108 protein-coding genes, 2 tRNA genes, 4 pseudogenes and 1 riboswitch (1 of these 115 running past the window's edge) are annotated in these 112624 nt (G+C 60.9%); of the genes and pseudogenes, 49 read left to right on the top strand and 65 right to left on the bottom strand.

Translation table 11 applies throughout. The features are described 5' to 3' along the window. The 3 genes from ASC85_RS14265 to ASC85_RS14255 form a co-directional block, all read right to left on the bottom strand. Positions 1–1344 carry the 5' portion of an ATP-binding protein gene (locus tag ASC85_RS14265; RefSeq protein ID WP_057449839.1) on the bottom strand. The gene continues 525 nt to the left of window position 1, outside the view, so 1344 of the gene's 1869 nt are visible here — the first part of the coding sequence; it begins with the start codon at positions 1342–1344; its stop codon lies off the left edge, out of view. Between the two features lie 298 nt (positions 1345–1642). Then, the gene (locus tag ASC85_RS14260) at positions 1643–2242 is read right to left on the bottom strand and encodes an FMN-dependent NADH-azoreductase (RefSeq protein ID WP_057449837.1); all 600 of its coding nucleotides are present in this window, start codon (positions 2240–2242) and stop codon (positions 1643–1645) included. A 150-nt stretch (positions 2243–2392) separates the two neighbouring features. After that, entirely contained in the window at positions 2393–2707 is a 315-nt protein-coding gene (locus ASC85_RS14255; protein WP_003198925.1) for a hypothetical protein, read from the bottom strand. A gap of 50 nt (positions 2708–2757) precedes the next feature. Here ASC85_RS14255 and ASC85_RS14250 point away from each other — a divergent pair, with 50 nt between their 5' ends. From ASC85_RS14250 to aqpZ, 5 genes are all read left to right on the top strand, one after another. Next, a complete protein-coding gene (locus ASC85_RS14250; RefSeq protein ID WP_057449836.1) occupies positions 2758–3681 on the top strand; it encodes a LysR family transcriptional regulator in 924 nt (307 codons plus the stop codon). A 14-nt stretch (positions 3682–3695) separates the two neighbouring features. Beyond that, complete coding sequence (locus ASC85_RS14245; RefSeq protein WP_057449833.1) at positions 3696–4499, top strand: alpha/beta fold hydrolase; 804 nt, start codon at positions 3696–3698, stop codon at positions 4497–4499. A gap of 4 nt (positions 4500–4503) precedes the next feature. After that, positions 4504–5067, top strand: a complete 564-nt coding sequence (locus ASC85_RS14240; protein WP_003198920.1) for a peptidylprolyl isomerase A — start codon at positions 4504–4506, stop codon at positions 5065–5067. Between the two features lie 83 nt (positions 5068–5150). Continuing rightward, positions 5151–6983, top strand: coding sequence for an ABC transporter ATP-binding protein (locus tag ASC85_RS14235; RefSeq protein ID WP_014337085.1), 1833 nt, complete (start codon positions 5151–5153; stop codon positions 6981–6983). 366 nt (positions 6984–7349) lie between these two features. Beyond that, positions 7350–8039, top strand: a complete 690-nt coding sequence (gene aqpZ, locus ASC85_RS14230; protein WP_057449832.1) for an aquaporin Z — start codon at positions 7350–7352, stop codon at positions 8037–8039. Between the two features lie 16 nt (positions 8040–8055). Here the strand turns inward: aqpZ and ASC85_RS14225 are convergent, their stop codons facing one another. From ASC85_RS14225 to aceK, 7 genes are all read right to left on the bottom strand, one after another. Further along, positions 8056–9180 carry a GNAT family N-acetyltransferase gene (locus ASC85_RS14225; protein ID WP_057449830.1) on the bottom strand — a complete coding sequence of 375 codons (1125 nt, stop codon included), beginning with the start codon at positions 9178–9180 and terminating at the stop codon, positions 8056–8058. A gap of 140 nt (positions 9181–9320) precedes the next feature. After that, entirely contained in the window at positions 9321–10631 is a 1311-nt protein-coding gene (locus ASC85_RS14220; protein WP_057449828.1) for an OprO/OprP family phosphate-selective porin, read from the bottom strand. Between the two features lie 319 nt (positions 10632–10950). Further along, positions 10951–11187, bottom strand: a complete 237-nt coding sequence (locus ASC85_RS14215) for an anti-sigma factor family protein (RefSeq protein ID WP_046062940.1) — start codon at positions 11185–11187, stop codon at positions 10951–10953. Next, positions 11181–11792 (bottom strand): RNA polymerase sigma factor, encoded by a 612-nt coding sequence (locus ASC85_RS14210; protein WP_057449826.1) that lies wholly within the window; start codon positions 11790–11792, stop codon positions 11181–11183. The genes ASC85_RS14215 and ASC85_RS14210 overlap by 7 nt, the downstream gene beginning before the upstream one ends. Before the next feature lie 164 nt (positions 11793–11956). Further along, the gene (locus ASC85_RS14205; RefSeq protein WP_057449824.1) at positions 11957–13078 is read right to left on the bottom strand and encodes a beta-ketoacyl-ACP synthase III; all 1122 of its coding nucleotides are present in this window, start codon (positions 13076–13078) and stop codon (positions 11957–11959) included. Between the two features lie 328 nt (positions 13079–13406). Beyond that, positions 13407–17318, bottom strand: a complete 3912-nt coding sequence (gene hrpA, locus ASC85_RS14200; protein ID WP_057449821.1) for an ATP-dependent RNA helicase HrpA — start codon at positions 17316–17318, stop codon at positions 13407–13409. A 132-nt stretch (positions 17319–17450) separates the two neighbouring features. After that, entirely contained in the window at positions 17451–19160 is a 1710-nt protein-coding gene (gene aceK, locus ASC85_RS14195; protein ID WP_057449819.1) for a bifunctional isocitrate dehydrogenase kinase/phosphatase, read from the bottom strand. 130 nt (positions 19161–19290) lie between these two features. Here aceK and ASC85_RS14190 point away from each other — a divergent pair, with 130 nt between their 5' ends. Further along, on the top strand, positions 19291–20199 hold the full coding sequence (locus ASC85_RS14190; RefSeq protein ID WP_003198898.1) for a DMT family transporter: 909 nt from the start codon (positions 19291–19293) through the stop codon (positions 20197–20199). A 147-nt stretch (positions 20200–20346) separates the two neighbouring features. On the opposite strand, the gene ASC85_RS14185 is transcribed toward ASC85_RS14190, so the two are convergent. From ASC85_RS14185 to cysK, 3 genes are all read right to left on the bottom strand, one after another. After that, entirely contained in the window at positions 20347–21210 is an 864-nt protein-coding gene (locus ASC85_RS14185; RefSeq protein WP_057449817.1) for a DMT family transporter, read from the bottom strand. Between the two features lie 339 nt (positions 21211–21549). Beyond that, a complete protein-coding gene (locus ASC85_RS14180; RefSeq protein ID WP_057449815.1) occupies positions 21550–22488 on the bottom strand; it encodes an aspartyl/asparaginyl beta-hydroxylase domain-containing protein in 939 nt (312 codons plus the stop codon). Between the two features lie 236 nt (positions 22489–22724). Then, complete coding sequence (gene cysK / locus ASC85_RS14175; protein ID WP_057449813.1) at positions 22725–23699, bottom strand: cysteine synthase A; 975 nt, start codon at positions 23697–23699, stop codon at positions 22725–22727. A 147-nt stretch (positions 23700–23846) separates the two neighbouring features. Here cysK and ASC85_RS14170 point away from each other — a divergent pair, with 147 nt between their 5' ends. Then, entirely contained in the window at positions 23847–24923 is a 1077-nt protein-coding gene (locus ASC85_RS14170) for a DUF748 domain-containing protein (RefSeq protein WP_057449811.1), read from the top strand. On the opposite strand, the gene ASC85_RS14165 is transcribed toward ASC85_RS14170, so the two are convergent. Together ASC85_RS14165 and ASC85_RS14160 are read right to left on the bottom strand one after the other, a co-directional pair. Beyond that, complete coding sequence (locus tag ASC85_RS14165; protein WP_057449809.1) at positions 24920–25420, bottom strand: DUF2442 domain-containing protein; 501 nt, start codon at positions 25418–25420, stop codon at positions 24920–24922. The genes ASC85_RS14170 and ASC85_RS14165 overlap by 4 nt on opposite strands. Then, positions 25408–25638: a DUF4160 domain-containing protein gene (locus ASC85_RS14160; protein WP_057449862.1), complete on the bottom strand. Its 231-nt coding sequence runs from the start codon at positions 25636–25638 to the stop codon at positions 25408–25410. The genes ASC85_RS14165 and ASC85_RS14160 overlap by 13 nt, the downstream gene beginning before the upstream one ends. 199 nt (positions 25639–25837) lie before the next feature. Here ASC85_RS14160 and ASC85_RS14155 point away from each other — a divergent pair, with 199 nt between their 5' ends. Continuing rightward, positions 25838–26683, top strand: a complete 846-nt coding sequence (locus tag ASC85_RS14155) for an AAA family ATPase (RefSeq protein ID WP_003184225.1) — start codon at positions 25838–25840, stop codon at positions 26681–26683. A 34-nt stretch (positions 26684–26717) separates the two neighbouring features. After that, a complete protein-coding gene (locus ASC85_RS14150; RefSeq protein ID WP_003198888.1) occupies positions 26718–27896 on the top strand; it encodes a vWA domain-containing protein in 1179 nt (392 codons plus the stop codon). A gap of 105 nt (positions 27897–28001) precedes the next feature. On the opposite strand, the gene ASC85_RS14145 is transcribed toward ASC85_RS14150, so the two are convergent. From ASC85_RS14145 to ASC85_RS14115, 7 genes are all read right to left on the bottom strand, one after another. Next, a complete protein-coding gene (locus ASC85_RS14145) occupies positions 28002–28922 on the bottom strand; it encodes a biotin-dependent carboxyltransferase family protein (protein WP_057449807.1) in 921 nt (306 codons plus the stop codon). Beyond that, entirely contained in the window at positions 28919–29623 is a 705-nt protein-coding gene (pxpB, locus tag ASC85_RS14140) for a 5-oxoprolinase subunit PxpB (RefSeq protein ID WP_057449805.1), read from the bottom strand. The genes ASC85_RS14145 and pxpB overlap by 4 nt, the downstream gene beginning before the upstream one ends. Next, a complete protein-coding gene (locus ASC85_RS14135; RefSeq protein WP_057449804.1) occupies positions 29620–30372 on the bottom strand; it encodes a 5-oxoprolinase subunit PxpA in 753 nt (250 codons plus the stop codon). Before ASC85_RS14135 ends, pxpB begins: the two co-directional genes overlap by 4 nt. Positions 30373–30446: 74 nt before the next feature. Beyond that, the gene (locus ASC85_RS14130; RefSeq protein ID WP_057449802.1) at positions 30447–31733 is read right to left on the bottom strand and encodes an MFS transporter; all 1287 of its coding nucleotides are present in this window, start codon (positions 31731–31733) and stop codon (positions 30447–30449) included. A 558-nt stretch (positions 31734–32291) separates the two neighbouring features. After that, a complete protein-coding gene (locus ASC85_RS14125) occupies positions 32292–32834 on the bottom strand; it encodes a DUF2937 family protein (RefSeq protein WP_057449800.1) in 543 nt (180 codons plus the stop codon). A 12-nt stretch (positions 32835–32846) separates the two neighbouring features. Then, on the bottom strand, positions 32847–33623 hold the full coding sequence (locus tag ASC85_RS14120) for a class II glutamine amidotransferase (protein ID WP_057449798.1): 777 nt from the start codon (positions 33621–33623) through the stop codon (positions 32847–32849). Positions 33624–33655: 32 nt separating this feature from the next. Beyond that, on the bottom strand, positions 33656–34153 hold the full coding sequence (locus ASC85_RS14115) for a hypothetical protein (protein ID WP_057449796.1): 498 nt from the start codon (positions 34151–34153) through the stop codon (positions 33656–33658). A 135-nt stretch (positions 34154–34288) separates the two neighbouring features. Here ASC85_RS14115 and ASC85_RS14110 point away from each other — a divergent pair, with 135 nt between their 5' ends. Both ASC85_RS14110 and ASC85_RS14105 read left to right on the top strand, forming a co-directional pair. Then, complete coding sequence (locus tag ASC85_RS14110) at positions 34289–36343, top strand: S9 family peptidase (protein WP_057449795.1); 2055 nt, start codon at positions 34289–34291, stop codon at positions 36341–36343. A 246-nt stretch (positions 36344–36589) separates the two neighbouring features. Next, positions 36590–37063, top strand: coding sequence for a cyclic nucleotide-binding domain-containing protein (locus ASC85_RS14105; protein ID WP_057449793.1), 474 nt, complete (start codon positions 36590–36592; stop codon positions 37061–37063). A 181-nt stretch (positions 37064–37244) separates the two neighbouring features. On the opposite strand, the gene ASC85_RS14100 is transcribed toward ASC85_RS14105, so the two are convergent. Beyond that, the gene (locus ASC85_RS14100) at positions 37245–37532 is read right to left on the bottom strand and encodes a hypothetical protein (RefSeq protein ID WP_057449792.1); all 288 of its coding nucleotides are present in this window, start codon (positions 37530–37532) and stop codon (positions 37245–37247) included. 72 nt (positions 37533–37604) lie between these two features. On the opposite strand from ASC85_RS14100, the gene ASC85_RS14095 reads away from it, so the two are divergent. From ASC85_RS14095 to ASC85_RS14075, 4 genes are all read left to right on the top strand, one after another. Next, positions 37605–38291 (top strand): spermidine synthase, encoded by a 687-nt coding sequence (locus ASC85_RS14095; RefSeq protein WP_003184244.1) that lies wholly within the window; start codon positions 37605–37607, stop codon positions 38289–38291. A 48-nt stretch (positions 38292–38339) separates the two neighbouring features. Beyond that, positions 38340–38714: a YajD family HNH nuclease gene (locus tag ASC85_RS14090; RefSeq protein WP_003184246.1), complete on the top strand. Its 375-nt coding sequence runs from the start codon at positions 38340–38342 to the stop codon at positions 38712–38714. Between the two features lie 291 nt (positions 38715–39005). Then, entirely contained in the window at positions 39006–39260 is a 255-nt protein-coding gene (locus ASC85_RS14080) for a DUF2933 domain-containing protein (protein WP_057449788.1), read from the top strand. A gap of 2 nt (positions 39261–39262) precedes the next feature. After that, entirely contained in the window at positions 39263–41422 is a 2160-nt protein-coding gene (locus ASC85_RS14075) for a copper-transporting P-type ATPase (protein ID WP_430458890.1), read from the top strand. 71 nt (positions 41423–41493) lie between these two features. Here the strand turns inward: ASC85_RS14075 and ASC85_RS14070 are convergent, their stop codons facing one another. Further along, entirely contained in the window at positions 41494–41826 is a 333-nt protein-coding gene (locus ASC85_RS14070; RefSeq protein WP_057449786.1) for a DUF2790 domain-containing protein, read from the bottom strand. A 241-nt stretch (positions 41827–42067) separates the two neighbouring features. Here ASC85_RS14070 and ASC85_RS14065 point away from each other — a divergent pair, with 241 nt between their 5' ends. Together ASC85_RS14065 and ASC85_RS14060 are read left to right on the top strand one after the other, a co-directional pair. After that, complete coding sequence (locus ASC85_RS14065; protein WP_003198862.1) at positions 42068–42538, top strand: RNA methyltransferase; 471 nt, start codon at positions 42068–42070, stop codon at positions 42536–42538. 77 nt (positions 42539–42615) lie between these two features. Continuing rightward, positions 42616–42993 (top strand): YgaP family membrane protein, encoded by a 378-nt coding sequence (locus tag ASC85_RS14060; RefSeq protein ID WP_003198860.1) that lies wholly within the window; start codon positions 42616–42618, stop codon positions 42991–42993. Positions 42994–43115: 122 nt separating this feature from the next. Here the strand turns inward: ASC85_RS14060 and ASC85_RS14055 are convergent, their stop codons facing one another. Together ASC85_RS14055 and ASC85_RS14050 are read right to left on the bottom strand one after the other, a co-directional pair. Next, a complete protein-coding gene (locus ASC85_RS14055; RefSeq protein WP_057449784.1) occupies positions 43116–44345 on the bottom strand; it encodes a hypothetical protein in 1230 nt (409 codons plus the stop codon). Between the two features lie 32 nt (positions 44346–44377). Further along, positions 44378–44827 carry a YcgN family cysteine cluster protein gene (locus ASC85_RS14050; RefSeq protein ID WP_014337060.1) on the bottom strand — a complete coding sequence of 150 codons (450 nt, stop codon included), beginning with the start codon at positions 44825–44827 and terminating at the stop codon, positions 44378–44380. Between the two features lie 160 nt (positions 44828–44987). Between ASC85_RS14050 and ASC85_RS14045 the strand changes: the two genes are divergently transcribed. Then, a complete protein-coding gene (locus tag ASC85_RS14045; protein WP_057449782.1) occupies positions 44988–45581 on the top strand; it encodes a nitroreductase family protein in 594 nt (197 codons plus the stop codon). A 205-nt stretch (positions 45582–45786) separates the two neighbouring features. On the opposite strand, the gene ASC85_RS14040 is transcribed toward ASC85_RS14045, so the two are convergent. The 6 genes from ASC85_RS14040 to ASC85_RS14015 all read right to left on the bottom strand — a co-directional run bounded on the left by ASC85_RS14040 (position 45787) and on the right by ASC85_RS14015 (position 52283). Then, on the bottom strand, positions 45787–46719 hold the full coding sequence (locus ASC85_RS14040; protein ID WP_057449780.1) for a D-2-hydroxyacid dehydrogenase: 933 nt from the start codon (positions 46717–46719) through the stop codon (positions 45787–45789). A 126-nt stretch (positions 46720–46845) separates the two neighbouring features. Further along, positions 46846–47139: a YcgL domain-containing protein gene (locus ASC85_RS14035; RefSeq protein WP_003198853.1), complete on the bottom strand. Its 294-nt coding sequence runs from the start codon at positions 47137–47139 to the stop codon at positions 46846–46848. Beyond that, positions 47136–48269: a ribonuclease D gene (gene rnd / locus ASC85_RS14030; RefSeq protein WP_003198851.1), complete on the bottom strand. Its 1134-nt coding sequence runs from the start codon at positions 48267–48269 to the stop codon at positions 47136–47138. The genes ASC85_RS14035 and rnd overlap by 4 nt, the downstream gene beginning before the upstream one ends. Positions 48270–48390: 121 nt before the next feature. Then, entirely contained in the window at positions 48391–49032 is a 642-nt protein-coding gene (locus ASC85_RS14025; protein ID WP_057449778.1) for a class I SAM-dependent methyltransferase, read from the bottom strand. A gap of 68 nt (positions 49033–49100) precedes the next feature. Then, positions 49101–50750, bottom strand: coding sequence for a phosphoethanolamine transferase (locus tag ASC85_RS14020; protein ID WP_057449776.1), 1650 nt, complete (start codon positions 50748–50750; stop codon positions 49101–49103). 165 nt (positions 50751–50915) lie between these two features. Continuing rightward, complete coding sequence (locus tag ASC85_RS14015; protein ID WP_162254875.1) at positions 50916–52283, bottom strand: glutamine synthetase family protein; 1368 nt, start codon at positions 52281–52283, stop codon at positions 50916–50918. Positions 52284–52820: 537 nt separating this feature from the next. On the opposite strand from ASC85_RS14015, the gene ASC85_RS14010 reads away from it, so the two are divergent. Further along, a complete protein-coding gene (locus ASC85_RS14010) occupies positions 52821–53753 on the top strand; it encodes a LysR family transcriptional regulator (RefSeq protein ID WP_057449773.1) in 933 nt (310 codons plus the stop codon). A 3-nt stretch (positions 53754–53756) separates the two neighbouring features. Here ASC85_RS14010 and ASC85_RS14005 read toward each other — a convergent pair whose 3' ends face one another. The 6 genes from ASC85_RS14005 to ASC85_RS13980 all read right to left on the bottom strand — a co-directional run bounded on the left by ASC85_RS14005 (position 53757) and on the right by ASC85_RS13980 (position 59641). After that, a complete protein-coding gene (locus ASC85_RS14005; RefSeq protein ID WP_003198841.1) occupies positions 53757–54122 on the bottom strand; it encodes a 5-carboxymethyl-2-hydroxymuconate Delta-isomerase in 366 nt (121 codons plus the stop codon). A gap of 102 nt (positions 54123–54224) precedes the next feature. Beyond that, positions 54225–55148 carry a LysR family transcriptional regulator gene (locus ASC85_RS14000; RefSeq protein WP_057449772.1) on the bottom strand — a complete coding sequence of 308 codons (924 nt, stop codon included), beginning with the start codon at positions 55146–55148 and terminating at the stop codon, positions 54225–54227. Positions 55149–55498: 350 nt separating this feature from the next. Continuing rightward, positions 55499–57583, bottom strand: coding sequence for a DUF6311 domain-containing protein (locus tag ASC85_RS13995; RefSeq protein ID WP_057449771.1), 2085 nt, complete (start codon positions 57581–57583; stop codon positions 55499–55501). Then, entirely contained in the window at positions 57580–57915 is a 336-nt protein-coding gene (locus tag ASC85_RS13990; protein WP_057449858.1) for a GtrA family protein, read from the bottom strand. Before ASC85_RS13990 ends, ASC85_RS13995 begins: the two co-directional genes overlap by 4 nt. 44 nt (positions 57916–57959) lie before the next feature. Further along, complete coding sequence (locus ASC85_RS13985; RefSeq protein ID WP_057449769.1) at positions 57960–58670, bottom strand: class I SAM-dependent methyltransferase; 711 nt, start codon at positions 58668–58670, stop codon at positions 57960–57962. A 2-nt stretch (positions 58671–58672) separates the two neighbouring features. Next, positions 58673–59641: a glycosyltransferase family 2 protein gene (locus ASC85_RS13980; protein WP_057449767.1), complete on the bottom strand. Its 969-nt coding sequence runs from the start codon at positions 59639–59641 to the stop codon at positions 58673–58675. A 301-nt stretch (positions 59642–59942) separates the two neighbouring features. Between ASC85_RS13980 and ASC85_RS13975 the strand changes: the two genes are divergently transcribed. The 3 genes from ASC85_RS13975 (at position 59943) to ASC85_RS13965 (ending at position 61577) form a co-directional block, all read left to right on the top strand. Beyond that, positions 59943–60134, top strand: coding sequence for a YegP family protein (locus ASC85_RS13975; RefSeq protein WP_057449765.1), 192 nt, complete (start codon positions 59943–59945; stop codon positions 60132–60134). Positions 60135–60311: 177 nt separating this feature from the next. Then, entirely contained in the window at positions 60312–61118 is an 807-nt protein-coding gene (locus ASC85_RS13970) for an AraC family transcriptional regulator (protein ID WP_057449764.1), read from the top strand. A gap of 90 nt (positions 61119–61208) precedes the next feature. After that, on the top strand, positions 61209–61577 hold the full coding sequence (locus ASC85_RS13965) for a cupin domain-containing protein (RefSeq protein WP_046065119.1): 369 nt from the start codon (positions 61209–61211) through the stop codon (positions 61575–61577). Between the two features lie 11 nt (positions 61578–61588). On the opposite strand, the gene ASC85_RS13960 is transcribed toward ASC85_RS13965, so the two are convergent. From ASC85_RS13960 to ASC85_RS33810, 3 genes and pseudogenes are all read right to left on the bottom strand, one after another. Beyond that, positions 61589–62335 (bottom strand): phytanoyl-CoA dioxygenase family protein, encoded by a 747-nt coding sequence (locus tag ASC85_RS13960; RefSeq protein WP_057449762.1) that lies wholly within the window; start codon positions 62333–62335, stop codon positions 61589–61591. 13 nt (positions 62336–62348) lie between these two features. Continuing rightward, a complete protein-coding gene (locus ASC85_RS33815) occupies positions 62349–63128 on the bottom strand; it encodes a methyl-accepting chemotaxis protein (protein WP_430458899.1) in 780 nt (259 codons plus the stop codon). A gap of 78 nt (positions 63129–63206) precedes the next feature. Further along, positions 63207–63983, bottom strand: a pseudogene (locus ASC85_RS33810) (MCP four helix bundle domain-containing protein); the annotation flags it as partial. A 343-nt stretch (positions 63984–64326) separates the two neighbouring features. On the opposite strand from ASC85_RS33810, the gene ASC85_RS13950 reads away from it, so the two are divergent. Continuing rightward, positions 64327–64593 carry a hypothetical protein gene (locus tag ASC85_RS13950; RefSeq protein ID WP_057449856.1) on the top strand — a complete coding sequence of 89 codons (267 nt, stop codon included), beginning with the start codon at positions 64327–64329 and terminating at the stop codon, positions 64591–64593. Positions 64594–65138: 545 nt separating this feature from the next. Here ASC85_RS13950 and ASC85_RS13945 read toward each other — a convergent pair. From ASC85_RS13945 to dapA, 8 genes and pseudogenes are all read right to left on the bottom strand, one after another. After that, positions 65139–65648, bottom strand: a complete 510-nt coding sequence (locus ASC85_RS13945; RefSeq protein ID WP_057449758.1) for a type II toxin-antitoxin system YhaV family toxin — start codon at positions 65646–65648, stop codon at positions 65139–65141. Between the two features lie 2 nt (positions 65649–65650). After that, positions 65651–65935, bottom strand: coding sequence for a hypothetical protein (locus ASC85_RS13940; RefSeq protein ID WP_057449756.1), 285 nt, complete (start codon positions 65933–65935; stop codon positions 65651–65653). Positions 65936–66079: 144 nt separating this feature from the next. Then, positions 66080–66239, bottom strand: a pseudogene (locus tag ASC85_RS33110) (phage tail protein); the annotation flags it as partial. 88 nt (positions 66240–66327) lie between these two features. Beyond that, positions 66328–66417, bottom strand: a tRNA-Ser gene (locus ASC85_RS13935). An 83-nt stretch (positions 66418–66500) separates the two neighbouring features. Continuing rightward, on the bottom strand, positions 66501–67214 hold the full coding sequence (gene purC / locus ASC85_RS13930; RefSeq protein WP_057449754.1) for a phosphoribosylaminoimidazolesuccinocarboxamide synthase: 714 nt from the start codon (positions 67212–67214) through the stop codon (positions 66501–66503). 27 nt (positions 67215–67241) lie between these two features. After that, positions 67242–68000: an MBL fold metallo-hydrolase gene (locus tag ASC85_RS13925; protein ID WP_003198811.1), complete on the bottom strand. Its 759-nt coding sequence runs from the start codon at positions 67998–68000 to the stop codon at positions 67242–67244. A gap of 4 nt (positions 68001–68004) precedes the next feature. Further along, positions 68005–69120 carry an outer membrane protein assembly factor BamC gene (gene bamC, locus ASC85_RS13920; RefSeq protein WP_057449751.1) on the bottom strand — a complete coding sequence of 372 codons (1116 nt, stop codon included), beginning with the start codon at positions 69118–69120 and terminating at the stop codon, positions 68005–68007. 17 nt (positions 69121–69137) lie between these two features. Beyond that, positions 69138–70016, bottom strand: coding sequence for a 4-hydroxy-tetrahydrodipicolinate synthase (gene dapA, locus ASC85_RS13915; RefSeq protein ID WP_003198806.1), 879 nt, complete (start codon positions 70014–70016; stop codon positions 69138–69140). A gap of 315 nt (positions 70017–70331) precedes the next feature. Between dapA and ASC85_RS13910 the strand changes: the two genes are divergently transcribed. Further along, entirely contained in the window at positions 70332–70892 is a 561-nt protein-coding gene (locus ASC85_RS13910; RefSeq protein ID WP_003184325.1) for a glycine cleavage system protein R, read from the top strand. Between the two features lie 10 nt (positions 70893–70902). Next, positions 70903–71376, top strand: coding sequence for a peroxiredoxin (locus tag ASC85_RS13905; RefSeq protein ID WP_057449749.1), 474 nt, complete (start codon positions 70903–70905; stop codon positions 71374–71376). Between the two features lie 131 nt (positions 71377–71507). Here the strand turns inward: ASC85_RS13905 and ASC85_RS13900 are convergent, their stop codons facing one another. Both ASC85_RS13900 and ASC85_RS13895 read right to left on the bottom strand, forming a co-directional pair. Continuing rightward, on the bottom strand, positions 71508–72578 hold the full coding sequence (locus tag ASC85_RS13900; RefSeq protein WP_014337033.1) for an AI-2E family transporter: 1071 nt from the start codon (positions 72576–72578) through the stop codon (positions 71508–71510). A 29-nt stretch (positions 72579–72607) separates the two neighbouring features. Continuing rightward, the gene (locus tag ASC85_RS13895) at positions 72608–72847 is read right to left on the bottom strand and encodes a sulfurtransferase TusA family protein (RefSeq protein ID WP_003198801.1); all 240 of its coding nucleotides are present in this window, start codon (positions 72845–72847) and stop codon (positions 72608–72610) included. A gap of 98 nt (positions 72848–72945) precedes the next feature. Between ASC85_RS13895 and ASC85_RS13890 the strand changes: the two genes are divergently transcribed. Beyond that, complete coding sequence (locus ASC85_RS13890; protein ID WP_057449748.1) at positions 72946–74379, top strand: M48 family metalloprotease; 1434 nt, start codon at positions 72946–72948, stop codon at positions 74377–74379. 63 nt (positions 74380–74442) lie between these two features. On the opposite strand, the gene ASC85_RS13885 is transcribed toward ASC85_RS13890, so the two are convergent. From ASC85_RS13885 to rpoE, 4 genes are all read right to left on the bottom strand, one after another. Further along, entirely contained in the window at positions 74443–75873 is a 1431-nt protein-coding gene (locus ASC85_RS13885) for a DegQ family serine endoprotease (RefSeq protein WP_057449747.1), read from the bottom strand. Positions 75874–76106: 233 nt separating this feature from the next. Further along, positions 76107–77054, bottom strand: a complete 948-nt coding sequence (locus tag ASC85_RS13880) for a MucB/RseB C-terminal domain-containing protein (RefSeq protein ID WP_057449746.1) — start codon at positions 77052–77054, stop codon at positions 76107–76109. A 13-nt stretch (positions 77055–77067) separates the two neighbouring features. Beyond that, positions 77068–77655 (bottom strand): sigma-E factor negative regulatory protein, encoded by a 588-nt coding sequence (locus ASC85_RS13875; RefSeq protein WP_057449745.1) that lies wholly within the window; start codon positions 77653–77655, stop codon positions 77068–77070. A gap of 31 nt (positions 77656–77686) precedes the next feature. After that, positions 77687–78268 carry an RNA polymerase sigma factor RpoE gene (gene rpoE, locus ASC85_RS13870; protein ID WP_003172477.1) on the bottom strand — a complete coding sequence of 194 codons (582 nt, stop codon included), beginning with the start codon at positions 78266–78268 and terminating at the stop codon, positions 77687–77689. Positions 78269–78827: 559 nt separating this feature from the next. Here rpoE and nadB point away from each other — a divergent pair. Beyond that, positions 78828–80444, top strand: coding sequence for an L-aspartate oxidase (gene nadB, locus ASC85_RS13865; RefSeq protein ID WP_057449744.1), 1617 nt, complete (start codon positions 78828–78830; stop codon positions 80442–80444). On the opposite strand, the gene ASC85_RS31200 is transcribed toward nadB, so the two are convergent. Next, the gene (locus ASC85_RS31200; RefSeq protein WP_082534379.1) at positions 80413–80865 is read right to left on the bottom strand and encodes a protein YgfX; all 453 of its coding nucleotides are present in this window, start codon (positions 80863–80865) and stop codon (positions 80413–80415) included. The two genes, nadB and ASC85_RS31200, sit on opposite strands and share 32 nt — an antisense overlap. Beyond that, positions 80849–81103 (bottom strand): FAD assembly factor SdhE, encoded by a 255-nt coding sequence (locus ASC85_RS13855; RefSeq protein WP_003184348.1) that lies wholly within the window; start codon positions 81101–81103, stop codon positions 80849–80851. Before ASC85_RS13855 ends, ASC85_RS31200 begins: the two co-directional genes overlap by 17 nt. 149 nt (positions 81104–81252) lie before the next feature. On the opposite strand from ASC85_RS13855, the gene ygfZ reads away from it, so the two are divergent. After that, positions 81253–82194 carry a CAF17-like 4Fe-4S cluster assembly/insertion protein YgfZ gene (gene ygfZ, locus ASC85_RS13850; protein WP_057449742.1) on the top strand — a complete coding sequence of 314 codons (942 nt, stop codon included), beginning with the start codon at positions 81253–81255 and terminating at the stop codon, positions 82192–82194. Positions 82195–82229: 35 nt separating this feature from the next. Beyond that, positions 82230–83051, top strand: coding sequence for an HDOD domain-containing protein (locus tag ASC85_RS13845; RefSeq protein WP_057449741.1), 822 nt, complete (start codon positions 82230–82232; stop codon positions 83049–83051). A gap of 152 nt (positions 83052–83203) precedes the next feature. Here the strand turns inward: ASC85_RS13845 and ASC85_RS13840 are convergent, their stop codons facing one another. Together ASC85_RS13840 and ASC85_RS13835 are read right to left on the bottom strand one after the other, a co-directional pair. Next, on the bottom strand, positions 83204–84595 hold the full coding sequence (locus ASC85_RS13840) for a sensor histidine kinase (protein WP_057449740.1): 1392 nt from the start codon (positions 84593–84595) through the stop codon (positions 83204–83206). Then, positions 84588–85259 carry a response regulator gene (locus ASC85_RS13835; protein ID WP_003198779.1) on the bottom strand — a complete coding sequence of 224 codons (672 nt, stop codon included), beginning with the start codon at positions 85257–85259 and terminating at the stop codon, positions 84588–84590. The genes ASC85_RS13840 and ASC85_RS13835 overlap by 8 nt, the downstream gene beginning before the upstream one ends. A 233-nt stretch (positions 85260–85492) precedes the next feature. Here ASC85_RS13835 and ASC85_RS13830 point away from each other — a divergent pair, with 233 nt between their 5' ends. From ASC85_RS13830 to ASC85_RS13810, 5 genes are all read left to right on the top strand, one after another. Then, a complete protein-coding gene (locus ASC85_RS13830; protein WP_057449739.1) occupies positions 85493–86785 on the top strand; it encodes an OprD family porin in 1293 nt (430 codons plus the stop codon). A 77-nt stretch (positions 86786–86862) separates the two neighbouring features. Further along, positions 86863–87855 (top strand): Bug family tripartite tricarboxylate transporter substrate binding protein, encoded by a 993-nt coding sequence (locus ASC85_RS13825; protein WP_057449738.1) that lies wholly within the window; start codon positions 86863–86865, stop codon positions 87853–87855. Positions 87856–87910: 55 nt separating this feature from the next. After that, complete coding sequence (locus ASC85_RS13820; protein WP_057449737.1) at positions 87911–88372, top strand: tripartite tricarboxylate transporter TctB family protein; 462 nt, start codon at positions 87911–87913, stop codon at positions 88370–88372. A 1-nt stretch (position 88373) separates the two neighbouring features. Beyond that, on the top strand, positions 88374–89888 hold the full coding sequence (locus ASC85_RS13815; protein ID WP_057449736.1) for a tripartite tricarboxylate transporter permease: 1515 nt from the start codon (positions 88374–88376) through the stop codon (positions 89886–89888). Continuing rightward, on the top strand, positions 89881–90921 hold the full coding sequence (locus ASC85_RS13810) for an AbrB family transcriptional regulator (protein WP_057449735.1): 1041 nt from the start codon (positions 89881–89883) through the stop codon (positions 90919–90921). Before ASC85_RS13815 ends, ASC85_RS13810 begins: the two co-directional genes overlap by 8 nt. A gap of 99 nt (positions 90922–91020) precedes the next feature. On the opposite strand, the gene ung is transcribed toward ASC85_RS13810, so the two are convergent. Beyond that, complete coding sequence (gene ung, locus ASC85_RS13805; RefSeq protein ID WP_057449734.1) at positions 91021–91713, bottom strand: uracil-DNA glycosylase; 693 nt, start codon at positions 91711–91713, stop codon at positions 91021–91023. 131 nt (positions 91714–91844) lie between these two features. Here ung and ASC85_RS13800 point away from each other — a divergent pair, with 131 nt between their 5' ends. Further along, on the top strand, positions 91845–92957 hold the full coding sequence (locus ASC85_RS13800; RefSeq protein ID WP_057449733.1) for an enoyl-CoA hydratase/isomerase family protein: 1113 nt from the start codon (positions 91845–91847) through the stop codon (positions 92955–92957). A 229-nt stretch (positions 92958–93186) separates the two neighbouring features. Here the strand turns inward: ASC85_RS13800 and ASC85_RS33105 are convergent, their stop codons facing one another. Continuing rightward, positions 93187–93600, bottom strand: coding sequence for a hypothetical protein (locus ASC85_RS33105; RefSeq protein WP_082534378.1), 414 nt, complete (start codon positions 93598–93600; stop codon positions 93187–93189). A gap of 306 nt (positions 93601–93906) precedes the next feature. After that, positions 93907–94008: riboswitch (guanidine-I (ykkC/yxkD leader) on the top strand. Between the two features lie 60 nt (positions 94009–94068). Here ASC85_RS33105 and ASC85_RS13795 point away from each other — a divergent pair. The 13 genes and pseudogenes from ASC85_RS13795 to ASC85_RS33535 all read left to right on the top strand — a co-directional run bounded on the left by ASC85_RS13795 (position 94069) and on the right by ASC85_RS33535 (position 107768). Next, positions 94069–95136 carry a putative urea ABC transporter substrate-binding protein gene (locus ASC85_RS13795; RefSeq protein ID WP_057449732.1) on the top strand — a complete coding sequence of 356 codons (1068 nt, stop codon included), beginning with the start codon at positions 94069–94071 and terminating at the stop codon, positions 95134–95136. Between the two features lie 15 nt (positions 95137–95151). Further along, complete coding sequence (locus tag ASC85_RS13790; RefSeq protein WP_057449731.1) at positions 95152–95967, top strand: ABC transporter permease; 816 nt, start codon at positions 95152–95154, stop codon at positions 95965–95967. Next, a complete protein-coding gene (locus ASC85_RS13785) occupies positions 95964–96752 on the top strand; it encodes an ABC transporter ATP-binding protein (RefSeq protein ID WP_057449730.1) in 789 nt (262 codons plus the stop codon). The genes ASC85_RS13790 and ASC85_RS13785 overlap by 4 nt, the downstream gene beginning before the upstream one ends. Positions 96753–96765: 13 nt before the next feature. Then, positions 96766–97491, top strand: a complete 726-nt coding sequence (locus ASC85_RS13780; RefSeq protein ID WP_057449729.1) for an urea amidolyase associated protein UAAP1 — start codon at positions 96766–96768, stop codon at positions 97489–97491. Positions 97492–97502: 11 nt separating this feature from the next. Beyond that, positions 97503–98144: an urea amidolyase associated protein UAAP2 gene (locus ASC85_RS13775; RefSeq protein ID WP_057449728.1), complete on the top strand. Its 642-nt coding sequence runs from the start codon at positions 97503–97505 to the stop codon at positions 98142–98144. Positions 98145–98367: 223 nt separating this feature from the next. Further along, on the top strand, positions 98368–102009 hold the full coding sequence (gene uca / locus ASC85_RS13770) for an urea carboxylase (RefSeq protein WP_057449727.1): 3642 nt from the start codon (positions 98368–98370) through the stop codon (positions 102007–102009). Positions 102010–102031: 22 nt separating this feature from the next. Next, complete coding sequence (atzF, locus tag ASC85_RS13765) at positions 102032–103810, top strand: allophanate hydrolase (protein WP_057449726.1); 1779 nt, start codon at positions 102032–102034, stop codon at positions 103808–103810. Positions 103811–104061: 251 nt separating this feature from the next. Beyond that, a pseudogene (locus tag ASC85_RS13760) lies at positions 104062–104679 on the top strand (GGDEF domain-containing protein); the annotation flags it as partial. Continuing rightward, a complete protein-coding gene (locus tag ASC85_RS13755) occupies positions 104672–104890 on the top strand; it encodes a cysteine-rich CWC family protein (protein ID WP_057449724.1) in 219 nt (72 codons plus the stop codon). The pseudogene ASC85_RS13760 and the gene ASC85_RS13755, both read left to right, overlap by 8 nt. A 35-nt stretch (positions 104891–104925) precedes the next feature. Further along, complete coding sequence (locus tag ASC85_RS13750) at positions 104926–105618, top strand: pseudouridine synthase (protein ID WP_057449723.1); 693 nt, start codon at positions 104926–104928, stop codon at positions 105616–105618. Between the two features lie 310 nt (positions 105619–105928). Continuing rightward, the gene (locus ASC85_RS13745) at positions 105929–106813 is read left to right on the top strand and encodes an alpha/beta fold hydrolase (RefSeq protein ID WP_057449722.1); all 885 of its coding nucleotides are present in this window, start codon (positions 105929–105931) and stop codon (positions 106811–106813) included. A gap of 162 nt (positions 106814–106975) precedes the next feature. After that, a tRNA-Gly gene (locus ASC85_RS13740) sits at positions 106976–107049 on the top strand. 141 nt (positions 107050–107190) lie between these two features. After that, positions 107191–107768 (top strand): annotated as a pseudogene (locus ASC85_RS33535) (hypothetical protein). 346 nt (positions 107769–108114) lie between these two features. Here the strand turns inward: ASC85_RS33535 and ASC85_RS13725 are convergent. Both ASC85_RS13725 and ASC85_RS13720 read right to left on the bottom strand, forming a co-directional pair. Next, positions 108115–108294, bottom strand: coding sequence for a hypothetical protein (locus ASC85_RS13725; protein ID WP_041475779.1), 180 nt, complete (start codon positions 108292–108294; stop codon positions 108115–108117). Between the two features lie 5 nt (positions 108295–108299). Further along, a complete protein-coding gene (locus ASC85_RS13720; RefSeq protein ID WP_057449721.1) occupies positions 108300–109040 on the bottom strand; it encodes a zeta toxin family protein in 741 nt (246 codons plus the stop codon). 391 nt (positions 109041–109431) lie between these two features. Here ASC85_RS13720 and ASC85_RS13715 point away from each other — a divergent pair, with 391 nt between their 5' ends. Continuing rightward, a complete protein-coding gene (locus tag ASC85_RS13715) occupies positions 109432–109731 on the top strand; it encodes a DUF3077 domain-containing protein (RefSeq protein WP_057449851.1) in 300 nt (99 codons plus the stop codon). A 145-nt stretch (positions 109732–109876) separates the two neighbouring features. Here ASC85_RS13715 and ASC85_RS13710 read toward each other — a convergent pair whose 3' ends face one another. Then, positions 109877–111691 carry a calcium-binding protein gene (locus ASC85_RS13710; protein WP_057449720.1) on the bottom strand — a complete coding sequence of 605 codons (1815 nt, stop codon included), beginning with the start codon at positions 111689–111691 and terminating at the stop codon, positions 109877–109879. 88 nt (positions 111692–111779) lie between these two features. Beyond that, positions 111780–112331, bottom strand: coding sequence for a hypothetical protein (locus tag ASC85_RS33525; protein ID WP_330219812.1), 552 nt, complete (start codon positions 112329–112331; stop codon positions 111780–111782). Between the last annotated feature and the right edge of the window lie 293 nt (positions 112332–112624).

Genomic DNA, 112624 nt, shown 5'->3' with positions numbered 1-112624 from the left:
GACACCAGGCTCGCTGGTGAACGATAAAGTCCCCTGCTGCGCCTCAAGCAGGTTCTTACAGATGGAAAGACCCAACCCACTCCCAGTGAAGCGTTGACTGGCCGGCCCTTTAAACTGGGCAAAGGGCTTGAACAGATTGTCTTGCCGTTCCGTGGGGATACCGATGCCGGTATCGCGTATGGAGAAGTCGAGCCACGCTTGGGAGCCGTAGCCGCTGGTGGTGACCAGGAGCGATATTTTTCCGGCTTCGGTAAATTTGCCCGCATTGCCCAGCAAGTTGATCAATATCTGGCGAAGGCAATCCATATCGGTTTTGACCAAAGGCGGTACGTCCGGGGAAAACTGCGCCTCCAGCACGATGGGTTTGTCCTGGATATTTTGCCGGATTAGTTCCATACAGGATGAAACCAGTGCTCTCACTTCGAAAACACGAGGTTTCAATTCAAGTTTGCCCGCTTCGATTTTGGCAAGGTCGAGAATGTTATCGATGAGAGACAGCAGGGTCCGTCCACTGGAATGAATCGTTGTGAGAAGACGGCGTTGCTCGGGATCCAGGGCAGATCGGGCCAGTAATTCGGTCGCACCAATGACACCGTACATCGGGGTGCGAATTTCATGGCTCATGGTTGCCAGAAAGCTGGTTTTTGAACGATCAGCGTCTTCGGCGGCATTTTTTGCCTGGTTCAATACCTGCTCATTGACCCGCAGTTGCTGGAGATGAGCGCGCATGCGTAAAAGGAGGAGAGCGAGAAATACCAGGATGGCCAGGATGATGTGGTACAGGGAGTCATGATTAAGTTGTTGGTAGTAGTCCGCCAAGGTAATTTCCGCCCCGACAACATACACCGTACCGTCCTGTGATTTTAACGGGACAAAGACCGCGCGAAAATCACCCCAATGATCCGAGTAGTCGATCCAGGTTGGTTCGGTGCGCTCAAAACTATCGAGTAAAGCCTGGCTGGCATCGGGATAAGGGTCGAAAAAACGCACGAAATTCTTCTCTTGAATTTCTTTCTTCGATGCACTGGAGCTGATCAGGTAGGCCTTTGCATCTCGCTTGATCACGCTATAGACAAAAGCCGTGCCCATGGACTCGTTGAAGCCGGAAAGCCGCTGGATGGTATCCCAGTCCTGCGCTTGCGATTTGGATTGTTTATCCACCAGATTGTCATGGTAACGGTCGCCGAGGATGGCCGAAGCGCCCAGTGCGGCATGCAGCAATTTACTATTAATGTTGTCAGTGAGGACGCTTTGCGTCTGGACATAGAGGTAGTAGATATAGCCGCCAGCCCCTATGAGATAGACCAGGAATAAAGCCCATGTTTTCCGTTTGACTTTGAACATATCACAGTCTCCCTACTGCAATTGCGCGCATAAATTACCACAGCAGGCATCGAGAGACTTGCCAAACCCGGGTGAAGCCTGGGCCTGCACATCTTCGAGCCCTCAAGGCTTGAAGGGCCGCCCATCTTAAAGGGTCGTTGTTTCCATTGCCCAAAAAAAAGCCCGATCTCGCTAACGCGTTCAATCGGGCTGATGCACTCAGGAGCAATAAGTGCAAAGGGAGGTTCGATGCGCAAAACAGTTTGAAGGGAAGCGCCAGCTCAATAGACCACCTGGCGATTATCCGAGGATTAACGGATCAGGCGACCTGGGCCAGTTTGGCGTTGGCCTGATTCAGGCCCTTCTCCTGGAAGTCGCCGCCCAGGTTCATGCCCTCGGCGTGGATGAAGGTCACGTCGTGGATCCCGATGAAGCCCATGACCTGGCGCAGGTAGGGTTCTTGATGGTCAGAGCTGCCGCCGGCATGAATGCCGCCACGGGCGGTCAGCACGAAGGCGCGCTTGTCGGCCAGCAGGCCTTGAGGGCCGGTGGCGGTGTATTTGAACGTCACGCCGGCACGCAGCACGTGGTCGAGCCAGGCTTTGAGAGTGCTGGGGATGGCGAAGTTGTACATCGGTGCAGCCATCACCAGCACGTCGGCGGCCAGCAATTCATCAGTCAGTTGGTTGGAGCGTTCCAGCGAGGCGTTTTCAACGTCGCTGCGCTGCTCGGCCGGCTTCATCCAGCCCCCCAGCAGATTGGCATCCAGATGCGGCACCGGATTGATGGCCAGGTCGCGAACGCTGATTTCATCGGCCGGGTGCGCCGCTTTCCACTGGCTGATAAAGGTCTGGGTCAGTTGACGGGACACCGAGTCTTGCTGGCGGGCACTGCTTTCGATGATCAGAACGCGGGACATGGCTTGTAGGCTCCATCTGAGAATGTTGTCAGTCGATGGAGTGAAGGTTAAACGCGAGCATATCGATGAAAAAGCGCAAATAACTGCTGTAAAGCATCGATAAATTCGTTTATAAGCGGAGCAAGCAATATTGCCTGCCCCACTGCCGGGCTATTTCGGCTGACAGGTCAGCTTGATGCGCAGCTTGATGATGTTGCGGTTGAACTTGGCCGTGGCGTTCTTGAACTTGCCGGCGGCGACTTCGATCTTGCGGGTGCGAGGTGCTTCAGGGCCATTGCTGAAGACCACGGTACAAGCCGCGTCGGTGCTGCCGTAGTTATTGACCTGGATGGAACCGATATCGGCATCGGTGTCATAGGCGTTGTAGTCGATGCTCAGGCCGTTGAGGTGTTTTTCCACATCGATCGGGTAGGCAAACGCAGTCAGTGGCAGCAAGGCCAGCACCACACAACAGATTTTCTTCATTCGGCAGTCTCCACCAAGGGACTGCCAGCTTAGGACAAGAGGAGCTCGATATGAAAGCGCCCCGCGTGACCCTTGATCAATGGCGCACCTTGCAGGCCGTGGTCGACCACGGTGGCTTCGCCCAGGCCGCTGAAGTGCTGCATCGCTCCCAGTCGTCAGTGAGCTACACCGTGGCCCGCATGCAGGATCAGCTCGGCGTGCCGTTGCTGCGCATCGATGGGCGCAAGGCCGTGCTGACCGAAGCCGGCGGCGTACTGCTGCGCCGTTCCCGGCAACTGGTGAAACAGGCCAGCCAATTGGAAGACCTGGCCCACCACATGGAACAAGGCTGGGAAGCGGAAGTGCGCCTGGTGGTCGACGCGGCCTACCCCAACGCCCGCCTCGTTCGCGCCTTGACGGCGTTCATGCCACAAAGCCGTGGCTGCCGGGTGCGGCTGCGCGAAGAAGTGTTGTCGGGTGTCGAAGAAGTGCTGCTCGAAGGCGTGGCCGACCTGGCCATCAGCAGCTTCAGCATTCCTGGTTATCTGGGGGCAGAGTTGAGCGACGTTGAATTCGTCGCGGTGGCCCATCCCGAACACGCCCTGCATCGCCTCAACCGCGAGCTGACGTTCCAGGACCTGGAAAGCCAGTTACAAGTGGTGATCCGCGACTCCGGACGCCAGCAACCTCGCGACGTGGGTTGGCTCGGTGCCGAGCAGCGCTGGACCGTCGGCAGCCTGGCCACCGCCGCGACCTTCGTAGGCAGCGGCCTGGGCTTCGCCTGGCTGCCCCGGCACTTGATTGAGCGGGAACTCAAGGAAGGCACGCTTAAACAGCTACCCTTGGATCAGGGCGGCAGTCGCAACCCGAGCTTCTATCTGTATTCGAACAAGGAAAAACCCCTGGGCCCGGCCACGCAAATCCTGGTCGAATTGCTGCGCACCTTCGACACTGCGCCGCTGGATGCACCGTTCGCCGCCCCTGAACAAGCCTGACAAGGACTTCGACGATGGCCTATTTCGAGCACGAAGGTTGCAACCTGCACTACGAGGAATACGGCCACGGCACGCCCTTGGTATTGGTCCACGGGCTGGGTTCCAGTACCCAGGATTGGGAAAAACAGATCCCGGTGCTGTCCACCCACTATCACCTGATCGTGGTGGATGTGCGCGGCCACGGTCGCTCCGACAAGCCGCGCGGGCGCTACGGCATCGAAGGTTTCAGCGCCGACCTGATCGCCTTGATCGAACACCTGGGCCTGGGCCCGGTGCATCTGGTGGGCTGGTCCATGGGCGGCATGATCTGTTTTCAACTGGCGGTGGATGAACCCGGACGGCTCAAGAGCCTGTGCATCGTCAACAGCGCGCCCGAAGTCAAAGTCCGCACGCCCGACGATTGCTGGCAATGGTTCAAGCGCTGGAGCCTGATGCGCCTGCTCAGCCTGGAGACCATCGGCAAGGCACTCGGCGCCAAGTTGTTCCCCAAGCCCGAACAAACCGAGTTACGCCTGGAAATGGCCCGGCGCTGGGCAAAGAACGACAAACATGCTTATCTCGCCAGCTTCGATGCGATCGTAGGCTGGGGCGTTCAGGAACGACTTTCGCAGGTTGCCTGTCCAACCCTCGTCATCTGCGCCGACCACGACTACACCCCGGTGGCGCTGAAAGAAGCCTATGTAAAACTGCTGCCCGACGCACGGCTGGTGGTCATCGCCGATTCACGGCACGCTACCCCGCTGGATCAACCCGAACGCTTCAACCAAACCCTGCTCGACTTTTTGACCGCAACCGATTCCACCACTCAGGATCACTGACCCCATGCTGAAAAAAATCGCCCTTGCCGCCGGCACCGTACTGTTTGCCGCCAACCTGATGGCCGCGACACCCGCCAAGGCACCGCATGTATTGCTGGACACCACCAACGGCCAGATCGAAATCGAACTGGACCCGGTCAAGGCCCCCATCAGTACCAAGAACTTCCTTGAGTACGTAGACAGCGGCTTCTACAACAACACGATTTTTCACCGTGTGATCCCGGGCTTCATGGCCCAGGGCGGCGGCTTTACCCAGCAGATGCAGCAAAAAGACACCAAGGCACCGATCAAGAACGAAGCCAGCAATGGCCTGCACAATGTTCGCGGCACCTTGTCGATGGCGCGCACCTCCAACCCGGACTCGGCCACCAGCCAGTTCTTCATCAACGTGGCCGACAACGCCTTCCTCGACCCGGGCCGTGACGCCGGTTATGCGGTGTTCGCCAAAGTGGTCAAGGGCATGGACGTGGTGGACATCATCGTCAACTCCCAGACCACGACCAAACAAGGCATGCAAAACGTGCCGATCGACCCTGTGCTCATCAAGTCGGCCAAGCGCGTCGACTGAAGAGGCACACGGCAAGCCTGGGCGACGCGGTGATCCCGCGCCGCCCATAGCAAAAAGGAGAGCCCTTGCCAGGGCATTGACTGATGGTTTATCGCCGTTTCGAAACACTGATCGATATCTTCCGCGACGCCCCCACCTCGGCCCCGCCGAATCGCGTCCTGCCCTTCTACACCTATTACCTGAAACAAGTCTGGCCCAGCTTCGCCGTATTGCTGGTGGTGGGCCTGATCGGCGCGTTGATCGAAGTGGCGCTGTTCAGCTACCTGAGCCGCATCATCGACCTGACCCAGGGCACGCCCAATGTGGACTTCTTCAAGGTCCATGGCCTGGAACTGGCCTGGATGGCCGTGGTGGCGCTGGTTTTCCGGCCGATCTTCGTGGCCCTGCATGACCTGCTCGTGCACCAGACCCTGAGCCCCAGCATGACCAGCCTGATTCGCTGGCAGAACCACAGCTACGTGCTCAAGCAGAGCCTGAATTTCTTCCAGAACGACTTCGCCGGGCGCATCGCCCAGCGCATCATGCAGACCGGCAACTCCCTGCGTGACTCGGCGGTTCAGGCCGTGGATGCCCTGTGGCACGTGCTGATCTACGCCGTCAGTTCCCTGGTGCTGTTCGCCGAAGCCGACTGGCGCCTGATGATCCCGCTGCTGATGTGGATTGCCGCCTACATCGGCGCACTCTGCTACTTCGTGCCGAGGGTCAAGGAACGCTCGGTGGTGTCGTCCGATGCCCGCTCCAAGCTCATGGGCCGAATCGTCGATGGCTACACCAACATCACCACCCTCAAGCTGTTCGCCCATACCAATTTCGAACAGCAATACGCCCGCGAAGCCATCCAGGAGCAGACCGAAAAAGCCCAGTTGGCTGGCCGGGTGGTGACCAGCATGGACCTGGTCATCACCAGCATGAACGGGCTGCTGATCGTCGGCACCACCGCGCTGGCCTTGTGGCTCTGGACCCAGTCGCTGATCAGCGTCGGCGCCATCGCGTTGGCCACCGGGCTGGTGATCCGCATCGTCAACATGTCCGGCTGGATCATGTGGGTCGTCACCGGCATCTTCGAAAACATCGGCATGGTCCAGGATGGTTTGCAGACCATCGCCCAGCCGGTCAGTGTCACCGACCGTGACCAGGCCAAGCCCCTGGCGGTGGCCCGGGGCGAGGTGCGCTTCGAGCACGTGGATTTCCACTATGGCAAGAAAAGCGGCGTGATCGGCGACCTGAACCTGACCATCAAGCCCGGCGAGAAAATCGGCCTGATCGGCCCGTCCGGTGCGGGTAAATCCACCTTGGTCAACCTGCTGCTGCGCCTCTATGACGTGCAGGGCGGGCGCATTCTCATCGACGGCCAGGACATCGCCGAAGTCGGCCAGGAAAGCCTGCGCGAGCGCATCGGCATGATTACCCAGGACACCTCGCTGCTGCATCGTTCGATTCGCGACAATCTGCTCTACGGCAAGCCAGACGCCACCGATGCGCAACTCTGGGAAGCCGTGCGCAAGGCCCGGGCCGATGAGTTCATTCCCTTGCTGTCGGACGCCGAAGGCCGCACCGGCTTCGATGCCCATGTGGGTGAGCGCGGCGTGAAACTGTCCGGCGGCCAGCGTCAGCGCATCGCTATTGCGCGAGTGCTGCTCAAGGACGCGCCGATCCTGATCATGGACGAAGCGACGTCAGCGCTGGACTCGGAAGTCGAGGCGGCGATCCAGGAAAGCCTCGAGACCTTGATGCAAGGCAAGACCGTGATCGCCATCGCCCACCGTCTCTCCACCATCGCCCGGATGGACCGGTTGGTGGTGCTGGAGAATGGCCGCATCGCCGAAACCGGTAGCCATGCCGAGTTGCTGGCCCATGGCGGGTTGTATGCGCGGCTGTGGCAGCACCAGACGGGTGGGTTCGTGGGGATCGACTGAGTCGGGTTGGCTTCTACAGGCAGGAGGCGTGGGGATCGTGTGGGAGCAAGGCTTGCCCGCGATGAAGATGACGCGGTCTCCCGGATGGCCCGAGGCGCCTGCATCGCGAGCAAGCTTTGCTCCCACAGCCCAGTGTCCGAACGCCATTCTGAAAAATTCTGTCCAGGATCCATCTAGCCCACACCGCAACCACATACTCCCCCTCGACCACGGCCAGAACCGCCACCGTCCATGACGCTGGCGGTTTTTTTGTCGCTGGATTTGTTGCAGCACTCTGCTGTACTCAGCTCAGGTTCTGGAGATGAACCTGTCGTAATACTGCTGGATGCATAACCGATTATCACGACTGTTTTATCAAGGATACTTATGTCTTTACTCAAACGTTCAACGACTGAGTTGTTGGGTACGTTCTGGCTGGTACTGGGCGGCTGTGGCAGCGCGGTATTGGCTGCCTCAGGGATTGGCGTGCTGGGGGTTGCCCTGGCCTTCGGCTTGACGGTGTTGACCATGGCGTTCGCCATCGGGCATATCTCGGGTTGCCACCTGAACCCCGCCGTTTCGTTGGGCTTGTACGTGGGCGGGCGGTTTCCGGCCAAGGAGTTGCCCGCCTACATCATTGCCCAGGTCATAGGGGGTGTGCTGGCCGCCGCGCTGATCTACTTCATCGCCAGCGGCAAGGAAGGCTTTGACCTGGCCGCGTCCGGCCTGGCAGCGAACGGTTACGGCGAGCATTCGCCGGGTGGGTATTCGATGGCGACCGGTTTTGTTACCGAGCTGGTCATGACGGCGATGTTCATCCTGATCATCCTCGGTGCCACCGATAAACGTGCGCCCGCCGGGCTGGCACCGATTGCCATCGGCCTGGCCCTGACGCTCATTCACCTGATCTCGATTCCGGTCACCAACACGTCCGTCAACCCGGCCCGCAGTACCGGTCCGGCGCTGATTGTCGGTGGCTGGGCCATCGAGCAACTGTGGCTGTTCTGGGTAGCGCCGTTGCTGGGCGCCGTCATCGGCGGTGTCTCGTACCGCTGGCTAGGCCAGGAAAACCGCTGAGTCACACCCGCGAAGATCAGCACTGCCGATAAGGCAGTGCTGTCTTCGCCTCTTCGGCATACGCCAGCACACCCTCCTGTTCCCGGGCGAGAAAATCTTTGACCGCCGCTTTCAAACCGGGGTGGCGCAGGTAATGCCATGAGCGGGTAATCACCGGCTCGAACCCGCGAATCAATTTGTGCTCACCCTGGGCACCGGCGTCAAAGCGCTGCAAACCGTGGGCAATCGCGTAGTCCATGCCTTGGTAGAAACAGGTCTCGAAGTGCAGGCGGTCGAACTCCGCCAGACAGCCCCAATAACGTCCATAGAAACTGTCGCCACCCACCAGGCTGAACGCCATCGCCACCGGCCGCGAACCTTGCTTGGCCAGCACCACGCGGATGGCCTCGGGCATGCGTTCGGCCAGCAGGCTGAAGAACGCTCGGGTCAGGTAGGGCGCCTGGCGTCGTATCGCGTAGGTGTTGGCGTAACAGGCGTAGACAAAATCCCACTGCGCCTCGTCCAACTGATGACCTTCGAGCCATTCGAACGCGATGCCCTGCCCCGCCACTTGCTCGCGTTCCTTGCGCATCTGCTTGCGCTTGCGGGAACTGAGGGCATCGAGAAAATCCTGGAAGTCCCGATAACCGCGATTTTGCCAGTGATACTGACAGCCGATCCGCTGCAGCCAGCCCTCCTGCCCGGCGAGTGCCCCGTCGGTGAAGGCGTCGGTGAAGTTGATGTGGGCGCTGGAAAGCCCTTCGATTTCCAGGTAGCCGGGCAGGCTACCCAGCAGTTCCAGGCCATCTTCCGCGCGCGCTGCCAGCAACCGCGGGCCACTGACCGGGCTGAACGGCACCGCCGTCAGCAGCTTGGGGTAGTACTCGATGCCGGCGCGGGCGCAAGCGTCGGCCCAGGCATGGTCGAACACGTATTCGCCGTAGGAATGCCACTTGCGGTAACTGGGCAAGGCCGCCAGCAGACGACCGTCTTCGATGTGCAGCAAATGCTCGGCTTGCCAACCGGATTGCGGGCCCAGGCTGGCGCTGTCCTCCAGGGCGCTGAGGAAGGCGTGGCGCAGGAAAGGCTGGTTGGCGGGCACCAGCGCGTCCCACTCGTGCGGCGCGATGGCGGACAGGCTGTCCAAGACGTGAAGCGGCATGCGGTTACTCGATAGCCAGACGACGGATGGAGCGAGTATCGCCGATCCTGACCGGGCGCACATAAAAAAACCCCGCCAGAGGCGGGGTCGAAAGGAGCTTTAACGGATGAAGAAAGAGCTCTGTATCAAGTCAGCGCGATTTAGAACACGTACTGGGCACGGACTACGAAACCGTCGCCATCGTCATCGCCATTGGCGTTGGTGACTTTGTCGGTCTTGGCCTTGACGTAGGCACCGGTGATTTTCACCGCTTCGTTGGCATACCAGTTCACACCCAGGTTGTGCACCTTGGCTTCGGCATCGCCCACTTCACGAGTCGCCGAGGCCGTGGTGATGTTGTCGTCTTCGACGGTCAGGCTGTCGAAGCGGTAGAACACTTCCCAGGCGCCGATGGATTTGTTCTGGGGCTTGATCGCGTCAAACTTGCCGACTTTATAGCCGCGGGATTCACCGGTGATGGTGTAGGCACCCTGGACGTAGAAGCCGTGGCCTTTGATGTCTTCGAAGGCCGCGCTGTCAGCTTTGGTCTTGCGGCTGATGTATTCACCTTGGATCGACGCTGGGCCCATGGCGAAAGCGGCTTCCAGGCCGAAGGCGGTGTCGCTGTCGTACGAACCGGCCGCCGAGTTGTTGGCACCGCCAAGCAGAGGACGATTGCCGTTGGTGCCAGCGTCGTTGCCGCCACCCGTCACCACGCCTCGCATGCCCAAGCGCGATTGATAACGTGCGTCGAACACAGTGTCCGAGACATCGCGTGACGCCACGTTCACACCAAAATGCAGGACGTTACCGGCGTCGTGCATCGGCGCGAAGACGAAGCGACCGTTGACTTGCTTGACGCTGTTGCCGTCGGTGTCATTGTTATCCTTGCTGAACACACCGGCCGAAGCGTAGAACGAATCGGCGAACGTGCTGGACGCTTGCAGGCCCAGGCCATTCTGGTGGCCGTTGGCCCAATCGATCAGGTCGTAGGCGGCGTTACGCTCAGGAGCAGTGACCCATTTGGAGCTGGTGGCTTTTTCCAGGCCGAAGTCCGGGTCGAAACGGCCGACCTTGATCGAGACCGGTTTGAAGCCGTTATAGGCCAGGGACGCTTCGTCGAAGTAGCCGTCCTCCGAAGTACCAGCGTTATGAGAGAAATCGTAGTTGATGGTGTAGGCCCAATCCGTGTACAGCACGCCGGAAAGCTCCAGGAACGCGCGGCGGAAGTAAGCGGCGTCGGCAGTGTCACCATTTTTGGTGTAGATACCGTCGAACTGGCTGTAGTCAGCCTGCAAACGACCACCGAGCTTGAAGCTGAACTCTTTGTCAGTGGTAGCGACCTCAAGGCCGCCCTTGGTTTTGACCACGATATCGGCGCCATCGGTGGTGACGGTGCCGGCGAAAGCCTGGGCGGTTACTGCCATTGCCAGTGCGCTGGCGGCAACACCTGCGAAGTGCTTGCGGATCATCGAAGAATTCCCCTGTTGGTAGTCTATGCCGTTAGAAAACACGCGGAACTGGGCCCGCTGGTGTTGGGAGGGGATCTTGGCGATGGGTTGTGTCAGGCGAGTTGCTATCACATAAAGATTTTATGACAGCGGAACTTTTTACTTCGAATGGGAATAACCGTAGGAGCTGGCGAAGCCTGCGATCTTTTGCTTCTTCGCTTGATACTCAATCGTTAGGGGGAAGATCGCAGCCTCGTTGCACTCGACAGCTCCTACCAGCTCCTACCAGCTCCTACCAGTTCCTACCAGTTCCTACCAGTTTCTACCAGCTCCTACGGGTTTAGCGGATGTTTTTGCGGCGCTCGGCGGCGAGTTTCTCGGCGAGGTGATCCAGGTCGGGGATCGGCGGTTGCGGCAGTTTTTTGAGGGTCGCCTGCATCAGGCGCATCTGGCGGATAAAACGCCGGCACTTGGCACAGAACATCAGGTGATGACGCACCATCAGGCGTTCACGAAAACTTAACTGGCCGTCGAGATAATCGCTGGAGCGCGCCACTTGTTCCTTACAGGTCAGCATTCGCCGGTTTCCTCGAAATGTTCAACGGTCGCGAAGACTTTCAGCCGGGCGCGATGCAACAGCACTCGCACATTGGAGAGCGAAATATCCAGAAGATTACAGATTTCTTCCAGCTCCAGCCCCTGGCGTTCCCTCAGGTTCAGCACGCTGCCTTGCAGTTCCGACAGGCTGAGCAATGTGTGCTCCAGGCAATCGCGTAATTCCTCCATCGTGAGCAACGCCTCAGGCGTGTCCTGGTGCCAGGCGAACGGCGCCAGCAGCCAATGACCATCGGCGGCGAAACGATCATCGCCGAGGGTGCCGTGGGGGGACGGCAGATCGTCGAGCAACACCTCCCGACGATTCTGCTTGTAGCGGCCCTTGGCGGCGTTGGCCGTGATGGTCAACAGCCAGGTCTTGAGGCTGGAACGCCCCTGGAAGCCACTGAGATTGCGCACCACCGACAGCCACGCGTCCTGCACCACTTCGTCGGCATGGCGGCTGCCGACGATGGCATAGGCCACGGCGCGCATAGGGCTCTGGTAGGCGCTGACCAGCTCCTTGTAGGCCTGCTGCTCACCGGCCAGGAGGCGTTGGAGCAGGAGGGTGTCGTCGGTGACCGTCATTAAACGTCCTATTGCTGGATAGATCGCGGTTGTGGCGTGGGAGCAAGGCTTGCCCGCGATGCAGGCGACGCGGTCCTCCATAAACCGAGTCGCCTGTTTCGCGAGCAAGCTTTGCTCCCACAAGGACTTGCCCCCACAAAAAAATTCGACGCAGCAACAGTGGATCAACGCTTGCGCAAAATCACGCTGCCAATCGAATAACCGGCGCCGAACGAACTGAGCACGGCGACCGAGCCGCTGGGCAGGTCATCCTGGTATTTGTGGAACGCAATCACCGAACCGGCCGAACTGGTGTTGGCGTAGCGGTCGAGGATCACCGGTGCTTCCTCTTCGGTGGCTTCGCGTCCCAGCAGTTTGCGCACGATCAAGTGGTTCATGCTCAGGTTGGCCTGGTGCAGCCAGAAGCGCTTCACCTCGCCAACGTTCAGTTGGTTTTCTTCCAGGTGAGCACCGATCAGCTCGGCCACCATCGGGCAGACGTCGCGGAACACCTTGCGGCCTTCCTGGACGAACAACTTGTCGCGGCTACCGGCGCCCTCTTCCGCGGCGCGGTTGAGGAAGCCGAAGTTGTTGCGGATGTTGTTGGAGAACTTGGTCAGCAGTTTGGTGCTGACCACGTCGAACTGGTACGGCGAGGTCGCCAGGTCCGCCCGCTCGATGATCACGGCGGTGGCCGCGTCGCCGAAAATGAAGTGGCTGTCGCGATCACGGAAGTTCAGGTGACCGGTGCACACTTCCGGGTTGACCATCAGGATCGCCCGGGCCTGGCCCAGTTGCACGCTGTTGGCCGCTGCCTGGATGCCGAAAGTTGCCGAGGAACAGGCCACGTTCATGTCGAAACCGAAACCGTCGATGCCCAGGGCTTCCTGGACCTCGATGGCGATGGCCGGATACGGCCGCTGCAGGTTGGAACAGGCGACAATCACGCCGTCGATGTCGGCGACGGTGCGGCCGGCGCGTTCCAGGGCCTGCTTCGCGGCGCCGATGGCCATTTCGCACAGCACCGACCACTCGTCGTTGGAGCGCTCGGGCAAGCGTGGGGTCATGCGTTGTGGATCGAGAATGCCGTCCTTGTCCATGACAAAGCGGCTCTTGATGCCGGAAGCCTTTTCGATGAACGCGGCGTTGGATTCGGTCAAGGCCTCGACTTCACCGCGCGCGATGGCGTCGGCGTTATCGGCGTTGAATTGCCCGACATAGGTATTGAAAGATTGCACCAGCTCTTCGTTGGAGATGCTGTTGGCCGGGGTGTACAGGCCGGTGCCGCTGATGACGACGTTATGCATGGTCGTGTCTCTGATCTGTTCAGGCAGAAAGCATTGGCACCGACGTACCAATACACAAAGGGACTTTTCCCATCCGGGGAAGCAGCCCTGGCATCGCTTTATTCCGATCCGCCCGAGGCATTGAAGCTCAAAACCACGGGACCGGCATTTATAGCCGCGAAGTTTGCCATAAACGCTGGCGTTTGGCCCATTCTCCCTTCACTACAACACCATACCCTGTGGGAGCGAGCTTGCTCGCGATGGCGGTGTATCAGTCAATATCAATGCAGGCTGAACCACCGCTATCGCGAGCAAGCTCGCTCCCACAGGGGTTTGATGGTCTTTGCCATCAACCCTCCACCTGCCCCCACTGCTTGCCCAGGCGCTTGTCCGAGATCGGCACCTTGGTCCCCAGTTGCTGGGCGAACAGCGACACCCGGTATTCCTCCAGCCACCAGCGGTACAGCTCCAGTTGCGGATCACGCTTGCCTTCCTGAGCGTGTTTGCTGGCGCGGGCCTGGTATTGGGCCCAGAGGTTCGACAGCTCGCCGCTCCAGACCCGGTCTTTCTGCACCTGGCTACCGAGCTTCTCGAAGCGTTGCTCGATTGCCTTAAGGTAGCGCGGCAGTTCCTTGAGCCACTGATGTGGGGTTTCGCGGACGAAGCCCGGGTAGACCAGGTGGCTGAGTTGCTGCTTGATGTCGTTCAGCGCCACGGCCTGGGCCAGGTCGATCTTGCCCTTGAAGCGTTTTTGCAAACCATGCCAGAGCTTGAGGATGTCCAGGGTCAGCTTCGCCAGGCGTTCGGCGTGCTCGGTCCAGCCGCCGCGCTTGCGCTCGGCCAGGGAGGCCAGCGCGGCGCCGTCACGGGGCAGGCTCGCTTCGCCTTCGAGCACACAACTGTCGAGGCTGGCCAGCAGAATGTCTTCCACCAGGCTGTCGATGCGGCCCAGATCGCGGTACAGCAGGCCCAATTCCGTCAGCCCCGGGAGCTTGCCGCGCAGGAACTTGGCCGACTCGGCCAATTGCTGCATCAGCAAGCGCTGCAAAGCGCGGCGATGCTGGAACTCGGCTTCGGCCGGCGTCGGGAATCGCCCTTCCTTGACCACGCCGCCCTCTTCCACCAGCGCCGGGTAGACCGTCATCGACAGCCCGGCGATCTTCTGTTGGGTTTTCTCGGCCACCGGCGCGAAGACCTTCGCCTCCACCGGCGCCTGGCTTTTCGCCGTTTGCGGTACGGCCAGGGCCGCCTGGCTGGCTTCGGCAAAACGCGCCGTCAACTCGGCCAGGTCGCGGCCTTCGCCAAGGAACTTGCCCTGGCCGTCGACGATTTCCAGGTTCATGCGCAGGTGGTTTTCCACCTGCTGGGCCGCTTCAGCCCAAGCTTCGTCACTGACCCGCGCGCCGGTCATGCGCAGCAATTCGCGACCCAGGGACTGCGGCAACGAGCCCTCGGCGAAGGTGATGCGCTGCAGCGCCGCCTTGACGAAATCCGGCACCGGCACGAAGTTCTTGCGCAAGGCCTTGGGCAGGTTGCGCACCAGGGCGATGCACTTGGCCTCGATCACCCCCGGCACCAGCCATTCCAGGCGTTCCGGCGGCAGCATCGGCAGCAGTGGCGCCGGCACTCGCAACGTCACGCCGTCGCGCGGGTGGTTGGGCTCGAAGTGATAACTCAGCGGCAAGGTCAGGTCGCCGACGCGCAAGGTGTCGGGGTAATGCGCGGCGGTGACTTCACTGGCTTCGCGGGCCAGCACGTCTTCTTCGCGCATGATCAACAGTTGCGGGTCCTTCTGGCTGTTGATCCGGTACCAGCTGTCGAACGTCGCGGTCTGGTGGATCTCGGCCGGCAAGCGCGCGTCGTAGAAGGCAAACAGGGTTTCCTCGTCCGCCAGGATGTCGCGGCGACGGGCCTTGGCTTCCAGCTCGTCGAGTTGCTCCAGCAACCGGGTATTGGCGCTCAGGCACTTGGCCTTGGACTGGATCTCGCCGCGCACCAACGCCTCGCGGATGAACAGTTCACGGGAGACCACCGGGTCCACCGGCCCGTAGTGAACTGGCCGGCGACCAACGACGATGAGCCCGAACAGGGTGATTTGCTCATAAGCCACCACTTGCCCGCGCTTCTTCTCCCAATGGGGTTCGAAGTGGTTTTTCTTGATCAGGTGCCCGGCCAGCGGTTCGATCCAGTCCGGTTCGATCTTGGCCACCATGCGCGCATACAGCTTGGTGGTTTCCACCAACTCGGCGGTCATCAGCCATTGCGGACGCTTCTTGCCCAGGCCCGACGAGGGGTGGACCCAGAACCGCCGCTGGCGAGCGCCGAGGTAATCGCCGTCTTCGGTTTTCTGGCCGATCTGGCTCAACAGGCCCGAGAGCACCGCCTTGTGCAATTTCGGGAAGTCGGCCGGTTCTTTGTTGAGGCTCAACTGCATGTCGCGGCAGATCAGGCTCAACTGCCGATGGGAATCACGCCACTCGCGCAGGCGCAGGTAATTGAGGAAGTTCTTGCGGCACCAATTGCGCAGCGGGCTGGCGGTCAGGGCCTGGCGCTGCTCTTCGAAACCGCGCCACAGGTTGACCAGCCCGGCGAAGTCCGAATCCGCGTCCTTCCACTGGGCATGGGCCTGGTCCGCCGCCTGTTGGCGCTCCGGCGGACGCTCGCGCGGGTCCTGGATCGACATGGCGCTGGCGACGATCAACACTTCCTGCAAACTGCCCAGCTTCGCCGCTTCCAACAGCATGCGGCCCATACGCGGGTCCACCGGCAGGCGCGCCAACTGGCGACCGAGCGGGGTCAACTGGCTGTTGCGGTCCACCGCCGACAATTCTTGCAGCAGGTTGAAACCGTCACTGATGGCCTTGCCATCCGGCGGCTCGATGAACGGGAAATCGGTGATCTCGCCGAGACGCAGGTGCAGCATCTGCAGGATCACCGCCGCGAGGTTGGTGCGCAGGATCTCGGGGTCGGTGAATTCCGGCCGTCCAAGAAAGTCTTCTTCGCTGTACAACCGCACGCAGATGCCCGGTTCGACCCGCCCGCAGCGGCCCTTGCGCTGGTTGGCGCTGGCCTGGGAAATGGCTTCGATGGGCAAGCGCTGGACCTTGGCCCGATAGCTGTAGCGGCTGATGCGCGCGGTGCCGCTGTCGATCACGTAGCGGATGCCCGGCACGGTCAGCGAGGTTTCGGCGACGTTGGTCGCCAGCACCACGCGACGGCCCGGGTGGGACTGGAAGATGCGCTGCTGTTCGGCCGGCGACAGGCGCGCATACAGCGGCAGAATCTCGGTGTGCTTGAGCTGGGCCTTGCGCAGCATTTCCGCGGCGTCGCGAATCTCCCGCTCGCCTGGCAGGAACACCAGCACGTCCCCAGGGCTGCGCCGCTCGCTGCGCTCGTAGGCGGCGATTTCATCGAGGGTGGCGAGGATCGCCTGGTCGACGGTCAAGTCGTCTTCGACCCGGTTGCCTTCCTCGTCCTGCTCCAGGGTCAGCGGGCGATACCAGGTTTCCACCGGGAAGGTGCGGCCCGAGACTTCGACGATCGGCGCGTCATCGAAGTGCTTGGAAAAGCGCTCCAGGTCGATGGTCGCCGAGGTGATGATGACTTTCAGGTCGGGACGGCGCGGCAGCAGGGTCTTGAGGTAACCCAGCAGGAAGTCGATGTTCAGGCTGCGTTCGTGGGCTTCGTCGACGATGATCGTGTCGTAGCGCTCGAGGTAGCGGTCATTCTGGGTCTCGGCCAGCAGGATGCCGTCGGTCATCAGTTTGATCAGGGTGTTGGCGTCGCTCTGGTCCTCGAACCGCACCTGATAGCCCACCAGCGCCCCCAAGGGCGTGGCCAGTTCCTCGGCCACCCGGCTCGCCACACTGCGCGCAGCGATCCGGCGCGGCTGGGTGTGGCCGATCAAGCCATGCTGGCCGCGGCCGATCTCCAGGCAGATCTTCGGCAACTGCGTGGTTTTGCCCGAGCCGGTTTCGCCGGCGATGATCAGCACCTGGTGCTTGAGCAGCGCGTCCTTGATTTCGTCGCGCTTGGCGGCAATCGGCAAATTGTCGTCGTAGCGAATCACCGGCAGGCTCGCCTTGCGCGCCAACACCTGATCGCACGACGCCTGCATGCGCGTCACCCACTGGGCCAGCTTGGCCTCGTCGGGCTTCTTGCGCAGCTCGAGCAACTGACGCCGCAACCGGTGACGGTCGGCGAGCATGGCGTGGTCGAGGTTTTTCAGCAGCTTGTCGATAGCGGGAAATTGGTCAGTCATCAGGTACGCAAGGGGAATAGGAGCAGCGGCAAGTTTCAAGCTGCAAGCTGTAAGTTGCAAGCGGCACTGGCCTGAAACTCAAAACTTGCCGCTTGAAGCTTGAAGCTTGAAGCTTGAATCTTGAAGCTGCTTCTACCCCTTGCGCCGATACGGGAACACATCGATCACCTTCCCCGCCCGAATCGCCTCTTGCAGGCTTTTCCAGTAGTCGGCGTTGTACAACTCACCGTGCAACTGGTCGAACAGCTTGCGCTGCCCGGCGTCGGCGAACAGGAACGGCGGGAATTCTTCGGGGAAGACGTCCAGCGGGCCGATGGAATACCAGGGCTCGGAGGCCATTTCGTCTTCCGGTGTGCGGGGCTGGGGGATGTGGCGGAAGTTGGCTTCGGTCAGGAAGCAGATTTCATCGTAGTCGTAGAACACCACGCGGCCGTGGCGGGTCACACCGAAGTTCTTGAGCAGCATGTCGCCGGGAAAGATATTGGCCGCCGCCAGTTGCTTGATGGCCAGGCCATAGTCTTCCAGCGCCTCGCGCACCTGGTCCTGGTTGGCGTTTTCCAAATACAGGTTCAGCGGTGTCATGCGCCGTTCGGTCCAGCAGTGACGAATCAGCACCGTGTCGCCTTCCACCGACACCGTGGACGGCGCCACTTCCAGCAGCTCCTCCAGGCACGCCGGCTCGAACTTGCTCAGGGGAAAACGGAAATCGGCGAACTCCTGGGTATCGGCCATGCGCCCGACCCGGTCGACGCTCTTCACCAGGCGGTACTTCTCGATCACCGTGGCCCGGTCGACGTTTTTCGACGGCGAGAAGCGGTCCTTGATGATCTTGAACACCGTGTTGAAGCCCGGCAGGGTGAACACGCTCATGACCATGCCACGCACACCCGGGGCCATGATGAACTGGTCGTCGGTGTTCGCCAGATGGTTGATCAGTGCCCGGTAGAACTCGGACTTGCCGTGCTTGTAGAAACCGATGGAGGTGTACAACTCGGCGATGTGCTTGCCTGGAAGGATGCGCTTGAGAAAGCCGATGAACTCCGCCGGCACTGGCACATCCACCATGAAGTAGGAGCGGGTGAACGAGAAGATGATCGACACCTGCGCCTCGTCGGTAATCAGCGCATCGATCTGGATACCCCGGCCCTCGCGGTGCAACAGCGGGATCACCAGCGGCCATTGGTCCTCGCGGGTGTAGATCCGGCCCACCAGGTAGGCGCCCTTGTTGCGATAGAGCACTGAAGAAAACAACTCCACCGTCAGCTCCGGGTCCTTGCAGACCCAGTCCGGCAGGTTCTCGCGCAACTGCGCTTCGAGGCGCCGCAGGTCACCCGGCAAGTCGGCGTAGTCTTCGCTGAAACGGTAATCGGCGAACACGCTCGCCAGCATCCGGTCCAACTGCCCCTGGGGTTTGTAGGTGCGGGTCTGGGCTGCACGGGCCCGGCGCAGGCTGGGCCGGGTGGTGTGGATGAACATGGTGCCGTCGCTGATCAGGTCGTGGCTGAACAACCCGCAGAAGATCGAGTTGTACCAGGTTTCCGACAGCTCATCGTCGAAGCGCAGGTCGATCAGGCTGATGTAGGCGCTCTTGACCAGCGGCCAGCAGCTCACATCCATCAGTGTTTCATCATCGAAGGCCTTGTGCAGCCTGGCGACGGTTTCGAAGACTTTTTCTTCGTACAAGTTGATGCGCGCCGCCGAAGCCGCTTGCGCCTCCAGCCACAGCGCCTGCTCGAACCGGGCGCGGGCGCCGTCGGTGATCTGCCGGAAGTGCTCACGATAATCGTCGAAGCCGTCGAGGATCGAACGGGCGATTTCGATGGCGGGCCATGGCTGCGGCATAGGGTAAACCTCGGCGGGTCATGCTTGTTATTGGCGACTGAGCTTAGAGGCCAATCACGCGGCAACGCAACCATTGCCATCGCTATTCAGGGCGGCGACACTTGCCGCCCAATCAAGGAAGGAATGACTTGTGAACCTCGTCGATATCCTGCGTTTACTGTCACTGGCCGCTATCTGGGGCGCCAGTTTCCTGTTCATGCGCATTATCGCCCCCGTCATTGGCACAATCCCCACGGCATTTTTTCGCGTGTCCATCGCCTTCGTCGGGCTGCTGGTGATCCTGGCCCTGATGCGCGTCGACTGGAATTTTCGCGGCAAGCTCAAAGTCGTGATGGGGTTGGGCCTGATCAACTCGGGCATTCCGGCCACGTTCTATTCGTTGGCGGCCCAGGTGCTGCCGGCCGGTTACTCGGCGATCTTCAACGCCACCACGCCGTTGATGGGGGTGTTGATCGGCGGCTTGTTCTTCAGCGAAAAACTCACCCCCGCCAAGGTCAGCGGTGTCTGCCTGGGGTTGTTCGGCGTCGGCATCCTGACCCGCGCCGGCCCGGTAGCGTTCGACCTGCAACTGTTGATGGGCGCCCTCGCCTGCCTGCTGGCCACGACCTGCTATGGCTTTGCCGGTTTCCTCACCCGGCGCTGGCTCGATCAGCAAGGTGGCTTGGACAGCCGTCTCTCGGCCCTGGGCAGCATGTTCGGCGCCACGGTGTTCTTGCTGCCGCTGTTTGGCTACAGCGTCATCAGCCAACCACCGGCCAGCTGGGGTGGCTGGAGCGTCTGGTTGTCGCTGCTGGGGCTGGGCCTGGTATGTACCGCGCTGGCGTACATTCTTTACTTCCGCCTGCTCAGTTCCATCGGCCCGGTCAAATCCATGACCGTAACCTTCCTGATCCCGCCGTTCGGCGTGCTGTGGGGGGCGTTGCTGCTGGATGAGCCGTTGGGGATGGCGCATCTGTATGGTGGGGTGTTGATTGCGGCGGCGTTGTGGTTGGTGCTCAAGCCAGGGGTGGTGAAACCGGCTGAGGTGTCTGCCCGGTAGTTCATCGGTGCGGCGCAAGATGCCATCGCGGGCAAGCCTTGCTCCCACAAGGACTACACATCACCTGTGGAAGCAAGGCTTGTACATGACCTGTAGGAGCAAGGCTTGCCCGCGATGGCGGTTGTTCAGTCAGCGAGCAGCCAAAGCTCAGCGACTTTTACGAAACACAAACACCAACCCCACGATGATCAGCACCATCCCCAGCAAGCTCAACAACGCCAGCCGGTTGCCAAACACCAGGTAGTCCATGATCGCCGTCACCGCCGGCACCAGGTAGAACAGGCTGGTGACATTCACCAGGTTGCCGCGGGCGATCAGTCGGTACAGCAGCAATGTCGCCAGCACCGACACCACCAGCCCCATCCACAACACCGGCATGAAGAACCCCGTGCTGTACTCGAAATGGAACGGCTGGAACGGCACGAACACCGCGCACAGCACCAGCCCGGCCAGGTACTGCACCGGCAGCGTGCCCAGGGGGTTGTCGGTGATACGCTTCTGCATGATCGAACCGGCCGTCATGCTCACCAGTGCCAGCAACCCGCAGAGCATCCCGGCCAGGGACATGCCGGCCAGGCCGATGCCCTGGTACACCACCATCACCAACCCGACCAAACCCAGCGCCAGGCCAAACATCCGCGACCAGGAACGCTGCCGTTCCATGAGCACCACGGTCAGGATCGGTTGCACGCCCATCAGGGTTGCCATGACCCCCGGCGTGACACTCATTTGCAGCGCCAGCAAATAAAAAATCTGATAGGCACCCAGCAGCACGAGCCCGGTGGTCGCCGCGTACAGTATCGGCTTGCCGGTCTTGGGCAGCTTGAACTTGAGCAACGGAATCAACAGCACCAGCGCCGACAGCGCAATGGCAAAACGGATCAGCAAAAAGGCGAAGGGAGAAGCGTGGGCCAGGCCCAGCTTGGAAAAGATCGCCCCGCTGCTCCACAGCAAAACGAACAGGCTCGTGGAAGCCGCCGCCAACAAGGCGTTTTTGGAAAGGGAAAACATGGATACCACCTGTAGTCAGGCAAAAAGCCAACTCAGCCGAAGCTGAAGTCCAGTAGTTTTTTCAGGCGGGCACAGGGGATGGCAACCGTTGCCGATCAGCCCTGAATGCCAACACCCGGCGGTGATACGAAGGCGTACACCGATGAGCTACTGACAGGTGGAGGGTATTGACCGATCTGCGCAGGCTGCTGGCTCCCACACGGCACGACGCCAGCGTTGAACGCTGGAACCACGACCGCGATGACAGGGGATGCAGGCATGAGCCGATCTCTTGAAGGAGTGGGTTCGAAAACCCGAGGAGCGCTGACTATAACCAGCGCTCGATGGACTGCGCAATGTTTAAACGAACAACCAATAGCCAAGCGCCGTCAGCACCACCACTGCCAACAAGGGCCGCATCACCCGGTAGGCCTTGGGATGCTTGCGTTTGAACTGCTTGACCCGGCCACTGATGCCGTCGCTGAACGATTTGCTCCAGGCATAGGCCCGGTTGATGCCACCGACGTGTTCATCATCCAGGTTCTGTGGCGCGGTGGCGCGGCCGAGGAACGCGCTGATGGTGCGGTTGAGAAGGGTCATCAACCGGCTTTTCAAGGGCCGCTCGACATCACAGAACAGGATCACGCGGGTCTGCGGGGTTTCGTTCTTGACCCAGTGCACATAGGTTTCATCGAACATGACGTCTTCGCCGTCGCGCCAGGCGTAGATCTGACCGTCGACGAAGATCCGGCAGTCGTCGGAATTGGGGGTGGACAGGCCCAGGTGATAACGCAACGAACCGGCGAAGGGGTCTCGGTGAGGATTCAGATGGCTGTCACCCGGCAGCAGGGCAAACATCGCGCCCCGGACATTGGGGATCTGGCTGACCAGCGCGACCGTCCTGGGGCACAGCAACTCAGCCGACGGCAGCGGTTTGTCGTACCACTTGAGGTAAAAACGCTTCCAGCCCTTCTTGAAGAACGAGCCGAAACCCGCGTCGTTGTTCTTCTCGGCAGCGCGAATGTAGCCCTCGTCGAACAGGTGCATGGCCTCGTCGCGGATGACTTGCCAATTGTCCTTGAGCACATCCAGTTCGGGGAACTTGCTGCGGTCCAGGTAAGGTCTCGAGGGCACGCCGGAGAACAGGTACATCAAGGTGTTATAGGGGGCGAACAGCGCCGAGTGGTTGACGAACTGACGCAACACCGGCAAACGCGCCTTGCCACGCAAATGCACATAAAGCGTACTGCCCAAAAACAGCAGCAACACCGAGGCCTTGGCGACAAACGAAACGGTCATTTTATAACTCCTTGTCCAAAAACAACTTACGCAACACCATCAGCCCAGCCCAGCCCAGCCCAGCGGCCGGCCATGTTATAGATCATGGCCTGGCCGGGAAACCGTCTGGCGCAACATTCACTGTTGAGGATTACGCAATAATTCCCTTCTTAGCATGCGTGACCTGAACGTTGGCTGACGCCCGTCAACACCCTTTCCAAAATGCGATTTAACCGCCTGCCACATCCTGCAGGCAGTTACTGCTGGATCTCCTGCTCGGTAAACAGATCACTGAACAACATGCTCGACAAGTAGCGCTCGCCCGAATCCGGCAGGATCACGACGATGGTCTTGCCCTGCATCTCCGGTTTTTCCGCCAGGCGCACGGCCACGGCCATCGCCGCGCCACAAGAGATCCCGCAAAGAATGCCCTCCTCCTGCATCAAGCGCAGGGCCATGGCCTTGGACTCGTCGTCAGAGACCCGCTCGACCAGGTCAACGATCGACAGGTCAAGGTTCTTCGGCACGAACCCGGCGCCGATCCCCTGGATCTTGTGGGGGCTGGGCTTGATCTCCTGGCCCGCCATCGCCTGGGTAATCACTGGCGAAACCTCGGGCTCGACCGCCACCGACAGGATCGGTTTGCCACAGGTGTTCTTGATGTACCGCGAAACCCCGGTGATGGTGCCGCCTGTGCCCACGCCAGCCACCAGTACGTCCACCGCGCCGTCGGTGTCGTTCCAGATTTCCGGACCGGTGGTTTTTTCGTGGATCGCCGGGTTCGCCGGGTTATCGAACTGCTGCGGCATGAAGTATTTGGCTGGATCGCTGGCCATGATCTCGGCGGCTTTTTCGATCGCCCCTTTCATGCCCTTCGCCGGTTCGGTGAGCACCAGCTCCGCGCCCAGGGCCTTGAGCACCTTGCGTCGCTCGATGCTCATGGAGGCGGGCATGGTCAGCATCAGCTTGTAGCCACGGGCGGCGGCGACGAACGCCAGGCCGATCCCGGTGTTGCCCGAAGTCGGTTCGACGATGGTCATGCCCGGCTTGAGTTTGCCCGAGCTTTCAGCGTCCCAGATCATGTTCGCACCGATCCGGCATTTGACCGAATACCCTGGGTTACGCCCCTCGATCTTGGCCAGGATGGTCACACCGCGCGGGGCAATGCGGTTGATCTGCACCAGCGGCGTATTACCGATGGAATGGGCGTTGTCAGCGAATATACGGCTCATGGCTGGGTCCTTGATGCAGCGGGAATGTAAGCCTTTAAAGGTATGCCTGTTGCCCATGGGCGTCCAGTTGCACCGAACGTTCCCGTTGCTGAGACAGTCAATGGCATTAGAAGGCGCTCCCTCAACAAACGCTGGAGACTGACTGACATGAAGCGTCGATACCGCTGGCCGCTGTGGGTTTTCGCCGCCATCGCCGCGGTGCTGGTGGCCCTGCATTTCACCTTGCCTTACCTGGTACGCGACTACCTGAACGAAAAACTGGCCAACATGGGCGATTATCGCGGCCGGATCACCGACGTGGACCTGGCCCTGTGGCGCGGTGCCTACCGGATCAATGGCCTGGAAATCGTCAAGGTCGATGGCAAGGTCCCGGTGCCGTTCGTCAGCGCACCGCGGGTGGACCTGTCTGTGAGCTGGCACTCGCTGTGGTACGAGCATGCGGTGGTCGCCGAGGTTGAATTCGCCCGCGCCGAAGTGAACTTCGTCGACGGCGGCGCCAACCGCCAGAACTCCCAGACCGGCCAGGGCACCAACTGGCGCGAGCAGTTGAGCAAACTGCTGCCCATCACCTTCAACGAAGTGCGTATCCGGGACGGCAAGGTCACCTTTCGCAATTTCAACTCCAAACCACCGGTCAACCTGCGGGCCACCGAGGTCAACGCCAGCTTCTACAACCTGACCAACGTCGTCGACACCAAAGGCAAGCGCGACGCCCGCTTCGAGGGCAAGGCCCTGGTGGCCGAACACGCGCCGCTGGAAATGCAGGCCACCTTCGACCCGTTGAGCAACTTCGAGGACTTCGACTTCCGCCTGCGGGCCACGAACATCGAGCTCAAGCGCCTGAACGATTTCGCCGCGGCTTATGGCAAATTCGATTTCAATGCTGGCCACGGCGACCTGGTGATCGAGGCCGAAGCCGACAACGCCAGGCTCAGCGGCTACATCAAGCCATTGCTGCGCGATGTTGACGTGTTCGACTGGCAGCAGGACGTGGAAAACCAGAACAAAAACATCTTCCGCTCGGTCTGGGAAGCGCTGGTGGGTACAGGCGAAACGGCCCTCAAGAACCAGCGCAAGAACCAGTTCGCCACCCGGGTGGAACTCAGCGGCAATGTTCACCAACAGGACATCAGCGCCTTCGAAGCCTTCCTGCAGATCCTGCGCAATGGTTTCGTCGAGGCCTTCAATGCCCGTTATGAGCAGCCGCCGCCTTCGACCGACTAGGGTTCGCGCGTGACGGTATAACGACCGGTCGGTTCCGCCGCCACGCTTGCGCCTCTACGTTGCAACGAGTCCCAGCCCAGGCACGCCAGGGCCAGCGAACGCGGCACAGCCTCACGGCCACTGCTGTAGCGGCTGATGCTGCGAGCACTGATCCCCAGTGCTTCAGCCGCCTGGTTCAGCGGCAGACCGGTGCGGGCACGCCAACCGATGAAGATGCGGGTATTTTCGTCCACGGCGTTCTGCGCCAGTGCGTCCAGATACAAGGTATCGGCACCGATCTGGATATCCAGCACGGGCCATTCCACGCTCCAGCCATCGTCGCCCAAAATTGCGCCCGCAAACGCTCCGTCTTTCAGCAAAGGCTGCAAGCCGGGATAACGTTGTACATCGGCGCTCAAGTCCAGCCTCAGTTGCTGACCGTCGATAAACGTCAGGTCCAGACTGAACGGCAATACAGGCTGCACGGCCATTAGCCGCGGCCGTTTCATGGGTAGCATCGTTGCCAATCCTCCAGCAGTTGCGCCTGATGAGCCCTGACCCAGTCCAGCGCTTCCTTGATAATCAATGGCGGCGCCCGCCCCATCATGACTTGGACGGTTTCCAGGCTCAGGACCACATCCACTCCGCCACCCGTGAGGTGGACATGGGGCGGAGGATGATCCCTTTCCCGCAACTGAATGCGATAGGTATCTCTGAATCGATATTTAGTAGACATGCCACCGAGCGTATCGCCAAATTGGCGATACGCAATACTGGCAAGGCGCCGAAACCGAGTCAACATGTGACGCCCCATTCAGAGACTGAATACAGCGTCTGCGTTCACAGTCGGCGGGGCGCCGCGTTATAGTCGGGCACGATATTTATTTCCCGCGCCCCGCCTCGCCAGGCCGGCGACACCGTTCGAGGAATTGCAGATGAAGTTCGAAGGCACCAGCGCCTACGTGGCCACCGATGACCTGAAACTGGCCGTGAACGCCGCCATTACCCTGGAGCGACCATTGCTGGTCAAGGGCGAGCCGGGCACCGGCAAGACCATGTTGGCCGAACAACTGGCCGAATCCTTTGGCGCGCGCCTGATCACCTGGCACATCAAGTCCACCACCAAGGCCCACCAGGGCCTCTACGAGTACGACGCGGTCAGCCGCCTGCGGGACTCGCAACTGGGCGTGGACAAGGTCCACGACGTGCGCAACTACTTGAAGAAAGGCAAGCTCTGGGAAGCGTTCGAGTCCGAGGAGCGGGTGATCCTGCTGATCGATGAAATCGACAAGGCCGACATCGAGTTCCCCAACGACCTGCTGCAGGAACTCGACAAGATGGAGTTCTACGTCTACGAGACCGACGAAACCATCAAGGCCAAGCAACGGCCGATCATCATCATTACCTCCAACAACGAAAAGGAACTGCCGGACGCGTTCCTGCGTCGCTGCTTCTTCCACTACATCGCCTTCCCCGACCGCGTCACCCTGCAGAAAATCGTCGATGTGCATTACCCGGACATCAAGAAGGACCTGGTCAGCGAAGCGCTGGACGTGTTCTTCGACGTGCGCAAGGTGCCGGGCCTGAAGAAAAAGCCTTCCACCTCCGAACTGGTGGACTGGCTCAAGCTGCTGATGGCCGACAACATCGGCGAAGCGGTGCTGCGCGAACGTGATCCGACCAAGGCCATACCGCCGCTGGCCGGCGCCCTGGTCAAAAACGAACAGGACGTGCAATTGCTCGAGCGCCTGGCGTTCATGAGCCGTCGCGGCACTCGCTGATCCTCTTCGTCTAACAAGAGCGAGGGCGATTGCCATGCTGCTTAACCTGTTCAATGAGATGCGCGCCGCCAAGGTGCCCGTGTCGGTGCGCGAACTGCTGGACCTGATCAACGCGCTGAAACAGCGGGTGATCTTCGCCGACATGGACGAGTTCTATTACCTGTCCCGGGCGATCCTGGTGAAGGACGAACGGCATTTCGACAAGTTCGACCGGGCCTTCGCCGCCTACTTCAACGGCCTGGAGAAACTCGACGACCACCTCCAGGCGTTGATTCCCGAAGACTGGCTGCGCAAGGAATTCGAACGTTCGCTGACCGACGAAGAGCGGGCACAGATCCAGTCCCTCGGTGGCCTGGACAAGCTGATCGAAGAGTTCAAGAAGCGCCTGGAAGAACAGAAGGAACGCCATGCCGGCGGCAACAAATGGATCGGCACCGGCGGGACCAGCCCATTCGGCTCCGGCGGCTTCAACCCCGAAGGCATCCGGGTCGGCGACGCCGGCAAGCGCCAGGGCAAGGCCGTGAAGGTCTGGGACCAGCGCGAGTACAAGAACCTCGACGACCAGGTGGAATTGGGCACCCGCAATATCAAGATCGCCCTGCGCCGTCTGCGCAAGTTCGCCCGCCAGGGTGCGGCCGAAGAGCTGGACATCGACGGCACCATCGACCACACCGCCCGCGATGCCGGTCTTCTGAACATCCAGATGCGCCCGGAACGACGCAACACCGTCAAGTTGTTGCTGCTGTTCGACATCGGTGGCTCGATGGATGCCCACGTGAAGATCTGCGAAGAACTGTTCTCGGCCTGCAAGACCGAGTTCAAGCACCTGGAGTATTTCTACTTCCACAACTTCGTCTATGAATCGGTGTGGAAGAACAACCTGCGCCGCACCTCGGAGCGCACCTCGACCCAGGATTTGCTGCACAAGTACGGCGCCGACTACAAAGTGATCTTCATCGGCGATGCCGCCATGGCGCCTTATGAAATCACCCAGGCCGGCGGCAGCGTCGAACACTGGAACGAAGAGGCCGGTTATGTGTGGATGCAGCGCTTCATGGAGAAGTACAAGAAGCTCATCTGGATCAATCCGTACCCCAAGGACACCTGGGGCTACACCGCCTCGACCAACATCGTGCGCGAGTTGGTGGAAGACCGGATGTACCCGCTGACCTTGCGGGGGTTGGAGGAAGGGATGCGGTTTCTTTCCAAGTAAAGTTCTTTGGTGCCCTTCAGGGCCTCATCGCGAGCAGGCTCGCTCCCACAGGGATCTTGTGTATGACGAAGATCCAGTGTGGGAGCGAGCCTGCTCGCGATGCTTTTAGCAGTCGAGAAAAACGTGCAGGCACTCCACCTGCTGTCGATGCGCCACCTCCTGCACCACCGGCCGCAACCGCACCTGCGCCCCCGGCAGGCATTGCGCCAGCCGGGCCAGGGCCAACGGAGTCAAGGCGCCCAGGCGTGGATAGCCACCGATGGTTTGCCGGTCGTTGAGCAGCACAATCGGCTGGCCATCCGGTGGCACCTGCACGGCACCGAGCGGAATGCCTTCGGAAATCATCGCCGACCCCTGATATTCCAACGCCGTGCCCAGCAAGCGCATGCCCATGCGGTCGGCGCGACTGTCCAGCGTCCATGGGGTGTTGAACGCATCGAACAGGCTTCGTCCACTGAACGCACCGTTCTGCGCCCCCAGGATCAAGTCCAGCGGCTGCGCTTGCTGGAAGTCCGGAATCCGCGTGTGCGGCATGGGCCGAGGCGTCGCCGCGCCTGAATAGCTCAGGTGCTCGCCGCGACTCAGCGCCCGCCCTCGCCCATCCAGGCCACCGAGTTCCTCACGCACCACCGTCGCCCGGCTGCCCAGCACCGCAGGCGCATTGAAACCACCGGGAGCTGCCAGGTAGGCCCGGGCACCGAGCACGGGCTGGGTGAGCGCCAGCACCTGGCCCTTGCGCAAGCTGAAGAAGCGCCACGACGCCACCCCCTGGCCGTCTATCCGTGCACCCAGGTCCGCCCCGGCCAGCGCCAGCACGCAATCCTCTTCGGCCACCACGGTGAAACCGCCGAGGGTAATCTCCACCACCGCGGCTCCCAGGGCATTGCCGAGCATCCAGTTGGCCCAGGCCATCGACAACCAGTCTGCCGCGCCTCCCTGGGTCACGCCCAGATGCCTCACGCCGAAACGGCCGGCGTCCTGCAACAGGCACAGCGGGGTGCTGGCCTCGATCAACAACCGGCTCATGCCTGGGCCTCCAACGGTGTGTCGTCGCCACCCAGGGCGATGAATTCGGCATGGTCCACGGGGGCAAAACGCACCGTGTCCCCCGGCTGCATCAAGCTGTAGCCGTCGCGCTCGCGATCAAACAGTTTGGTCGGGGTGCGACCGATCAGGTTCCAGCCACCGGGCGATACCACCGGATACGCCGCGGTCTGGCGCTCGGCGATACCAACGCTGCCCGCTGCCACGCGCTTGCGCGGCGTGTCGAGGCGCGGTGCGGCCAGTTCCTCGTCCACCAGCCCCATGAAGGCAAAGCCGGGAGCGAAGCCCAGGGCAAACACCTGGTACTCGCGTTCGCTGTGGCGGCGGATCACCTGGGCGACCGTCAGCCCGCTGCGGCTCGCCAGCAGCTCCAGCTCCGGCCCGACCCGGAGGTCGTACCACACCGGCAGCACATGGCATTGGCCGGCGGACCGGGCATCCGGTGAAAGGTCATTCAACGCCTCGTCGATCAATTCACGAGCCTGCACCGGGTTCAGGGCGAGCAAATCGTAGTGCACCATCAACGTGGTATAGGACGGCACCAGGTCAATCAGATGCTCGGCAAACACCGCTCGCAGGCGTTCGCTGGCGGCGAGCATCCAGGGCATGTTGGCCTCGGCGATCTCATCGAACAGGCGCACCATCAAGCAGTCCACAGCTACCACTTCCAAGCGTGGTCTCATGGCGCACTCTGCCGGTCCAGGGCTTCGCGGATGCGTTGCACGGCCGCCACGGAGCTGGCGTTGTCGCCGTGTACGCACAAGGTGTTGGCCATAAGGTGCAAGGCGCTGCCGTCACTGGCGGTCAACGCATCGCCGCGGGCGATGGTCAGGGCCTGCCCGATAATCACCTCGGGATCGTGGTGCACCGCGCCCGGTGCTTGCCGCGAAACCAGGCGACCGGCACTGTCATAGGCGCGGTCGGCAAAGGCTTCGAACCACAGGGTCAGGCCGTACTCGTCGCCCAGGGCCTGGGCGGCGCTGTTGTCCCGGGTCGCCATGAGCATCAGCGGCAGCTGCCGATCATAGGCCGCGACGGCCTGGATCACCGCGCGCAGTTGCGCCGGGTTGGCCATCATGTCGTTGTACATCGCGCCGTGGGGCTTGACGTAGCTGACCCGTCCGCCTTGCGCCCGGCAGATGCCGTCGAGGGCGCCGATCTGATAATGCAGCAAGTCCTGCAATTCCTGGGCGCCATAGGCCATGGAGCGGCGGCCGAAACCCGCCAGGTCCTGATAGGCCGGGTGCGCGCCGATCCGCACGCCGTGGCTCAGGGCCAGGCTGACAGTCTTGCGCATGATGCTCGGGTCGCCGGCATGAAAGCCGCAGGCGATGTTGGCGCAATCGATGAAGGGCATCACCTCGGCGTCCAGACCCATGGTCCAGCTGCCGAAGCTTTCGCCAATGTCGCAGTTCAATAGCAGGCGGCTCACGGTGAACGCTCCTGTAGGTTCTTTCTTTTGATCATGGGGCCAAGCCATGAAGCCCAGGCCCCACAAGTTATCAGTTACTCGGCTTCCAACTGCTTGCCTTGGGTTTCCGGCAGGCTCAACGCCGCGAGGATCACCACGCCATAGGACACTGCGGCGAACGCTCCGATACCCACGCTCAGCGGCACTTTCTGGCTCAGCAGGCCAATCAACAGCGGGAACAATGCTGCCACCGCCCGGCCAATGTTGTAGCAGAAACCCTGCCCCGAACCACGGATGCGCGTAGGGAACAGTTCGGTGAGGAACGAGCCCATGCCGCTGAACATCCCGGAAGCGAAGAACCCCAGGGGAAAGCCCAGCCAGAGCATCACGTTATTGCTCACGTGCAGTTGGGTATACAGCAGCACGATGGTGAAAGAGCCGACGGCATACAGGACGAAGTTCTTTTTCCGACCCAGGATGTCCGACAGATACGCGCTGACGACGTAACCGACGTACGAACCGACGATCACCATCGCCAGGTAGCCACCGGTACTCAACACGCTCAAGCCACGCTCATTCTTGAGGAACGTTGGCAACCAGGAGGTGATCGCGTAGTAACCGCCCAAGGCACCGGTGGTCAGCAACGAGGCACGAATGGTGGTGAAGAGGATGCCGGGGGCGAAGATCTCGTAGAATTTCGCCGGGTTGCTCGGTGTTTGCCGGGCCTTGGCCTGGTTATAGACTTCCGGGTCCTTGACCAGCCGGCGGACGAAAATCACGAACACCGCCGGCACGATGCCGAGGATGAACAGTGCGCGCCAGGCGTCTTCCGGCGGCAGCACCGAGAACAGCAGCGCATACAGGATCGCTGTCATGCCCCAGCCCAGGGCCCAACCTGACTGCACCATGCCCACCGCCTTGCCGCGATCCTTGGCACGGATCACCTCGCCCATCAACACCGCACCCGCAGTCCACTCGCCGCCAAAGCCGAAGCCCATCAGTGTGCGGGCGATCAACAGTTGTTCGTAGTTCTGGGCAAAGCCGCACAGGAACGTGAAGAAGGCGAACCACAGCACCGTCAGTTGCAGGGTGCGTACTCGACCGATGCGGTCCGAGAGAATGCCCGCCACCCAGCCGCCAATGGCTGAAGCGATCAAGGTACTGGTGTGGATCAGGCCTGCCTGGCCAGTGGTAATGCCCCACATCGCGATCAGGGTCGGCACCACGAAACTGAGCATCTGCGTGTCCATGCCGTCCAGGGCGTAGCCGATCTTGCAGCTCCAGAAGGTGCGACGTTCCTGCTGGTTGATGTTGCGATACCAATCGAATGGGCCGGAACGGGCCTGGGATTGGGGGACGCCGAGCGTGTCGGGTGCACTCATGGTGGTTCTCCGCAGTTTTATTGTTGTAAGTCTCGACGACGCTGACGTGGAGACCGATGCGTCGATTCTTGAGCGCACGGGCGATCCCGTCCAACGAATAAAACCTTGGCGGGGTCATAAGAAAAACTTGATTGGGCAGAACATCGCCAGGAAAGGCGGACCGCCTTTGTGGCGAGGGAGTCCCCGCCGCGTCTTCGACGCTGCGCTGTCGCGCAGGGAACAGGTCTTGTGGCGAGGGAATTTATTTTGATCGTTCCCACGCTCTCTTCCAGAAGCGGAACGCGGAGCGTCCCTGGCGACATTCCCACGCAGGAGCGTGGGAACGATCGATATGTATTTTCAGCCTTAAAAATCACAGGGTTGTAATTTGCTCCATGAGAGCTTGCTCCCGCTGGTCCCTGTAGGAGCTGGCGAAGCCTGCGATCTTTTGATCTTTCGCTGGAGACTCAAGTGTCTGGAGAAAGATCGCAGCCTCGCTTCGCTCGACAGCTCCTACACAGCTCCTACAACGCGCCCCAGCGGGAGCAAACGCCCTCGCGACAGAGGCTCGCTGCGGCGCTACAGCCCGCGCAGGTCGCGCTCCTCAATCGGCCGGCCCTGGCGCAGGCGCTTGCCGCCCAGCACCACCCAGTCGATCAGGCGGAACAGGCATTCCAGGCCGAACGACAGCAACAACGCACCGCTGATGCCCCAGATCATGGCCTCGGGGGTCAACAGGATCTGGTAGCTGTAGCCGTTCCAGGTTTCCTTGCGGATGTCCGGATCGGCGGCCAGCGCCACTTGCAGCAAGCGGATGTACCACGGGCCTTGCATCGCCTGGAATTGCTTGTCCAGGGCCTGCTGGCGCACGAGCAAGGTGTTCAGGCTGTCGGCGTCACTGCGAAAGATCGGGTCTTCGCTGGCACGGTAATGGGCCACCAGGGCTTGCATGTCGCCCTTGAAGAACTGGTTGGCAGTGCCCTGGAACCCTTGCAGGCCGGTCTGCGCCTCGATCAGGTGCGCCTCGACCCGCTTGGCGTAATCATTGATGAAGCCCGGCACCTGGACCCCAACCAACAGGCCCACCGCGAACAACACCAGCCGTAGATAACTGAGCAACATAACGTGACGTCCTTATTCGGTCCGGCCGTGGCTGACACATTCGCCGCGTCGCCACAGGCTCCATTGGCCCGGTTCGTAGCGGGTCCAGGTTTCGTTTTCGGTCAAGGGTTCGGTGGCGATCACCGTGACCACGTCGTTGGGCGTGGTTTCAGCCTGGAAATCGACAATCACATCCACATCCTTGAGCCGCGCCGGGCCGAACGGCGCGCGACGGGTGATCTGGGCCAGTTTGGTCGAGCAATAGCAGAACAGCCAGTCGCCATCGCTGAGCAAGCAGTTGAACACGCCTTTGCTGCGGTATTCGGCGCAGGCCTCGATCAGCGACGGTAGCAATTGTTCCACCTCCACCGGTTCGGGGAAGGCCTGGCGCACGCGGTTGAGCAGATCGCAGAAAGCCGCTTCGCTGTCGGTATCGCCCACCGGGCGGTAGAAGCTCACGCCCGGCCGGAAATCGGCGAGCTGGCCGTTGTGGGCAAAACACCAGTTACGGCCCCACAACTCACGCACGAACGGGTGCGTGTTGGACAGGCAGACCTTGCCGACGTTGGCCTGGCGAATATGCCCGATCACCACTTCGCTCTTGATCGGATAGCGCTGCACCAGGTTCGCCACTTCCGATTCGCTGCTGGCGGCCGGGTCCTGGAACAGGCGCAGGCCACGGCCCTCATAGAAGGCGATGCCCCAGCCGTCCCGGTGCGGCCCGGTCTTGCCGCCGCGCTGCATCAGCCCGGTGAAGCTGAACACGATGTCGGTCGGCACATTGGCGCTCATGCCCAATAACTCACACATGCTCGAACTCTCGCTTCAAGGGGCAGGCCCGGTTACAGGCGCGGTTCGATACGCGAACGCTGGGGGTTGCTCGGCACGGGCGGACGACCGTAACGGTCATCACCGGCCACGCCGAACGGTGGCTCGTCCTCCGGCTCATCGACCGCGGCGGCGGCTTTTGCGGCGGCGGCCCGTTCCTTGCGAGCATTGGCGGCCCGCTCGATGGGGAAGCGGATCAGCACCAAAATGAAGTAGAGGCCGAAGGCGATCATGCCGTACATGAGCAGATCGGAAGCCGCCCGCCAGACGTTGTTGCCGACTTTGAACAGCACGTCCAGGGCAACAATGGCCAGGGCCGGGGCGATCTTGTCCTTCACCGGATCAACGATGGTCGGGCAAAACAGCAACACCGCCATCAGCAACCGCAGCGGTTCGCGCAACCAGCGCCACATCCAGCGGGTCATGCGCATCCACACCAACAGGCAACCCAGGGCAGCGAAGGCGTAGAGGCCCCAGGCGATCAGATAGTCATTCTCGGTCATGGTGTCCATGGCAAGGCAGGCAAAGAGACGCTTATAGTAACGGCTTTTCGCTCGTCAGGCTGCCCCGGCGTCTGGCGAATGGCCTGTGTGGTTGGTTCTGTCCAGGCCACGTGTCCCTTTTCGTACAACGTTCGAGAGCCTTTCATGTCCCTATCTGCCCACGTTTCCAACGCCCCGATTGCCCGCAGGGACCCCGGTGTTGACCCATACGCCTGGCTGCAGGAACGCGACACCGACGCCGTGCTCGACTACCTCAAGGCGGAAAACAGTTACCAGGAGGCGCAACTCGCCGACCAGGCCGAACTGCGCGAAACCCTGTTCCAGGAGATCAAGGGTCGGATCCTCGAGACCGACCTGTCGCTGCCCTCGCCCTGGGGCCCGTACCTGTATTACACCCGTACCACGGCCGGTGACGAATACCCGCGCCACTACCGCTGCCCGCGTCCGGCCGATGACAGCCTGAGCGTGGATGAAAGCCGTGAACAACTGCTACTGGACCCGAATGTGCTGGCTGGCGGCGGCTTCTTTTCCCTGGGCGCTTTCAGCATCAGCCCCGACCACCAGCGCCTGGCCTACAGCCTGGACACCACGGGCGACGAGATCTACACCCTGTTCGTGAAGGAATTGTCCAACGACAAGGTCAGCGAACTGTCCTTCGCCGATTGCGACGGCAGCATGACCTGGGCCAACGACAGCCTGACGCTGTTTTTCGGCGAGTTGGACGACACCCATCGCCCCCACAAGCTCTGGCGCTATCGCCTGGACGGCACTGCCGCCGAAGAGGTGTTCCACGAACCGGACGGGCGCTTCTTCCTGCACTGCTATCGTTCGAGCTCGGAAAAGCAGTTGATCCTGTCCCTGGGCAGCAAGACCACCAGTGAAGTCTGGGTACTGGACGCCGCACAACCGCAGCGCCCCTTTACCTGCCTGGCGCCCCGCGTGGAAAACCATGAATACGACGTCGACCACGGCCTGCTCGATGGCCAATGGACCTGGTTGATCCGTAGCAACCGCGACGGAATCAACTTCGCCCTGTACCAGGCCGCCGATACGGGCGTGGCGCCGACCGAGGCCGACTGGCAGAACCTGATCCCCCACAGCGACACGGTAATGATCGACGGCCTGAGCCTGAACGCCGGGGCCATGACCTTGAGCCTGCGCGAAGGCGGCCTGCCAATCATCGAGGTGCACCCACAGGGCTTGCCGGCCTATCGGGTGCAACTGCCGGACGCGGCCTACAGCCTGCATGTGCAGAACAGCCTGGAGTTCGTCAGCGATCGCATCCGCCTGCGCTACGAGGCCCTGAACCGGCCGGCGCAGATCCGCCAGTTGGACCTGGCCAGCGGCGCACAGGTCGTGCTCAAGCAAACCCCGGTACTGGGCCCGTTCGACGCCGATGCCTACGTCAGCCAGCGGCTTTGGGCGACGGCGCCGGACGGCACCCAGGTGCCCATCAGCCTGGTAGTCAAGCGCGAAGCCCTCGGCCAGCCGGTACCGCTGTACCTGTACGGCTACGGTGCCTATGGCGAAAGCCTCGACCCGTGGTTTTCCCACTCGCGGCTGAGCCTGCTTGATCGCGGCGTAGCGTTTGCCATCGCCCATGTGCGCGGCGGCGGCGAACTGGGGGAAGCCTGGTATCGCGCCGGCAAGCAGGAACACAAGCACAACACGTTCAGCGACTTCATCGCCTGCGCCGAACATTTGATCAGCAACGGTTTCACCACCGCCGAGCAACTGGCAATCAGCGGCGGCAGCGCCGGTGGCCTGCTGATCGGCGCGGTGCTCAATCAACGTCCGGAGCTGTTCAAGGTGGCGATTGCCGAGGTGCCGTTCGTCGACGTGCTCAATACCATGCTCGACCCGGACTTGCCGCTGACCGTCACCGAATACGACGAATGGGGCAATCCAGAGGAGCCGCATGTTTATGATCGGATCCGGGCCTACGCCCCGTACGAAAACGTCAGCGCCCAGGCGTACCCGGCGCTGCTGGTAATCGCCGGTTACAACGACAGCCGTGTGCAGTACTGGGAAGCGGCCAAGTGGGTGGCGAAATTGCGCGCCACCAAGACCGACGACAACCCCCTGCTGCTCAAGACCGAACTGGGCGCCGGCCATGGCGGAATGAGCGGGCGCTACCAGGGATTGCGTGACGTAGCGCTCGAATATGCATTTGTCTTGAAGGTTTTGAGGGTGGCCTGAGGAACTCTGTGGGATGGCTGGGTCTTAGCTCCATGCGCCGGGCCCAGATAAACCCCAGTCCAATGTAGGAGCAAGACTTTGTGGGAGCAAGGCTTGCCCGCGATACAGGCGACTCAGTTCTGTCTGTCAGATCAAACTGATGCCATCGCGGGCAAGCCTTGCTCCCACAAGAGTCTGTCTCAGAGGTCTACTTACACCCGGGCCAAACTGAACCTGCAACAAACACAAGAAAAAGACCGTGCCAACATGTCAGAACCGACCTTACTGAACAAAGAAATCCGCGACTGGTTGATGGACTGCGGTCTGTTCGACCAGTTGCTGCCTGTCGACTTCGCCGCGGCGTCGGGCTATTTCAGCATCAGCGCCATCGCCGAGGGTGAAGCGATTTTCCACGAGGGCGATGCCGGCAGCTTCATGTGCATCATCCACACCGGCCAGGTGGCCGTGCAGAAAACCGGCCCCGACGGCCAGCCCGTGACCATCGCCACGCTGCGCAGCGGCCGGGCATTCGGCGAAATGGCCGTGCTCGACGGCGAACGGCGCTCGGCCAGTTGCATCGCCGCCAGCGATTGCCAGTTGCTGAACCTGGGCAAGGACTCCCTGGAAAAAATGCTTAACGATGCTCCCAAGATCGCCGCCAAGATCATCCGCGCCCTCGCCGTCTCCCTGTCCAAGCGCCTGCGCATGGCTGATGGGCAGTTGTTGTCGCAGCAGGTCTGACCTCCCTCTGTCAGTTGAAACACAGAACCTGTGGGGAGCCTGTGGGAGCAAAGCTTGCTCGCGATAGCGGTGTTGCATATGTCGACGTCATCGCGAGCAAGCTTTGCTCCCACAGAGTCCACCTCAATGCCCGAACTCACAGGTTTTTACCATTCAGTTGTTTCACCGACGGGCTTCAGGTCTACCCCCCCGGCGACTTGGCCTTCACCGGCTTGGGCTCCATGCCCGGTATCGGCTGGTCCTTGGGCGGCTTGGGCATTTCGATCGGTGGTAACAAGGGCGGCCCACCGCTTCCGGGGCCAGCCTTGGGCACACCGTTGGGCGTGACCGGCGGATAGGGCATGGGAGTGGCGGTGCCAGGCGACCCGGGGATGCTGGGTGGGTTGACCGGAATCGTCGGTTGTTGAGCCTGCGCGCAACTTATTGGGAGCGCCGCCAGGGCAATGGCCGTTAGAATGATGTACTTCATCAATGGCTCCGTGGCTATTGTCTGCTTTAAGGCTAGTCGTTACCGCGCGGTTTGCCCTCCTACGAGATTTCCATGAAACGTTTCGTTCTGCTCGACACCACACCCATCCCTGATAACGGCGGTGCCCTGTGCCTGTTCGAGTACGGCGAAGACTTCGTCATCAAGATCCAGGGCGGTGACGGCGGGCAGTTGATGAACACCCGCATGCACGGTTCCGAAGATGCCCTGGCAGAAATTCCTTGCCGCAAGGTGGCCGGTCGTCCCGGCTCGCGCGTGCTGATCGGCGGCCTCGGCATGGGGTTCACCCTCGCCTCGGCCCTCAAGCACCTGGGCAAGACCGCCGAAGTGGTGGTGGCCGAACTGGTGCCCGGTGTGGTGGAGTGGAACCGTGGCCCCCTGGGGGAAAAGGCCGGGCGGCCGCTGTCGGACCCGCGCACAGTGATCCGCATGGAAGACGTGGCCAAGGTGCTGCAAGCCGAACCCCAGGGTTTCGACGCGATCATGCTCGATGTCGACAATGGCCCGGAAGGCCTGACCCAGAAAGCCAACAGTTGGCTGTATTCGGCGGGAGGCCTGGCCGCCTGCGCCAAGGCCCTGCGGCCCAAGGGCGTGCTGGCGGTCTGGTCGGCCAGCGCTGACCGGCAGTTTTCCGACAAACTGAAGAAGGCCGGCTTCAAGGCCGAAGAGGTGCAAGTGTTCGCCCATGGCAACAAAGGCACCCGCCACACCATCTGGATTGCCGAGAAGCTCAAGGGCTGAGCTAAACTCTGTCCAACCGTCATCCGTCTTGTCTACAAAGGTGAACCCATGAGTTCGTCAACGCCACCGTCCAACACCGCCAAGCTGGACCGCATCCTCGCCGATGCCCAGCGCGACCGGGAGATGGGCTACCGCGACAAAGCCCTGAAAATGTACCCCCATGTCTGTGGCCGCTGCGCCCGTGAGTTTTCCGGCAAGCGCCTGAGCGAACTGACCGTTCACCACCGCGACCACAACCACGACAACAACCCGCAGGACGGTTCCAACTGGGAACTGCTGTGCCTGTACTGCCACGACAACGAACACTCGCGCTACACCGACCAGCAATATTTCGGCGACGGCTCCCTGAGCACCCCGAAAATCGCCAAGGCGACCCACAACCCCTTCGCCGCACTGGCCGGGTTGATGAAGAAGGACGAGTAACTGGCCGTTGTGGCGAGCGGGTTTATCTTGCGCTGCAAAGTGTTGCTCCACAGATCCAATCCCCTCACTCGACTGTGGAGCGGCTGCCTAGGCCGCTTTCATGGCCCCGCTGACAAATCTGCAATGCCCCCGTCAGGTCGCTGACAGCCTCGCACCTTTAGCATGCTCGCTACTTCCCTCATTTGCAGGTGAAGTAAGCCAAGGTTGATGAATATCAATCTGCCAAAGCCCTCCCTGCCTATGCTGTGGTTATCGGTGGCGGTGGCTCGCCTGGCCTGAAGGAGCGACACCATGAACACTCATCAACCCCCAACTGGCGCAACGCCATTCTGGCGGGGCAAGACCGGCATTGTCTTGATCATGTTGTTGGCCATCGGCCTCTTCTACCTGGCGCGAGAACACTTCAGCCACATCGCGGCGAATTGGCCGTACCTGATTCTCCTGATATGTCCCTTGATGCATGTCTTCGGACACGGACATGGCCATGGCGGTCATGGACGACATGGCGAACCACCCGTCAATCGCAGGGATCAGGAAGGCCCCTAGCCATGGCCGACACTCCAGTGCACGTTCACCACAGTGCTTCAGCGCCCAGCGGCGACATGGCGACTGAATATACCTGCCCCATGCACCCGGAAATACGCCAACCCGGCCCCGGCACCTGCCCCAAGTGCGGCATGACGCTGGAACCGGTGATGCCCGCGCTGGAAGAAGAGGACAATCCAGAACTCAAGGACTTCACCCGCCGCTTCTGGTGGTCCCTGCCGTTGACGGTGATCGTCACCGTACTCGCCATGGCGGGGCACGCCTTGTCGCTGTTTCACGGTGAAACGCAAAATCTCGTCGAGTTTTTCCTCGCGACACCCGTGGTCCTGTGGGCAGGCTGGCCGTTTTTTGTGCGGGGAGTGGCGTCCGTTCGCCAGCGTAGCCCGAACATGTGGACCCTGATTGGCCTGGGCACCGCGGCGGCCTATCTCTACAGTGTCGCCGCCACGTTTTGGCCTGGAGGATTTCCCGCCGCGTTCATGCAAGAGGGGCGGATCGGCGTCTACTTTGAAGCCGCCGCGGTGATCATCTCCCTCACCTTGCTGGGGCAGATGCTGGAGCTCAAGGCTCGCTCGCAGACGTCGGCCGCCATCAAGTCGCTGCTGGGGCTGTCCCCCAAAACCGCGCGCCGGATCAATGCCGATGGCCAGGAACAGGACATCCCCCTGCCCCACGTCCATCAGGGTGATCACCTGAGGATCAGGCCCGGTGAAAAGGTCCCGGTCGATGGTACGGTGCTCGAAGGTGAAAGTGCCGTTGACGAGTCGATGCTCACCGGCGAGCCGGTTCCGGTGATCAAACGCGCCGGGGACAGCCTGATCGGCGCCACGATCAACACCCACGGTAGCTTGGTGATGACGGCGCAGAAGGTCGGCGCCGAGACCGTCCTGGCGCAAATTGTTCAGATGGTCGCCCGGGCCCAACGCTCGAAAGCCCCTATGCAGCGCATGGCCGACGTGATCGCGGGTTATTTCGTCATGGGCGTGATTGCCATCGCCGTGCTGACCTTTTTCGGCTGGGGGCTGTTAGGTCCCGAACCTGGCTGGGTCTTCGGGCTGATCAATGCCGTCGCCGTGCTGATCATTGCCTGCCCCTGTGCGCTGGGGCTCGCCACCCCCATGTCGATCATGGTGTCTACCGGCAAGGCTGCCAGCCTGGGCGTGCTTTTCCGGGACGCCAGCGCCATCGAGAACTTGTGCAAGATCGACACGCTGATCGTCGATAAGACCGGCACCCTGACCGAAGGGCGCCCGGCCTTTCACAGCGTGAAAGCCACCCAGGGCTTCGACGACCGCCAGGTGCTGCTGTTGGCCGCCAGTCTCGACCAGGGCAGCGAGCATCCCCTGGCCCACGCCATCGTCGATCACGCACGAGCCGAGCATCTTGAACTGATCAAGCCGGCTTCATTTGAATCCGGCAGCGGCATCGGTGTCAGTGGCCAGGTGGACGGCAAGCAGGTCCACTTGGGCAATACCGCCCTGATGAACGCCGCCAGCATCAGCGTCAGCCCACTGCAACAACAGGCCGAGCAGCTACGCGCGCAAGGCATCAGCATTATCTACATGGCAGTCGACGGTGTACTGGCCGGGTTGCTGGCCGTCTCGGACCCGATCAAGCCGACCTCCAGGGAAGCGGTCAGCCGGCTCAAGTCTCACGCCATAAAAATCATCATGGCCACCGGCGACGGCCTCACCACCGCACGCGCCGTGGCCAGGGAGATGGGCATTGAAGAGGTCCATGGCGAAGTCAAACCCGAGGACAAGGAGCGCCTGGTGGCGGACCTGCAGCACGATGGCCGCCAGGTCGCGATGGCGGGTGACGGAATAAACGATGCTCCCGCCCTGGCTCGAGCGAACGTCGGCATTGCCATGGGGACAGGTACGGACGTAGCGATGAACAGCGCCCAACTGACCTTGGTAAAAGGCGATTTGATGGGCATCTTGCGAGCCCGCACCCTTTCGGTGGCAACCGTTAGAAACATGCGCCAGAACCTCGGCTTTGCCTTCCTCTATAACTCGATGGGTATTCCGTTGGCAGCCGGCCTGCTGTATCCCCTCACCGGTCACTTGCTCTCGCCTATGATTGCCGCCATCGCCATGAGCGTGAGTTCGGCGTCGGTGGTGTTCAATGCCTTGCGGTTGCGTAACACGCCAGCACAATAATCCGCACAAAAACAGGCGCCACCAGGGCGCCTGACCGTCTCAAAACCAAAGGAGAACAAACGAGACGGTAATCAGCCGCCATTCGGACAGTTATCACCCAGGAGCCTGTATTCCAGGGTATTGAGCTTGCCGTTCGAGTCTTCGTAAGTCATGCGCGACGGTCCGACACCACAGCCTTTATTGGCCGGTGTAATGCTCACCACTTTTTTTACATCGAGCTTCATGCCGTATTCGTAATGAATGATTTCGGCGACGGCTTTGTCGTTTTCGGCGGCGTATCGCGCCATGGCTTGTTGATTGTTCTGGATCATCTGGCCATAAACCCGGTCACCTCCGCCTTCCGCCAAGGCAAGGGAAGAAAGGGACAGGATCGAAACGGCGAGCAAGGCATCAAGGGTCTTCATGAGGAACTCCAGCAGTCATTTGTCAGGCAAACCATAACGACTGGTGCCTTTCACGACGCTGGCGGGGACGTTACCGATTGGTCAGGTTCGTGAACAGGTAACCGACCATCACCCCCCACAAGTCCAATGTGGGAGCGAGCTTGCTCGCGATGGCGATCAAACAAACACCACACATCTCGAAACTGACCACCCTCCCCCATTCCCCGTATAATCGCGCCTTTTCCCCAAAGGCACCCCGCCCGTGGCCAACAAACGCTATAGCTGCATCGGTCTGTTCAACCCCAAGTCACCGGAAAACGTCGGTTCGGTCATGCGTGCCGCCGGCTGCTACGGCGTGGCGTCGGTGTTCTACACCGGCAAGCGCTATGAGCGTGCCGCCGACTTCGTCACCGACACCAAGAAAGTCCACTACGACATCCCGCTGATCGGTATCGACGACCTGAAGAAAATCCTGCCCCTGGGCTGTGTGCCAGTGGCCGTGGAACTGGTGGAGGGCGCTCGCCCACTGCCCGAATACACCCACCCGGACCGGGCGCTGTACATTTTCGGCCCGGAAGACGGCTCGCTGGACAAGGACATTCGCGACTGGTGCGAAGACGTGGTGTACATCCCCACCACCGGCTGCATGAACCTGGCCGCCACCGTCAACGTCGTGCTGTATGACCGCATGGCCAAAGGCAACAACACCCGTTCGGGGCCGCAATTCCGCTGATCGGTGCAACATTCGATTGAACAAGACAATCGCTCGGGCAGTCAGCTTTATACCAATCCCCATACTGGAGACAGATCATGAGCGATAACAATCCGTTCGAGCCGATTGAGACCACCCCTTTCCAATCCCATCCACCACAAAACGTGCATGGCTGGGAACGCATTGGCTCACTGGCCGGCGGTGTGCTGATGATGGGCAAGGGCTTGCGCCGTGGCGGTGTGCTCGGCCTGGCTCAACTGGCGATCGGTGGCATGGCGCTGGCGCGGGGGATCACCGGGCATTGTTCGGCCAAGGCCTTGTTGGAAAAGAACCGGCAGAACCTCAGCAACGCCCGCGCTCGCATCGAACAGGCCGGTGATGAGCTGAGCCGCCTGAAGGCCAATGCCGAGGCGGCGACTGGCACGGCTACGGTGACGGGGAATGATTCGTTGGATTCGCCCAAGGTTGGGCTCTGATTTTGTGGTGAGGCTGATGGCCTCATCGCGGGCAAGCCTTGCTCCCACACTGGATCTTCGCCGGATGAGATATTTGGTACGACTCAATCCTGTGGGAGCAAGGCTTGCCCGCGATAGCGGTATTACTGAATTAACTTGGTATCCAGCACAGTAGAGCTCCCATCCAGGACACTTTCACTGAGCTGAACGAACTCCTTGGTATCCACTGTCTCCAGCCGCATCGCCCCCTGCAGCACATCATCCAGCGAACGCTTGTTACGGGTTTTCAGGCGAATCTCGCGGTCCAGTTCCTGCAATAGCAACACCGCCTTGGCCACTGCCCCGGGGCTGATCTGTTCGCCGCGCAAGGTGGTGACGCCCTTGCTGTCGCGGGCGAGCCGGTCGTTCAAGGTCTGATAGCGCTCATCACTCAGGCCGCCGGCGCGGCGCAGCAGTTCGATGGCGTAGTACTCGGTCAGCCCCTCGCTGATCCAGTCGCTACGATCATGATCATTGACCCTGGCCAGCGCCTGCACCAACTCCCGCAACAATGGGCTACTGCCCCGCTCGCTGACCAGCGGCGGTCGGCTGTGCAGGTAGATTGAGTCATGGCCGGCCTGGGCGCCACGCCACAACGGATCACCGGCGCCGACAATCAGCAACTTGGCCGGATGGCGCGGCACCAGCGCCTGCACCTGCGGCCAGACGAATGTCAGCAGCGTCAACACATCCATCCGGCGCATGCCCTGGCCTTGGGGCGAGGCCACCGTCACCTCAGTTTCGCCCAGGCGGGTGCGGCGGCTGCCCAGTTTGCCGGCGAGCATCCAGCCTGTCGGGCGGTCGAACAGGCGCGAGGGGTTGTCGATGCGAAAACGTTGCTTGCCGATGCGCGGCCAGGGCGTCTCGATGCTTTTCCAGCCATTGGGCAATTCAACTTCAAGACGGGCCACCAGTTCGACGCCGTCCTGCTGATCGAGCTTGGCCGACGGCACCAGGTCGTCGCCGCGCAGCAACGCCCACGTCGGGGTCATGCGGGTTTCAAAAGTGGCGTTCTTGCGCGCATGGCTGATGCGCACGCGGTAGCTCAGGCTGGCCTTGTCGGCTGACGGGCGCCAGACACCTCGCGCCTCTTGGCCGGGGGTGAGTTGCCATTGGCCGTCGGCCTTGAAATCGCTGTAGCGACTGCCGTCGCCAAGGTCGAAATCCAGGCTGCGCACCGCCGCTCCCCGGGCCAGGGTCAGGCGCACTTCGGCCTGATCGCTCTGGGGCAACAGGTGCACGTGATAATCCAGATCGACTTTCTGCGCCGCCCACAGCGGCCCGCACATCGCCAGCAGCCCGGCCGCCAGCATCCGTTTCAATCCTGCAGCCATGGGGTCTCCCTGGTGGTGCGCCGCCCGGCGGTTCAGCCGGCGCGGAAAATCAGATGATCTTCCCAATCGTCTTCCGGCACGCTGCCTTCGGCCAGCATACGCCCGGACTGGGAAATACGTTCGTGGTGCACGGCATCGCGATCACCGCAGACCAGGTGGTGCCACAACGGCAAGTCCTTGCCCTCGCTGACCAGCCGATAACCGCAAGTCGGCGGCAGCCACTTGAACTCATCGGCCTTGCCCGGCGTGAGCTGGATGCAGTCGGGGACAAAGTCGCGGCGGTTGGGGTAGTCGGTGCACTGGCAGGTTTTCAGGTCCAGCAGTTTGCAGGCGATACGTGTGTAGTAGACGCTGTTGTCGTCTTCGTCTTCGAGCTTTTGCAGGCAGCACAGGCCACAGCCATCGCACAGCGATTCCCACTCCTGCAGGTCGAGCTGATCGAGGGTTTTGCGTATCCAGAACGGTTCGACTTTGGCGGCCATGGCTCAAGCATCAACATCAGGTGGTGAAAAGGCCGACAGTCTAGTGCCCGGGCCTCTTCAGGCCAAGCATTGGCGACTGTCGGTAGGCCGGGACTTGTCAGGCCGGGCGGCGGGACGTAGGTTGCTTCATTGACTTTCCAAACCCCAACCAGGTAAGCCCATGAGTGCCAATCCCCGCATTGCCGATTACGCGATTCACCCTCAATTCATCGAACGCTGGTCGCCCCGCGCCTTTACCGGTGAGACCATTGCCGAAGAAACCCTGCTGGGCTTCTTCGAGGCCGCACGCTGGGCGCCGTCGGCGTACAACTCCCAGCCGTGGCGTTTCCTGTATGCGCGCCGCGACACGCCGAATTGGGAGCGTTTCCTGGGCCTGCTCAATGAATTCAACCGCAGCTGGGCCCAACACGCCTCGGCATTGGTGATCATTGTTTCGAAAACCACCTTCGCCGTGCCCGGCGCCACCGAAGAAACCCCAGCGCAGTCCCACACCTTCGATACGGGCGCGGCCTGGGGCCACCTGGCGCTGCAAGCCAGCCTCAGCGGCTGGCATACCCACGGCATGGCCGGTTTCGACCAGGAATTGACCCGCAAGGAACTGAAGATCCCGGAAGGCTACGCCCTGCACGCTGCCGTGGCGATTGGCAAGCTGGGGGACAAATCGACACTGGCCGAATACCTCCAGGCCCGCGAAACCCCAAGCCCGCGCCGGCCGTTGAGCGAACTGGTGGTAGAAGGCGATTTCAGCCTGTAACCCCACTTTATGACCGCTGAAGACCCACTGTGGGAGCGAGCTTGCTCCCGCCAGGCTGTGTTGTAGGAGCTGTSGAGKGCAACGAGGCTGCGATCTTTCCCCAGACACTTGAATCTCAAGCGAAAGATCAAAAGATCAAAAGATCAAAAGATCGCAGGCTTCGCCAGCTCCTACAGGGCGGGACGGAGCACGCTCCCTCGCCAAGTCAGTATCCCCGGGTGAAGTCCACTTCACCCCGCAGTGCGTCGCCCGCCTGGTAGGCCCGCAGGTTTTCCAGGAACAACTGCACCATCATCGGTGGCGAGGTCGGTGCCGAGCTGTGGCCGGTCAGCAGCAGGCCCCAGGCGGTCCAGAAGGGGTGGCGCTGCGGCAGCGGCTCCTGGCGGCAGACGTCGATCACCGCACCGGCAAGGTGCCCGTCCTTCAGGGCTTGCACCAGGTCCGCATCCACCACCGCCACGCCGCGTCCGACGTTGATGAATAAGCCGGTCGGCTTGAATTGCTTGAACAGCGCCGCGTCGTACACATCATGGGTATCGGGGGTGTTGGGCAGCAAATTGATCACGTAATCCGCCTCGCCCACCAGGCGTGGCAGATCCTTCAGCGCCCCGACCTCGATGAACGGCGCCAACGCCCGGGCGTCGCGGGCAACGCCATACAACTGCACACCGAACGGCACGAGGAACTGCGCCACACGCTGGCCGATATCCCCGGTCCCGACGATCAACACCTTGCGCCCGGCCAGGCCTTGCCCCTGGCGGTTGTCCCACTTGCGCTCGACCTGGCTGACCAGACGTGCCAGCACCTCGCGCTCATGGCCGAGCATGTAGGTCAGCACGTACTCGGCCATCACCTGGCCGAAAATGCCCACCGCACGGGTCAGGCGGTAATTGCGCGTCAAACCCTCGGCCAGCAACGGCGTGATGCCTGCCCAGGTCGATTGCAGCCAGTTGGGTCTATGGCCCTGACGCAACAGAGTGGCCAGCAGATCAGGCTGGCCGAGCCAGACCGGACAATCGGTGGCCAGTCGCGACAATTCGGCGGAGTCGCCGCTGGTCAGGACTTCAATATCGGGTGCCGCCTCACGCAGAAGCTGGGCGTACACCGGGTGGTCGTGTTCGGCAATCAGAACGCGCATGAATCAAACCTTTCAAAAACAGTGCAGACAACCGCCGACAGAGTGTCGCTCCATCCCTGCGATCGTCGTCAATAAACCATTCCAGTGTGTTTAAGGAGGCATCCAGGACAGGTGCCTCCAATACCCTCAGACCGGGTCGTTGCGGCGCAACAACTCTTCGGGCAAATGCTCGATGTATTCATCTTCGGCCGGTGGCATCTGCAAGTGATAGCCCTGGGTGTCGAGGTTTTCCAGCACCTTGTTGATGTCCTCCCGGGACAGCGCCCGCTCAGGGCTCAGCACCAGGTCGAAGGCATGAATCGCCTTGCCAAAGGCGGCCATCAACGGCTCAGGTACACGCTCCAAGGCATCGCTCTTGAGCACATACAGGTACATCTCGTTTTTCTTCGAGCTTCGGTAGATGGAGCAGATACGTTTCAAGGCTGTTCTCCGGCAGTGGCCAGGCTGTCGAGCAGCGCCTGGCCCATCAATTCGCGGCGCCAGCCACGCAGCGAATCGGGCAATTGGTAAGGGCCCTCGGGGAAGCCGCTCTTGATCAGCGCTTCGAGGGTTTTCTTGCGCAGCATCAGCTCCGGGGCAATTTCCAGGCGCTCGGCTTCTGCCTGCCCCAGCGCCCGCAGACGCTTGACCAGGGCCGAGGCCTCGATGGGCAATGGCTCGGCCACCGCCGGCGGCCATTGCTCGGGCGGCACGCTGGCGGCGCGCTGGATCAGGTCCAGCAGAAACTGGCCGTCCTGGCGCACGGTGCGCGGGTGCATGTCTTCGATCTTCGCCAACGCGCCGAGGTTATCCGGCTGGGTACGGGCCAGGGGCCACAGCGAATGCTCGCGAATGATGCGATTGCGCGGCAGGTCACGGGCCCGCGCCTCGCGTTCGCGCCAGGCGCACAGCTCGCGCAGCACGGCCAATTGGGCGCGGGACAGTTTCCAGGCGAGCTTGGCCTCGCGGTAGACCTCGTACGGGTCGACTTCGCGACGCAGGTTGGCCACCAGTTCGGCGCCGTCCTCCAGGACCCAGCGGTATTTTTCGTCGGAAAGCTTCGGGCGCAGCAGTACGAAAACTTCTGCCAGATGCACGGCATCCTCTGCCGCGTAGCTGATCTGCGTCTCGGACAGGGGCCGCTGCAGCCAGTCGGAACGGGTCTCGCCCTTGGGCAACTCGATACCCAGGACTTCCTGCACCAGCCGCGAATAGCCCATGGAGAAACCCAGGTTCAGGTAGGCAGCGGCCAATTGAGTGTCGAACAGCGGCGCAGGCAGGCTGCCGGTCAAGCGCAGCAGCACTTCAAGGTCTTCGCTGCAAGCGTGCAACACCTTGAGCACCGCCGGGTTTTCCAGCAGTGCGGCCAAGGGTTGCCAATTGTCGATAGTCAAGGGGTCGATCAGGTAGGCACGCTTGCCGTCGCCGATCTGCAATAAACCGGCAATCGGATAAAAGGTGTCGACCCGCATGAATTCGGTGTCGAGGGCGACGAATGGCAACTGCTGCCACTCGGCGCAAAACTGACCGAGGCTATCGTTGTCGCGAATCCAGTGAATATCGATGGCCACACGGCTCTCCCTTGAAGAATGGCGCGCAGTATATATCGCCGCCAGCGATTGCGAGCATCCATCGAGCAGCAGCCTAAGAGAAATCGCCTGCGAAAAAGCAAGAATAGTCCTACATCAGGACTTAACCGGTCTTACGCAATACATAAACACGCGTCAGCGCGAAACCGGGCAGGAAATCCTGATACCAGAGCACGTTAAAACCGGCCTGGCGAAACTCGGCCTCGAGATTGGCCTTGTCGGCCAGGCTTCGTTGCGGCGCCTGGCCGATTTTGAGGCGTCCTTCGATTTGCGCCGAAACGATCACCGTGTCGCGACTGACCCGATGAAATTCGCGCAACAGCGCCAGGCGATGCTCGCTGGCGCTGACGTGGCGAAACAGTTGCAGACAACAAATGCAATCCACCGCGTTGGCCGACAGCCCGATGGTGAACGCCGAACTCGGGAAGGTCTTGACCCGTTGGAGCAACGCGCCACCATGGTGGGTGAGCGCATGTTCGAGCATGTCCGGCGACGGGTCCGCCGCCAGGATCACCCGGTTGGCGTGCTCGGCCAGCACCGGCCAGAACCGCCCCGCGCCACAGGCCACATCCAGCACCAACCCGGGCTCGCCCGCCACCTTCAGGGCGTTGCGCAACATGTGTTCGTCGCGCCAGAACGCCAGGCGCAACCGTCGAGGCGTCGGCCGACAGCAGACCTGCGCATGTTCCTGGTCATGCTGCCTGGCGAACTCAAGCTCGACGGTGGATGGGGGTAGCCCGGACATACGAACGGCTCTTGGAAAAGATTGAATGACAGGTTAACCAACGCTGCGTGAAAAAAAGGTCCAGGCCATCACTCCCGCGCCAGGACACCATCAATCACCGCACCGCGACAGCCGGCGAACAGGTCCAGGTCCCGGTTGTAGACCTGGCTGTTGACTTCCAGCAACCCGAGCATCGAGTGAAACAGGTTGTCCTGGCTCAAGGGCTTTTCCCGACTCAGTTGCAGGCAATGGGTGTCGACCGAGAAAGACTTCTGATAGCTGTCGGAAAACCAGGCAAGCATCGCCACGTGTTTCTGTTGCTCCGGGGCGAGCATGTAGGGCGTGCCATGGAGAAACAGGTTGTATTCGCCCAGGGACTCGCCATGGTCCGACAGGTACAGCATGGCCGTGTCGACCTTGTCCTGGTTGGCCCGCAGCAGATCGATCAGGGTCGAGAGCACATGGTCGGTGTACACCAGCGTGTTGTCGTACCCGTTGACGATGCTCTCGCGGCTGCAATTGTTCAGCGCGTTGCTTTCGCACACCGGGGTGAAATGCTCGTATTCCTTGGGATAGCGTTTGAAGTATTCCGGCCCGTGGCTGCCCATCTGATGCAGCACCAGCACCGTGTCCTTGTCGAGGGTATCGATGAAATGCTGCAGCCCCTGGAGCAGGATTTCGTCACGGCATTCGCTGTTCGCACACAGGTCTGGATCCTTCAGATTGCTCACATCCTGCACGGTGACCCGGTCGCAGGTGCCCTTGCAGCCAGACTGGTTGTCCCGCCAGATCACCTCCAGTCCGGCGCGCTTGAGCACATCCAGCAAACCCTCTTCATTCTTGGCGATGCTGGCGTCGTAGTTCTTGCGCCCCATGTTGGAAAACATGCAAGGCACCGACACGGCGGTTTCAGTGCCGCAGGACTGCACGTCGGTGAAGGCGATCAGGCCGGCCTCTTTGTCCAGTGTCGGTGTGGTATCGCGGTTATAGCCGAGGATGCCGAAGTTCTCGGCCCGGGCACTCTCGCCCACCACCAGCACGGTCAGGGATTTGCGGCCGTGGGTTTGCCAGGCCGGGTTGCGGCTCGCGTCCTCGCCCAGGGTGATGAACGGCTGCTTGGCCGACGCGACCTGCTCACGCAAGTAGCCGAACGAAGCACCAATGTAATTGCTCGGCACAACCATCAACCGCAACTCGTGGTGGTTGCGAAACAACGAAGACAGACCTTGGTAGTTGGCCAGGGCGACCATGCCGATCACCGCGGCCGACGCCACGCCGACCAGCAACTTACTTAATAATTCTTTGGGCCAGCGACGATAGTTGATCGGTGTCTTGAACAATAACCAGCAAGGTAACAGCCCCAACAACCCGATATAAACAAACAACTTCAGCGACAACAGATCACGAACTTCCGTGGCATTGGTTTCAGCAAAGTTGCGCAACATGCCAGCGTCGATCAATACGCCGTACTGGGCCATGAAATACGCCACGCCAGCGCTGATCAGGAACAGCAGCATCAGCACAGGCTTGAGCAGCGGACGGAAAGCCACGAGCGTCAACATCAGGTTGAACGCGCTGAAAATCATCAGGCCAAACGCCAGGCACATCAGCAGGCCATGAGCATCAGCCGTGGTGATCGTTAGCAAGTGTTGCCACAGGACGATGTTGAAACCCACTAATAAAAAGGCACTGGCGACCAGTGTCACCCACTCGGGGCGCACGGCTTTAATGGTCAGCATGATGGTTGACGGCTTCCTGAAAGTTGCTCTTTGAAAAAGAAGTGCCGCAGAAAATGTGAAAATTTCATTTCCTACGGCAACACAAACTTTAGGTAGCTCACCATCAATTTTTCGTGAAAAAGTTGCTACTAAATAATTATTTAAAAAACCGGTGGCCAGCCTGTTTCACGCCTGATTCAAATACCAGCGCCAGTCCTGCTCCCCGACTTCCCCCATGAATTGACGGTATTCGGCGCGCTTGACCGCCAGATAAACGCCAAGAAACTCATCGCCAAACGCTTCCCGCGCCCAGGCCGATGCCTCAAGAGCCCGCAGGGTGGTGAGCCAGTCGGTGGGCAGCAGCTCGGTCGCCTGGGCGTAGCCGTTGCCTTCGACAGGTTTCCCGGGATCGCACTGTTCACGTAGGCCGCGATGAATGCCGGCCAATATCGCCGCCGCAGCCAGGTAAGGGTTGGCATCGGCGCCGCAGATACGATGCTCGATGTGCCGCGAGAACGCCGGGCCGCCCGGCACTCTCAGGCTCACGGTGCGGTTGTCCACGCCCCAGGTCGCCGCCAGCGGTGCGTAGCTGTTGCTTTGGAATCGCCGGTAGGAGTTGGCGTTCGGACAAAACATCAACAGCGAATCGAGCAACGTGTCGAGCATCCCACCCACCGCATGGCGCAACAGCGGCGTGCCGTCGGCGGCTTCACTGGCAAACAAATTGTGGCCGTCGCGGTCCGCCAGGCTGACATGCATGTGCATGCCAGAGCCCGCCAAGTGATCGAACGGCTTGGCCATGAAGCAGGCCTGCATGCCGTGCTTGTGGGCCACGCCCTTGACCAGTCGCTTGTAGCGCACCGCTTCATCCATGGCTTGCAAGGCATCGCCGCGGTGTTCGAGGGTGATCTCCACTTGTCCCGGTGCGTATTCGGAAATGGCGGTCCGGGCCGGAATGCCTTGCAGCTTGCACGCAGCGTACAGATCGGCCAGGAACGGCTCGATCTGCTCCAGCTCGCGCAAACCGTAGACCTGGGTAGCACGCGGTCGGCCACCGTCGGCATCGCGCGCCGGCTGTGGCCGGCCTTGGCTGTCGCGTTGCGCGTCCAGCAGATAAAACTCCAGCTCCGCCGCCATCACCGGGTAATAACCGTCGGCCTGCAAGGCCTCGATCACTTGGCTGAGCAGATAACGTGGATCGGCGATGGTCGCCGGCATGCCCTCCTGGGGATGCATGCTGACCTGCACGGCGGCCGTGGGAATCAATCGCCACGGCATGCGCTGCAAGCTGCCGCTGAGGGGATAGGCACGGCAATCGATGTCACCGACGTCCCACACCAGCCCGGAATTTTCCACATCATCGCCATTGACGGTCAGCCCGAGAATCGTACTGGGCAGCGGCCGGCCACTTTCGAAGACCGCCAGCAACTCGTCCCGATGCAACAACTTGCCCCGGGGCACGCCGTTGTTGTCGAGGATGAACAGCTCGAACAGTTCGATATCAGGGTTTTGCGCAAGGAACGCCTGGGCGTGTTGCACGGGGGCGAAAGAAATCTTGGCAAGGCTCATGAGAAGGCTCGTATTTCCATGTCGGACGGGCGACAAGACACCGTCAGTCTGTGCTCGCCGTTGAGCGAGCACTGCGAATGATCAACAGGTAATACGAGTATCTGGAGGACGGGCGTGACGGCAATGCCAGAGCGCCCAAAAGGCCAGCTCGGAGGGCAACGCACTGAGGGTTGGGGCCATGGCAGGCGTGAACCGGCCGACCGGATCGACCGCGGCAGATGAAGGGTATTGGAATGCCAGGGGCCAACCGTCCATGAGCACATCACAGGAAACACATTGAACAAGCGTCCCACGGCCCCCCTGGGAGGTTAAACATGGATTTGATGGAGCTTGGATCGCAGCGAACTAAACATAGGCAAACCAAACAGTCGTTGATCGACACGTCGTGTTCACTACATTATCTGTCCCGTTCCCGACCATGAAAACGCCTGCATGGCATTCTCTTGGCACGATCGTTCCGTTAGGATCGTCAGCCTGGTTTGCGCAAAATCCGCGCAAGGAGCACAGCGAGAGACAGAACGGATGCTGAACAGTAACTCCCTCAGAAAGCTCGACATGCAAGACCTCATGGTGTTTAGCGCCGTGTACGAGCAAAGCAGTGTCACCGGCGTGTCCGAGGCATTGTGCGTCAGTCAGTCAACCGTCAGTTATTGCCTCAAGAAACTGCGAACCTGTTTCGAAGACGAGCTATTCATCAACACCCGTACCGGTATGCGCCCCACCTATAAGGCCGAGGGCATGTACGACCATGTGCGCGCCATTTTGCAAAGCATCAACCTGTGCCATGCCGGTACACCCACCTTCGATCCGACCCGGCAGGCCATTACCTTCAATATTTGCGCACCGGAATACTTCGAGCAACTGATCCTGCCGCAACTGCTGCAGGGCTTCGATTACGCCAATCTGCCGGTGGTGGTGAACGTGCACAAGCTCGAAGCCGACATTCCCGCCGAAGAATTGCGCGACGGCAGCCTGGACCTGGTGATCTGCTTCGGCCCGAACTTCCACAGCAACCATGCCGATTTCAAAGCCCGGCAGTTGCTGGAGGAGGACCTGGTTTGTGTCGTGGATAAACGGGCGACGCCGCTTGAGCCGCAACTGAGCCTTCAGTCTTTCGTACGGCGTCGACACGTGTTTCCGACGCCCTGGTCGTCAGCGACCAACATGGTGGACGGTTGGCTGTCGCAGCAGGCACAACAACGCCAGATTGCCGCCCGCGCCAACAGCTACAGTGCCGCACTGAAGATGATCACCGGCACCGACTTCATCCTGACCCTGCCCCGCCGCATCCAGAAACTGCTGGCCAACGAGGCGATCTTCAATCATCACGAAGCGCCCCAGGGCCTGCCGGGGTTCACCCTGAACATGCAGTGGAGCCTGGCCGTCGATCAGGACAGCGCCAACGCCTGGCTGCGCGAACAGATCATCAAGGCCTGCGCCGCCCGCGACACTTGATCGTCATTGACCGATCAAGGCCTTGGCATACGGGCCTCGATCGATGTCGAGGATTTCCACGCACAGTTGCACGCTAACGTCGGCCGGCCATGGCCCCAGTTCCTGGATCACGGCCAGCAGGCTATCGGCCAGTTGCTTCTTGATTTCCGGCGAGCGACCGCTCAGCAAGGCCAGCTTCACGTGCACGAAACCCCGCTCGCCCAGCCCCGTGCCCACCCGGAAAGTCTCGAGTTTCACGGCCCGGCTCTTGATGTCCAGCTCGGCGGCGAATTGGCCAGAGGCTACCAGAGCATTGTTCAGGCGCAACAATGCGACATCGGCCTTCAGCTCAGGCAGGTTGGCGGTGTACTCCATGTGCAGGTGAGGCATGTGTTCGACTCCGATTCGAAAATATGACAAGGGGATTTCAGCCGTCACAACCTTACCTCGACTTTAAACGTTGGGGCAGGTTTTGTTTCGCAGCCGGCCGGGTCAGGGTTGCGCCAAGACCCCACGCTCGCCCATGAAGGCCTCCAAGCGCGACCGCAACCACCGCTCGGCCGGGTCACTGTCGACATGGCTCAGCCAGACCATGGACAAATCCAGGGTCGGGGTCTTGAAAGGAAACGGTTCGTTGAACAGTTGGCCCGAGGCGGCCATGGCGACGGCGGTATAGTCCGGCAGGCTGGCGATCAGGTCAGTGCCGGCCAGCAACGCCGGCAATGCACTGTATTGCGGCACCGACAGCACGACCTGGCGCGTGCGTCCGATCTCGGCCAGCCACTCATCGGCAAACCCGGCGACGTTCGCGGTATGGGACACCAGCACATGAGGTCGGGCGCAATACTCGTCCAGGGTCAGCGGCGCGTCCGACGCATCGGCGCGCAACACGCGGGGCTGGATGTGTCGCAACAATTTGCGCTTGGCGTTGGCCGGCAGACCGCGCGTCTGGCTGATGCCCACGGTGATGTCGCCCGATGCCAGCAAGTCGGGGATGCGCCAGTAATCGACGTGCTGCACCACGAACACGATTTGCGGCGCCTCTTGCCGCAGGCTGCTCAACAGGGGCGGCAACAAGCCGAACTCGACGTCGTCCGACAGGCCGATGCGAAACGTCATGGTGCTGTTGGTGGGATCGAAATCGTGGGTCAGGCTCAAGGCCACCGACAGCGAATCGAGCGCCGGTGATAGGTGCCGGATGATTTCTTCAGCCCGGGCCGTCGGCTCCATGCGGTGGCCGACGCGAATGAACAACGGATCGTTGAACATCTTGCGCAAACGATTGAGGGCCGAGCTGATGGTCGGTTGACCCAGGAACAGTTTTTCCGCCACCCGTGTCACGTTACGCTCGAGCATCAGCGTTTCGAAAACCACCATCAGGTTGATGTCGGCCTTGCGCAATTCGTTGCGGTTCATCCACTGCCCTCGATCCTTGATTGGATGCAGTGTAGAAACGCCAGGGGCTGCGCGTCTATGCGCAAAAAGTCCGGGCGCCTATGCAGGTGGCGAGGGAGCTTGCTCCCGCTCGGCTCTGTAGGAGCTGGCGAAGCCTGCGATCTTTTGATCTTTTGATCTTTTGATCTTTCGCTTGAGACTCAAGTGTCTGGGGAAAGATCGCAGCCTCGTTGCACTCGACAGCTCCTACACAGCTCCTACACAGCTCCTACACGGCTCCTACACAGCTCCGACACCGCGCCTACACGGCGCCTACACAGCGCCTACGGGCGCAGCCCAGTGGAGCAATCGCGGGCCCAAGTGGAAAAGACCTACCTCACGGTCAGCGATTTCAGCCCCAGCGCCATGACTCGCTCATCCCCCCCCAACCCCAGCGCCTTGGGACTGATGGCATCGGGCAAGTGGAAATGCACGCGCAACGGCCCATCCGCGCCCATCGCTTCACGAATGGCCGGTGTCAGGGGCAGTTCAAAGGTGTTGTCCTGCAGGCGCGTGAACTGCGTCGACAGCGCCGCCACACCGTTGATCGAGACGTCCACTCGCTGGCGCGCGTGCTGGGGCTGCACGAACGCCGCCGCTTCGATCGAGAGGGCGCGCGCTTCTGGCGGTATGCGCAAGACAATCTCAGCCTCGGTTCCTTCCGACCAGGTGCCCCAATCCTCGACGCGTCCCCAGCCGTCGGCCAACATCGGGTTGATTCGACTGAACACCTGGCGCTCGCCGAGCTTCATCTGCACATCCAGCGTCTCATCGGCAAACGGTGGGCATCGGGCACATGACTTCCAACCCGGCGCCAGCACCACGAGGCCATCGATACGGGTCAACAGGTCGGTCTGGCGCTTGACGGTCTTTGCTGCCTGAAGCGCGGCGCCAGGGTCGAGGATGTACAGCGAATCCGCCGCATACTCGCCGCTGGCGAGCATCTGCGCGGCGCGGCGCTGGGCTTGTTCGATCGCCCGGTCGCTCATGCGTCCCAGGTACACGCCATCGGTTTCCAGGCCATGCGTCAGGGCGTATTGGCTGGTCAGCAGCCAATTTTCCGGCTGGTTCTGCGGCTGCAGCGTCCGGACTTTCGAATAATGGCTGGCCGCACTGGCCCAGAACGGATCATTCATGGACGTGGGCCAACTGGAGGCGGCCGGCATCATCCGGCTCTGGCGCAGGCCGGCCCACCCCGGGCGGGTATCCAGGACTTGCACCAGCAGGGCGATGGCCAGCAGGCACACCGCCGCCCGTGGCTTGTTGCCGCGGATCACCAGGAAAATGACGGCAAATACGATGGCGTAGAACACCGGCCAGAACATCCGGCCGGCCGCGCGAAAGATGTTCGCCAGAAGCTCAAGGGGCCTGGGCAGCCAGTAATGCAGATTCAGCATGCCAATGCCGAGGTGGTTGGTCAGCGAAAACAGCGTCAGCCCGATCAATGCCAACAGCAACAGTCGCCTGTGGCGTACGGCATTCGCCAAACCGGTGTTGCCTTGCAGCAACGCCACGCCGGCGCAGATTGCCAGCATCAGGACGCCCAATCCCAGGTAATTGAAACCTTCATAGTCCCCGGGGCCCTGGGGCATGTCGCGCAAGGTGTGTGACCAGCCGCTGGGGTTGACCAGCGACATCACGTTCAGGCGATACAACCCATAACCGCCCGCCACGGTCCCGCCGCCCACGCTGAAATAACCCGCCTGCCAGCAGCAGAACGCAACCAGCAAAAACAAGCCACCCAGCTCGATCAAGGCATCGCGCCGGGACAACCGGCCCTTGATGGCCTGACTGGCAAGGTCAGCCAGCCAGATCAGCGCCACCATGGCCAACAGGTAGGCATGCACCAACGCTGTCGCGGCCAACAGCACGCCCCAGGCCAGCCGTCGCTTCTGCAAGCCCGGTCGTAGCGCCAGGTACAGGGCCGCCAGGATCAGGAAATGCCCGGACAACGACAGATGCCCGCCCATGCGTAGAAACATCGGCGGCGAAAACACAAACAACCCGGCGCCCAACAACCTGATCCACAGCGACGGCGTCAGCAGGCCGAGCAGTTTCCAGGCGAACCAGGCTTGCAGGATGAAACAGGCCAACAACCACAGGCCAAAATACTGGAATGTCTCGGGCAGCCAGGCACTGAAGGGCTTGAACAGGAACGCCAGCAGCGGGTTGGAATCGGAAAAAATGATGCCGTTGCCCAACTCCAGGCCATAGGAAGGGCTCATGCCCAACGGAAAGGTCCAGGGCGAACTGCGGAAAAACGCCCAGCCCATGTAATGGGTCGCCGCATCGCCCTCCCCCAACCAGCCGATGTTCGTCGGGTCCAGCACCCGCGGGCCGATCACCAGCAGGAACGCCAGCGCACCCAACAGGATGGGCAACAAGCAAACCCAGTAACGCTCACCACGAACGGTCATCGATACGTCCAGAAATTATGTAGGATGAAGGTGAACACCGGGATAATCAGCGCCACGGCTGCGATGCCCGCCAGGTAATCCAGGCCGACACGCTGGGCCACCCAGGCCACCAGCATCGCCAGCCCCAACCCGCCGAACGAGACCACCACGAAACGGCCGAGGGTGCGGCCATGCAAGCGGCTGGAAAAGCTCCAGAGGGTGTTGATCAGGTACGACACCACGGTCGCCACGACAAAGGCGAAACCATTGGCCAGTGGCGGGTTTGCCAGGATCAGGTGCACAAACAGCACCGCAGCCAGCACATGCACCGCCGTGACGAGCAGGCCGGTCATGGCAAAGCGCAAGGCACGGCGCAGCAACGGCGAGTGCGTCCAGGTCACGGCTTCTGCGCCAGGCAGAACACCGTCAGGCCGGCCATACGATTGGCGCCCATGAACGGACGCTCCAGGCTGCACAGAGACTTCAACACGCCATTGACCAGCGGATGATGCCGCGCAAGCTGCGACTTGGCCGGGGCTCCGGACGCCTTGCGCTGCAACAGACGCAGGCCGGCGGCAATGGGAAATACCAGGCCGAAGTAATACGCACCTTGCTGGACCTGCAGACCGGCCTGCGCCACGACACTTTCCAACTGCTTGAGGGTGTAGCGGCGCTTGTGCTCGAGAAAATCATCATGCCCGCTCCAGAGAAACTGGAACGCCGGCACGGTGATCAGGAAGCGGCTGCCGGACGGCACTTTGTCGACGTAGGTCTTGAGCAGCCCCACGTCATCGTCCACATGCTCCAGCACATCCATCAGCAACACCAGGTCGGCGTCGAGCGTGTCGATGGCACGGCGGTAGCGGACCGGTTTACCGGCGGTGCTGGCATCGGAGTCGGCCGGGTAACTGATGTCCACGCACCAGGCCTGGGCCGTTGCGGTATGGGTCAGCAGGTGATGGGAAAAAAAGCCCGACCCGGCGCCCACGTCCAGCAGCGTACTGGCCGAGAAGCCCTTGAGCATGTGCAGCATGGCGCGTGCTTTCGACCGGTAGTACCAATGCTGCTCGATATCGGGACCGAGGATGTCGGTTTCCTTGAGGTCCATGGTCAGTCCTTGGCGTCATAGACGCGCCGCACCAGGAAAATCGGTCGGCGCTTGGATTCGATATAGGTGCGGCCCAGGTACTCACCCAGCACGCCGATGCCGATCAGTTGCAATCCGCCCAGGAACGTGACCGCCACCATCAGCGAGGCATAACCCGGCAGGTCCACCCCGGAAATCAGCGTTCGCAGCACGATGAAGATGGCGAACGCAAAGGACACCAGCGAGACGCAAAGCCCCAGGTACGTCCAGATACGCAGCGGTTCGGTGCTGAAGCTGGTGATGCCTTCAAGGGCAAAATTCCACAGGCGCCAGCCATTGAACTTGCTTTCACCGGCGGCCCGTTCAGGCCTGACGTAGTCCACGTAGGTGGTGCGGAATCCTACCCAGGCAAACAGCCCTTTCATGAAACGGCGCGATTCAGGCAGGGTTTGCAGCGCATCGACCACGCAGCGATCCATCAAGCGAAAATCGCCGACATTCTCCGGCAGCTTGTGGTCGGCGATCCTGTTGTGCAGCCGATAGAAGCCGTTGGCGGAAACCTGCTTGGCCCAGGAGTCGGAGTCGCGGTTGATCCGATGGCCCAGCACCACTTCGGCACCGTTGCGCCAGTGGGCAATCATTTCCAGGATCACTTCGGGAGGGTCTTGCAGATCGACATCGATCGGCACAATCGCCTGGCCACGGGCGGCTTGCAGGCCGGCACTCAACGCCGCCTCCTTGCCGAAGTTGCGACTCAGGTCGACGACTCGGATGCGTGGATCGGCCTTCTGCCGTTCCAGCAGCAGCACCAATGTATCGTCCACGCTGCCGTCATTGACGAATACCAGCTCCAGGCTCACCAGCGCTTCATGGGCAAAGACCTGGTCGATCCTGGTCATGAACACATCGATGGACTGGACTTCGTTGTAGACCGGAATGACAAGCGAAAGCGCTAGATGACCTTGCAGATCCGCTCCTGGATATTCAGTCACTTGATGGCTCTTTTTCTTATAGTGTTTTCAGTCCCATTGGCTTGCGGCCCTAGGCGTCAAAACGTATTAAGCAGGACCGAGCAGGGCAACGCAAGGATCAAACCGGAACTTCAGCGGACTGCATGTTCGCAACATGACTTTTTTCCTACAGAAAGTCGAACGCCCTCCCTGGGTTCATGCCCAGCAATATTTGATAACCAATGGAAACGAATTTCCCATAGCCAAAACCACTCACTTGGCTAGGCTGGCAAGCACATGTCCAACGCATGTCTTGACTGAATGAATCGCAGGGAGCGAACCGATGTATTTTGAAATCTATCGACAGACCCGAGGCACCCCGAGCAGCGGAAAAGGCCAATGGCGCTGGCGCTTGAGAGCCGGCAACCACGAAACGATCGCCAGTGGCGAATCCTATGTGAACAAGAGTGACTGCCTTCATGTCATCGGGCTGATCAAGAATGTCCAGGGCGAAACGCCGGTAAAGGAGATCTGAACAGCGCCGCGTGGGCCGTGTAGGAGCTGGCGAAGCCTGCGATCTTTTGATCTTGATCTTTCACTTGAGATTCAAGTGCCTGGGGAAAGATCGCAGCCTCGTTGCACTCGACAGCTCCTACACCGGTTCAGCTTTTTTTGCGGTAGGGTATGCGGACAAAAGCAGGAGGCTGGTGCAATGACTCGATCAATCCATAATCGCGACTGGCTGGTGCGGGCGCCCGATTCGAGGAAAATGGAACGCATCGAGGCCTATTTCAGCGGGCATGGCTACACCACCCATCGCCATGACACCTACGCCATCGGGATCACACTTTCCGGCGTGCAGAGCTTCAACTATCGCCACAGCAAACGCCACAGCCAGCCCGGCGTCACCATCGTCCTGCACCCCGACGAGGTGCACGATGGCGAAGCCGGGACCAGCGAGGGTTTTCGCTACCGGATGTTCTACATAGAACCGTCGGTGATCCAGCAAGTGCTGGGGGGCAAGCCATTGCCCTTCATCGAAGGAGGATTGTCCAACGACCCTCGCCTCAACATCGCGACCCGCCGATTGTTGAACAGCCTGGATCACCCCCTCGACCCATTGGAGGAAGAGGACGCCATCTACGACGTGGCCCAGGCGCTCGACCTTGCGGCGGGCAACCGGCGTGGCCGGCGATTGATCGACTACCCGGCAGCAGAACGTGCCCGCCTGTTCATTCACGATGCCCTCGACCAGGTGATCACCCTGGACGACCTGGTGCACGCAAGCGGCAGGGACCGCTGGAGTCTGTCCCGGGATTTCCGGACGCTGTACGGCACCAGCCCCTATCGCTACATCACCCAAAGGCGCTTGAATGAAGCCCGGCGCCTGGCATTCAACGGCACGCCGCTGAGCGAAGTGGCCCTGGCCTGCGGTTTTTTCGATCAGAGCCACATGACCCGGCTGCATACCCAGGCCTTCGGCATCTCACCGGCACGCTGGCTGAAAATGCTGCGCTAAGGCAACTGCAAAAAGCTGCACGATCATCCAATACGCACGCTGGCACGAACAATAAAGTAGGACGCATCACCGACCAAGGAGCATGCCTCGATGACCCGTTACACCCCCATCAACTTCGCCCAGAAATACAGCCTGTTCCAGGAACAGTGGACACCGAAAGTCGTGGCCGAGATGAACGACTACCAATTCAAGCTCGCCCGGCTCGAAGGCGACTTCGTCTGGCACACCCACGCCGACACCGATGAAACCTTCATCGTGCTGGAGGGCGAGCTGCGCATCGACTTTCGCGATGGCGCGGTGACCCTTGGCCCAGGTGAGATGTACGTGGTTAAAAAAGGTGTGGAGCACAAGCCCAGCGCCGCACAGGAAGTGAAACTGCTGTTGATCGAGCCTCGCGGCGTCATCAATACCGGCGAAGAAACCAATGAGCGAACGGCGGTCAACGATGTGTGGATCTGACTGAGCCAGGCTCAATCGTATTCAGCTTCCTGATGGTCGCCCAACAACCGCCGCTGGCGAGGTGTGGCAGCGGCCAGCACCTCAGGGTTGAACTGCCAGTGCAGATAGGGTGAAAACTTCTGCGCGACCATCCGCCGACCGTAGTGCACCTGGAGCATGTAGCGCGTGCGGTCGGCGGTCCGGTTGTCACTGCCGGCGTGCCATAGCTCGCTGCGCAGAATCAGCACATCACCCGCCCGGCACAGCACTGGCTGCGCGGAGCGCCCTTGCCACTGCGTTTCGCCCTTCACTGGTGCCCGGCCGGCTTTGTGGCTGCCCGCAATGACCTGGGTCGGGCTCAAGTCCGCGTCGATGTCATCCAGGTAAAACTGCGCGGTAAAAACCTGCATCGGCAGTTCAAAGGCAGGGTCGGCCAACAGCCCTGGCGGCAATTGCATCGCCAGATAATCCAGATGCAACGGCGCCCCGGTAAAACCGGGATGGCAGCGCCAGGCCGTTTGGCCGATGACATGGCAATCATCGCCCAGGGCCGCCTCGGCCAGCTCGATCACCCCGGCCACATCCAGGAACGGCAGCCAGAACGGATCGCGATTGAACACGCATTTGTAATGATCGATGACGCCGCTGTAGTCCCAATGCTGGGGCTTCAACTGGTCGATGGCGTGGCGCAGGTCAGCGATCTGCCCGGCGTTCAACACACCGGGCAGCAGGATAAAGCCGTGCTGATGCAGGGCTCGCAGGTGGTCGTCAGTCGACACGACACCACCGGATTCAGGTGCGGAAGCGGCCGACCAGCCCTGCCAGGTTTTGTGACAGAGTGGAAAGCTGTCGGCTGGCGTGCATGCTCTGGGCGGAATTGGCGGCCGCTTCGTTGGACAAGTCACGGATGTCGGAGATGTTGCGGGCAATCTCCTCGGTGACGCTGCTCTGCTCCTCGCAAGCGCTGGCGATTTGCGCGGCCATGTCGTTGATCTGCTGGATCGAACCGCCGGTACCGCTAAGCACCTGATCGACGCCCGCAGCTCGTTCGACACTGTCCCGGGCCTTGCTGCTGCCCACATGCATGGCTTGTACAGCCTTGGCGACACCGCTCTGCAACCGCTCGATGCGAACCTGAATGTCCTTGGTCGAATCCTGTGTGCGCGCCGCAAGCGCCCTCACTTCATCGGCCACCACGGCAAAACCACGGCCCTGCTCACCGGCCCGCGCGGCTTCGATGGCAGCGTTCAGCGCCAACAGGTTGGTCTGTTCGGCAATGCCACGGATCACCTCAAGCACGGCGCCAATACTGGAAGTTTCCTGGGCCAATGCCTCGATCGTGCCCGAAGCGCTTTCCACTTCCTGGGCCAACTGGCGAATCGACTCGATGGTACTGCTGACCACCTCGGCGCCGTCACGAGACTGACTGCTCGCCTGTTGCGCGGCACCCGACGCGTTCGCCGCGTTATGCGCCACTTCATGCACCGCTGCACTCATCTGGGTGGCGGCGGTACTGACCTGATCGAGCGCCGCATGTTCGCTACTGATCAACCGGTCATTCGTCGCGGCCATATCGGCCATGGCGCGCGCTGCGGAATCAACCTCCCCGGTCACCCGTCCAACCTCGGCGATCAGGGGCTGCAACTTGTCGAGAAAACGGTTGAAGGCACTGCCGAGCTGACCCAACTCATCGGCCGAACGAACCTCGAGACGGCCTTTCAGATCGCCACCACCCTCGGCAATCTGCTCGACGCGGTGCAGCAAACGACGCATAGGGCTCAACACAACGAGTGGCAGAACGACAAGCACCAGGATGCAACCGAGCAGGCCGACCAGCAGAATCACGCCTTGATGCACACCGACCATCTCACCGTTTTCAATCGCTGCGTCACCTTCGCGATGCGACGCCGCATCTTCCAGCTCACCCAGCTTGTCAATGGAGTCCCGCATGCTTTCGAACAGGCGCTCGCTATCACCAAAGCTCAAGGCGCTGGCGCCCTGCGGATCGCCTACAGACAGTTCGAGGACCCGCCGCGACACCTGCATCCATTTCCCGAAGCTGTCATTGAACTGACTGACCAACGCCTGCGCCTCGGCACCGGGCTGCATCGCGGCATATTTCTGCACGCGGTCATAAGCCTGCTTCGCATTCTCGCCATGACTGGTGCTCAGCGCTGGTAGATGCTCATTGGCATGACCATCCAGCAAGCTACGTTCGGCAACGAAAGCCTGATAAAGATCACGGTCGGCGTTGAGCAACAGGCTGATGGCCGGCAGATAACGTTTGGTCAATTGCGTACTGGATTCAGTCACCTGACCGATGCCGCGCATGCCCGTCCACCCCATCAGCACCAGCAACACAGCCAGGAATGCGATCGGAAGGGTGATTTTCCAGCGAAAGCCCAGATCGGCAAAAAACCGTAGCATGGGGTGTCACTCCTTTCATGGGAATTAACTTACCTATCGGCAGCCATGCCTTGAGCTATAGACCATTAGTCTAATTGTTACAAAGCTTTGGGTCTGGCAGACACCGGGGTTATGCAGGTCGCGGAGGGGGTTAGGCGGGATAAAAAAGGCGGGGGGAGGCAATTGCTGCGGGGAATTTTCTGACATTTTCCGCCCACATAATTTAGGGAGTTTTCTGACTCATCATCTGATTGATGATTTCTCCAGCGAGGCCCTATAGTCCAAGCGTCGTTCGTAAGAGCGGCTTGGGTTTGGCGACTCAATGACAAATGGTAAGAAAGCCCTCAATCAAGCGGAGTTTGAAATGAATAGATACATGGCTCTTACCAGCAATGCCGACGATCAACCCCTCTTCGTCGATACCTCTGCGCCTTTGCATATCCTGCTCGACACGGCGGGTTATAGAATTCGCGCGGTCACCCAGCTTTTAGAGAACCTCGCCATGCGAGAGGACATTACGAGTGATTCAGTGATCCTCCAGGATTTTGCACAGCTGTGCTGCATCTCCTTGAGGGATGGTTGTGACGTGCTTGATGTCATCGCCCGGCGGTTGGATGCAGAGCCGGCCTAGTATTGAAGGGCCTCTCACGGGGCCCATTTCGGGGGCGAGTCCCCATTAATGACGCTGAAGCCCTCCGGTTTGCCAGAATCGATCACAAGCGGATCAGCATGACTGCAATTACTTAGGTACTCCGATGATCACCACAAAAGTCGACAAAGCGCACAAAAAAGTCGTTCAAGATGAGCTGACATTTGTTGATGTCCGACGAGCAGCGCGTGATGGTCTGAAAATGTTCGATAAGTTTGTACTTACTGGCAAGCTTCCCATTACAAAGTAGGCATGAATGCCAGCCGAAAATCTCCGCACTTGTTGCAGCGTGATCCCTTTCAAGCGTCGTCGGACTGAGCCGGCAAACGCCATGTCGTAACGCGGCCCATCCATGGGAGAGACAACATCGCGGCGTACATCATAGCCAGGCGATCCGCCCCCCCCCCGAAGCTCACGCTCGCGGTACTGCCGCGTAATCCATATCGCCGCGCTCGTCGTACGCGACAAAACGCCAGAAACGAAAAAGCCCAGCGGATACGCCGGGCTTTTATGGGAAACGGATGGCTTTATTCTTCTTCCGTTCCTGTCGTAGAGCTTCCATATTCCAAGACGCCGCAAGCCGCGATGAGGTCGGTGTAGGAATTAGGCATTTTTCCGTTTAGGAGCATTGCGGTAAAAACTGCATACACATCATTTTTATCGCCATCCTTCCTCAACGTTTTCTCATCATTGAGCCAAGCGTAGATGATGGTCTTCGGCGCCTCGGATCGGAACTGAAAAAACAGGCGATACCGTGGAGGGATCCCTTGCTTCTTCACTCGAAACCAATGTTTGAAGTCACGCCCCAGCGTGTTTCCCTGGCGATAGCAGGTATGGCCCGGATCAGACGGAACATTTATTAGGATATTCGCGCTCACTGCATCGAAAAGCTTGTAGACCGGATGATGGTGAAAGCCTTCCGGATCATTAGCCATCGCCCTCTCAACAGCGACAGTGATTTCTTCGAGGCGCGCAATGAATAACGGGTGTGCATAAAGTGCCCACCCGTTTTCGATATGAATCGTGCTTTCGGTCACGCTTAGCCTTCTTGAAGCTCGCGGCGACGATTGTCGTCTGCCTGATTGCGAATTGCTTGAATTCGCTGCAACAGGCCGCGAGGGATAGGCTGGATACCCTCAGGATTGTCCTTGATATCCCTATCAAGCAGATCAAGGAACTCGATACCTGCTTGAATCTCTGCCTTTCTTTCGGTAAACGAGACGACATTGCCTTTAGACATGACTTCTCTCCATCGCAAATTTTCCTGCATTTGCAGCAGGACATGACCTGAACGCTTCATGGCGAGCATGGCCTTATGGGGCATTTCCGTGCCATCTGTAGGATTACTGTAGATCACTATGGTTCACGAGGAGTGCATTTAACACCATCAAAGCCGAATAAAGGAAGCGTGATGATGTAACAGATGGCGAAGCCTGTACGGATGACCAGACCAGACGAAAATGCCATATCAAACGTCGGTTTGCGCGTCTCTGTACCGCAATACAAGTCGCGTACGATCAAGCCATGGCCCACCGAATACAATTATTTCTGATGGACGGCCATACTGGTGGTGCAACGGAAAGGCCAAGCAGTGACGGGGCGGAACCGAGGAAGATCCCAGCATGGTTGGAGGGAATGACATCCGCACCCATTTCCCCAAATTACCCCAAATACAAAAAAGCCCCGAGGCGGTTAAGCGCTCGGGGCCTTTAAATATGGCGGAGAGATAGGGATTTGAACCCTAGGTACTGTCGCCAGTACAACGGATTTCGAATCCGTCCCGTTCGGCCACTCCGGCATCTCTCCAGTGGCGCGCATCATACCAGCACATTCGCCGGAAGCGAACCCCCGAGCGAAATTTTTTCCGTGCTATCAGATGCTTGCGTCGATTACAGCGGCACACCCAGGCGCTGGGCGACTTCTTCGTAGGCTTCGATGACGTCACCGAGGCCCTGGCGGAAGCGGTCCTTGTCCATCTTCTTCTTGGTGTCCTTGTCCCAGAGGCGGCAGCCGTCCGGGCTGAATTCGTCGCCCAGGACGATGGAGCCGTCGCTGAACACACCGAATTCAAGCTTGAAGTCCACCAGCAGCAGGCCGGCGTCGTCGAACAGCTTGGTCAGTACTTCGTTGACCTTGAGGGACAATTCCTTCATGCGGGCCAGTTGCTCGGTGGTGCCCCAACCGAATGCCACGACGTGGGATTCGTTGATGAACGGGTCGCCCTTGGCGTCGTCCTTCAGGAACAGCTCGAAGGTGTAAGGGTTGAGCTTCATGCCCTCTTCCACGCCCAGGCGCTTGACCAGGCTGCCGGCGGCGTAGTTACGCACGACGCATTCAACCGGGATCATGTCCAGCTTCTTGACCAGGCATTCGTTGTCGCCCAGCAGCTTGTCGAACTGGGTCGGCACGCCGGCGGCTTCGAGCTTCTGCATGATGAAGGCGTTGAACTTGTTGTTCACCATGCCCTTGCGGTCCAGCTGTTCGATGCGCTTGCCGTCGAACGCCGAGGTGTCGTTGCGAAACAGCAGGATCAAGCGGTCAGCGTCGTCGGTCTTGTAAACCGACTTGGCTTTGCCGCGGTAGAGTTCTTCACGTTTTTCCATGATGGGCTCCGCTTGCTAAGTAGTGGGCTAGGCGATATGTCGCCAGTCGAGCCCTGAATCTTGATCGGCCAGTTGCAGCCAGTCTGGGTCGCACCCGAGGGTGTCGACAAAACATTGCCGGGCCAGCTGCGGCAGGTTGTTCTTGCTGCTCAGATGGGCCAGGACCAGGTGTTGCAGGCCTTGCCAGCCCAACTCGGCCACCAGGAACGCTGCCTGGTGGTTGTTCAAATGTCCGTGTTCCCCGCCTACCCGCTGCTTGAGGAAGTACGGGTAGTAACCACGCGCCAACATGTCGCGGCAGTGGTTGGACTCGATCATCAACGCATCGAGGTCCCGGTAACTGTCCATCACCCTGTCGCAATACGACCCCAGGTCGGTCAGCAACCCAAAGCGCCGCTCGCCGTCGCTGAACACATATTGCGTCGGCTCCCGGGCATCGTGCGCCACGCTGACCACGCTGATATCCAGGCAACCGATGCGCAGTTGCTCGCCACCGGCCACGAACCCGGCCGGCTCGATGGGCTTGCGCAGGCCTTCCAGTGTGCCACGGCTCAGGTACACCGGCAGATTGTAGCGCCGAGACAGCAAACCCACGCCATGCACGTGGTCGGCATGTTCGTGGGTCACGAGTATCGCGCTCAGTTGCGCCGGATGCACACCCAGGCGCAACAAGCGCTTCTCGGTTTCCCGCAGGGAGAAACCACAATCGACCAACACATACGTGCCGGCGCTGGCTACCAGCGTGCCGTTCCCTTGGCTACCGCTGCCGAGAACGGCAAAACGCATCGGATCAGCCCAGGTTGTCCTGAATCACGCCCAACACCTTACGGGCCACATCGGCCGGCGCCACGGTGTTGATGTTTTTCTCGACGGTGACCTGGACGTTGTCGCCGACCTTGCTCAGGCGAACCTGATAACGCTCGGCGCGGGCTTCGATTTCTTCCTTGTCCGGCTTGCTGCCAAACAGGCCACTGAAGAAGCCAGGCTTCTCGTCTTTCTTCTCGGCCTTTTCAGCGAGGTTGATGTAGTACAGGCCCAGGCTGCGGTTGATGTCTTCAACGCGCCATTCGCCCTGCTCCAGCGCACGGCCAACGCTCGACCAGGCACGGTCCAGGTCGGAGCCGACGTTGAGCACCGGGTTGCCGCTGCCGTCTTCGCTCAGGCTGACGCGGCTCGGCGCATCGAACTCCTTGGACGCCAGCATCGAGACCGAACCGCCCTGCTCCGCGGTACGGCTCATGCTGGCAAGCATGTCGTCCACCAGGGCAGCGTCCAGGCCGGTATTGACCGAACGGTTGGTGAAGGCCACGTCGGCGGCGCTGCCGGCAGGCCGTTCGGCGCTGACCACATAGACTTCACTGGTGTTGCGCTGCACGCCCGGCTCGATACGCACCCGCACGCGGGTTTCGCTGTCGGCCGCGACACCAGCGGCGCTCATGCGCTTGGCCATGGCGGCGGACAATTCATCGGAGCGCTGCCAGGTGGTGGTGAACTCGCCAGTCTGTGGGCGCTGTTCGTCCAGGCGGAAACCGTTGTCCTGGAAGAACTGGATCGCCACAGGCCAGACTTCGGCCGGTGGATGCTGGCCCATGACCCAGCTGGAGTCGCCGCTCTTCTGCAGGGTGTAGTCGCTGGCATCGGCCACGGCCGACAACGGCTGTGGACGTGGGACGATGTATTCGCCCTTGACGCTGTCGTCGGCTACGTTGCGCGGGATCGGCAGCAGCGGATCGAGGCGCTTGGCAACGCTGACATCTTGCGGCAGTTGCATCGGTGCAGTCTGTTGCGCCTGCAGGTAATCGCTACCACGGTCGCGGAAGTAACCTTCCGGTCCCCAGATCCATCCGCAGCCGCTGGTGCTGGAGATAATCAAGGCAAGTGCGGAAAGTCCGGCCATTCGCTTCATGCGTTGTACTTCCTCAATTAAACCAGGACGCCGGACTGGCGCATGGCCTGCCGCAGCGGTTCTTGACAGGGGGTGCTCAGCCAGGTCAGTGGCAAGCGGATGCCTTCGTGCATCAGGCCCATTTCAACCAAGGCCCACTTCACCGGAATCGGGTTGGCTTCGATGAACAGGTCCTTGTGCAACGGCATCAGTTTTTCGTTGATTGCCCGTGCAGTCTCGGCGTCGCCCTTGAGCGCCGCCTCGCACAGGTCGGCCATTTCGCGTGGGGCAACGTTGGCGGTGACGGAAATGTTGCCCTTGCCACCCATCAGGATCAGCTCGACCGCGGTCGGATCATCGCCGGACAGCACGATGAAGTCCTTGCTCACGCCATCGAGAATGGCCTTGGCGCGCTTCATGTCGCCGGTGGCTTCCTTGATACCGATGATGTTCGGCACCGTGGACAGGCGGATCACGGTCTCGGCCAGCATGTCGCAGGAGGTACGACCGGGAACGTTATAGAGGATCTGCGGGATGTCGACGGCTTCGGCAATGTGCTTGAAGTGCTGGTACAAGCCTTCCTGGGTCGGCCTGTTGTAGTACGGGACGACCAGCAGGCAGGCGTCGGCACCGGCTTCCTTGGCGTTGCGGGTCAGCTCGACGGCCTCGCGGGTCGAGTTGGCGCCGGTGCCGGCGATGACGGGAATGCGACCGTTGACCTGCTTGACCACGGCACGGATGACTTCGATGTGCTCATTGACGTCGAGGGTTGCCGACTCGCCGGTGGTACCGACGGCGACAATGGCATGGGTGCCGTTCTCAAGGTGGAAGTCCACGAGTTTGCTGAGGCTGGCCCAGTCAAGATGCCCTTGTGCATCCATGGGTGTGACCAGTGCCACCATACTGCCCGCAATCATGAAACCGCTCCTGCCGGAAAAAGAGAGCGGTAATGGTACTGGCGCCAAGATGCTTGTACAAGCGAACTACCATTCCCCTTGGCGATGGTTTTCGCTACCCTTCAGGCTTTGATCGGTACCGACAAGCTCATACGCCGGTTTCCAGCCTCCGTTTTCGTCGCCGCAAGCCCCGATCCCGGGTTTGTCCTGGTGCATTCCTGCTGTCGCGGAATGCAGCGCAACCCTGGGCACAAGGCTTGAGCCGTTCGTTTTTCCGGGCCTGGCGCTGTGTCGAGCGGCAAAAGTACCGACCGCTCATCGCTTTAGGAATGCTGCATGTCCACCCCCACAGTCCGCGAACAATTCCTTGTTATCAGTGCCCTTGGCGCCAACCCCATGGAGCTGACTAACGTCCTGTGCCGCGCCAGCCATGAAAATCGCTGCGCCGTCGTGACCTCACGCCTGACCCGTCATGGCGAATGCAGTGCGCTCGTGCTCGAGATCTCCGGCAGCTGGGACGCCCTGGCTCGCCTGGAAGGCAGCCTGCCGGTGCTGGCCAAGAAGCATGCCTTCACCGTCAACGTGGTGCGTAGCGCCGCGCTGGAGAACCGTCCCCAGGCCCTGCCCTACGTGGCCTACGTGAGCTCGGCCTACCGTCCGGACATCATCAACGAGCTGTGCCAGTTCTTCATGGACCACCACGTCGAGCTGGAAAACCTGACCTGCGACACCTACCAGGCCCCGCAGACCGGCGGCACCATGCTCAATGCCACGTTCACCGTGACCCTGCCGGCCGGCACCCAGATCAGTTGGCTGCGCGATCAGTTCCTGGATTTCGCCGATGCGATGAACCTGGATGCCCTGATCGAACCGTGGCGCCCACAAAACCCAATGTAAGGAAGCGTTCATGGCCGTTGCAGTCGACCAGCCGGTTACCGATTTCCAGGCACCCGCCACCAGCGGGCAGACCGTCAACCTCGCCGCCCTCAAGGGCAAGCAGGTGGTGATCTACTTCTACCCCAAGGACAGCACCCCGGGCTGCACCACCGAAGGCCAGGGTTTTCGGGACCAGTATGCGCAGTTCCAGGCCGCCAACACCGAAGTGTTCGGCGTCTCCCGGGACAGTCTCAAGTCCCACGAGAACTTCAAGTGCAAACAGGAATTCCCGTTCGAGCTGATCAGTGACAAGGACGAGGCCGTCTGCCAGCTGTTCGATGTGATCAAGCTGAAAAAGCTCTATGGCAAGGAATACCTGGGCGTTGATCGCAGCACATTCCTGATCGACAAGAACGGCGTGCTGCGCCAGGAATGGCGCGGCGTGAAGGTGCCGGGGCATGTGGATGCGGTGCTGGCGGCGGCTCAGGCACTCAACAAGGCCTGAATCTTTCACTGCCTGTCCTGGCGCTATCGCGAGCAGGCTCGCTCCCACAGGGTTCTATTAAACACCATAGATCCTCTGTGGGAGCGAGCCTGCTCGCGATGAGGGCATAAGCCCTACCATTATTCAAAGAGCTACAACAACGGCGCCACCACCGGCTCCTTGCTCGGCCACGCATCCAGCACCGCCTTGAACAGGGTCGCCAGGGGAATCGCGAAGAACACCCCCCAGAACCCCCACAGCCCGCCAAACAGCAGCACCGCACAGATGATCGCCACCGGATGCAGGTTCACCGCCTCGGAGAACAGCAGCGGGACCAGCACGTTGCCGTCCAGCGTCTGGATGATCCCGTAGACCGCCATCAGGTAGATGAACTGATCGCTCCAGCCCCACTGGAACAGCGCAATCAAGGCCACCGGCACGGTCACCACCACGGTGCCGACATAAGGCACCACCACTGAGATGCCCACCAGCAGCGCCAGCAAGGCGGCGTAATTGAGTCCCAGGGCGACGAAGCCGATGTAGGTCACGCCACCGCAGATAAAAATCTCGATGACTTTGCCGCGAATGTAGTTGGCGATCTGGCGATTCATCTCCTGGGCCACCCGGGTAATCAGCGCCCGCTCACGCGGCAGGTAGCCACGGACCCAACGGCCGATCATTTCCCGGTCCTTGAGGAAGAAAAACACCAGGATCGGCACCAGCACCAGGTAAATCATGATGTTGACCAAAAGCGGCAGGCTGGACAGCGAAAACGTCAGCGCCCACTGGCCGAACTTGCCGATCTGGCCGCGCACGACTTCAATGGCTTGCAACACCTGCTCGTCGGAGACCAGGTGCGGATAACGCTCGGGCAACAGCAACAGCACGGACTGCCATTTGGCAAGCATCCCCGGCAACTCGTTGAAGAGCGTCACCAACTGGTGCCAGAGCAGCGGCACGATCACGATTATGAACACCAACAACAAGCCCATGAACAGGGCGAACACCAAGCCCACCGCCACCGCACCCGGCAACCGCAAGCGCTCCAGGGTCGTGACCAAACCTTGCATCAGGTACGCCAGCACCATCCCCGCCAGCACCGGCGCCAGCATGCCGCCCAGGGTGAGCACGGCGGTAAAGGCCAGGAATAGCAGCACTGCCAGGACCACAGCTTCTTCATCGGAGAAGTAGCGCTGGATCCAGTCGCGTAACACTTTGAACATTAAAAATCCTTAAGAGACGCTGTCGGTTTTCAGGCCTTTTTCAGCCAGTAACGGTAGACGCCGTTATCGTCTTCTTCATGCAGCAGCGTATGACCAGCCAATCGGGCGAAGGTGCGGAAATCACGCTGCGAACCCGCATCCGTGGCGATCACCTTGAGCACACTGCCGCTGGCCAGGCGATTGAGTTCCAGCTTGGCCTTGAGCAACGGCAACGGACAGTTCAGGCCGCTGGCGTCCAGTTCGGCATCGTGGGCTACAGCATCAGTCATGGGTTCACTCCGCGGCAGATCGTTGAGCGGCCTAGAATATCTGGTCCCGGGCCCGGTGTCCGGCTACAGTAAGGTCTTTGTCGACTAAGGCTTCGTGCATGACATTTCTGCGCCCCACCCTGCTGACGCTCGCTTGCCTGCTTGCCTCACCGGGCTTCGCCGACGACCTGCCGTCACTTGGCGACGCCAGTTCTGCCATCGTCTCGCCAGAACAGGAGCACCAACTGGGTCGCGCCTGGCTGGCCCTGCTGCGCAGCCAGGTTTCACAGCTCAACGACCCACAGCTCAAGGACTACGTCGAATCCAGCGTCTATAAACTGGTGGAAACCAGCCAGGTCAACGACCGACGCCTGGAGTTCATCCTGATCAACAGCCCGCAGCTCAACGCCTTCGCCGCACCTGGTGGAATCGTCGGGGTCAACGGCGGCCTGTTCCTCAATGCACAGACCGAAGGCGAATACGCCTCGGTCATGGCCCACGAACTGGCGCACTTGTCACAACGCCACTTCGCCCGCGGCGTCGAAGCCCAGCAGCGCATGCAGGTGCCGATGATGGCCGCGCTGCTGGCCGGCATCGTGATTGCCGCCGCCGGTGGCGGTGACGCCGGGATCGCGGCCATCGCCGGGACCCAGGCCGCGGCCATCCAGGAACAACGGCGTTTCTCGCGCCAGAACGAACAGGAAGCCGACCGCATCGGCATCCAGAACCTCGAGAAAGCCGGCTACGACCCGCGGTCCATGCCGACCATGTTCGAGCGCCTGATGCGCCAATACCGGTTCGACGCCAGGCCCCCGGAATTCCTGCTGACTCACCCGGTGACCGAATCGCGGATCGCCGACACTCGCAACCGCGCCGAACAGGCCAGGCCGGGCGGCATCGAGGACAGCGTGCGCTATCAACTGATTCGTGCACGGGTCCAGTTGATCTATGAAGAAACCCCGGGCCTGGGCGCCAAGCGTTTCCGGGCGCAGCTGGATGAGAACCCGAAGAACGACGTGGCGCGCTATGGCCTGGCGATCGCGCAAATCAAGGGTGGCCAGTTGAATGAAGCACGGGAGAACCTCAAGCCGTTGCTGGCCAAATCGCCCAACGAGATCATCTACAACCTCGCCCAGGTGGACCTGGACATCACCAGCAACAAACTGGCCGACGCTCAATCGCGCGTCGACCGGATGCTGAGTCAATACCCGGGCAACTATCCGCTCAACCAGGTACGCGTCGATCTGCTGCTCAAGCAGAACCGCCCCGCCGATGCCGAGAAGGCCCTGGAATCCTTGCTCAAGACCCGCCCGGACGATCCGGACGTCTGGTACATGGTGGCCGAGACCCGCGGGCTGTCGGGCAATATCATCGGCCTGCATCAGGCCCGTGCCGAGTACTTCGCACTGGTGGGCGACTACCGTCAGGCCATTCAGCAGCTGGACTTCGCCAAACGGCGCGCCGGCACCAATTTCCCCCTGTCGTCACGCATCGATGCCCGGCAGCGGGAACTCATGGAGCAGGAACGCATGGTCAAGGACATGATGGGCTGAGCATTTGCCAGACAATAAAAAACCGCCTCTCTCGAGGCGGTTTTTTATTGAGCCGCTAGCCGGTCATTCGGCCAGCTTGAAGGTGATGAAGCTTGCACGCCCCTGACGCAGGACCCGCATCGAGACCGAACGATTCTTCGGCAGCGCCTTGGCGATGTCGGTGAACTCCTTGGCGGAGCCGATGGCCTGGTTGTTCAGGTGCGTAATGATGTCGCCCGGCTGAAGGCCGATCAGGGCGGCAGGTCCCTCCTGCACCTCCTTGATCACCACACCGCCCTGAAGCTCCAGGGTACGCTTCTGCTCTTCGGTCAGCTCGGCCACCGCCACGCCCAGACGGTTGCTGCTGCGCTCGACGCCAGACTTGGGCAGCGAATCCAACTCCTTGCCTTCTTCAGGAATGGCGCCGACGGTCAATTCGACGTTCTTGCGCTTGCCTTCACGAATCACTTCCAGATTGGCCTTGGCACCGGCCTTGAGGGCGCCCACCAAGTGCGGCAGGTCGGCGGACATGACGATCGGCTGACCATTCATGCTCAGGATCACGTCACCCACTTGCAGGCCGCCCTTGGCAGCCGGGCCACCTTCCTGGATCTGCGCCACCAGCGCACCGGCCGGTTTTTCCAGCCCGAACGACTCGGCCAGGTCCTTGTTCACTTCCTGGATGACCACGCCCAACCAGCCACGGCTGACCTTGCCTTCGCTTTTCAATTGGTTGGACACGTCCATGGCAACGTCGATCGGAATCGCGAAGGACACGCCCATGAAGCCACCCGAACGGGTATATATCTGGGAGTTGATGCCGACGACTTCACCCGCGAGGTTGAACAGCGGGCCACCGGAGTTACCCGGGTTGATCGGCACGTCGGTCTGGATGAACGGCACATAGTTTTCGTTCGGCAGGCTGCGACCGATGGCGCTGACAATACCCTGGGTCACGGTGTGGTCGAAGCCGAACGGCGAGCCGATGGCCACGACCCATTGGCCGGCTTTCAGGTCCTGGGATTTGCCCAGCTTGAGCACGGGCAGATCCTTGCCTTCGATTTTCAACAGCGCCACGTCGGAACGTGGATCGGTGCCGATCAGCTTGGCCTTGAGCTCGCTGCGATCGGCCAGGCGTACCAGGATTTCGTCGGCATCGGCGATCACATGGTTGTTGGTCAGGATGTAGCCATCAGGCGAAATGATGAAGCCCGACCCCAGGGATTGCGCTTCGCGCTGGCGACCACCGCCGGGGGAACGTGGTTGTTGCGGCATGCCGCGCTCGAAGAACTCACGCAGCATCGGTGGCAAACCTTCCAGGTCCGGCATCTGCTGGTCCGATACGCGGCGATCCGGCAGTTTCTGGGTCGTGCTGATGTTCACTACAGCGGGCGAAGCCTGCTCGACCAATTGCGTAAAGTCGGGCAACTCGACCGCCACGGCAGGAACGGCCTGGCCGAGCACAAGCACGGTGGCAAGGATGGAGAGATAGGTTTTCAAGCGTGGTATCGACATACGGCTCCCGTTACGACGAGCATGGTTAAGCGATATGGAGCAAGGAATACCAGGAAAAGATACGCCGGTATTTTTGTTCCGGAAACAGACAAGGCCAGGGCCGAGCGGCTCTGACCTATAGAAAAAAAGCTGGGTTTTTGCAAATGAAAATGCTGACAGGAAGTTTCGGCATTTCGATCAAGCCCCGGCGTCATCAGCCTCTTGCGCAATCGAATCCCCCCGCAGCCAGCAGGCTATTGAGTCGCCGTGACGTCGGAGCGCATGGAAAGCGCAATCCGTTCCGCCGTACCGATAGGAATCTCTCCGACCACCGTAACCATCATCTCACCCTGAGGCGTCGTCAGCCTACGCGAGACGGCAGCCGTCGGGCCGAGCTGAGTACGGGTATCGGTGGCGTTGGCACCGTTCAACGGCTCCAGGAACACCGAAAAGCGCGCCAGGCCATCGTCGTACATCAAGCTGTTGACCTGGACCTGGGTGTCCGGGTCCTTGCGCACGACACTGCTGGACAGTTCGAAGCCAGGCGGAAGCCAGTCCGAGTGCCAGGCGGCTTTCACCGCGACGACCTTGGCGGAATCCTGCGCAACAGCCTTGCATTCGGCGCTGGCTTGCAGATCACCGTCTGTCGGCGCAGCGACGTTCAAGCGGGTGAACTGGAAACGTTCGAGCAACTGGCCCTTGTCATTGAGCAACAAGGACTTGAGCGGCAGGCCGGTCTCTTTGTCCAGGTGCAGCTCGAAGCCATAGCGATGCTGATCCTTGGGCGTCAACGATACAATGACCGCTTGGCGTCCAGCCACGCGCGACTTGCCAATGACGGCCAGGTCATACCAATTCTTGAGTTTTTGCGGATCGAGCGTACGTGAGGTGCCGTCAGGCGTATTGCCCAGCCCCGCGATCAAGGAGCCACTGACGCATTGAGTATGCCCATCAATGCGCAGGACTTCCTGTGCCGAGCCGTCGAGCTGGAGTAACCGCTCGCGGACTTTGCCATCCTGGACGCGATGCCAGATGTTATGGGTAGAAAAACTACCGTTGCGCTCGTAAACGAAAGTGCCCTGGAAGCTCTGCTGTTGCTCGGCTTGACTCAGGCGGTTCAACCAATCCTGAGCCTCATCAGCATGGGCTGGAATCACACACCAGCCACCAAGCAGCAGCGTGAATAGAGGTATGGCGCGCAATGGTTTTCCTTAATTAACGGTTTTCCATGCTGGCTGCACGGGCGTAAGGCAGCGCGCTTTCAGTACCTTTCAGGGCAGCTTGCTGAGCATGCTGACGCAGGTAGTTGGGCAGACGCTGATCATGCCAGCCAGGTTGGCCTTGCAGAACACCATTGACCATCGGGCCTGCGGTTTCCGAGCCTTCGCTGTAGCCGGCCAGTACCGCTGGGCCCTTGACCTGTGGAGCGACCAGGCCTGGCTGGTTGGACTGCTGCGCCATCTGCACGCCGGCAATCTCATCCTGGTTGTACAGGCGCACACCGGCCAGTACAGCCACGGTGACCGAAGCGGCTACTGCCAGGCGACCCAGGCTGCGCCATGGTCCGCGAGAAGCTTTTGCCGGTACGGCTTCGTCAGCCAATGCAGCGGAAACGGCCGCAGCGATGTCCAGGCGTGGAAGCAACAAGTCCTTGTGCATCACGGCCCGGGCGATCTGGTAACGAGCCCAGGTCTCACGGGTTTCAACATCGTCGAAGGCATTCAATACCCGACGCAATTCCAGTTCGTCCGCTTCGTTATCCATCACTGCGGACAGCGATTCCTGCAGGGCTTCACGACTCATGGCGTTCCTCTCTTGGCTGTCGCCGCTGTCTCTAGTTTTCCTGCAACAAAGGTTGCAGGGCTTTATCAATGGCCTCCCGGGCGCGGAAGATCCGGGAGCGCACGGTGCCTACAGGACATTGCATGACGCTCGCAATGTCTTCGTAACTCAGACCGTCGAACTCGCGTAAAGTTAAAGCCGTACGCAAATCTTCGGGCAGTTGCTGGATGGTTCGATGGACGGTGCCTTCGATCTCATCCCGCAGCAACGCACGTTCTGGTGATTCGAGATCCTTGAGGCCATGATCGCCATCATAGAACTCGGCATCTTCAGAACTTACATCGCTATCCGGCGGCCGACGGCCGCGTGAAACCAGATAGTTTTTCGCCGTGTTGATGGCGATGCGGTAAAGCCACGTATAAAACGCGCTGTCCCCGCGAAAATTTCCAAGTGCGCGGTAGGCCTTGATGAAGGCTTCCTGAGCGACATCCTGCGCTTCATGGGTGTCGTGCACGAAACGCACGATCAACCCGAGAATTTTGTGCTGGTATTTAAGCACTAGCAGATCGAAAGCTCGCTTGTCGCCGCGTTGGACGCGCTCGACCAGCTGCTGATCCTCTTCCTGGGTTAGCATGAACACTCCTCGATAAGCTCGAAGGAGGCTTGCATTACTAATTGACCGGGCTTGCAAACATAGACTCGGGCTTTTCGCAAAAGTTCTCCCCCTTCCAAGCAAGTTTCCGGCGCGCTCTGATCTCGGCACGCACGAAAAACGCAGCAGGAGATTCCCCGGCTGCGCGAATAATCTGTCACCGGGCCTGACGGCAGAGACTCCAATCGAAATCTTGCACCAACCCGATGCTGCTCCCTTTTGCAGACAACCGTCTATTGAACGTAGGCGCTTGGCAAAAGTTCCCACTATTTATAGCGCTGTACACTGAATATCAGGCAACCATGACGAGATAAACAGCGTTCTGTCCTCGAAACGGCGGCCTTATCGACGTTGTACCAAAAACGGCGATCCGACGAAGCGTGTCGCTTTTCTGTCACGCTGGTTTCACATTGCCATGAACGCCCGGCTATTGTGCCGATCCCCCCCTCTATATACTAGTGGGCTGCGTGGCTGCCTGACCCGCTGAAGCGGTGTCTTGCGCCAACCCCGACCCGGGTCGCCTTGAGCGGAAACCATTCGAATGAGCCAACAGTTTCAACACGATGTTCTGGTAATCGGCAGCGGAGCCGCCGGATTGAGCCTTGCACTGACTTTGCCGGCGCATTTGCGCATTGCAGTACTGAGCAAGGGCGACCTGGCCAACGGTTCGACCTTCTGGGCCCAGGGCGGTGTCGCAGCCGTGCTGGACGATACCGACACCATTGAATCCCATGTCGAGGACACCCTCAACGCCGGCGGTGGCCTGTGCAATCCACAGGCGGTGCGTTTCACCGTGGAACATAGCAGGGAAGCCATCCAGTGGCTGATCGACCAGGGTGTGCCGTTTACCCGTGACGAACAATCGGGCACCGAAGACGGCGGTTTCGAGTTCCACCTGACGCGCGAAGGCGGTCACAGCCATCGGCGCATCATCCATGCGGCCGACGCCACCGGTGCGGCGATCTTCAAGACCCTGCTCGCCCAAGCGCGACAGCGGCCGAACATCGAACTGCTGGAACAGCGCGTCGCGGTCGATCTGATCACCGAAAAACGCCTGGGCCTGGACGGCGATCGCTGCCTCGGTGCCTACGTGCTCAATCGCGGTACCGGTGAAGTCGACACCTACGGCGCGCGCTTCGTCATCCTGGCGTCCGGCGGCGCAGCGAAAGTCTACCTGTATACCAGCAACCCCGACGGCGCCTGCGGCGATGGCATCGCCATGGCCTGGCGTTCGGGTTGCCGGGTGGCGAACCTGGAGTTCAACCAGTTCCACCCTACCTGCCTCTATCACCCGCTGGCCAAGAGCTTCCTGATCACCGAAGCCCTGCGTGGCGAGGGGGCACACTTGAAGCTGCCCAACGGCGAACGCTTCATGCAGCGCTTCGATCCGCGCGCCGAACTGGCACCGCGCGACATCGTTGCCCGGGCCATCGACCACGAAATGAAGCGCCTGGGTATCGATTGCGTTTACCTGGACATCAGCCACAAGCCCGAAGCGTTCATCAAGAGCCACTTCCCGACGGTGTACGAACGCTGCCTGGAGTTTTCCATCGACATCACCAAGCAGCCAATCCCGGTGGTGCCGGCGGCGCATTACACCTGCGGCGGCGTGATGGTCGACCAACAGGGCCGCACCGACGTGCCGGGCCTGTATGCCATTGGCGAAACCAGCTTCACCGGCCTGCACGGCGCCAACCGCATGGCCAGCAACTCGCTGCTGGAATGTTTCGTCTACGCCCGCTCGGCGGCGGCAGACATCCTGGCGCAATTGCCGCAGATTGCCGTTCCAGCCGCCCTGCCTTCGTGGGACGCCAGCCAGGTCACCGATTCGGACGAAGATGTGATCATCGCGCACAACTGGGACGAACTGCGGCGATTCATGTGGGACTACGTGGGCATCGTACGCACCAACAAGCGCCTGCAACGGGCACAACATCGGGTGCGCTTGCTGCTGGATGAAATCGACGAGTTCTACAGCAACTACAAAGTCAGCCGCGACCTGATCGAGCTGCGCAACCTGGCCCAGGTGGCCGAGCTGATGATTCGCTCGGCCATGGAGCGCAAGGAAAGCCGGGGGCTGCATTACACGCTAGACTACCCGAACCTGCTGCCCGAGGCACTGGACACTATCCTGGTGCCGCCCACCTACGCCGACTGAACCTGAGCTGTACCCGCAGGCGCCGATGGACATCCGGCGCCAGCGCGTCGCGCGGCACACACAGCGAGCGGACCCGCCGTTCACCCTGCACGCGAAAGCGCAGCACGACGATCATCGGCAGCGCCAGGCTATCGGGGCGCAACTGCACAGCGCGCCAGCCATCGGCCCGGCTCCAGAGTTGCCAGCCAGCGGCATTACGACGCAACCCGCAGAAAGCCCGGCGATGGGTCAGTACTACATATCGGGGGATCACCCAGGCGCCATGGGCCAGGCACAATACGATGCCAAGCGCTGCGAACCAGGATGGGACGGACAACAGGAACAACGAACCCAGGGCGAACACCTGGGCCAGTAGATAGGCCGCCAGCAGTTGCCCGGAGGCCTGCCAGCGGCATTCGAAGCGATTACTTGGGCTGGACACGGTCCAGAATCATCCGGACCATGCGCTGCAACTCGGGGTCTTCGGATTCGCTGCGCTCCATGAACCAACCGAACATGTCCTGATCCTCGCATTCGAGCAGGCGGACATAACACGCGCGGTCCACTTCATTGAGATGGGGATAAACCTCTTTGACGAATGGCACCAGCAACACGTCCAGCTCAAGCATGCCGCGGCGGCTGTGCCAGTAGAGGCGATTCAGTTCAACATCTTCGACCATGGAGCGCTCCTCAAATAGAGCGCAAGTATACAGGCCCCGCCGCAGCGGAACAGACAGCTTTGGTCGGGCACCACCGATCCTTTGTGAACTACCCATTTCAAGGGCGCCCCCTTATGATGTCCACCAGACCTTTTACCCTGCGATGACCCATGGCTGATTCCGCTTTTTTCTGCACCCTGTCCCACGAAGGCGTCCTCGCGGTCCGCGGCGTGGATGCCAGTAAATTCCTGCAAGGCCAATTGACCTGCAACCTCGACTACCTGAGTGACAGCCGGGCCAGCCTCGGCGCCCGCTGCACCCAGAAAGGCCGGATGCAATCGAGCTTCCGCATCCTGCTCGAAGGCGACGGCGTATTGATGGCCATGGCCACCGAATTGCTCGAACCGCAACTGGCCGACCTGAAAAAATATGCCGTGTTCTCCAAATCCAAGCTCACCGACGAAAGCGCCACCTGGGTTCGCTTCGGCCTGGAAAACGCCGACAAGGCGCTGGCCGGCCTGGGCCTCGAACTGCCGAGCGACACCGACAGCGTGGCTCGCCATGAAGCCTTGATCGCCATCCGCGTATCTCCCGGTCGCGCCGAATTGTGGGCACCCGCCGAACAGGCCCAGACACTGCGAACCCGCCTGGGCGCGGAATTGGCCGAGACGGACCTGAACCCCTGGCTGCTGGGCCAGATCCGCGCCGGGATCGGCCAGGTCATGCCGGCCACCCGCGAACTGTTCATCCCACAGATGCTCAACCTGCAAGCCGTCGGCGGCGTCAGTTTCAAGAAAGGCTGCTACACCGGCCAGGAAATCGTCGCTCGCATGCAATACCTGGGCAAGCTCAAGCGACACCTGTATCGCCTGCAGTTGGACGCCAGCGAACTGCCGGAGCCCGGCACAGCACTGTTCTCCCCCACGCATGGCAGTTCCATCGGCGAAGTGGTGATTGCCGCCCGCGGCGAGGGGAACATTGAACTGCTGGCGGTATTGCAGGCCGAAGCAGCAGAAGACAACAATTTGCACCTCGGTACCTTGGAAGGCCCACGCCTTCAACTGTTGGACCTGCCTTACGAACTGGATCGCGACCGCGAAATCCAGCGCTGATCGCAGCATTTGCCGCAATACCCTAGAGAACCGAAATGAGCGATTTGGCGGATAAGGTCCAACGGGATTTGGTGCAAGCCATCGATAACGATGACTTGGTTCTGCCAACATTACCGGAAGTGGCCCTGCAGATTCGCCGGGCCGCCGAAGACCCGGAAATCAGCGTCAGCAACCTGAGCAAAGTGATCGGCCGCGATACGGCCCTCTCGGCACGCCTGATAAAGGTGGTCAACAGCCCACTGCTGCGCGCCACCCAGGAAGTCACCGACCTGCACACGGCCATCACTCGATTGGGCGTCAACTACAGCAGCAACCTGGCCATCGGCCTGGTCATGGAGCAGATTTTCCATGCCCGCTCGGAAGTGGTGGAGCTGAAGATGCGCGAAGTCTGGCGTAAGAGCCTGGAGATCGCCGGCGTCAGCTATGCGCTGTGTCGCGGCTACACCCAACTCAAGCCCGACCAGGCCGCGCTGGGTGGACTGGTGCACCAGATCGGCGTGTTGCCGATCCTGACGTATGCGCAAGACAATAATGAATTGCTGTCGGACCCGGTCAGCCTCAACCACGTCATCGAAACGATTCACCCGGTGCTGGGGGACAAACTGCTCAGCGTCTGGGAGTTTCCGGAGCGGTTGGTGAAGCTGCCGGGGCTGTATCTGGATTTCACTCGGGATTCCAAGCAAATCGATTATGTCGACCTGGTGCAGGTTGCAGCGCTGTACTGCTACAAGGACACCGACCATCCCCTGAGCAAGATTGACGTGTTCGGCGTTCCGGCCTTCAAAAAACTGGGCATCGACCCGGAGAACAAAGCCCGCTGCGCGGATATCGAAGAAGCGCGGTCGATGTTCTATTAAGCAGGTCGGACACCTACGAACTCGTAGTCAAGCCTGAATCTGTGACCTGTGGCAACAGGATTTGTGGGAGCAAAGCTTGCTCGTGAAACAGGCGCCTCGTTTTATATAAAGACCGTGTCGCCATCATCGCGTGCAGCCTTGCTCCCACAGGATCAGTCTGCGCCCGGGATAAAACTCACCCGCACCTTCAACCCGCGTTCCTGCCCATCGTGCAAGGTGATCTGCGCCAGGTGCGCACGGCAGATTTCGCCGACGATCGCCAATCCCAGCCCCGAACCGGCCACTTGCTGGTTGCGTCGATAGAAGCGCTCGAACACCCGGTCCCGCTCGTGCAGCGGAATGCCGGGGCCATCGTCTTCGACTTCCAGCACGGCTGGCGCAGAAACCCGCAGGATTACATTACCGCCCGATGGGGTATGGGCCAGGGCGTTGTCCACCAGGTTGCTCAACAACTCGTTCAACAAGGTCGGCTCGCCCCGCAGCCACACCGGCTCGTCGGCTTCCAGGGCCAGCGCCACCCCTCGGGCATGGGCCAGCGGGGCCATGGCCATGCCCAATTCACGGGCCAACTGACTGAGATCAAGCAACTGCGCGCCACCCTCGGCAATGGCCCGGGCGCCGTTTTCCACACGCGCCAAGGACAGCAGTTGGTTAGCCAGGTGGGTTAGCCGGTCAGTGCCCTGGGCCGCGATTTCCAGGGTTTCACGCCAGGTCGCCGGTTCACTGGCACGCAAGCCCAGCTCAAGACGCGCCTTGAGCGCGGCCAAGGGCGTGCGCAGTTCATGGGCGGCATCGGCGATGAACTGCGCCTGACGCTCGAATTGCCCGCGCAGACGCTCGGTGAAATGGTTGAGGGCCCGCACCAGCGGCCATAATTCGTGCTGCACTTCCACCAGCGGCAACGGCCGCAGATCGTCCGACTGGCGCTCCTCCACCGCCGTGCGCAAGCGCTCCAGCGGGCGCAACGCCGCGCTGACTGCAAACCACACCAACAGCAGCGCGCCCACGGCCAGCATGCCCAGGCGCAACAGCGTGTCGGCCATCAGCCCGCGGGCCATGCTGACCCGCGCCTCTTCAGTCTCCGCTACACGAATTTCCGCCATGCCGTTCATGTTCGGCTCGCTCACGGCCTTGAGCAGGCTCACCACCCGCACGTTCTGGCCCTGGTACTGGGCGTTATAGAAGCGCGCCAGGGCTGGGTAATCGTCCGTGCGCGGCGTGCCGGGCGGCGGACCGGGGAGGTTTTCGTAGCCGGAAATCAGCTTCTTGTCGATGTCATTGACCTGGTAATAAATACGTCCGGCGCTGTCGTAGGCGAAAGTATCCAGGGCCACGTAGGGCACATCCGCGCTGAGGCTGCCGTCACGCGCCGAAAGGCCTGCGGCGATGGTCCGGGCCGAGGCCAGCAGGGTCCGGTCGTAGGCGGTGTCGGCAGCCTCGCGACCGTTCCAGTAGGCGCTCAAGCCGCTGGCGAGCATCAATACCACCAGCAGCAGCGCGAGGTTGCGAAGCAGCCGCCAGCGCAGGCTGTCGGGCTTATGCATTACGATTTTCCAGCAGGTAGCCCAGGCCGCGGAACGTCACGATCGCCACCGCATGACCATCGAGCTTCTTGCGCAAGCGATGGACGTAGATTTCGATGGCGTCGGGGCTGGCCTCCTCGTCCAGGCCGAACACTTGGGCCGCCAGTTGCTCCTTGCTCATCACCCGCCCCGGCCGGGCAATCAACGCCTCCAGCACGGCTTGCTCGCGGGACGTCAGGGTCAACAGTTCATCGTCGAGGGTAAAGCGACGGGTGTCCAGGTCATAGACCAGCCCGCCACAACGTTGCTGGCGTTCGCCGCCCAGCACGCTACGGCGCAACAGGGCCTTGACCCGGGCCTCCAGCTCAGTGAGCTCGAATGGCTTGGCCAGGTAATCGTCGGCGCCGAGGTTCAGGCCATGGACGCGGTCCTTGACGTCACTGCGAGCGGTCAGCATCAGCACCGGCAAGGTTTTGCCACGGGCCCGCAGACGCGCCAGCACCTCGAAACCGTCCATGCGCGGCAGCCCGACATCCAGGACCGCCACGGCGTATTCCTCGCTGCTCAAGGCCAGGTCGGCCGCGACGCCGTCGTGCAACACGTCCACGGTCAAACCGGTGCTCTTGAGCGCTTGGGCAACGCTTTCGGCGAGCTGCAGATGGTCTTCGACGAGCAGGACACGCATGGGGTATTCCTCGATTCAGGGATGGCCGACGCCATTCTTTGACGCGGAGTTTACAGCCGCGTCCGCCACTGTGAAGGCAAAAAACACGCTGAAAGCTTTTGAAAGGTTAGCGAAAGGTTGGGCCGTTAGAGTCCTCCCACGGACAGTTTCGACTGCCGTCGCGACGCACATCGCGAACGAAAAACGCCTCGAAGCGTTTTCGCCAAATAAGAACAATAAAGCGGAGTACCACCATGCTGTCCATGCAGCCCCAGGCCCCAGCGCCTGCTCGCCTTTCCCGCTTCAACCAGACCGCCCTGGCCAGTGCCGCCGCCCTCGCTGGATTTTCGCCGATGAGCCAGGCTGCCTTCATCGAAGACAGTACGGCAACCTTCGAAACCCGCAACATGTATTTCAACCGCGACTTTCGCGACGGCACCAGCGCGCAGCAATCCAAACGCGACGAATGGGCCCAGGGGTTCATGCTCAACCTGCAATCGGGCTATACCGAAGGCACCGTGGGATTTGGCATCGATGCATTGGGGATGCTCGGGGTCAAGCTCGACTCCAGCCCGGACCGTACCGGCTCCGGCCTGTTACCCACCCACGATGACGGTCGCGCCGCTGACGAATACTCCAAGCTGGGCCTGACCGGCAAGGTGAAGATCTCCGCCACCGAACTGAAAATCGGCAGCCTGATTCCAGAACTGCCGATCCTCAAGCCCAACGACGGGCGCATCCTGCCGCAGACCTTCGAAGGCGGCTTGTTGACCTCCAACGAAATCAAGAACCTGACCTTCACCGGCGGTCGCTTGAACAACGCCAAGGATCGCAACGACACCAACTACGAGGACATCGCCCTCAACAACAAGAACGGCCGCTTCACCGGCAGCGTGGCCGGCGAACACTTCAATTTTGGCGGCCTTGACTACAAGTTCACCGACAAGATCACCGGCCGTTATCACTTCGCCCAGCTCAGCGAAGTCTACAACCAGCACTTCCTCGGTCTGGTCTCCTCCCATGCCATCGGCCCCGGTACGTTCAGCACCGACCTGCGCCTGGCGATCAGTGATGACCAGGGCGCGGCCCGCGGCGGCCAGATCGACAACAAGTCCCTCAATGGCTTGGTGAGCTACGCTTTGAGCGGCCACAAGATCAGCGCCGGTTACCAGCACATGTCCGGTGACAGTGCCTTCCCTTATGTCGATGGCAGTGACCCGTACCTGGTGAACTTCGTGCAGATCAACGATTTCGCCGAAGCCGACGAGCGTTCCTGGCAGGCGCGCTACGACTATGACTTCGGCAAGCTGGGGATCCCGGGGCTGAGCTTCATGAGTCGCTACGTGAGCGGCGACAACATCTCGCTGCGCAATGGCGACAGCGGCAAGGAATGGGAACGCAACAGCGAGATCAAGTACGTGGTGCAAAGCGGCACGTTCAAGGACGTTGCCGTACGCCTGCGCAACGCGACCTATCGTTCCAATTATTCAGCCCGCGATGCCGATGAAATGCGTCTGCTGGTCAGCTATAGCGTCGCGCTCTGGTAACCGAAGGCTGCCGGGTCCGCGAGGATCCGGCAGCACCCAATTGGCAACACACAACAACAACTCCTGTGGAGACAATAATGAACCTATCACTGCGTAAAGTAGCCCTGGCCGCCGGATGCCTCATGTTCGCCGGGCAGTTGCTCGCCGCTGATCCATCCAAAGAGCCCAAACGCCCCGAATGCATCGCTCCGGCGGCACCGGGCGGCGGTTTCGACCTGACGTGCAAACTGGCGCAAAGCGCGCTGGTGAACCAGAAACTGCTGACCAAACCCATGCGGGTGACCTACATGCCCGGCGGTGTCGGCGCGGTGGCCTACAACGCAGTGGTCGCCCAACGTCCAGCCGACGGCGGTACGCTGGTCGCCTGGTCCAGCGGTTCGCTGTTGAACCTGGCGCAAGGCAAGTTCGGTCGTTTCGATGAAAACGCCGTGCGCTGGCTCGCGGCCGTTGGTACCAGCTACGGCGCCATCGCGGTGAAGAGCGATTCGCCCTACAAGAACCTCGACGACCTGGTACAGGCCCTGAAGAAAGATCCAGGCTCGGTGGTGATCGGCTCCGGCGGCACCGTCGGCAGCCAGGACTGGATGCAAACCGCCCTGATCGCCAAGGCTGCCGGCATCGACCCGCGCAAACTGCGCTACGTGGCACTCGAAGGCGGCGGTGAAATCGCCACTGCCTTGCTCGGCGGTCATATTCAGGTCGGCAGTACGGACATTTCCGACTCCATGCCGCACATCCAGAGTGGTGACATGCGTCTGTTGGCGGTGTTCTCCGATAAACGCCTGGACGAGCCGGAAATGAAAGACATCCCGACCGCTCGCGAACAAGGCTACGACATCCTCTGGCCAGTGGTCCGTGGCTTCTACCTCGGGCCGAAGGTCAGCGATGAAGACTACGCCTGGTGGAAAGACGCTTTCGACAAACTGCTGGCTTCCGAAGAGTTCGCCAAGCTGCGCGACCAGCGCGAGCTGTTCCCGTTTGCCATGACCGGCCCGGAACTGGATGCCTATGTGAAGAAACAAGTGGCTGATTACAAGGTGCTGGCCAAAGAGTTCGGCCTGATCCAGTAACCGTCTCTGTTCTCGCGGCGGCGCCGGCACTGCCGGCGTCGCCCAGGAGTTAGTCATGCTCACCATCCAACGTATTTTTGCCGCAGTGCTGCTGCTGGTCTGTATCGGCCTGGCGCTGATGGCCTGGCCCTATCAGGCCGCCTTTTCCTACGAACCGGTCGGCCCTCGCGCCTTTCCCCTGCTGATCCTGGGGCTGATGGGCCTGGCGCTGCTGTACATGCTGTTTCGGCCCACGCCCGTCGTGCACAGCGACGAAGACCCGCACCTGGACCGCGAGACCTTGCAGAAAATCGGTATCTGCGTGGTGCTGCTGCTGGTCTTCGCCGGGACCTTCGAACCCCTGGGCTTCATCCTTGCCAGCATCCTGATCGGCGTGCCGATGGCGCGCCTGTATGGCGGTCGCTGGGTGCCGAGCGTGGTGATCATCAGCCTGATGGCCATCGGTCTTTATCTGTTGTTCGACAAGCTGATGGACGTGCCGCTGCCCCTGGGCCTGCTCGACGTCCTGGAGAATTGATATGGATACCCTGAATTATCTCGGCCAGGGTTTTGGCGTTGCACTGACCCCCTACAACCTTGTCACGGCACTGACCGGCACCCTGATCGGCACCGTGGTCGGCCTGCTGCCGGGCCTGGGCCCGATCAACGGCGTGGCGCTGCTGATCCCGATTGCCTTTGCCCTGGGGCTGCCGCCGGAATCGGCGCTGATCCTGCTGGCGGCGGTGTACCTGGGTTGCGAATACGGCGGACGCATCAGCTCGATCCTGCTCAACATCCCGGGTGAAGCCTCCACCGTGATGACCACCCTCGACGGCTACCCGATGGCCCGCCAAGGCCTGGCCGGCGTGGCGTTGTCGCTGTCGGCGTGGAGTTCGTTCATCGGCGCGTTCATCGCCACCTGCGGCATGGTGTTGTTCGCGCCCTTGCTGGCCAAATGGGCGATTGCCTTCGGGCCGGCGGAATATTTCGTCCTGATGGTGTTCGCCATTGTCTGCCTCGGCGGCATGGCCGGCGACCGGCCGCTCAAGACGTTTATCGCGGCGCTGATCGGCCTGTTCCTGTCTTGCGTCGGGATCGATGCCAACAGCGGCGTCTATCGCTTCACCGGTGACAACATCCATCTGACCGACGGCATCCAGTTCGTCGTGCTGGTGCTGGGCCTGTTCTCTATCAGCGAAATCCTGTTGCTGCTGGAAAAAACCCATCGCGGCCAGGAGGCAGTGAAAGCTACCGGGCGGATGATGTTCAACTTCAAGGAAGCGGCATCGGTGTTCTGGGTGAACATCCGCTGCGGCGTACTGGGTTTCATCATGGGCGTATTGCCTGGCGCGGGCGCGACCCTGGCCAGTGCCGTGGCCTACATGACTGAAAAACGCATCGCTGGCACCAGTGGCACGTTCGGCCAAGGCGACAAGCGTGGCCTCGCGGCGCCGGAAACCGCTATCGGCGGCGCAGCCTGCGGCGCGTTGGTGCCGATGCTGACCCTCGGCGTTCCCGGCTCGGGCACCACCGCAGTGATGATCGGCGCGCTGTCGCTGTACAACATCACTCCTGGCCCCCTGCTGTTCCAGCAACAACCGGACATCGTCTGGGGCCTGATCGCGTCGTTGTTCGTCGCCAACGTCATGCTGGTGATCCTCAACATCCCGATGATCCGCATCTTCACCCGGATCCTGGCCGTGCCGAACTGGGCGCTGGTGCCGGTCATCGCGATCATCACCGGGATCGGTGTCTATGCGGTGCATGCCACCACGTTCGACCTGTTCCTGATGATCGGTATCGGCATCTTCGGTTACATCCTGCGCAAGTTGGATTTCCCGCTGTCGCCGGTGCTGCTGGGCTTCATCCTCGGTGGCCTGATGGAGCAGAACCTGCGGCGTGCGCTGTCGATTTCCAACGGTGCGCTGGAAATCCTCTGGTCGAGCCCGATCACCTTCGGCTGCTGGATCCTGACAGCGATCATGCTGTTCATGCCACTGGTACGGATCTGGCGTCGCCGCGCCGCACAACGTCGCGCCCTGGCCAATGTCTGAGGCGATATTCAGACAATGGTGGGGAACACCGCTGGTCGGCCTGGCCGGCGGTTACCTGGCCAGCCTGATCGGCTGGCCCTTGCCCTGGATGGTCGGCTCGTTGCTGGCGATCATCCTGGTGCGCTGTCTTACGCCGTGGCAGTTGATGGAAATCCCCGGCGGCCGTAAATGCGGCCAATGGGTGGTGGGCATCGGCATCGGCCTGCACTTCACCCCGGTGGTGATGGAGCAGGTCCTGGGCCACTTCGGCCTGATCTTCTTCGGCGCGCTGATCACCAGCGTGTCCAGCGTGGTGAGTGTCTGGCTGATGCGTCGCACCGGCGAGGACCGCGCTACGGCTTTCTTCTCGAGCATGCCGGGCGGTTCCGGCGAAATGGTCAACCTCGGCGCCCGCAACGGCGCGGACCTCAGTCGTGTTGCGGCGGGCCAGAGCCTGCGGGTGCTGGTGGTGGTGCTGTGCGTGCCGGCGGCCTTCAAGTACCTGTTGGGCGAAGGCGCACCGCTGCAACACGCCACGACAGTGGACTGGCTGTGGCTGGCGATGCTGTTCCCGGCGGGCGCCCTGCTCGCTTGGGTCTGGGAGCGCTTGCGCCAACCCAATCCCTGGTTGTTCGGGCCATTGCTGGTCAGTGCGGCGGTGAGCGTCGGTTGGGACCTGCACATCGGCCTGCCCAATGGCGCCAGCCAGGTCGGTCAATGGTTGATCGGCAGCGGATTGGGTTGTCATTTCAACCGGCAGTTCTTTCGCCGGGCGCCATCGTTCATGGGGCGTACCCTGATCGGCACGGTGTTGACGATGCTGATCGCCACCCTGGCGGCCTTGGGCCTGAGCACCCTGACCCAGCTGGACCTGCGTTCACTGACCCTGGGCATGATGCCCGGCGGCATCGCGGAAATGAGCCTGACGGCCGAGACGTTGCAACTGTCGGTGCCCTTGGTGACGGCGTTGCAGGTGATGCGGTTGTTGTTCGTGCTGTTTCTGGCGGAGCCGTTGTTCAGGTATTGGATGCGCAGGCCAGATTCGGACTTGTAGACCGAGTTGCCTTCATCGCGAGCAGGCTCGCTCCCACAAGAGGTGTGTGACCTTATGTGGGAGCGAGCCTGCTCGCGAAGGGGCCGTCCGATTAGCGCATCAAACCGGCGGCAATCGCCAATCAATGGGCGCCTCGCCATGTTGCTCGAGGAACTTGTTGGCCCGACTGAAATGCCCGCACCCCAGAAAACCCCGATAAGCCGACAACGGCGACGGGTGGACCGAGGTCAACACCAAATGCTTGGTGGCGTCGATCAGCTTCTGCTTGCCCTGGGCATGGGCGCCCCATAGCAGGAAGACCAGGTTCGGCTGGTGTTCGCTGACCACTTCGATGACCCGGTCGGTGAAATGCTGCCAGCCCTTGCCTGCGTGGGCGTTGGCGTTGGCACGCTCCACGGTCATGGTGGTGTTGAGCAGCAACACGCCCTGCTCGGCCCAGCTTTGCAGGTAACCGTGATTCGGGATGTCGATGTTCAGGTCGCGCTTCAATTCCTTGAAGATGTTTACCAGCGACGGCGGCGCTGGCACACCCGGCTGTACCGAGAAGCACAAGCCATGGGCCTGGCCCGGGCCGTGGTACGGGTCCTGGCCGAGGATCACCACCTTGACCTTATCCAGCGGCGTGGAATTGAGGGCATTGAAAATCAGCGGTGCCGGTGGATAAATCTCCTTGCCGGCGGCGTATTCCTGACGCAGGAATTCGCGCAACTCTGCCATGTAGGGCTGGTCGAACTCGGCACGCAGTGCCTGCTTCCAGCTCGGTTCGAGTTTGATACGGTCGTCGGCAGTCATGGTTGCATCCGGTAAAAACAATGGGCGCACCCTAGGAAAGCCGACATGGCTTGTCAATTGATCTGACGCAGAACCAGCACTTTCCTGCGTAGCGGTCATACTGATTATTCAAATTTCTGATCGAGGTCACGATGAATCTGCACTTCGAAGAGCTCACCGGCATAGACGGTGCCCGTATCGGCATCGCCACCCTGGACGCCGAAAAATCCCTGAACGCCTTGTCCCTGCCGATGATCAACGCCTTGCGTGAACGTCTCGATGCCTGGGCCCGGGAGCCGCAGGTCGTTTGTGTGTTATTGCGCGGCAATGGCGCCAAGGCATTTTGCGCCGGCGGTGAAGTGCGCAGCCTGGTGGAAGCCTGCCGTGCCCATCCCGGCGAAGTGCCGCCGCTGGCTGCACAATTCTTCGCGGCGGAATACCGCTTGGACTTCAACCTGCACACCTACCCCAAACCCCTGCTGTGTTGGGGCCATGGTTATGTACTGGGCGGCGGCATGGGGCTGCTGCAAGGCGCCAGTACCCGCATCGTCACACCAAGCAGTCGCCTGGCAATGCCGGAGATCAGCATCGGCCTGTACCCGGACGTCGGCGCCAGTTGGTTCCTGTCGCGCCTGCCCGGCAAGCTCGGCCTGTTTCTCGGCCTGACCGGCGCCCACATGAATGCCCGGGACGCCATCGACCTGGGCCTGGCCGACCGTTTTTTGCTGGATGAACAACAGGACGACCTGATCGAAGGCCTGCTGCAACTCAATTGGCAGGAACAGACCGAGATGCAGCTCAACAGCCTGCTCAAGGCCCTGCAACAGGAAGCGGTCGGCCAAATGCCCGAAGCCCAATGGCTGCCACGTCGGCAGAAAATCGATGAATGGCTGGATGTCAGCGATGTGCGATGTGCCTGGAAAGCCCTCAGCCTGCTGGTGGACCACTCGGACCCGCTGATCGCCCGCGCCGCCAAGACCATGACCGAAGGTTCGCCCTTGACCGCTTATCTGGTCTGGGAACAGATCGCCCGTGCCCGGCATTTGTCCTTGGCCGGCGTGTTCCGGATGGAATACACCTTGAGCCTCAACTGCTGCCGCCATCCGGAATTCAGCGAAGGCGTGCGCGCGCGGCTGATCGACAAGGACCACAAGCCCCGTTGGCACTGGCCGGACATCAACCATGTGCCCGAAGCGGCGGTCGAGGCGCACTTTCACAAGGCGTGGGAGGGGCGGCATCCGTTGGCGGACTTGTCCAACGAATAAAGAACCTGAGTGATACCCTGTGAGAGTGACATCTGTGAGATGTGACATTCTGTGAGAGTGACATCTGTGGGAGCAAAGCTTGCTCGCGATAGCGGTATGCCAGTCACAGAGAGGCTGACTGATCCCCTGTCATCGCGAGCAAGCTTTGCTCCCACAAGCCTTATCCCATCGGGGTTATTGCAGACATAAAAAAGCGGCGCTTGATGCGCCGCCTTTTTCTGCCCTGGGATCAGCGGTGGTTGCGTCGTCCATCGTGATCGCCGCGTCCACGATCATAATCACCGCGTCCACGATGATCACGCCCGCCTCGACCACGTCGGTCATCATTCCAGCCGCCCCGGCTATGGCCGTCCCAGCCACCCCGATTCGGATAAGACCGATACGCCGCTCGCGGTGGCGAGTAGTAGCGTGGGCCTTGTTGGTAGTAACGCGGTGCCGAGTAATAGCGCGGCGCCGGTTGGTAATACCGCGGGGCGTAATAGCCACGCGGAGCCGAATAATAACTCCCGCCACCACTGTAATAGACCGGCGCCGGTGAGGTGTAGACCTCGGAACGATAGTAGCTCGAGTCTCCGTCGTAATAAGGCACGCATGCCGAAAGAGTCAAACCGAGAAAAGCAATGAGCAGCAGTCGTCGATACATGGCGGCCTCCTGGACCGCGAATGGGCCACATCAGCGACGCTGATGGGCGGCAGTCATCTATTGGGTGACTGACGATTAATCTGACAGCGAAATCGAGATCTGGTGCGCTCCAGCAATAAGTTGAAACATGTAGCTCTTTGCCTCATGCCGGTGCGCAGCGGCACCACAATTGCGCACCCCGCCAGTCCCCAGCCACCGATTTGCGGCACCCGCCCTCTCTGGGCCGGGCCTTGACCCCAGTTGGCACGGCTCTCGCTTTAACAAACTCCGTGCAGGAGTCATCACAGGTTCGCGGCACCACAATTTGCAATGGCTGACTAGGGTTCCGGCTCGCTTCTGGCGAGTGGCTGGTCCGAGAGTTGGCGACCTCCAGTTGAGGTTACACGGCGGGACAAAAGCCCGGGAGACAAGCCACCGTTCGCGGTGCCGCGTTGCTCCTGTCCGCCCTTGATCAACTGGAGAATTACCATGCTCAAGCTTCGTCTGTCCGCCCTGCTCCTCGCCGCCCTCTCGGCCCTCGCGAGCGTCTCATCCGCCGCCGCCCAAAAAGACCGCTTCAGCGTCTGCTGGACCATTTACGCCGGTTGGATGCCCTGGGAATACGCCGGTAGCCAAGGCATCGTCGATAAATGGGCGAAAAAATACGGCATCAAGATCGATGTCGTGCAGCTCAACGATTACGTCGAATCCATCAACCAGTACACCGCCGGTCAGTTCGACGGCTGCACCATGACCAACATGGACGCCCTGACCATTCCCGCCGCCGGTGGCGTGGACAGCACCGCGCTGATCGTCAGCGACTTCTCCAACGGCAACGACGGCATCGTCCTCAAGGGCGAAGGCAAGAAAGTCGCCGACCTCAAGGGCATGGACGTCAATCTGGTGGAACTGTCGGTGTCCCATTACCTGCTGGCCCGTGCCCTGGATTCGGTTGGTCTCGCCGAGAAAGACTTGAAAGTCGTCAACACCTCCGACGCCGACATCTCTGCCGCCTTCAACACCGACCAGGTCAAGGCCGTCACCACCTGGAACCCGATGCTGTCGGACATCAAGGCCCAGCCAGGCGTGAGCGAAGTGTTCAACTCCAGCCAGGTTCCCGGCGAGATCATGGACATGATGGTGGTCAACACCCAGACCCTCCAGGACAACCCCGCCCTGGGCAAAGCGTTGACCGGCGCCTGGTTCGAAGTGGTGGCGCTGATGAACGCAAAAAACGCCGCGAGCAAGACGGCGCTGGAACACATGGCGAAAGCCTCGGGCACCGACCTGGCCGGCTTCCAGGCGCAACTGGACACCACCAAGCTGTTCGCCACGCCCAAGGAAGCCCTGGGCTTCGCCACCAGCGAACAACTGCCCGCGACCATGGGCAAGGTGGCCGAGTTTTCGTTCCAGCACGGCTTGCTGGGCGAAGGCGCCAAGAGCACCGACGCGGTCGGCATGACGTTCGCCAATGGCGTGACCCGCGGCGACAAGGCCAACCTCAAGCTGCGCTTTGACCCGACCTACGTACAGCTGGCCGCCGACGCCAAGCTGTAAACCGGAGGACCTGGCATGCGCCTGATCAACCGCTACCCGGATCGTCCCAGCCGCTTGTTGCTGGTGATCCTGCCATTCGCGCTGGTGTTGTTCGCCTACTTCATGGGCTCGGCCGAACGGTTGACGGACAACCCCAACGACAAGCTCCTGCCCAGCGCCGTGCAGATGGCCGATGCGGTGAAACGCCTGGCCTTCACCGCCGATGCCCGCAGCGGCGAATACCTGCTCTGGCAAGACACCGCGTCGAGCCTGCGTCGGTTGGCCATCGGCCTGGGCATCAGCGCCCTGGCCGGGTTATGCCTGGGCATAGCCGCCGGTACGCTGCCACTGTTTGGCGCACCGTTATCACCGTTGCTCACCGTGGTATCGATGGTGCCGCCGCTGGCCATCCTGCCGATCCTGTTCATCGTCTTCGGCCTGGGCGAACTGTCGAAAGTGATGCTGATCGTGATTGGCATCACACCGTGCCTGGCGCGCGACCTGGAACAGCGCGCCCGGGAAATTCCGCCCGAGCTGCTGATCAAGGCGCAGACCCTCGGCGCCTCGACCTGGACCCTGCTGCTGCGGGTGGTGCTGCCGCAACTGCTGCCGCGCCTGTTGATTTCCCTGCGGCTGATGCTCGGTTCGGCCTGGCTGTTCCTGATCGCCGCTGAAGCCATCGCCTCCACCGATGGGCTGGGCTATCGGATTTTCCTGGTGCGTCGTTACCTGGCGATGGACGTGATCTTGCCATACGTGGTGTGGATCACCCTGCTCGCCTGGCTGATGGATTGGGGCCTCAAGCGCCTGACCCGGCAAGCGTTCCCCTGGTACGAGGGGGCGAAGGCATGAGCTTCATTACGGTGAACAACGTCTGGCAACAGTATGCCGACCAGGTGGTACTGGAGCGTTTGAACCTGAGCGTCTCCGAGGGTGAGTTCTGCACGTTGGTGGGCGCCTCGGGTTGTGGCAAGTCGACCTTCCTGCGCCTGCTGCTGGGCCAGGAACGCGCCAGCCGCGGACAGATTCTCCTGGATGGCGAACCCTTGGCCGGCGAGCCGGATGCCAGCCGGGGCGTGGTGTTCCAGCGCTATTCGGTGTTCCCGCACCTGAGCGTGCTGGACAACGTGGCCCTGGGCCTGGAGTTGCCGCGCTCGCCACTGCTGGGCCGCCTGTTTGGCAGCGCCAAGCGCAAGGCCCGCGAAGACGCCGCGCAACTGCTGGACAAGGTCGGCCTCGGCCATGCGCTGGATAAATACCCGGCGCAACTGTCCGGGGGCATGCAACAGCGGCTGGCGATCGCCCAGGCACTGATCATGAAGCCGCGTGTCCTGCTGCTGGACGAGCCCTTCGGCGCCCTCGACCCGGGTATTCGCAAAGACATGCACGCCCTGTTGCTTGAGCTGTGGCGCGAAACCCGGCTGACGGTGTTCATGGTCACCCATGACCTGTCCGAAGGTTTCAGCCTCGGCACACGCCTGCTGGTGTTCGACAAGGTCCGCAGCGACCCGCACGCCCCCGGCGCCTATGGCGCCCGCATCACCTACGACATTCCATTGAACAGCGACCGCCGCACCGCCCGTGCCGCCGTCGACGCCCTGCCCGCCGAACTGGCCGGCACGTTGCGTATCGCTTGAAAGGAGTTTTCCCATGACCGACTCGACCCAATTGTTTACACCCTTCGCCGAAGAACTGCTGCCCGGCGGCGGCCACCGTTCCTTCGTGCTCAAGCGCGGCCAACTGCTGCGCCTGACCGACCTGCGCGGCGGGGCCAACGTGAGCCTGACGCTGCTCAACGCCAACGAAAAAACCGAACGTCTGAACCTGCCCGACAGCCTCAAATGCCAACACACCGCCAAGCTCACCGCCGGCCATTGCCTCTACTCCGACATGGGCCGGGTGCTGGCGGCCATCACCGCCGATACCTGCGGCTGGAGCGACAGCCTCGGCGGCGTGCTCTGCGCTGAGGAAGTCGCTGAAAAATACGGTCAGGGCCGTTACCAGGAATTGCGCAACGGCTTCTTTCGCAACGGCACCGACAACCTGCTGGTGGAGCTGGGCAAATGGGGCCTGGGCCTGTCCGACCTGCTGATGACCCTCAACCTGTTCAGCCGGGTCGATGTCGATGAGGGCGGAGGTTTTCACTTCGTTGAAGGCAACTCCCGGGCCGGCGACTACATCGAGCTGTACGCGCCGATGGACACCCTGGTGGTGCTGACCGCGCTGCAGCACCCGATGGACCCGAACCCGCAATACGCCCCGCAACCGCTCAAGCTCAGTTGGATGAACGCTGACGCCAGCGTCGCCGAGCACTGTCGCCATTCGCGCCCGGAAAACCAGCGCGGCTTCATCAACACCGACCGCCTGTTCGCCTGAGGATCGTCGCCATGTCACTCGCCATCGCCACCGCACCCAAGCAAGCCGATACCGCCGTCTACCGCGCCACGATTCCCGCCGGGGAACCGTGGCTGACAGAGGTCAAGGCCGGCCAGACCCTGCGCATCCTCGACCTGGAAGGCAACCAGGCGGTCGACACGTTGTTCTACAGCCTGGCCAACCCCAAGGAACGCTACGACGTGCAACGCACCCTGCGCCGGCAGAACAGCGTCTACCTGAGCACCGGCAGCGTGCTGTATTCCAACCTCGGCCACCCGATGCTGACCATCGTCGAAGACACTTGCGGGCGCCACGACACCCTCGGCGGTGCCTGCGCCCAGGAGAGCAACACCGTGCGCTACGCCCTGGAAAAACGCTACATGCACAGCTGCCGCGACAACTACCTGCGGGCCTGCGCCCACGACGGTCGGCTGGGCAAGGGCGACATCGGGCCGAACATCAACTTCTTCATGAACGTGCCGGTCACCGCCGATGGCGGCCTGACCTTCGAAGACGGGATCTCGGCACCAGGGAAATACGTCGACCTGCGGGCCGAGATGGACGTGATCGTGTTGATCTCCAACTGCCCGCAACTGAACAACCCGTGCAACGCCTACAACCCCACGCCAGCGGAGCTCTTGATATGGAACTGAAACTCACCCGCCTGCGCCGCTGGTTGTTTGTGTTGTGCCAGAGCCGGTCGGGGCAGTGCATCAAATAACACCCTGATCTCCTGTGGGAGCGAGCAAGCTCGCTCCCACAGAGGGGAATCTGGGCTTTGGTTTCGCTCACGGGGACGACCCCGTAAGCCATCGAAAACTGCGGGACGGCCCGCATCCCAGTTCAGGCAGCACGCATGCCTGAGGGGGCAATGTCATGTTCGAAAAAATCCTGATCGCCAACCGGGGCGCTATCGCCTGCCGCATCCTGCGGACCTTGCGTGAGCTGAAGGTCGAAGGCGTCGCGGTGTATTCCCAAGCCGACGCCGCCAGCTTGCATATCCTCCAGGCCGATGAAGCCCACTGCCTGGGCGAAGGCGCGGCGGCCGGTACTTACCTGGCGGTGGACAAGCTTTTGGCGATTGCCAAAAGCAGCGGCGCGACCGCGATCCATCCCGGCTACGGCTTTCTCTCGGAAAACGCCGCCTTCGCGCAAGCGTGCGAGGCCGCTGGCATCGCCTTCATCGGTCCGACACCAGAGCAACTGCGCGTGTTCGGTCTCAAGCACACCGCCCGCGACCTGGCGCGCCGGCACGGTGTGCCACTGCTCGAAGGCACCGAACTGCTCGATAGCCTCGACGCCGCGCTATTGGCGGGCACTCAGCTCGGCTATCCGGTGATGCTCAAAAGTACCGCGGGCGGTGGCGGCATCGGCATGCGTGTGTGTCGCAGCGCCGCCGACCTGAGCGAATCCTTCGAAGCGGTCAAGCGCCTGGGCCAGAACAACTTCAGCGACGCCGGGGTGTTCCTCGAAAAGTACATCGAACGCGCGCGGCATCTGGAAGTGCAGGTATTCGGCGACGGCCTGGGCCAGGTGATTGCCTTGGGCGTGCGCGACTGCTCGGTGCAACGGCGCAACCAGAAAGTCCTCGAGGAAACGCCAGCGCCGAACCTGCCCGAGGGCATGGCCGATGAACTCTGCGCAGCGGCGATCCAACTGGCCCAGGCCGTGAACTACCGCAGCGCCGGCACCGTGGAGTTCGTGTTCGACAGCGACGCGGGGCGCTTCTATTTCCTGGAAGTGAACACCCGCCTGCAAGTGGAGCACGGCGTCACCGAGCAGGTGTGGGGCGTGGACCTGGTGCGCTGGATGGTGCAACTGGCGGCCGGTGATCTGCCGCCGCTGAGCGAGTTGCGCCAGGGCTTGAAGGCCGAGGGCCACGCGATCCAGGCACGTTTGTATGCCGAGGATCCAGGCCGGGATTTCCAGCCAAGCCCGGGGCTGCTGACTGCGGTGAAATTCCCGCAGGTCGATGGCAAACAGTTGCGCATCGACACCTGGGTCGAGGCCGGTTGCCAGATCCCGCCCTACTTCGACCCGATGATCGCCAAGGTCATCCGCTGGGCGCCAACCCGCGAGCAGGCGCGCCTGGGCTTGCATCAAGCGCTGGACGAAAGCCTGTTGTACGGCGTCGAGACCAACCGCCAATACCTGCAACAGATTCTCCTCGACACACCGTTTGCCAACGGCCAGCCCTGGACCCGCTGCCTAGAAGCGTTGGTCTATCGCGCCAACACCGTTGAAGTGCTCAGCCCTGGCACCCAGACCAGCGTCCAGGACTATCCCGGCCGCCTCGGTTATTGGGCCGTGGGTGTGCCGCCGTCGGGGCCGATGGACAGCCGTTCGCTGCGCCTGGGCAATCGCCTGCTGGGCAACGAAGAAGGTGCGGCGGCATTGGAAATCACCATGAACGGGCCGCTGCTGCGCTTCAACTGCGCTGCCCGGGTGGCGGTGACCGGTGCGGTGATTGCCCTCACGCTCGACGGCGAAGCGGTGCCGATGAACACGCCGTTGTCGATTGCTGCCGGCGCCACCCTCGCCATCGGCCACATCTCTGGCGCCGGGGCGCGCAGCTACCTGTGCCTGCAAGGCGGCGTGCAAGTGCCGGATTATCTGGGCAGTAAAAGCACCTTCACCCTCGGCCAGTTCGGCGGCCATGGCGGACGGGCGTTGTGTACCGGTGACGTGTTGCACCTGGCACCGCTGGATGAGCACGCGATGCTGCCGCCAACGAGCGCGCCGATCCTGGAACTGCCAAGCGTGCGGCAGATCCGCGTGATCTACGGTCCCCACGGCGCCCCCGAATATTTCACCGAGCGCTACATCCAGACGTTCTTCGACACGGCCTGGGAAGTGCACTTCAACTCCAGCCGCACCGGCGTGCGCCTGATCGGGCCGAAACCCGAATGGGTCCGCGCCGACGGTGGCGAGGCCGGGCTGCATCCTTCCAACATCCATGACAACCCCTACGCCATCGGCGCCGTGGACTTCACCGGCGACATGCCCGTCATCCTCGGCCCCGACGGCCCGAGCCTGGGCGGTTTCGTCTGCCCGGTGACGGTGATCGAAGCGGACCTGTGGCAGTTGGGGCAACTCAAGGCGGGGGACAAGGTGCGGTTTGTGCCGGTGGATATATCGACCGCCCGATCTCTCGCCTTGAAATGGGATCAATGTGGGAGCGAGCTTGCTCGCGATAGCGATCTGTCAGTCACATCGATTCTGGATGTCCCGCCGCTATCGCGAGCAAGCTCGCTCCCACAGGGGATGGTGTCGCCTGTGGTGTTGGATATCGGCCAGGACGACACCCGGCTGGTCGCGCGCCTGGCCGGCGACACCCACCTGCTGCTGGAAATCGGCGCCCCCGAACTGGACCTGGTGCTGCGCTTTCGCGCCCATGCCTTGATGCAGGCGTTGGAACACAAACACCTGCCCGGCGTGATCGACCTGACGCCGGGCATTCGCTCGCTGCAAGTGCACTATCAACCCGAACAAATACCCCTGGCCGATCTGCTGGATATCGTCGCCGGTGAATGGGACGCCGTGTGCGCCGCGCAGGACCTGCAAGTGCCATCGCGCATCGTTCACCTGCCGCTGTCCTGGGATGATCCGGCCTGTCAGTTGGCCATCGAGAAATACATGACCACGGTGCGCAAGGACGCGCCCTGGTGCCCGAGCAACCTGGAGTTCATCCGGCGCATCAACGACCTGCCCAACCTTGATGAGGTGCAACGCACGGTGTTCGACGCCAGTTACCTGGTGATGGGCCTGGGGGACGTCTACCTCGGCGCGCCGGTCGCCACGCCGCTCGACCCGCGCCATCGACTGGTGACCACCAAATACAACCCGGCCCGCACCTGGACCGCGGAAAACTCGGTGGGCATCGGCGGCGCCTATATGTGCGTGTACGGCATGGAAGGGCCTGGCGGCTATCAGTTCGTCGGGCGCACGTTGCAGATGTGGAACCGTTATCGGGACGTCGCCGCCTTCGACGGCAAGCCCTGGCTGCTGCGGTTCTTCGACCAGATCCGCTTCTATCCGGTCAGCGCCGATGAACTGCTGCGCATCCGTCGGGACTTCCCCCTGGGCCGCTTCGATCTGGAGATCGAGCACAGCCAGCTCAACCTCGCCGACTACCAGCGTTTCCTGGTGCAGGAAGCCGACGGCATCGCCGCGTTCCGCCAACGGCAACAAGGCGCCTTCGACGCCGAGCGCGAGCGTTGGATCGCCAGTGGCCAGGCGCACTTCGACAGTGAAGAACCGGCCATCGCACCGAGCGAAGATTCGCCGCTGACTGACGGTCAACTGAGTATCGACAGCCACATCGCCGGCAACCTCTGGCAGGTGCAGGTAGACGTAGGCGCACGGGTCGCCGCTGGTGATGTGCTGGTTATTCTCGAGTCGATGAAAATGGAAATCCCGCTGCTTGCACCCTCAGCCGGCGTGGTGCGCGAGGTGCGCGTCCAGCCAGGTTCTGCGGTGCGCGCCGGACAGCGCGTCGTGGTGCTGGACCGTGACTGAACTCAATCAAAGGATTAACCCCATGAACCTCTCTCTTCGCTTGGACGACCTGCGCAACACCTACCGCAGCGGCGAACTGACGCCACGCCAATTGCTGTTGGCCCTGCGGGAAAAAGCCGCGGCGCTGAACCCGGACTATCACCTGTTCATCCACCTGCTGACGGCCGAAGAACTGGAACCCTACCTGACCGCATTGGAAAGCCGCGACCTGGAGAGCCTGCCGCTGTACGGCGTGCCGTTTGCCATCAAGGACAACATCGACCTGGCCGGCATTCCGACCACCGCCGCCTGCCCGGCGTTTGCCTACGTGCCAGACCGTTCGGCGACCATTGTCGAGCAGTTGCTGGCACTGGGCGCGATCCCCCTGGGCAAGACCAACCTCGACCAATTCGCCACCGGGCTCAATGGCACCCGCTCACCCTACGGCGCCTGCCGCAACAGCGTATTGCCCGACTATCCGGCAGGCGGTTCGAGCGCCGGCTCGTCGCTGGCCGTGGCCCTGGGCGTGGCGAGTTTTGCCTTGGGCACCGACACCGCCGGCTCCGGCCGGGTGCCTGCAGCGTTGAACAACCTGGTGGGATTGAAAGCCACCCTGGGGTTGATCTCCACGGCGGGCGTGGTTCCGGCCTGTCGCACCCTGGACTGCGTCACCACCTTCACGGCGACGGCCAAGGAAGCCAGCCAGCTCTTGGCGCTGACGGCCCGTCCAGACCCTCGTGACGACTACAGCCGCCACAACCCGCAGTGGAACGATGGCGCCGCGTTCGGCGCGCCCCGGCGCTTTCGCTTCGGTGTGCCGCGCCAACAGGACTTGGAATTTTTCGGCTGCCAGGAAGGTCCGCAACTGTTTCAGGAAGCCATCGAGCGGCTCGAACGCCTGGGCGGTGAAGCCGTGGAACTGGACTTGTCGCCGTTCCTGGAAGCGGCGCGGCTGCTGTATGAAGGCCCCTGGGTGGCCGAACGCTACAGTGTTGCCGGCGCCTTGATGGAACGTGAGCCGGAGGCCGTACTGCCGGTCATCCGCGCCGTCCTGGCGAAAGCGCCTACGGTGGATGGCGTACAAACCTTCCGCGCCCGCTACCGTTTGCAAGCCCTCAAGGCCCAGTGCGACCGGGCCATGGACGCGCTCGATTGCGTCCTCACCCCGACCATCGGCCGCCCGGTGACCCTCGCCGAACTGGCCGCCGAACCGGTGCTGCGCAATTCGGAGCTGGGTTACTACACCAATTTCATGAACCTGCTGGACTACGCCGCCGTCGCCGTACCCAGTGCGTTCATGGCCAACGGCTTGCCCTGGGGCGTGACGTTGTTCGGTCGAGCCTTCACCGACCAATACCTCTTGAGCGTGGCCGATGCCCTGCAGCGTCAACAGGACAAGGCCTTGCCAGCGCCCGCCAACCCGGCGCGCCACGACCGGGCGCGGCTGGTGGTGTGTGGCGCACACCTGGATGGGTTGGCGCTGAACTGGCAACTCAAGCAACGCGGTGCGCGTCTGATCGAGGCCACCCAAAGCTCAGCGGATTACCGCCTCTACGCCTTGGCCGGTGGCCCGCCCCTGCGCCCCGGCATGCTTCGGGTCAGCGAGGGCGGCGTGGCGATCGAGGTGGAGGTCTGGGAACTGCCGAGCAGCGAACTGGGTTCATTCCTGACCGGCATCCCCGCACCATTGGGGCTGGGTAAGGTGCAACTGGCCGATGGTCGCTGGGAAAGCGGATTCATCTGCGAGTCGTATGGCCTGGAAGGCGCGCGGGACATCAGTCACCTGGGGGGATGGCGGGCTTATCTGCGTAGCCTGGAATAAGGCTGAACCGGTGGTGAGGGCACTTGTTCCCTCATCACCGTCCCACAAACCTGCAAATCCGAATGTCTTTTCCCACAAGGCCACTAAACTGACTTCATTGGGTCTGCGCCAAGGGAATCGCCATGTCGCTCCGTTCGCCGTTGTATTCCCAGCGCAAGCCGCTCCTGGCCGTGGTGGCGCTGCTCGGTACAGGTTTCCTGATCATTGCGTTGCTGGGCTACTACGCAGCCCATGCCTCGGTACGCGATAACATCCTCAAGACGCTGTATCTGAACCTGCTGATCGGCATGCTCGTGACGCTGGCGGTCCTGGCAATCCTTTATCGGTTGATCAACAGCTACCAACAACGCATCGACGCCCAGGCCACCCTCGACAGCCTGACCGAACTGCCGAATCGCCGTGGCTTCGACCTGCTGGCCGTGCAAGCCCTGCATGAAGCCCAGCGCGAGCCCAAACCCTTGACTGCGGTACTGGTGGAACTGGACGAGTTCAAGCGGCTGGACAGCACCCATGGTCATATCGCCACCGAACAACTGCTGACCGGGTTCGCCCGCGACCTGACGCAAAGCCTGCGGCATTCGGACATCGTGTGTCGTTGGAGCACTGAAGCCTTTGCCGTCCTGCTCAAGGACACCGACGGACAGACCGGTCTGAAAATCGCTGAGAAAATTCGTCAGCACATCGAAAAGCAGCGCTATTTCTGCAGTGGAAAACAATTGCTGGTCACCGTCAGCCTCGGCCTCACCACCTTGCAGGACGAAGACACCTTGCACAGCCTGCTGTCGCGGACCGATCATGCGCTGCAACGCGCCCGACAGACCGGGTGCAACCGAACCTGCGTGGAAATGCCTCACTCCAGTTATGAATAAACCCGACCTTTGCCCGGCCTGCGGCGGTGCCAACGACTGCACCCTGGCCGACCCACGAACCGCCGACCGGGCCTGCTGGTGTTACGGCGTGAGCATCGACCCGGCCGTGCTCGAGGCATTGCCAGCCGAGCTGCGCGATCAGTCCTGCCTGTGCCCACGCTGCGCCCAGGTCGAAGCCCAGTTGCGCGCCAAGGCCCAGCCGATCGCGTAAGATGCCCGCCCTCCGCTGCCTCGCCTGAACTGCCCATGCGCGTCGACCGTTTCCTCAGTAATCTGCCGCGATTCAATCGCCAACAAGTGCGCCTGCTACTGGTGGAACGCCGGGTGCGGATCGATGGCCAGACCGTCAGCGATCCCCATGCACAGGTCCGTGAATTCAGCCGTGTAGAAGTCGACGACGAAGTGCTGCAAACGGGCCGACCGGCGCGCTACTTCATGCTGCACAAGCCGCCCGGCTGTGTCAGTGCGACTCGCGACCCGCAACACCCCACCGTCCTCGACTGGCTGGACGAACCGGACAAGGACGATCTGCACATCGCCGGGCGCCTGGATTTCAACACCACCGGGCTGATGCTGATCACCAATGACGGCGCCTGGTCGCGGCGCCTGACCCAACCGCAGACCAAACTGCCCAAGGTCTACTACGTCGAAACCGAGCAAATCATCACCGCCGAATACGCCGACACCTTCGCCCGGGGCCTGTACTTTGCCTTCGAAGACCTCACCACCCAACCAGCAGAGCTGACGCTGCTGGGGCCCAGATCGGCGCGTTTGAGCATCGTTGAAGGGCGCTATCACCAGGTCAAGCGCATGTTCGGCCACTTCAACAACAAGGTGCTGAGCCTGCACCGCGAGCGCATGGGCCCACTGACGTTGGACGCCCATCTCGAGCCGGGCCAGTACCGCGCCTTGAGCCTTGAAGAAGTCCATCTCATCTGAACCTGCTACCGCTGGGCAGAAGTGTCGAACAATTTTCCGATAGGTACTTGCGCAACGGTCGCCCCCCTGCTTGAATCAAACCGTCGGCCGAAATGTGACCGATGAGTCACAACATACTTCCAAGAAACCTTTTGCCGGCTGGAACCCTCAGGTTCCGCCTTGTCCCGCCGGCGAACTGCCCGCCTATAACAACACCCGTCGACCATTTTTTTGGATCGACATGGGCCTTATCTTCCAGGCGTATGCCTACCTGTCACATTGCCCGTGCAATCTCATTGCGCGCATACCCGCTTGCCAGGAGTCTTATGACATGAGGCCAGAAATCGCTGTGCTGGATATACAGGGTCAGTATCGGGTTTACACGGAGTTCTATCGCGCAGACGCCGCACAAAAGACCATCATTCTGGTCAACGGCTCAATGGCCACCACCGCGTCGTTTGCACAGACCGCCAAAAACCTCTACCCGCAATTCAACGTTGTGCTGTACGACCAACCCTACGCGGGCAAGTCAAAAGCTCACAATCGACATGAGCAAATGCTGACGAAAGAGATCGAGGGCCAGATTCTCCTGGAACTGATCGACCACTTCGCCGCCGAGCATGTGCTGTCGTTTTCCTGGGGCGGCGCCGCTACGCTGACCGCCTTGGCGCAACGGCCACGGCGCATCGAAAAAGCGGTGATCAGTTCGTTCTCGCCGGTGCTCAATGCGCCGATGCGCGACTACCTGGAACGCGGTGTGGATTACCTCGGCAGCCTGGACGGCGACCGTGTCGGGCACTTGGTCAACAGCACCATCGGCAAGCATTTGCCGCCGCTGTTCAAGCGTTTCAACTATCGCCATGTCAGCAGCCTGGCCGAGCATGAATACGGGCAGATGCACTTCCACATCAGCGATGTGCTCCACAGCGACCAGCTGTGCTACGTCAACGCCGCGAAAAAAATCAACGTGCCGGTGTTGTTCCTGAACGGCGAATGGGACGAATACACCGCGGCCGACGACGCCAAGCTCTTTGCCGATCACGTGCAGCACAGCAGCTTCAGCACGCTGCAAGCCACCGGGCACTTCCTGGACATGGAACACAAAGCCGCCTGCCGCGACAGCCGTAACGCCTTGCTGGGTTTCCTCACACCGGAACACCACGAGAGCCGACCGCGCTATAGCTACGTGCAGGGCTACCATGCACTGGCTATCTGAAACCGAGTCCTGGCGAGCAAACCCCGCCCTGCGCCTTCAGCAACGGGGCTTGCCCGCCAACGACCGCTCTGTTTTGAGGCTCGCGTAGACGACTGACCGCACGTTGCGTGAAGAAAAACTTCAAATCCGTGCCCACATCTGGTACAAAGTCAGCCGCTCTGAGCGGGTGTCGTATAATGGCATTACTCCAGCTTCCCAAGCTGATAACGAGGGTTCGATTCCCTTCACCCGCTCCAATCGAATTCTGCTCCCGCGTCGTATGTTTTTTTGGCGAGGGATTAAAAAACCGGCTCTTGGTGGCCGGTTTTTTTTGGTCTGGAGTTTGTGGGAGTTGCGCCCCTGAGGTTCACACCGAGGACCTATGAAGGAGAGCAAGGATGCACCTGATTGACTCATATCTGCCTACGTATCAGTTCAGTGAATTGCATACGGTGGACATCCCCGTAGATCCTTCCCATGCCATGGCGGCGATCCTCGCCCACCGTCCCGAAGACGACCGTTTTTTCGGTATGCAATCAAGCTTCGCGAACTCCCCATGCGCCTGCTGGGTCGATCTCCGCATCCAGGCACTGATCAACGCGCTTCATTTGGCATGGATAATTTCACGTTGCTTCAGCGCAACGGCGACGTAGAGGTCGCCTACGGGCTCGCCGGCAAACTGTGGAAAGCCGACTACGGCCAAGTCGTTGTCGCGGATGACGAAGCGTTCGAGCTATTCAATGAGCCGGGGAATGTGAAGCTGGTCATCAGTTTCAGCTGCCAGTTGCTGCGACCGGGCTTGACGAGGGTCACCACGCAAACGCGGGTGCATTGCCTCGACGCTGATGCGTTGCGAAGTTTTACGTCGTATTGGTATTTGATTCGCCCGGTCAGCGGGCTTATCCGTCGGCGCATGCTGAGGGCTATTGCGAGGCGTTGTGCAGCAGGCGCTTTGAAGAAGAGTGAGCATGAATGAGCGCTCATGGAGATAACTTCATCAGACCTTCGCCATAGGAGAAGTGCTAGGCAGGTGATCAAGCCTCTTGGATCCGCTTACAGCAAAGTAGAAGCGATGGCGCTGAACACGTAGGGGGTAGGGCACCGATGATTTGAGATGAGTGGCAAAGAATCAAACATGCCTTGCGACAAAAGCGACGACGGCGAACAGAGTCAGGGCGAACGCAGCACCGATGCTGAACGGCAGCAACGTAACGCGGATATAGCGACAGCGTTTCGCCCATCAGCTCGCGCAAGGAAACCACGAGTTCGACGAGACTTTGAACAGAGCCTAATGAACCTTGGGCTGATTTGACGGCAACATCTCAGTGTGCCTGAGCAGAGGCCCGCGCAGCTTTGATAGCCTCTGCTTTCTGCACAACATCACGTTGCGAGGCGTTAGCTTTGCCAATGATGCCCATCAAGATTTCTTTTCTAGTCTCGGCGGGAGTGTTAGTGAAAAACTCAGTCAAAGCGCTGGTTTTCTTGATCTTATCTGTACTCATTGATTTCAAACCTCTGCTAACAGCTCAACGAGCTGAGCCTGATCATAGATCTGGGGAATCAGAGCGTCAATCGTATCCCCAGCCACATCAAGCTCAACCTGTTGAGCGTCGTCGCCATCAAAGTCCTTGATAAGCAAATCGATGTGGATCTGGCTACCGTAGATGCACTTCAACTCAATGACATTACGCCGTGCGGCAACAAACTGTCTGGCGAACTCCTGCAGCGGAATGTTCCTGCCCTCTGTAACTTCCCGAGCCTGCACGAACTGCCAGGCGAGTTCTGGTCTCTGGTAGACATACATAATCTGGGCTTTCCTGCCACTTCCCAAGACGCGGTCGATATTCCGCTTCGCTACCCCAAGGTTGGCCATCGTCCCATCCAGAATGAACGAAAGCCGCTTCTTGAACGCGCGGTCCAACACCTTTTCCAGAATCTTCGTAACCGCACGCTGAAAAAGGTATGAATTGCGTCCGTCGTAGCCGGGAATCAGACTTCGAAAATCATCAGGATCGATACGAAGAACACGTTTGGAGTAAAGGCTCAGATTTCTCTCGTCCAAATCGTCAGCCATAGCCTTGGCTATTTCCGTCTTGCCAGCCCCAGGCGACCCCGCCATGAACACCGTGAATGGTACCTCCTCACTGAGGTACACAGCGGTGTCCGCAATATGCCGAGCCAAGGAAGCTCGATTCACTCTAGCGAATTCAAAGGCGGCTTGCTCGATAGCAATTTCTTCTGGCGTCATACCGACATCGACCTGTTTTACTTGATCCAAACTTAGAACGTTGATCGTTACCCATACGGACGAAGGCAACGACGATCAGTGTCTCGTTGAACATCGTCACATAAAGTAGCCTCTGGCTCTCACGAATATTTGTAGGGAAATTCCGAGCGTTGCGTAAGGAGCACGCTAACTACGCTTTTTTAGGCGGTGTGCCGACTTGTTGGGTTTGTCTTCCGTGGTTACCCTTCTAGACGTCGCTGCAAATCAGCGATCGGGCTTGGAAACCCGTGAGTCAAGCAACCGCGCTTCACGGGAGCTAGACAATGCGTACCTCGCAGCAAATCAAATCACATTCAAACCAGCCAAAGCTCAGGCCTCGAACCTACTGTTTCTCGATCGACGGGGGCAGGCCATGAACGAAAACACTGAGCTAAAAACCATCGGCTACACCCCCTTCAACTATTCCGCTGATCGAGCACTGTTCCGTGTCAACGGCGGCGTACCCATCCAAGAGGCATTGGAACGGGCGTCGGATCTTTTGCATCTCGCTCACCGGCTTGCCGAAGACGCGGCGTTTGAAAAGAGCACCGACCGATACGCCTGGGCTGCGCACTTTTTGTTGGAGATGAGCAAGGCGGTGATTGATGACGTTGTGAAAGTCATTACGCCTAGATCGGAAGTTGAAGTTGGAAAAAAAGCCGAGAAGCAATAGATAGGCCGTCCGTTTGAGAATAGGAGCCGCAAGATTCCCACCTAACAAAAAAACAAAAAGCCCCGGTGTTTTTCGCAGCGGGGCTTTTTGTATCTTGGTTGCCTACTTGTGTCGTTGATTGCTAGGCAAGCACGCTATCTGCTGTTCAGGAAAACAGATCATTGGCAAACTGGTTGACGCCCGACAGCGTGATGAGCTGCATATCGGCTGTCTGGATCTGGTCGATGGTGTCGTAACCTGCATACCAATCCTTGAGGCGCACACCTTCCTGCGGTGCCTGCCCTGGGTCAAAGCTTGATCGGTGCAGATAAAGGTCATCGCCGATGCGATCAGCCAACAGTTCGGAACTGCTGATGTATGACAGAACCAATGTGTCGCCACTGCTGATGCCATCGTCCTGGATCGTCACTAACGTTGGAGTATTGACGGTGTAGATATCGTCACCCTCACCACCGTTGGCAAAACCGTCGGCCTGCAATATCAGCCTGTCATCCCCCTGGCCTCCCAACAGTGAAAAGTACATGCCAGTACCGGTCAACAAGTCGTTGCCTTCCCCACCATCCGCCGTGCCATGTGCCACAGTGATAACGTCACCTCCGGCCTCACCGTAGGCTTGAGTACCCTCGTCGCTGGCCGCCGTGACGATGGTGTCGTTACCGTTGCCGCCATACAGGATGTCTGCCTGCGGCCCATTCGCCGAACTAGCGACTTTGAAAGACCCTATCGACGAAGTCAGCCCACCGTAGAGGTAATCATTGCCGTCCCCGCCGTCGATGACGTCGTTGCCCCATCCGCCCTCCAGATAATTGACACCTGTGTTTCCAACCAGGACATCGTTGAAGTGACTGCCCAACACGTGTTCGATGTTGAGCAATACATCACCTTCGGCATCGCCACCTTGATTGATTTGAGTCTGCAAGTTGATCGAAACGCCTGTTGTGCTTGTAATGTAAAAAGCACTGTCTAAACCTGCGCGCCCATCGATGACATCTGCCCCGGTTCCACCCAGGAAGATGTCCTTCAGACCAGAGCCCGATAGCGTGTCGCTAAAATTGCTGCCTTGGAACATTTCAATGTTGGCGTAGGTATGACCAGCAGTCTCCCCTGTGTTAGAGCCGTTGGTCAGGTCGATCGTCACCGCGCTGTCAGACTGTTCATAAGTGACTAGATCCACGCCACCTGCGCCATCCTGCATCATGGACGAACTACCGCCATAGAAAATGTCGTTGAAATTCGACCCCCTGATCACCTCGATCCCGGTGTAGGTGTCGCCTGCCGCGATCCCGGAATACACACCCGTCTTAAGGTTAATGGTCATGGCTTCTTTGCTGTCGRTATAACCCGCTATGTCATAGCCAACACCGCCGATGAACTGATCCGCGCCCGCGCCACCGAACAGKGTGTCGTTACCCGAACCACCRGTAATGATGTTGTCGCTGTCGTTGCCATAACCGRTGAATGCACCAGTGCCGACGTAGGTCAGGCGCTCGACGTTGGCCGCCAGGACCGTGCCGYTGGCATTGAGCACCGACACGCGAACTTCATCGTCGCCGCCACCGGCCTGTTCGATGATGGTGGGGGTGTACCCCATGCCGATGTTGTAGATGTCATCGCCGGCGCCCCCTTCCAGCCGTACCCCTGTGACGATGCTGTACGGACCGGCGGAGAGCACGTCRTTGAAGGCGGAGCCTATGACRGTTTCGAYAGCCGTTAAAATGGTGCCTTCGGCATCTCCGCCCGTTCCTGCGGTTCCCGTCCCGAGACGGACATTGACATTTACCCCGGCAGTCGAGCCCGAGTAGTCGACCGTGTCGACCCCGGCACCGCCGTCGAAATCGATACCGCTACCATCGCCAACGAASGTGTCGTTGAAAGTCGATCCTCTGATCGCCTCGATGTCGGTGTAGGTGTCACCTGCCGCGATCCCGGAATACACACCCGTCTTAAGGTTAATGGTCATGGCTTCTTTGCTGTCGGTATAACCCGCKATGTCATRGCCAACACCGCCGATGAACTGATCCGCGCCCGCGCCACCGAACAGGGTGTCGTTACCCGAACCACCGGTAATGATGTTGTCGCTGTCGTTGCCATAACCGGTGAATGCACCAGTGCCGACGTAGGTCAGGCGCTCGACGTTGGCCGCCAGGACCGTGCCGTTCCAGCCGTACCCCTGTGACGATGCTGTACGGACCGGCGGAGAGCACGTCRTTGAAGGCGGAGCCTATGACRGTTTCGAYAGCCGTTAAAATRGTGCCTTCGGCATCTCCGCCCGTTCCTGCGGTTCCCGTCCCGAGACGGACATTGACRTTTACCCCGGCAGTCGAGCCCGAGTAGTCGACCGTGTCGACCCCGGCACCGCCGTCGAAATCGATACCGCTACCATCGCCAACGAACGTGTCGTTGAAATTCGATCCTCTGATCGCCTCGATGTCGGTGTAGGTGTCRCCTGCCGCRATTCCGCTGTACACGCCGGTCTTGAGGTTGATGGTTACCGCTTCTTTGCTGTCGGTATAACCCGCGATGTCATGGCCAACACCGCCGATGAACTGATCCGCGCCCGCGCCACCGAACAGGGTGTCGTTACCCGAACCACCGGTAATGATGTTGTCGCTGTCGTTGCCATAACCNNAACCACCGGTAATGATGTTGTCGCTGTCGTTGCCATAACCGGTGAATGCACCAGTGCCGACGTAGGTCAGGCGCTCGACGTTGGCCGCCAGGACCGTGCCGTTGGCATTGAGCACCGACACGCGGACTTCATCGTCGCCGCCACCGGCCTGTTCGATGATGGTGGGGGTGTACCCCATGCCGATGTTGTAGATGTCATCGCCGGCGCCCCCTTCCAGCCGTACCCCTGTGACGATGCTGTACGGACCGGCGGAGAGCACGTCAT

Origin of the sequence: Pseudomonas sp. Root401 (genome assembly GCF_001425105.1) — a bacterium.
GTDB lineage: Bacteria > Pseudomonadota > Gammaproteobacteria > Pseudomonadales > Pseudomonadaceae > Aquipseudomonas > Aquipseudomonas brassicacearum.
Note: the sequence above shows the minus strand (reverse complement) of the source record. Positions and strands in the feature narration are given on the sequence as shown.

Excerpts from the sequence above, each read along its gene's own strand:
- ASC85_RS14260 (WP_057449837.1), bottom strand. The coding sequence starts at position 2,242 with ATGTCCCGCGTTCTGATCATCGAAAGCAGTGCCCGCCAGCAAGACTCG.
- ASC85_RS14255 (WP_003198925.1), bottom strand. The coding sequence starts at position 2,707 with ATGAAGAAAATCTGTTGTGTGGTGCTGGCCTTGCTGCCACTGACTGCG.
- ASC85_RS14250 (WP_057449836.1), top strand. The coding sequence starts at position 2,758 with ATGAAAGCGCCCCGCGTGACCCTTGATCAATGGCGCACCTTGCAGGCC.
- ASC85_RS14245 (WP_057449833.1), top strand. The coding sequence starts at position 3,696 with ATGGCCTATTTCGAGCACGAAGGTTGCAACCTGCACTACGAGGAATAC.
- ASC85_RS14240 (WP_003198920.1), top strand. The coding sequence starts at position 4,504 with ATGCTGAAAAAAATCGCCCTTGCCGCCGGCACCGTACTGTTTGCCGCC.
- ASC85_RS14235 (WP_014337085.1), top strand. The coding sequence starts at position 5,151 with ATGGTTTATCGCCGTTTCGAAACACTGATCGATATCTTCCGCGACGCC.
- aqpZ (WP_057449832.1), top strand. The coding sequence starts at position 7,350 with ATGTCTTTACTCAAACGTTCAACGACTGAGTTGTTGGGTACGTTCTGG.
- ASC85_RS14225 (WP_057449830.1), bottom strand. The coding sequence starts at position 9,180 with ATGCCGCTTCACGTCTTGGACAGCCTGTCCGCCATCGCGCCGCACGAG.
- ASC85_RS14220 (WP_057449828.1), bottom strand. The coding sequence starts at position 10,631 with ATGATCCGCAAGCACTTCGCAGGTGTTGCCGCCAGCGCACTGGCAATG.
- ASC85_RS14215 (WP_046062940.1), bottom strand. The coding sequence starts at position 11,187 with ATGCTGACCTGTAAGGAACAAGTGGCGCGCTCCAGCGATTATCTCGAC.
- ASC85_RS14210 (WP_057449826.1), bottom strand. The coding sequence starts at position 11,792 with ATGACGGTCACCGACGACACCCTCCTGCTCCAACGCCTCCTGGCCGGT.
- ASC85_RS14205 (WP_057449824.1), bottom strand. The coding sequence starts at position 13,078 with ATGCATAACGTCGTCATCAGCGGCACCGGCCTGTACACCCCGGCCAAC.
- hrpA (WP_057449821.1), bottom strand. The coding sequence starts at position 17,318 with ATGACTGACCAATTTCCCGCTATCGACAAGCTGCTGAAAAACCTCGAC.
- aceK (WP_057449819.1), bottom strand. The coding sequence starts at position 19,160 with ATGCCGCAGCCATGGCCCGCCATCGAAATCGCCCGTTCGATCCTCGAC.
- ASC85_RS14185 (WP_057449817.1), bottom strand. The coding sequence starts at position 21,210 with ATGTTTTCCCTTTCCAAAAACGCCTTGTTGGCGGCGGCTTCCACGAGC.
- ASC85_RS14180 (WP_057449815.1), bottom strand. The coding sequence starts at position 22,488 with ATGACCGTTTCGTTTGTCGCCAAGGCCTCGGTGTTGCTGCTGTTTTTG.
- cysK (WP_057449813.1), bottom strand. The coding sequence starts at position 23,699 with ATGAGCCGTATATTCGCTGACAACGCCCATTCCATCGGTAATACGCCG.
- ASC85_RS14170 (WP_057449811.1), top strand. The coding sequence starts at position 23,847 with ATGAAGCGTCGATACCGCTGGCCGCTGTGGGTTTTCGCCGCCATCGCC.
- ASC85_RS14165 (WP_057449809.1), bottom strand. The coding sequence starts at position 25,420 with ATGCTACCCATGAAACGGCCGCGGCTAATGGCCGTGCAGCCTGTATTG.
- ASC85_RS14160 (WP_057449862.1), bottom strand. The coding sequence starts at position 25,638 with ATGTCTACTAAATATCGATTCAGAGATACCTATCGCATTCAGTTGCGG.
- ASC85_RS14155 (WP_003184225.1), top strand. The coding sequence starts at position 25,838 with ATGAAGTTCGAAGGCACCAGCGCCTACGTGGCCACCGATGACCTGAAA.
- ASC85_RS14150 (WP_003198888.1), top strand. The coding sequence starts at position 26,718 with ATGCTGCTTAACCTGTTCAATGAGATGCGCGCCGCCAAGGTGCCCGTG.
- ASC85_RS14145 (WP_057449807.1), bottom strand. The coding sequence starts at position 28,922 with ATGAGCCGGTTGTTGATCGAGGCCAGCACCCCGCTGTGCCTGTTGCAG.
- pxpB (WP_057449805.1), bottom strand. The coding sequence starts at position 29,623 with ATGAGACCACGCTTGGAAGTGGTAGCTGTGGACTGCTTGATGGTGCGC.
- ASC85_RS14130 (WP_057449802.1), bottom strand. The coding sequence starts at position 31,733 with ATGAGTGCACCCGACACGCTCGGCGTCCCCCAATCCCAGGCCCGTTCC.
- ASC85_RS14125 (WP_057449800.1), bottom strand. The coding sequence starts at position 32,834 with ATGTTGCTCAGTTATCTACGGCTGGTGTTGTTCGCGGTGGGCCTGTTG.
- ASC85_RS14120 (WP_057449798.1), bottom strand. The coding sequence starts at position 33,623 with ATGTGTGAGTTATTGGGCATGAGCGCCAATGTGCCGACCGACATCGTG.
- ASC85_RS14115 (WP_057449796.1), bottom strand. The coding sequence starts at position 34,153 with ATGGACACCATGACCGAGAATGACTATCTGATCGCCTGGGGCCTCTAC.
- ASC85_RS14110 (WP_057449795.1), top strand. The coding sequence starts at position 34,289 with ATGTCCCTATCTGCCCACGTTTCCAACGCCCCGATTGCCCGCAGGGAC.
- ASC85_RS14105 (WP_057449793.1), top strand. The coding sequence starts at position 36,590 with ATGTCAGAACCGACCTTACTGAACAAAGAAATCCGCGACTGGTTGATG.
- ASC85_RS14100 (WP_057449792.1), bottom strand. The coding sequence starts at position 37,532 with ATGAAGTACATCATTCTAACGGCCATTGCCCTGGCGGCGCTCCCAATA.
- ASC85_RS14095 (WP_003184244.1), top strand. The coding sequence starts at position 37,605 with ATGAAACGTTTCGTTCTGCTCGACACCACACCCATCCCTGATAACGGC.
- ASC85_RS14090 (WP_003184246.1), top strand. The coding sequence starts at position 38,340 with ATGAGTTCGTCAACGCCACCGTCCAACACCGCCAAGCTGGACCGCATC.
- ASC85_RS14080 (WP_057449788.1), top strand. The coding sequence starts at position 39,006 with ATGAACACTCATCAACCCCCAACTGGCGCAACGCCATTCTGGCGGGGC.
- ASC85_RS14075 (WP_430458890.1), top strand. The coding sequence starts at position 39,263 with ATGGCCGACACTCCAGTGCACGTTCACCACAGTGCTTCAGCGCCCAGC.
- ASC85_RS14070 (WP_057449786.1), bottom strand. The coding sequence starts at position 41,826 with ATGAAGACCCTTGATGCCTTGCTCGCCGTTTCGATCCTGTCCCTTTCT.
- ASC85_RS14060 (WP_003198860.1), top strand. The coding sequence starts at position 42,616 with ATGAGCGATAACAATCCGTTCGAGCCGATTGAGACCACCCCTTTCCAA.
- ASC85_RS14055 (WP_057449784.1), bottom strand. The coding sequence starts at position 44,345 with ATGGCTGCAGGATTGAAACGGATGCTGGCGGCCGGGCTGCTGGCGATG.
- ASC85_RS14050 (WP_014337060.1), bottom strand. The coding sequence starts at position 44,827 with ATGGCCGCCAAAGTCGAACCGTTCTGGATACGCAAAACCCTCGATCAG.
- ASC85_RS14045 (WP_057449782.1), top strand. The coding sequence starts at position 44,988 with ATGAGTGCCAATCCCCGCATTGCCGATTACGCGATTCACCCTCAATTC.
- ASC85_RS14040 (WP_057449780.1), bottom strand. The coding sequence starts at position 46,719 with ATGCGCGTTCTGATTGCCGAACACGACCACCCGGTGTACGCCCAGCTT.
- ASC85_RS14025 (WP_057449778.1), bottom strand. The coding sequence starts at position 49,032 with ATGTCCGGGCTACCCCCATCCACCGTCGAGCTTGAGTTCGCCAGGCAG.
- ASC85_RS14020 (WP_057449776.1), bottom strand. The coding sequence starts at position 50,750 with ATGCTGACCATTAAAGCCGTGCGCCCCGAGTGGGTGACACTGGTCGCC.
- ASC85_RS14010 (WP_057449773.1), top strand. The coding sequence starts at position 52,821 with ATGCTGAACAGTAACTCCCTCAGAAAGCTCGACATGCAAGACCTCATG.
- ASC85_RS14005 (WP_003198841.1), bottom strand. The coding sequence starts at position 54,122 with ATGCCTCACCTGCACATGGAGTACACCGCCAACCTGCCTGAGCTGAAG.
- ASC85_RS14000 (WP_057449772.1), bottom strand. The coding sequence starts at position 55,148 with ATGAACCGCAACGAATTGCGCAAGGCCGACATCAACCTGATGGTGGTT.
- ASC85_RS13995 (WP_057449771.1), bottom strand. The coding sequence starts at position 57,583 with ATGACCGTTCGTGGTGAGCGTTACTGGGTTTGCTTGTTGCCCATCCTG.
- ASC85_RS13990 (WP_057449858.1), bottom strand. The coding sequence starts at position 57,915 with ATGACCGGCCTGCTCGTCACGGCGGTGCATGTGCTGGCTGCGGTGCTG.
- ASC85_RS13985 (WP_057449769.1), bottom strand. The coding sequence starts at position 58,670 with ATGGACCTCAAGGAAACCGACATCCTCGGTCCCGATATCGAGCAGCAT.
- ASC85_RS13975 (WP_057449765.1), top strand. The coding sequence starts at position 59,943 with ATGTATTTTGAAATCTATCGACAGACCCGAGGCACCCCGAGCAGCGGA.
- ASC85_RS13970 (WP_057449764.1), top strand. The coding sequence starts at position 60,312 with ATGACTCGATCAATCCATAATCGCGACTGGCTGGTGCGGGCGCCCGAT.
- ASC85_RS13965 (WP_046065119.1), top strand. The coding sequence starts at position 61,209 with ATGACCCGTTACACCCCCATCAACTTCGCCCAGAAATACAGCCTGTTC.
- ASC85_RS33815 (WP_430458899.1), bottom strand. The coding sequence starts at position 63,128 with ATGGCCGCGACGAATGACCGGTTGATCAGTAGCGAACATGCGGCGCTC.
- ASC85_RS13950 (WP_057449856.1), top strand. The coding sequence starts at position 64,327 with ATGAATAGATACATGGCTCTTACCAGCAATGCCGACGATCAACCCCTC.
- ASC85_RS13940 (WP_057449756.1), bottom strand. The coding sequence starts at position 65,935 with ATGCCCCATAAGGCCATGCTCGCCATGAAGCGTTCAGGTCATGTCCTG.
- purC (WP_057449754.1), bottom strand. The coding sequence starts at position 67,214 with ATGGAAAAACGTGAAGAACTCTACCGCGGCAAAGCCAAGTCGGTTTAC.
- ASC85_RS13925 (WP_003198811.1), bottom strand. The coding sequence starts at position 68,000 with ATGCGTTTTGCCGTTCTCGGCAGCGGTAGCCAAGGGAACGGCACGCTG.
- bamC (WP_057449751.1), bottom strand. The coding sequence starts at position 69,120 with ATGAAGCGAATGGCCGGACTTTCCGCACTTGCCTTGATTATCTCCAGC.
- dapA (WP_003198806.1), bottom strand. The coding sequence starts at position 70,016 with ATGATTGCGGGCAGTATGGTGGCACTGGTCACACCCATGGATGCACAA.
- ASC85_RS13910 (WP_003184325.1), top strand. The coding sequence starts at position 70,332 with ATGTCCACCCCCACAGTCCGCGAACAATTCCTTGTTATCAGTGCCCTT.
- ASC85_RS13905 (WP_057449749.1), top strand. The coding sequence starts at position 70,903 with ATGGCCGTTGCAGTCGACCAGCCGGTTACCGATTTCCAGGCACCCGCC.
- ASC85_RS13900 (WP_014337033.1), bottom strand. The coding sequence starts at position 72,578 with ATGTTCAAAGTGTTACGCGACTGGATCCAGCGCTACTTCTCCGATGAA.
- ASC85_RS13895 (WP_003198801.1), bottom strand. The coding sequence starts at position 72,847 with ATGACTGATGCTGTAGCCCACGATGCCGAACTGGACGCCAGCGGCCTG.
- ASC85_RS13890 (WP_057449748.1), top strand. The coding sequence starts at position 72,946 with ATGACATTTCTGCGCCCCACCCTGCTGACGCTCGCTTGCCTGCTTGCC.
- ASC85_RS13885 (WP_057449747.1), bottom strand. The coding sequence starts at position 75,873 with ATGTCGATACCACGCTTGAAAACCTATCTCTCCATCCTTGCCACCGTG.
- ASC85_RS13875 (WP_057449745.1), bottom strand. The coding sequence starts at position 77,655 with ATGAGTCGTGAAGCCCTGCAGGAATCGCTGTCCGCAGTGATGGATAAC.
- rpoE (WP_003172477.1), bottom strand. The coding sequence starts at position 78,268 with ATGCTAACCCAGGAAGAGGATCAGCAGCTGGTCGAGCGCGTCCAACGC.
- nadB (WP_057449744.1), top strand. The coding sequence starts at position 78,828 with ATGAGCCAACAGTTTCAACACGATGTTCTGGTAATCGGCAGCGGAGCC.
- ASC85_RS13855 (WP_003184348.1), bottom strand. The coding sequence starts at position 81,103 with ATGGTCGAAGATGTTGAACTGAATCGCCTCTACTGGCACAGCCGCCGC.
- ygfZ (WP_057449742.1), top strand. The coding sequence starts at position 81,253 with ATGGCTGATTCCGCTTTTTTCTGCACCCTGTCCCACGAAGGCGTCCTC.
- ASC85_RS13845 (WP_057449741.1), top strand. The coding sequence starts at position 82,230 with ATGAGCGATTTGGCGGATAAGGTCCAACGGGATTTGGTGCAAGCCATC.
- ASC85_RS13840 (WP_057449740.1), bottom strand. The coding sequence starts at position 84,595 with ATGCATAAGCCCGACAGCCTGCGCTGGCGGCTGCTTCGCAACCTCGCG.
- ASC85_RS13835 (WP_003198779.1), bottom strand. The coding sequence starts at position 85,259 with ATGCGTGTCCTGCTCGTCGAAGACCATCTGCAGCTCGCCGAAAGCGTT.
- ASC85_RS13830 (WP_057449739.1), top strand. The coding sequence starts at position 85,493 with ATGCTGTCCATGCAGCCCCAGGCCCCAGCGCCTGCTCGCCTTTCCCGC.
- ASC85_RS13825 (WP_057449738.1), top strand. The coding sequence starts at position 86,863 with ATGAACCTATCACTGCGTAAAGTAGCCCTGGCCGCCGGATGCCTCATG.
- ASC85_RS13820 (WP_057449737.1), top strand. The coding sequence starts at position 87,911 with ATGCTCACCATCCAACGTATTTTTGCCGCAGTGCTGCTGCTGGTCTGT.
- ASC85_RS13815 (WP_057449736.1), top strand. The coding sequence starts at position 88,374 with ATGGATACCCTGAATTATCTCGGCCAGGGTTTTGGCGTTGCACTGACC.
- ASC85_RS13810 (WP_057449735.1), top strand. The coding sequence starts at position 89,881 with ATGTCTGAGGCGATATTCAGACAATGGTGGGGAACACCGCTGGTCGGC.
- ung (WP_057449734.1), bottom strand. The coding sequence starts at position 91,713 with ATGACTGCCGACGACCGTATCAAACTCGAACCGAGCTGGAAGCAGGCA.
- ASC85_RS13800 (WP_057449733.1), top strand. The coding sequence starts at position 91,845 with ATGAATCTGCACTTCGAAGAGCTCACCGGCATAGACGGTGCCCGTATC.
- ASC85_RS33105 (WP_082534378.1), bottom strand. The coding sequence starts at position 93,600 with ATGTATCGACGACTGCTGCTCATTGCTTTTCTCGGTTTGACTCTTTCG.
- ASC85_RS13795 (WP_057449732.1), top strand. The coding sequence starts at position 94,069 with ATGCTCAAGCTTCGTCTGTCCGCCCTGCTCCTCGCCGCCCTCTCGGCC.
- ASC85_RS13790 (WP_057449731.1), top strand. The coding sequence starts at position 95,152 with ATGCGCCTGATCAACCGCTACCCGGATCGTCCCAGCCGCTTGTTGCTG.
- ASC85_RS13785 (WP_057449730.1), top strand. The coding sequence starts at position 95,964 with ATGAGCTTCATTACGGTGAACAACGTCTGGCAACAGTATGCCGACCAG.
- ASC85_RS13780 (WP_057449729.1), top strand. The coding sequence starts at position 96,766 with ATGACCGACTCGACCCAATTGTTTACACCCTTCGCCGAAGAACTGCTG.
- ASC85_RS13775 (WP_057449728.1), top strand. The coding sequence starts at position 97,503 with ATGTCACTCGCCATCGCCACCGCACCCAAGCAAGCCGATACCGCCGTC.
- uca (WP_057449727.1), top strand. The coding sequence starts at position 98,368 with ATGTTCGAAAAAATCCTGATCGCCAACCGGGGCGCTATCGCCTGCCGC.
- atzF (WP_057449726.1), top strand. The coding sequence starts at position 102,032 with ATGAACCTCTCTCTTCGCTTGGACGACCTGCGCAACACCTACCGCAGC.
- ASC85_RS13755 (WP_057449724.1), top strand. The coding sequence starts at position 104,672 with ATGAATAAACCCGACCTTTGCCCGGCCTGCGGCGGTGCCAACGACTGC.
- ASC85_RS13750 (WP_057449723.1), top strand. The coding sequence starts at position 104,926 with ATGCGCGTCGACCGTTTCCTCAGTAATCTGCCGCGATTCAATCGCCAA.
- ASC85_RS13745 (WP_057449722.1), top strand. The coding sequence starts at position 105,929 with ATGAGGCCAGAAATCGCTGTGCTGGATATACAGGGTCAGTATCGGGTT.
- ASC85_RS13725 (WP_041475779.1), bottom strand. The coding sequence starts at position 108,294 with ATGAGTACAGATAAGATCAAGAAAACCAGCGCTTTGACTGAGTTTTTC.
- ASC85_RS13720 (WP_057449721.1), bottom strand. The coding sequence starts at position 109,040 with ATGACGCCAGAAGAAATTGCTATCGAGCAAGCCGCCTTTGAATTCGCT.
- ASC85_RS13715 (WP_057449851.1), top strand. The coding sequence starts at position 109,432 with ATGAACGAAAACACTGAGCTAAAAACCATCGGCTACACCCCCTTCAAC.